Origin of the sequence: Mesorhizobium salmacidum (SeqCode) (assembly GCF_037179605.1) — a bacterium.
In the GTDB taxonomy this organism is placed as follows: Bacteria; Pseudomonadota; Alphaproteobacteria; order Rhizobiales; family Rhizobiaceae; genus Mesorhizobium; species Mesorhizobium salmacidum.
Genome location: NZ_JAPYKS010000013.1, coordinates 1 through 110616, shown reverse-complemented (window position 1 = coordinate 110616; position 110616 = coordinate 1). Strand labels below are relative to the sequence as shown.

The following is a 110616-nucleotide window of genomic DNA, read 5'->3' as shown; positions in this document are numbered from 1 at the left end:
ATACCAAGGCAAGGCAATCAAATTCACCACCACCAAACTGCGCAGGCAAACCAGTTTTCGCAAGAGGATGCTGCTCAAGGCCAAGGTGCTGCCGCCCCAACTGGACCCAATTGCCTATCGAAAGTGGATGGATTGGCTGATTCAAAACGCCACGGTGGCGGCACCGCAGACCAGCGATGCCTTGATGACCGAGAAAAGTTGGCTTGACGACCTGCCCGAGCTAGCCGGCTGGCAAAAAGAAGCGCCACCCGAAAGCGACTAACAGGGCGCCGGCCGACCTTCCCGGGCGGTTAATTTCCGATCATGGAATGCTGAAGGGCACCGATTCCGCAACCGTTCCATCAATGGCCAAATCAACACGATAGGTGCCCTCCGGCCATCCCGCCGTAGGTTTGGTGAGTTGTGAATCAGCCTCGTTGTTCGCTCCGACGTCGAGGTCGACCTTGTCGATAGTATAGTTTTCCGGTGCCGCGCCGTGGGAATCGACCGAGACCCAGGAGAATGTGATTTTCGATGTGGGCGCGATATCCACCAAATCGGCCGACACATAAATCACCGGTGTGTCGACAGGGAAGCTGCTCTGAGGCGTTCCCCCGTCCTTCGTCCCGGAAAGGACAATGTTATCGAAGCCGGCCGCATGGGCCGGCAAGCTGAGGGCCACCAAGGCGGCAACGGCAACTAGAACTGATTTCAAGACTTACTCCTCGGACTTGGTTACTGGCCCGCAAATCTGGGGGCGAATTGGCGCTAGGGGCGGACGCCTTCAGCCTAGCCATTTGTCATAGTCGGCCACCAGCAAGTGCAGTGGCTGCGTGTCTTCCTCGATATCGGCGAAACGGCCGATCGGCTCGCGGAAGACATTGTCGGTGCGATCGTCATTGACGGTCGATACCTCGCCGATCAGGACATCCTTGCCTTCGGCCCAGAAGGCGTGCCAGACGCCGGGCAAAAGCGTGACGCTCTGGCCCGGATCGAGCTTCAACAGCCCGCCCGCCGGCAGCCTGTGGATGGTTCCGTCGACCGGCACCGACACCTCGGCCTTGGGGTCGATACCGCCATCGCGATCATGCATGAACAGTTCAAGCACCAGCTTGCCGCCGCCGCGGTTGATGATGTCCTCGGCCTTGATGTTGTGGCGGTGCATCGGCGACATCTGCTCCTTGCGCGAGATCATGATCTTCTCGGCATAGAGCATGCCCATGCCCTTCTTCATGTCCTCGTAGCGACCGTTGCGAACGGTGAACAGGAACAGGCCGAGATCGTCGAACTTGCCCTGGCCGTAGTCGGTGATGTCCCAGCCGAGCCGTGAGGTGAAGATGGCCGAGGAATCGACCTGGCGCGCCTTCATCTCTTCCGGCGACCAGTATGCGAAGGGCGGCATGATGTAGCCGAACGAGCGGATGAAAGCGTCGGCTTCGCGGATGATATCGTTGATTGCGGAGCGTTTCATGATCATGACCCCTTGTCTCGGTTTTTCCGATAGATCGCATAGCCGAACGCCGGTGCGGTGTCGATCCATTCTGCTTATTCGAGCCTTGCGCGTTCCCAACCATGGCCCACCGATCGGGTTCGCCTGCGGCGTGACATCGCTTGCTTTCAGGCTCATAACCCCAGCGAATTTTCACAGAGATAGCCGATGCCGACCATCCATGATCTCGATACGCCGTCGATCCTCATCGACGTCGCACGCGCCGAGGCCAACATCGCCAGAGCGCAGGCCCATGCCGACAAGAACGGACTGAAGCTCAGGCCGCACATCAAGACGCACAAGCTGCCTTATTGGGCGAAGAAGCAGATGGCGGCTGGCGCCGTCGGCATTACTTGCCAGAAGATCGGCGAGGCCGAGGTGATGGCCGATGCCGGGCTGACGGATATCTTTCTCCCCTACAATATCCTTGGGCGCGCCAAGCTCGAACGGCTGAAGGCGCTGCATGGTCGCGTGAAGCTGTCGGTGACGGCTGACAGCGCGCAGACGCTGGAAGGGCTCGCCGCCACCTTCATCGATGCCGGGCACCCGCTATCGGTATTGGTCGAATGCGACACCGGCATGGGACGCTGCGGCGTGCAGACGGCCAATGAAGCGGTTGCGCTGGCGAGGGTGATCAATAACGCAGGCGGCCTTGCCTTCGGCGGGCTGATGACCTATCCGGCGGCCGGCCGGGCCGTGGAGGCCGAAGCCTGGCTTGCCGACGCCAAACAGGCGCTGGCCGCTTCAGGGCTCGCCTGTGAGCGCATCTCCAGCGGCGGCACGCCTGACATGTGGCGTTCCGCCGATGCCTCCGTCGTTACCGAATACCGGCCCGGCACCTATATCTATCTCGACCGTTACCAGGTCGCCAAAGGCGTCGGCACAATAAACGATTGCGCGCTGACGGTGCTCGCAACCGTGGTCAGCCATCCAACAGCGACGCGCGCCATTCTCGATAGCGGCAGCAAGGCCCTGTCCAGCGATACGCTGGGGCTCAAGGATTTCGGAGAGTTGATGGGCGTGCCGGGAGCGCTGGTGACGAGCTTGAGCGAGGAGCACGGTACGGTCACGCTGTCGGGCGATGGCAAGCTGCGCATTGGCGAGCGCGTGCGCGTGGTGCCGGACCATTGCTGCGTCGTCACCAACCTGTTCAACGAGGTCAATCTGATCGACGGTGAGAAGGTGCTGGAAACGCTGCCCGTGGCGGCACGCGGACTTATGGGGTGAATTTCTAGGCCGGACGCTCCGCCTGCCGCGCCGCCACCCGCCGCATGGCAATGACGCGGCGGCGCCGGATTTCGGTGCGCATGGCCATCAGATGCAGCGTGAAGAAGAGCGCGGTGAAGCCGACGGCCATCACCAGCAGCGGCCAGAGCAGGCTGGGATCGATGGTCGGGCCGCCGAGCCTGAACACGGAAGCCGGCTGGTGCAGCGTGTTCCACCAGTCGACCGAGAATTTGATGATCGGGATGTTGATAAAGCCGACCAGCGTGATGATGGCGGCGGCCCAGGCGGCACGGCTGGCATCATCCAGCGCACGGGTCAGTGCGATGATGCCGAGATACATCAGGAACAGCACGAACACCGAGGTCAGCCTTGCATCCCAGACCCACCAGGTGCCCCACATCGGCTTGCCCCAGATTGAACCCGTGATCAGCGCCAGCGCGGTGAAGACGGCACCGATGGGGGCCGCTGATTTGAGCGCGACATCGGCTAGCGGATGGCGCCAGACCAGCGTGCCGAGGGCAGACAGCGCCATCAGCGTGTAGCACATCATGGCGAGCCAGGCGAAAGGCACATGGATGTACATGATGCGAACGGTGATGCCTTGCTGGAAATCCTCGGGCGCGGTGAAGCTCATATAGAGGCCGACGGCGAGGACGAGCGCGGCGAGCGCCGCCAACCACGGTACAAGCTTGTCGGCCATCCCGACGAACCGCGTCGGATTGGCAAGATCGGCCCAGCCGCCCAGGCGTGAGGTGGTGTCACTCATGCGACTTTACATAGACCGCCGATGCGTTTGGGGCAATCGAGCGGTGGTGTCGCAGGCGTAGAAGCGTCTTCCTTCCCTCTTGTGGGGGAAGGAAGAACCGGCTCAGGCGGCCTCACCCTGTACGGAGCGGCTCAGGCGGCGGACTTCCTCGTCATTGAGCAGGCCGCCGGCGCGCAGCAGGCTGGCGAAGCGGCCGTTGCGCAGCGACAGTTCGGCGAAGCCACCCATCTCGACCACCCTGCCCTTGTCCATGAACACGACCAGATCGGCGTCGCGGACGGTGGTCAGGCGGTGGGCGATGATGAAGGTGGTGCGGTCGCGGCGCAATTCGTCGATCGCTTCCTTGACGCGATCCTCGGTCTCGACGTCGAGTGCGCTGGTCGCCTCGTCGAGCACCAGGATCGGAGCATCCTTCAGCACGGCACGGGCGATGGCGATGCGCTGGCGCTCGCCGCCAGACAGCTGGCCCCCACGTTCGCCGACCACCGTGTCGTAGCCGTTGCTCTTGGCCAGGATGAAATCCTGCGCCGCGGCCGCGGAGGCGGCGGCATGGATTTCTTCGTTGGTCGCGTCGGCACGGCCGACCCGGATATTGTCCTCGATCGAGCGGTTGAGAAGCCCGGCATCCTGGAACACGGTGGCGATCGAATGGCGCAGCGACTTGCGGGTCACCGTGCGGGTATCGATGCCGTCGATCAGGATACGGCCGCTGGACGGCGAGAAGACGCGCTGCAGCAAATTGATGAGCGTGGTCTTGCCCGCACCCGTCGGCCCGACAATGGCGACGGTCTGGCCTGCCTGGACCTCGAAGGACACATCGCTGACGCCCTGGCCCGAATTGGCGAACTCGAAGCTGACATCCTCGAAACGGACATGGCCGGTGACGTTGGCAAGGTCGCGCAGGCCATCCGGCTCGGCGGTATCGGCGGCCGAGTCCTCGAGCTTATAGAAATCCTCAAGCTTGGCGCGGGCTTCCGAAATCTGAGTGGTGAAGGCCGACATCTGGTCGAGACGGGCGATCAGCATTCCGGCAAAGCCGGTGAAGGCCACGACGTCGCCGACGCGGAGCTGGCCACGGGTGACGAGATACGCGCCGATCGACAGCACGATCATCATCGAAATGGTCGAGGACAGGCGGTTCAGCGCATTGGCAATCGCCCACCAGTCGAGCACAGGATTCTGCGCGTCGAGCAGGCCCTTGACGTAACGCTTCAACGCCGCGGTCTCATGGCCGATGCGGTTGTAGCTCTGCAGCACGGCGACATTGCTGACGCTGTCGGTCACATGGGCAAACACGGTATGATAGTGACGCTCGACGGCGGTCTGCCCTGCCTTGGTGCGGCGCATGACGATACGGCCGATGCCCACGTAAAGGACGCCAAGGCCAAGCAGCACAATGGACATGCGGACGTCCATCGCAAGCGCGGTCGGCACCAGCAGCACCAGCGCGATGGCCGTCGAAAGATGCACGCGCATGAATTCGAGCCACAAGCTAAAAAGGGTTTCAACGGCGCGCAGCAGCGTGTGCAGCGAATTGGAAGTGCCGCGCTGGTGATGCCAGGCGAGCGGCATGGTGATTACGCGCTCGAAGGACTGGCACAACACTTCCGAACGACGGGCATGGGCGAAGCGATCGGCGCCACGCGCCACCAGCACGAAGGCCATGACATTGAAGAGACCGAGAGCTGCCCAAACCGCGAGCGTCGAAAACACCGGACCTTTTTCGGAAATAGCGCCGATCACCCGGCCTAAAAGGATCGGCTCAAGGATCGCGATGGCTGCAAGCGCGACGTTGGCCGCACAAATCAGCGCGACGCGCTTCTTGTCGGCAGCCAGATATCCCAGCGCTCTCCAATAGATCTGCAGAAGTGACACTTTAGCTACTCCGCCAACTTTCTATTGTGCCCAATACCAATATTGTGCACTGCACCATTTCGTAACACCTAACGGTTGATGCGTCGCAAAACAATGCCCGTCTATCGCTTCCGTTCCCGTTTAGCGAACAAAAGATGACGACGATACGAAATCTGACGTGATCACCTAACGGTTTGAGATAAAAGGTGAAATGTCAGCCTTGCGGCAAAATCGTGGCAGCAGCGGAGCACTGCCACATTTTTAATCACCGCGAGCTTGCACGTCGGTTTCGCGCGTCTTTGGCGGACGCTCCACAGATCGCGCGCAAGTAAACAGGACGCGGCGGCGCGCGTCACGGAGGACGCGCGCGCTTTTGACCTAACCTGCTGATTTTACGCTGGTATCTTGACCACGACCTCGGTCTGGCCGCCGGCTTTGGGTTCAAAGGACGCCGCTTTTGTCTTCGATCCGTTGACTTCGAGCGAGATGGTCTTGGCCTTTTTGTCGCGAACGACCTGGACCTTGATGTCGGCGCCCAGCATCTTGAGCGAAGCCTGGTAGCCATCCCAGTGGCTGGGCAGCTTCGGCCGGAATGTGATCTGCTTGCCGCGCCGTTCGATGCCCAGGATGCCTTCGACCGCCGCCCGGTAGAGCCAGCCCGCCGAGCCGGTGTACCAGGTCCAGCCGCCGCGCCCACCCTTGTCGTCCCCGGCATAGATATCGGCCGCCACTACATAGGGTTCGACGCGGTAGTGCTCGGTCGACGCCTCGTCGAACGCGTGGTTGACTGGGTTCAGCATCGAGAAGCAGCGATAGGCTTCATCGGTCTGCCCCATCTCGGCGAGCGCAATGACGAACCAGGTGGCGGCATGGGTGTACTGGCCGCCATTCTCGCGCACGCCAGGCGGATAGCTCTTGATGTAGCCGGGGTCCTTCTGCGTCTTCGAGAAGGGTGGAGTGAACAGTTTGACGATCTTGAGATGATCGTCGACGAGCAGCTTCGTCGCCTGCTGCATCGCGGTGGTCGACCGCGCCGGGTCGCCCTCGCCCGAAAGCACGCTCCAGGACTGGGCGATGGAGTCGATCTTGCACTCTTGCGATGTACGCGACCCCAAAGGCGTGCCGTCATCGAAACTGCCGCGCCGGTACCATTCGCCATCCCATGCCGTGCTTTCGAGCGCTCGCTTCAGCGCGTCGGCATGTTTTGTCCAGGCCTGTGCGCGCTTGGTGTCGCCCTCGGTCCTGGCGACCGCGGCGAAGTCGCCCAGCGTCTTCAGGAGGAACCAGCCCAGCCACACGCTCTCGCCCTTGCCGTGCTCGCCGACACGGTTCATGCCGTCGTTCCAGTCGCCGCCGAGAATCAACGGCAGGCCGGCAGGACTGCTGCGCTTGATGGCGAGGTCGAGCGCACGCGCGCAGTGGTCGTACAGCGACACCGTCTTCTTCGAGATTTCCGGGGTGAAAAAGGCGTCGTGCTCGCCTTCGCCCAGCACCTGTCCGTCGAGGAAAGGCAGTTGTTCCTTCAGGATGGTGGCGTCGCCGGTCACCAAGAGATAGCGGGCCGTGGCGTGGGCGAGCCACACCACGTCGTCGGAGATCAGGGTACGCACGCCGGCGCCGGTGCGCGGCAACCACCAATGCTGCACGTCGCCTTCCGGGAACTGCCGCCGCGCGGCGTTGAGGATCTGGTCGCGCGCCAGCGTGGGATCATGCGCCAGCAAGGCGAGTGTGTCCTGCAACTGGTCGCGGAAGCCGAAGGCGCCGCTTGCCTGATAGAAAGCCGAGCGGGCGCGGATGCGGCAGGCAAGGCTCTGATAAGGCAGCCAGTGATTGACCATGGCATCGAGCGTCTTGTCGGGCGTCTCGACCTGGATGGTGTCGAGGAAGGCGCGCCATTCGCGCTCATTGTCGGCCAGGCGCTGGTCGAAATCCTTGCCCCGGTGCTTCTGCACCAGCGCGCTCGCCTGCGCCGAAGACTCGGCATCGCCAAGCAGCCAGATGAGCGTGACGTCGCCGCCAGCCTGAATCTCGATATCGCGGGCGATCGCCGCGCAAGGATCATCACCGGCCTCGACGCGGCCTGAGAGAGCCGCGCCGCTCAGCACCGCCTGCGGCAACTCGCTGGACCCGTGCCGGCCGAGGAACTCGGCCCGGTCTGATGTCACCGAGTGGACGCCGGTGTCAGCGGCGAGGAAGGCCACCCGCTCGCTGAAATCGAGCCCGTAGGGATTTTGCGCCAGCAGCGCGCCGGTGGCACCGTCGCGGGACGGCACTATAGTTGCCGCGGTGCGCGACCGATGCCCGCCAAGCACCCATTCGGCATAGGCGTAAACGCGCAGCCGAGCCGGTACCGGGCCGGAATTCTGGATGCGCAGCCGCGTGATCTTCACCGGATCGATGGGATCGACGACATGGGTCAGGTCCATCGACAACGATCCGCGCTTCGAGCGGAAGGTCGAGAAGCCCTGGCCATGCCAGGCTTCGTAGATCATCGAGGGATCGCGCACCACCGCGGCGATTGGCGAGAACGCCTTGCCGCTGGCCTGATCATAGATATAGACGCCCTCGCCCGGCCGGTTGGACACCGGGTCGTTCGACCATGGAGTCAACTGGTAGTCGCGGCTGTTGCGGCTCCAGGTGAAGGCAGCACCTTCGGCCGAGGTGTGGAAGCCGAACGAGGCGTTGGAGACGACGTTGATCCAGGGTTGCGGCGTGGTACGCCCGCCAGTCAGGCGCACCACATAGTGCCGCCCGTCGCCGTCGAAGCCGCCAAAACCGTTCCACTGGCTAAGGCCGGAGCCATCGGCACTGACATCGGCCCCCGCCTGCGAGGCAAATGCATGCATCTGCGGTGCGGGCGCCGGAATTTCGCGCGGGCCTGGCAACCCTGCCGGCTGCAGGCCATCGCGTGCCTGCAGTGCGGCCGCCTCGGCCCGTTCGATCTGGTCGAAAATGGTGCCATTGCGCGTATGCAGCACAACCCGGGCGACGGCGAGCAGCGTCTTATAGGTGGTTTCCTCCATCAGGTCGCGGCGCACCGCGAAAATGTGCTGGCGGGGTCCGAGTTCCTTGCCACGCAAGCGGCTGTTTTCGCAAAGCGTTTCGACCGCGCGCTGCAGATCCTGGACATAGGAGGAAGCCTGCTCGTTGACGACGACGAAGTCGATCATCATGCCGCGGGTGCGCATATATTCCTGGAAGCGCAACGCCTGGGCAACGATCTCCAGATCGGCAACGTCGCCGATCCTGACCAGGAAGATCGGGTAATCGCCCGAAATGCTTGTCGGCCACAGGCTCGACTGCTTGCCCAATCCGGAAGCAACGGACTCGGCCGGCAGCCGCAGGAACGGGTCGGGATAGATCAGATAGCGCGCCAGTTTCTGCACATTGGCCGCATCGGTCAGGCTGAGGCCCATATGGCGGGTCTGCACCTGGCTGCGCGTCCAGGCAAGCATGGCCTGGCGAGCAAAGCTCTCCTGATGGTCGAGCCGGCTTATGGCCTCTTCCAGTTCGGCGCGGTTGGCCCCGACGACTGTCCAGAAGGTCAGCGATACCTTCTTGTTGGCGGGCACGCGCACCTGACGGCGCAGCGAGGCGATGGGATCGAGCGTGAAGCCGGAATGGCCACCCAGCCTGGCGCCTGGATCGAAAGCGGCGGCATCGACGATGGTGCGGCCACGGCCGATGAAGGCGCGCCTGTCGGTCTCGGCTTCGGCATCACGCGCCGGTCCCGACGGATCGGTGACGAAATGCACCAGGGTGACATCGGGCTCGCTGGTTTCGCGCTTGCGACGCGTGGCGAAGATCGCGCCATTGTTGGCGGCGATCTCGGTTTCCACGAACATCTTCGAGAAAGCCGGATGCGCGTTGTCGGAAGCCTCCGAACCCAGCACCAGCTCGGCAAAGGACGTCACTTCGATGTGACGGTCGGATGTGCTCTCATTGTAGAGCGTGATCCGGCGGCCCTCGCCATTGCCCTCGGAAACGACGATGCATTCCACCTCGGAGCGCAGCGTGCCGGCGGTTTTGACAAAGCTCGCCTTGTCGTCGGAAAACAAGGTTTGCGTCTTTTCCTCGGCGGCGCGTCTGGGCTCCGATGTCGCCGACCACCAGTCGCCGGTGGCGGCGTCGCGCAGGAAGATGTAGGAGCCAAGCCGGTCCTCGACGGGGTCGGGCTGCCAGCGGGTGACGGAAAGGTCGCCCCAGCGGCTGTAGCCGGAGCCGGTCGCGGTCACCATCACCGAATAGCGGCCGTTCGACATCACATTGGTCGAACGCAGCGCCCGCACGGGATCGAGCACGATGCGGGTATCGGGGCTCTCGGTTTCGGTCTCGTCCTTGGAGCGCTCGTCGGCCTCGGTGCGGACGGTGGCGGTCGGAATATCGCGCGGCGCCCTCTCCTGCAGCAGCAGTTCGGCCGATTCAATGACCGGATCGCTGTGGAAGCGATCGCGCAGGCGACCTTCGAAGATGGCGTCGGCGACGGCGGCGATCGACATGCCCGAATGGTGGGCATAGTAGTTCAGCACGACCGCTTGGTTGGTGCCTTCCGGCACGCGCTGCGGCGTGAAGTCAACCGCATCATAATAGCCATGACGGCCAAGCGCGCCGATCTCGCGCAGCCGGGCCAGATTCTGCACCGCTTCGCGCGGGTTGAACTGCGCCGCCATGATAGTCGCGTAAGGCGCGATTACCGTGTTCTGGCCAAGGCCGCGCTTGAGCCCAAGGCCCGGCACGCCGAAATTGGTGTACTGATAGGTCAGTTCGCGGTCGCGGGCGTTGTAGGCCGCTTCCGAGATGCCCCACGGCACGTTCTTCTGGCGACCGTACTGCATCTGGCGCTTGATGATCAGCTTGCTGGTCTGGTTGAGGATGGAGCCTTGCGGCTCCTTCATCACCAGCGGCGGCATCAGGTACTCGAACATCGAGCCGGACCACGACATCAGCGCGCCCTGGAAGCCGATCTCGACGATGGGGCGGCCGAGCCTGAACCAGTGTTCGGTTGGCAGATCGCCCTTGGCGATGGCAAACAGGCTGGTCAGCCGCGCCTCGGAAGCCAGAAGATCGTAGCAGCTTTCGTCGAGCTGATGTTCCTCGACCCGGTAGCCGATCGACAAAAGCTTGCGCTCCGGCCGCATCAGGAAGGCGAATTCCATCTCGAAGGCGAAACGACGGGTGCGCTCGCGCAAGGTGAGCAGCTTGGCACGCAGAGCCTCGACAGCGTTTTCGTCGCTGTGGGCGTCGTGGACGTGCGCCTCGCAGGTGGCTTCGAGCCTTGCCGCCCAGTCGACGATGACGTCACTCTGCGGTGATGCGGCCTCGGTGTGAATGGCGGTGGCGAGCTTGCGGATTTCGCCGGCCAGCACCGCCAGGTTGATGGTGCGGATCGACGCCATTTCCGGCTGGGCCTTGATCGTGTCGACGGCGCGCCGCATGCCGTCGAGGCGATCGACAAGCCGTTGGCGCAACGGGCGCAACTGACGGCGGTCGTCGGGCAGTTCATCGAGGCTTTCGCTCAGGATGGTCACCGTGTCGAGAATGCCTTCGAAATCGCCCTGCAGATGGACGGAAGGCGCTTCCGCCCATTCGGCGCAGGCCGCCGCCACCGCCACCAGGTGACCGGCGAGATTGCCGCTGTCGACAGCCGAGATATAGAGCGGATAAAGCGGCTTGAGCGTCGTGGTGTCGTACCAGTTGAAGAGATGGCCGCGGCTGCGCGGCATGCTCTCGATGGTCGTCATAGTTGCATCGATGCGGGTGATGGCATCGGAAAGGCTGATCCAGCCGAAATCGCGCGCCGAAACGACCGAGAGCAGGTAGACGCCGATATTGGTCGGCGAGGTGCGCGGCGCCACGACGGGCGCCGGGCTCTCCTGGAAATTATCCGGCGGCAGATTGTGATGTTCTGCCGTGACGAAGGTTTCGAAATAGTGCCAGGTGCGCCGCGCCACGGTGCGCAGCGTGTGGATGTCGGCTTGCGATATGCGCAGCCGGTCCTCGGTTTCGGCGGAGCGGCTGATCCAGCTGGCGATCGCCGGCGAACCGATCCAGAACAAGGCAAAGAAGAAGGCGACGAAGGCACCGGTGGAATCGGCCAGCACCGGAATGGCGAGGCCGACAAAGCCGATGATCACGGCGCCATACATCATGCCGTAATAGGAGCCGACATCGTTGTCGCCCGCCTTGTGCGCCTGCGAGGCGGTGCGCCACTCCAGGAGGTTCTGCCGGCTGACGAACAGCCGGTACAGCGTGCGCACAATGGCATCGCCCATCATCCAGGCGTTATGTGCCATCAGCACGATCTTCAGTGCCACCATGGCGGTGCCGAAGGCGACGTCGCGCGCCAGCGCCGAGAAATGGCCGCGCGGCGTCTGGTCGCCGCTCTTGGGCAGGATGGCGTTGACCACGTCGAAGGTCGGCGCCATGAACAGGCTGAGGATCAGCAAGGCCTGCCACTGCGCGGCCTGCGTGAACGGCAGCAAGGTCCAGCCGGCGATCGCCGCCATCACCCAAAAGATCGGCGTCAGTGAGCGGCGCAGATTGTCGACCATCTTCCAGCGCGACAAGGCCGGAACGCCGGAACGAGGATTAAAGATGTAGCCCAAAAGCTGCCAGTCGCCGCGCGCCCAGCGATGGTGGCGCGAGGCATCGACCGAGTAGCGGGTCGGGTAATCCTCGACCAATTCGACGTCGGTGACCAGTGCGGCGCGCGCCAGGGCGCCTTCGAGCAGATCGTGGCTGAGGATGGTGTTTTCCTCGATGCGGCCCTGCAAGGCGGCCTCGAAGGCATCGACATGATAGAGGCCCTTGCCAGTGAAGGATCCGTCGCTGAAGACGTCCTGATAGAGGTCCGAAACAGCGAAGACATAGGGATCAAGGCCGCGATTGGCCGAGAAGACGCGCTGGAAGAACGAGGCTTCGTCGCCGCTGGTGAGTGAAGCGGTGATGCGCGGCTGCAGGATGGTGTAACCGGCGGTCACGACGCGCCTCGTGGCGTCGAAATGCGGACGGTTGAGCGGATGGCAAAGCTTGCCGACCAGGCTCGATACCGCATCGCGGGTGGTGCGGGTATCGGCGTCGAGCGTCATCACATGGACGACCTTTTCCGGCAGCGGGACTTCGAGCGGCAGGAAGGTGGTATCGCTGTCGCCGCGCAGCAAGAGGTCGAGTTCGTGCAGCTTGCCGCGCTTGCGTTCCCAGCCCATCCAGCACCCTTGACCGGCATTGTAGAGCCGGCGGCGGTGCAGGATATAGAAGCGCGGCGCGCCGTCGGAGGGATAGCGCGCGTTGAGACGGGCGATTTCGGCGCGGGCGAAGTCGAGGATCTCGGTATCCGCCGCATCGATCTCGATCTTGCTGTCGGGCCAATCCGAAAGCAGCGCGAAATGGATCTCGTCCGCCAGATTGGCAAGGTAATGCACTTCGATGTTGCGGATGTTTTCCTCGACATCGTCACGCGAGCCGATCAGCGACGGCACGACCACCAGGGTGCGCGCCTCGGGCGGCACACCGTGCCTGTAGTCGTAACCGATAAGGCGTGTCGGCTTAAGGAACAGCGAGACCACGGTGTTGAAGAAAGCGAGCGCGCCTTCGCTGGCCGGCACGGCAAACAGAGCCAGCATCAGCACGATCGATGGCACCGACAGGCCGAGATTGGAAAGGGCGTTGCCGGATAGGACAAGCAGCAGGACGGTCAGCGCGAAGACCGGCAGGACGATGCCCAGCCAGCCGGTCTTGGCGAAGGTCCGCTTGACCGTCTGGCTGATCGTGGGCCGGTAACCGATCGCCTTTTCCAGTTCCAGCCGGCGCGGGCCAACGACGTAAAAACCGACATCGGTATGAGCGGATGCAACCTGGGCGTCCACTCCCCCTCCGCTCTCCGGGACGGTTTCACCGACGGCGTGGCCGGCCAGTTCAATGGCTTTTTCGGCGACACGGTACTCCGAAAGGTTCGAGCGGCGAGCCAGTTCCTCGATCGCGGTGCGGTATTGATCGCGCGAGAAGAAGTCGAGCGCGGCAAAATCGGTGCGCTCGCGCAGCACGGTATCGATGCGGCTGACGCCTTCGAACCACACCGTCCAGTCGACGTCGTTGATGAGGCGCAGGCCGCGGACGATGTTGCCGGTGGTCACATTGCCGCTGGACAGCGTCTGGTGCTCGGAAATGATGATTTCCTCGGCATCCGAGCCGGTCTTCTCGAGTTCGCCTTCCAGCCACTCCAGCGCCTTGCCGGCGTTCTGCGATCCGTCACGCAGGCGATAGAGAAGCTGAGTAGCAAAGGTGGTGTCCTGCGCATGCGCGCTGAAATTGGCAAGGATCGCCTGCCGATCCGGATTGTCGTCGGTCGCCAGCACCTTGTCGGCCACGTCATTGGCGATCTGGCGCATCTGGCGGGTGCGGTTGACCCTGACCGCCAGGCGACGGAGGTTCTCGATCAGCACGAAACGCAGAAGGGACGGCAGTGCCCAGAGTTCACCAATCTTCAACGGTTCGACCGACTGAAAACCCTGGACGATAGACTTGAACATGGTCGCCGAGACGGAACTGTCGGAATGCGCGACATAAGTCCAGGCCAGCGCCAATGCGCGCGGCACGGTGCCGCCATCGGGCAGTTTCAGGGTCGGCAATTGCCGGTAAAAGCGGCGCGGCAGGTCGCGTTTGACCTGGAAAATGGTTTCCTCGATCAGATAGTTGTTGTCGAGCAGCCACTGCGCGGCCGGCGTGATGGTTTCGCCCCTCGCCTGCGCGGCATTGGTAGACCGGTAGACTTCGAGGATCTTCTTGGCGCTGTCACGGATACGGGCTTGAAAGTCGAACGGTTTCAGACCGAACAGATCCGTCAGATCGCCCTTGGCCAGGCTTTCGCCGAGCAGCCGGAGCCGTTCCTCCGGCAGGAATGTGGATCTTATCGGCTCTTCCGTGATGACTGGGAAGCTCGCGCTTGTCTTCTCGATCTGGGCTAGGTTCGTCTGAATATTCATTGAAAATTCCGTAAGCGGGCACTCAGCGGCGTCACCGCCACGGCAATGGCCCTAAAACCGGTTCGAATGCAATCGGTTGCATCAACCCCTAAGCCGAAAGTTTATTTCCGCACCACGACGGAGCGTCATCTTTCGACCAATCCAAAGACGAGCGCCTCTCGCTCCCGTCGGGATCGATCGACGGAGAGGATTCGGGCTTTTTCGTGATGCCAGTGCCAGCTTACGCTATATTTCGCCAGCGTCGCGATCATGTTTGGAAACAGGCGGTAACCGTTGGGGCGAAGCGCGTCAGGCGGCAGCGATTATCCGGATCACGAAAAGGGTCACATCCGGTGCGGGCTGAACCCGCAAGACAGAGGCGTCCGGCCCGAGCAGCAGGGTGTCGAGCGGTCCGACACGAATAGGCGCGGCGCCGGGGAAAATGGCATGGCCTCTGTGACAAAGGATAAGGGTGGAACCGGCCTCGGCTGGGATTTCCGCAGCCGTCGAAATCGCCAGACGCTCGACCGAATGCAATATGCGGCTGCGGCGGGTCATGACGTTGAAATCGGTGATCGGGCCGGCGATCAGCGCGGCACTCGTCGGCTGGTCGGCTGGAAAGGAAAATGGCTGGGAAGCCGCTGTCACCCGCTGCGGCGGACGGCCCGCGACGTCAAGCACGATCCCCTCACCTTCCAGCACCGACAGCGTGCGGTCGATGCCGGCAAAATTGGAGAACGGCCCGCTGCGTTCGACCCGGGCCATCGAGACGCGCCAGTCGAAATCGTCGAGCCCGGCACCATCGGGCGAGACGGCGATCTCGGTCGTGGTACCGCCGCCGTTCTTCCACGGCATGACGCGGTAATCGGTGGCACGAAGGACACGCATCACGTCAGCCGCTATCCGAGAATGCCTGGCAGATTGAGCTGGTGCTCCTTGGCGCATTCGATCGCGATGTCATAGCCGGCGTCGGCATGGCGCATGACGCCGGTCGCCGGATCGTTCCATAGAACGCGCTCCAGCCGCCTTGCCGCGTCCGGCGTGCCGTCGGCAACGATGACCATGCCGGCATGCTGGGAGAAGCCCATGCCGACGCCGCCGCCATGGTGCAGCGATACCCAGGTCGCGCCCGAAGCCGTGTTGAGCAGCGCATTGAGCAGCGGCCAGTCGGAGACGGCGTCGGAACCATCCTTCATCGCTTCCGTCTCGCGGTTCGGCGAAGCGACCGAACCCGAATCGAGGTGATCGCGACCGATGACGACCGGCGCCTTGAGTTCGCCCTTGGCCACCATTTCGTTGAAGGCGAGGCCCAATCGGTGGCGATCGCCAAGACCGACCCAGCAGATGCGCGCCGGCAACCCCTGGAAGGAAATCCGCTCGCGGGCCATGTCCAGCCAATTGTGCAGATGGGTGTTGCCGGGGGTGAGTTCACGCACCTTGGCGTCGGTCTTGTAGATATCCTCCGGATCGCCGGAGAGTGCTGCCCAGCGGAACGGGCCGATGCCGCGGCAGAAGAGCGGACGGATGTAGGCCGGCACGAAACCGGGGAACGCAAAGGCGTTTTCAAACCCTTCGTCCTTGGCGACCTGGCGGATGTTGTTGCCATAGTCGAGTGTCGGCACGCCGGCGTTCCAGAACGCGACCATCGCCTCGACATGCTCGCGCATGGAGGCGCGCGCCGCCTTCTCGACCGCCCGGGGGTCGCTGACGCGCTTTTCGCGCCACTCGGCCATCGTCCAGCCCTTCGGCAGATAACCATTGATGGGGTCGTGCGCCGAGGTCTGGTCGGTGACCATATCGGGGCGGATACCACGACGGAACATTTCCGGCACGATCTCGGCGGCGTTGCCGAGCAGGCCGACGGACTTCGCCTCGCCGGCCTTGGTCCAGCGCTCGATCATTTCCATGGCCTCGTCGAGCGTCTCGGCCTTCTCGTCGACATAGCGGGTGCGCAAGCGGAAGTCGATCGAATCCGGATTGCATTCGATCGCCAGGCAGCAGGCGCCAGCCATGACGGCGGCCAATGGCTGGGCGCCGCCCATGCCGCCCAGGCCGCCGGTCAGGATCCATTTTCCCTTGAGATTGCCGCCATAATGCTGGCGGCCGGCTTCGACGAAGGTCTCGTAGGTGCCCTGCACGATGCCTTGCGTGCCGATGTAGATCCAGGAGCCGGCCGTCATCTGGCCGTACATCATCAGGCCCTTCTTATCGAGCTCGTTGAATTTCTCCCAGGTCGCCCAGTGCGGCACCAGGTTGGAGTTGGCGATCAGCACACGCGGCGCATCGGGGTGGGTACGGAACACGCCGGCCGGCTTGCCGGACTGCACCAGCAGCGTCTCGTCCTCGCCAAGCGTCTTCAGCGACGCAACGATCTGATCGAAATCGTTCCAGGTACGCGCCGCCCGGCCGATGCCGCCATAGACGACCAGTTCATTGGGGTTCTCGGCGACATCAGGATCAAGATTGTTCATCAGCATGCGCAGCGGCGCTTCAGTCGTCCAATACCGGGCATTGAGCTTGTCGCCGCGGGGGCTGCGCACTTCGCGGATGTTGTGACGGGGGTCGGTCATCATTGTCCCTTTCGGATGAGGCGGCGCGTCAGCGCCCGGCCCAGTCAATGGCGGTTTGGAGAATCTGCGTCAGCGTGGCGCGGATGGGCGCGGCGAACGCGGCATCGTAGGGCGCGGGCCAATTGTCCGGTGTGCCCTTCCCGTCCGGCTCGCGCATGTAGCCGCGGTTGGAGAGCTCCATCTGCAGCGCATGCACGCCCTGATGCGGCTGGCCGAAATGGCGCGTGATCCAGCCGCCCTTGAAGCGTCCGTTGACGACAAAGGTCTCACCGGTTTCTGCCACGATCTGGTTGACCATCGCCTGCAACGCCGGATCAGCGCTCCTGCCGTCGTTCGTGCCGAGGTTGAATACCGGCAGCGTGCCCTCGAACAAGCGTGGCAGGACCGATCGGATCGAATGGCAGTCATAGAGGACAATCTTGCCATGCAAGGTGCGCAACCTGTCGATCTCGGCCTGCAAGGCCGCGTGATAGGGTGCAAAGAACTTCTCGCGACGCTCGTCGATCTCCGACGGTCCCGGCTCTTCGCCCTCGCGATAGAGCGGATCGCCGTCGAAGGTTTCGGTTGGGCATAGGCCAGTGGTTGCCTGGCCGGGATAGAGCGAGGCGCCGGATGGATCGCGGTTGACGTCGATGACGGTGCGCGAGATCGCGGTGTGCACGACGGTTGCGCCGAGACCGCCGGCGAAATCATAGAGATTGTCGATCCACCAGTCGCAATCGCGCCGACCAAGCCATGGCGAGATAAGCCGGTTTTCGAGGCCGGCGAGGTCGACACCGGTGTGCGGGATCGACACCAGAAGCGGTGCCGTGCCTCGTTTTATTGTCAGCCAAGAAGGTGTCATCGCGCAATCCCCGGCAGCGCCACGGCGCTCGCGGCCTTCGCGACCGCACCGCTGCGTACCATGGCGATCGCCTTTTCCATGTCGGGGTGGAAGTGCCGGTCATTGTCGAGATGCGGCACCTCGGCGCGAACCAGCTTGCGCACGGCTTCAAGCGCCGCACTCGAGGCGAGTGGTGCATGGAAATCGCAGCCTTGCGCGGCGGCCAGCAATTCAATGCCGATAACAGCCGTCGCATTCTCGATCATGCCGATCAGCCGGCGCGCGCCATGCGCAGCCATCGAGACATGGTCTTCCTGGTTGGCCGAGGTCGGGATGGAATCGACGCTGGCCGGATAGGCTTTCTGCTTGTTTTCCGAGACAAGTGCGGCCGCCGTCACCTGCGGGATCATGAAGCCGGAGTTCAGGCCGGGCTTGGGCGTCAGGAAGGCGGGCATGCCTGACAGCGCGGGATCGACCAGCATGGCGATGCGGCGTTCCGACAGCGAGCCGATCTCACAGACGGCAAGCGCGATCATGTCGGCGGCGAAGGCGACCGGCTCGGCGTGGAAATTGCCGCCGGAGAGCGCCGTGTCGTCCTCGGCGAAGACCAGCGGATTGTCGGTAACGCCATTGGCCTCGGTTTCGAGCGTATCGGCGGCCTTGCGCAGGACATCGAGCGCGGCGCCCATGACTTGCGGCTGGCAACGCAGGCAATAGGGATCCTGCACACGCTCGTCGCCGAGCCGGTGCGACTCGCGGATGGCGCTGCCGGCCATCAGATTGCGCAACGCATCCGCGGTCTCGATCTGGCCGCGATGCTTTCTCAACATATGGATGCGCGGGTCGAAGGGGGCATCGGAACCCTTTGCCGCGTCGGTCGAGAGCGCGCCGGCGACAAGCGCCGACTGGTAGAGCACTTCGGCCTCGAACAGGGCGGCCAGCGCATAGGCCGTCGAAAACTGCGTGCCGTTGAGCAGTGCCAGACCTTCCTTGGCGCCCAATGTGACGGGCTCCAGCCCATGCGAGACGAACGCGACCTTGGCCGGGAAGCGGCCATGCGGGGTAAAGCATTCGCCGACACCGATCATCACCGCCGTCATGTGCGACAATGGGGCAAGGTCGCCGGAGGCGCCGACCGAGCCTTGCGCCGGCACCACCGGGATGACGTCATTGGCCAGCATCGCTTCGAGCAACTCGATGGTTTGCGGGCGCACACCGGAGGCACCCTGCGCCAGGCTCGCAAGTTTCAGCGCCATCATCAGCCGGGCAATGGCAACAGGCATCGGCTCGCCCACGCCCGCGGCATGCGAAAGCACGATGTTCCGCTGCAGGGTCTCGAGATCCTCGGCGGGAATGCGCACGCTGGCCAGCTTGCCGAAACCGGTATTGATCCCATAGACCGCCTCACCCTTGGCGACGATGCGCGCGACAGCTTCGGCGCTTGCCTTGATTTTCGGGCGGCAGGCACCGTCCAGTTTCGGCACGGCGCCACGGTAGATGGCGCGCCAGTCGGCCAGCGTCGCATTGCCGGGCTTCAGCGTCAGTTCTGTCATTGTCCTCTCCAGATGCGGGCATGCAGCGGGTTGAAGCCCATGCGGTAGACGAGTTCGGCAGGACGCTCGATGTCCCAGATCGCCAGGTCGGCTGATTTGCCTGATACGAGCGTGCCGGTCTCTTCCAGCAGGCCCAGCGCACGCGCGGCTTCGCGGGTGACGCCGGCAAGGCATTCGTCGACCGTCATGCCGAACAGGGTCGCCGCCATGTTCATGGTCAGAAGCAGCGAGGTCAGCGGCGAAGTGCCGGGATTGTTGTCGGTGGCCACCGCCATTTTGACGCCAAGCTGGCGGAACAGGGCGATCGGCGGCTTCTTGGTCTCGCGGATGAAGTAGTAGGCGCCGGGCAGGATCGTCGCCACTGTCCCCGCCTTGGCCATCGCCATGGCGCCCGCCTCATCGGTGTATTCGAGATGATCGGCCGACAATGCGTGATAGCGGGCGGCGAGTTCAGCGCCATGCAGGTTGGACAGCTGGTCGGCGTGGAGTTTTACGGGCAAGCCGAGCGCCTTGGCCTTGTCGAACACGCGAGACATCTGCTCGGGCGAAAAGGCGATGCCTTCACAGAACCCGTCGACGGCATCGGCCAAGCCTTCCGCGGCGACGCCGGGAAGGATCGTTTTGGCGACGAGATCGATGAAAGCGTCCTTGTCGCCCTTGGCTTCGGGCGGCAGCGCGTGGGCTGCGAGACATGTGGTGCGAACCGTCACCGGGCGTTCATTGCCCAGTTGCCGCGCGGCGCGCAGCGATTTCTTCTCGTTGTCGAGATCGAGACCATAGCCCGACTTTATTTCAACGGTGGTGACGCCTTCGGCGATCAGCGCATTGAGGCGCGGCAGCGTCTGGGCAACCAGGTCGCCCTCGCTGGCGGCACGCAAGGATCTGACCGAGGAAACGATGCCGCCGCCGGCCCTGGCGACCTCTTCATACGTGGCCCCGGCCAGCCGCATCTCGAACTCGTTGGCGCGGTTCCCGGCGTGGACGAGATGGGTGTGGCAGTCGATCAGGCCGGGCGTGATCCAGCGGCCCTCGCAATCGATGATCTCGCCCTGGGCAAACGCCGACGGCATCTCGGATTGCGAACCCGCATAGACAATGCGGCCATCGCGCGCGGCGAGCGCGCCTTGCTCGACGATACCCAGTCCGGCAGAATTTTCAGCCATGGTCGCCAGACGCGCGTTGCGCCACAGGCGAAGCCCCCCTGCCGGGTTTTTGCTCTCTACGGCCATCATCTTTTCCGTTTCAATCGGTGGCAATTATGTATATACATATTGAAACGCACTGCAAGTGCCATCATCGCACACGAGACCGGGAAGCGGAGAGAAAAGTGACCGATATCTTTGCGGAACAGGCGCTTCTTCCCAACGGCTGGCACGACAATGTGCGGATCACTTTCGCCAATGGGCGCATTGCGGCCGTAGAGCCTGGGAGCACCGCGTCGGCTGGTGACGAACGCCATGCCATTCTCCTGCCCGGCATGGCCAATCTGCACAGCCACGCCTTCCAGCGCGGCATGGCCGGGCTTGCCGAGTTGCGCGGGCCCTCCGCCGACAGTTTCTGGAGCTGGCGCGAGGTGATGTACCGCTTCGCGCTGTCGATGACTCCCGACCAGGTCGAGGCGGTGGCGGCGCAGCTCTATGTCGAAATGCTGGAGGCCGGTTTTTCCCGCGTCGGCGAATTTCATTATCTGCACCATGACCGTGATGGACAACCCTATGCCAACCCAGCCGAGATGGCCGAGCGCATCGCTGCCGCGGCCGGCCAAACGGGGATCGGCCTGACGCTGCTGCCGGTGTTTTACGCACATTCCTCCTTCGGTGGTGCCGCGCCAAACGAGGGCCAGCGCCGATTCATCAACGATGTGAATCGGTTCGCCCGGCTTGTTGAGAAAAGCCGGGAATCTGTTCGCTCTTTGAATCAAGCGATTGTCGGCGTTGCCCCGCACAGTTTGCGGGCCGCGACGCCTGAGGAACTCACGGCGGTTGCGGCCATGGCGCCAAACGGGCCGATCCACATCCATATCGCCGAGCAGGTGAAAGAAGTCGAAGACTGCCTTGCCTGGTCGGGCGCGCGTCCGGTCGAATTTCTGCTTGGGGCTGCCGCTGTCGACCAGCGCTGGTGCCTGATCCATGCCACCCATATGACCGATGCCGAAACCATCGGCATGGCCAGGAGCGGCGCCATCGCCGGTCTTTGCCCGATCACGGAGGCCAATCTCGGCGACGGCACCTTTGCCGCACCATTGTTCCGGGAGCATGGCGGCCGCTTCGGTATCGGCTCCGATTCCAACGTGCTGATCGGCCTTCCCGACGAATTGCGCCAGCTCGAATATTCGCAGCGCCTCGCGCACCGCGCCCGCAATGTGCTGGCCGTGGCTGGCGGCTCGACCGGCCGCGCGCTGTACGACGCAGCGCTTGACGGCGGCAGCGTCGCGCTTGGCGCCGGCGCATCGCAAATCGCGCCTGGTGCATCTGCCGATCTCATCTCGCTCGACGCCGGCAACCCCTCGCTGGCCGGCAAAACCGGCGATGCAATCCTCGACGCCTGGATTTTCGCCAATGGCAGCAAGGTCGATTGTGTCTGGGTGCATGGCAAGAAACAGGTCAGTGATGGCAGACATGCCAAGCGCGAGGCCATCGCCGAACGGTTTCGCAGCGTGATGATAGCGCTTTCCGAGGGTTCACCCAGATGAGCATGGCTGAACCGACCGAGATAGACGACAGCGAGACCGTCTCGCTGCATCAGCGCATCCTTTCCGATATCCGGGAAAGAATTCTTTCCGGCACCTGGGTGCCCGGCCACCGTATCCCGTTCGAACATGAGCTGACCGCCGAATACAAATGCTCACGCATGACGGTGAACAAGGCTCTGTCCCAGTTGGCCAAGGCAGGTTTGATCGAACGCCGCCGCCGGTCGGGCAGCTTTGTCCGCCAGCCGCAATCGCAGGCAGCCGTGCTGGAACTTCACGACATCAGGATCGAAGTTGAGGCGCTCGGCCTGCCCTATCGCTACAAGCGGCTGGAACGCCTGAAGCGGCGCAGCAATGGGGAGGACAGGACGTTGCTCGAACTGTCCGCCGCAGGTCCAGTGCTATGGCTCGAAGGTCTTCATTTTGCCGGCGAACGGCCATTCGCGCTCGAGCAACGTCTGATCAATCTTTCGGCGGTTTCGGAAGCCGGGGACGAAGAGTTTCTGGAAATCGCTGCCGGGCCTTGGCTGATCGACCGCGTGCCGTGGAGCGAGGCCGAGCATCGGATACGCGCCATGAGCGCTGACGAAGCCATCGCCGATGCGCTCGACATCGATCCCGGGGCACCTTGCCTAGTGGTCGAACGCCGCACCTGGAGTGCCGAGCATCCGGTCACCCACGTGCGCTTCATCTATCCGGCGGAAAGCCATACGCTGGTGGCAAGGTTCACGCCGTCGCAGGGGTGAGTGATCTCCCCCTCGTCGTGGGGGAGATCGGCAGTTCTGACGTCGCGCCTTTACAGCGCCGCGGTGATAATAATCTCGACCAGATATTCCGGGCCGGCGAGCTTTGCTTCGCCGGTGGCGCGGGCGGGCGTGTGGCCCTGCGGCACCCACTTGTCCCATTCGGTATTCATCTCGGCGAAGGTGCCCATGTCGGCCAGCCAGATGATCGCCTGGACGATCTTGGTCTTGTCGGTGCCGGCCTTGGCCAGCAATTCATCGATGGTCGCCAGAATATCGCGGGTCTGCGCGGCGACGTTGCCGCCGGGTTCGCCGACCTGGCCGGCCAGGTAGACGGTGTTGCCGTGGATGACGATCTGGCTCATGCGCGGGCCAACATCGATGCGACGAATGCTCATTGCGAGTTCCTTCCGTTGTGGTCGCGCCTCTTTAGAGTCGCCGTCCGCTTCGGGCAAGGCCGGCTGAACCGAAACCGCTGAGCCAATTGCTCCATCCAGGGCCAGGCGCCTACACGGCGAGTTGACCACCGCGACGCAATTCCGCCGGATTGGCTTGTTGACTAATGTAATAACATCACATATCCAAACGGCCGCACCTTAGCCGGATTTGGTTTCCCACGGAACGATATGACCCAGACCTGCCTGACATTCCGTGACCTGACGTTGGGCTACAACAGCCATCCCGCGATCCATCACCTCGATGGCGCGATCCGCAAGGGCTCGCTGACGGCCGTGGTTGGGGCCAACGGCTCCGGCAAGTCGACGCTGATGAAGGGTATTGTCGGGGTGCTGAAGCCGATGGCAGGCGAGGTCATTCGCGCGCCGGGCGTGCGGGCGGCCTACCTGCCGCAGCAATCGGAACTCGATCGCTCCTTTCCCGCCCGCGTTGTCGATCTTGTCTCGCTCGGCCTGTGGCCGAAGCGCGGCATGCTTGGCCGCTATACCGGGGAAGATCGTGAGGCCGTCAGCCAGGCTTTGATGGCCGTCGGCCTCGGCGGTTTCGAGAAGCGGCCGATCGACACGCTGTCGGGTGGCCAGTTGCAGCGCACGCTGTTTGCCCGCGTGCTGTTGCAGGATGCCGACCTGATCCTGCTCGACGAACCGTTCAACGCCGTCGACGCCAAGACGGTCGGTGACCTCATTGCCTTGATCAAGCGTTGGCACGGCGAAGAGCGCACCATCATGGTGGTGGTCCATGATCTCGATCTGGTGCGCCAGAATTTTCCCGAAACACTGCTGCTTGCCCGTCAGCCGGTTGCCTGGGGCGAGACCCGGGAGACGCTGAAACCGGAGAACCTGCTGCGCGCGCGCCGCTTCCACGAAGCCTGGGAAGAGAACGCGCCCTGGTGCGAGCCTGACGAGCACGCTCATGACCATGACCATCCTGGCCACGACCACGATCATCACCACGGTGCCGGACCGAGGGCTGCCTGATGGATGCGCTCTACAGTCTTTTCATCGCCCCTTTCGCCGATTTCGGCTTCATGCAGCGGGCGCTGTTCGGCTCGCTGATGCTGTCGCTCGGCGCCTGCCCGATCGGCGTCTTCCTGATGCTGCGGCGCATGAGCCTGTCGGGCGACGCGATGGCGCATGCCATCCTGCCGGGTGCGGCCGCGGGTTTCCTGTTCTACGGGCTGGAAATCCTGCCGATGACCGTTGGCGGCCTGATCGCCGGCATCATCGTGGCGCTCGGCGCCGGTGCCGTGTCGCGCTTCACCATCCAGCGCGAGGACGCCTCGATGGCGGCCTTCTACCTGATTTCGCTCGCCATCGGCGTGCTGATGGTGTCGATCCGCGGCTCCAGCGTCGACCTCATGCATGTGCTGTTCGGCACAGTGCTGGCGCTCAACAACGAGGCTTTGACGCTGATCGGCGGCATCGTCGCGGTGACGCTGGTCAGCCTTGCCATCTTCTGGCGGGCGCTGGTGGCCGAATGCCTCGACCCGCTGTTCCTGCGTTCGGTCAGCCGCATGGGCAGCCCGGTGCATTTCATCTTCCTCGGTCTCGTCGTGCTCAACCTCGTCGGCGGCTTCCAGGCGCTCGGAACCTTGCTTTCCGTCGGATTGATGATGCTGCCGGCGGCAGCCGCGCGCTTCTGGACGACGCGCGTCGAACCGATGTGCGTGCTGGCCGTACTGATCGGCTTTGCCTCCTGCATCGCCGGACTGCTCTTGTCCTATCATGCGTCGCTGCCATCCGGCCCTGCCATCATTCTGTCGGCTGGCGTCGTCTATTTCGCCTCGATCCTGTTTGGCACGCGCGGCATCCTGCGCGCCCGCATCATTCATCACCGTCACAGAACGGCCTGATCCCCCGCCCTAAAAGGAGACCCGCTTATGCTCAAATCGATCCGTGCCGCCCTGACGATGAGCGTTATAACATTTGCCGCCTTTAGCGCGTCATCGGCTTTCGCCGCGCCGCTGAAAGTGGTCGCCAGCTTCACAGTCATTGCGGATTTCGCCAAGAATGTCGGCGGCGACCGCATCGCGATCACCACGATCGTCGGCCCAGACGGCGATGCCCATGTCTACGAGCCGAGCCCTGCCGACGCGGTGGCCATGGCCAAGGCCGATATCGTGCTGGTCAACGGCCTGCACTTCGAAGGTTTCCTGCAGCGCCTGGTCGATGCCAGCGCCACCAAGGCCTCCATTGTCACCTTGACCAAGGGCGTGACGCCGATCGACTTCAAACCTGAATTCGCCGACGCCGATGCGGCCGAGGGTGCCGGCACCGGCGGCGGCAAGACGGTCACCGATCCGCACGCCTTCCAGTCGATCGCCAATGCCAAGATTTATGTGAAGAACATCGCCGATGCCTTTTGCGCGGCCGACAGCGACGGCTGTGTCAGCTACAAGACAAACGCCGCCGCCTACACCAAGAAGCTCGATGCTCTGGAAGGCGAAGTGAAGGCGGCGATCCAGTCGATCCCCGAGGCAAAGCGCGTCGTCATCACCTCGCATGACGCCTTCGGCTATTTCGAACACGAATACGGCCTGACCTTCCTCGCTCCGCAAGGCATCTCGACTGATTCCGAACCGTCGGCCGCCGATGTCGCCAAGCTGGTCGAGCAGGTGAAGCAGGACAAGGCCGCGGCCATCTTCGTCGAGAACATCACCAACCCGCGCCTGATCGAGCAGATCGCCAGCGAGACCGGTATCAAGGTCGGCGGCACGCTCTACTCGGACGCGCTGTCGCAGCCCGACGGCCCGGGCTCGACCTATATCGACATGATGCACAACAACATCCGTCAGATCAAAGGTGCCATTCTAGGCAGCTGAATTTGATCCGCACCCAACCGGGCCGTATCGGCCTGGTTGGATTTTCTGGCGGGCCATGTCTATTTGGCAGAGAATTCCGTCGATGCGGATTGCCGTGCCCACCGGGCAATGGCAAGACTGCCGCCAAACCAGATTGCGAGGATATGAGCCATGGAATATCGCCAGATCAGCGAGGACTATTCGGTCTCGGGTCAGATCCAGCCCGAAGATGTCGCCACCATCAAGGAAGCCGGCTTCAAGAGCGTGATCTGCAACCGGCCGGACGATGAGCAGCCCGGCCAACCTTCGGCGGACACGCTCAAGGCAACGGTGGAAGCCGCTGGCCTCGCCTTCCGCTACATCCCGGTGATCAGCGGCCAGATGACCGCCGAGAATGTCAAGGACCAGGCAGAGGCGCTCGACGAGCTCCAAGGCCCGGTGTTTGCTTATTGCCGGTCCGGCGCGCGCTGCACCAATCTGTTCCTGGCGATACAGCAGTCGAAGGCTTAGATCGGCAGCGCCCCGGTTTCCTTCAGCGTCTCCAGCACGATCGCGGTCTTCACATGCTGCACGGATTCATGCGGCAGAAGCACGCCGTTGACGAATTCGGACAATGATTTGAGATCGGGCGTCACCACCTTCAGGATGTAATCCATCTCGCCGGTCAGCGCATGCGCCTCCTGCACTTCCGGCAGGCGCGCCACCAATTCGCCGAAGCGCCGCGCATTGTCGCGATTGTGGGTGGCCAACGTCACCGAGATGACGTTGACCAGCGAGAAGCCGAGCCTCTCGCGGTCGAGCACGGCGCGATAGCCCTTGATATAGCCATCCTCCTCCAGCCGCTGCCGGCGGCGCGAGCATTGCGATGCCGACAGGTTCACCCTTTCGGAAAGGTCGTTGTTGGTGAGCCGCGCGTCGCCCTGCAAGAGCGCCATTATCTTGCGGTCAAACTGATCAATGCGCGTTTCATCCATGGTTTTTTCTCACATCATGCATGCTTCACGCATGACATCACCATTTCAAGCGTTTGAATGCAAGCACCATGCACAGGCTCCGCGCTATGATGGCGTTGGATGGCCTTTTTAGGCCAAGCAGCTTCCGGAGGAATTATCATGGGTCCCTTCCCACACGACGCCCCGCCCGCCACGATCAGCAAGGACAACCCTGCCGGCACCGATGGCTTCGAGTTCGTCGAATTCGCGCATCCGGAGCCCAAGAAGCTAGCCGAACTGTTCACCCGCATGGGTTATATGGCGGTAGCCAGGCATCGCACGAAGGACATCACCGTCTGGCGCCAGGGCGACATCAACTATGTCGTCAATGCCGAGCCCGGCTCGCATGCGATGAAGTTCGCCGACAAGCACGGCCCTTGCGCGGCCTCGATGGCCTGGCGGGTGGTTGATGCCAAACATGCTTTCGAGCATGCGGTGTCGAAGGGCGCCACGCCTTATGAAGGCGACGACAAGGCGCTCGACGTGCCGGCCATATCAGGCATCGGCGGTTCGCTGCTCTATTTCATCGAGGCCTATGGCAAGAAGGGCTCGGCCTATGAGGCCGAGTTCGAATGGCTGGGCGAACGCGACCCGCGACCGCAGGGCGTCGGCTTCTATTACCTCGACCACCTGACCCACAATGTCTATCGCGGCCAGATGGACAAATGGTGGGACTTCTATCGCAATCTGTTCGGTTTCAAGCAGATCCATTTCTTCGACATCGACGGCAGGATTACCGGCCTGGTCAGCCGCGCCATCACCTCGCCCTGCGGCAAGATACGCATTCCATTGAATGAGTCCAAGGATGAGACCAGCCAGATCGCCGAATACCTGAAGAAGTACAATGGCGAAGGCATCCAGCACGTCGCTGTCGGCACGGACGACATCTACGCCGCCACCGACAAGCTCGCCGATAACGGGCTGAAATTCATGCCCGGCCCGCCCGAGACCTATTACGACATGTCGTATGACCGCGTGAACGGCCATGACGAGCCGATCGAGCGGATGAAGAAGCACGGCATCCTGATCGACGGCGAAGGCGTGGTCGATGGCGGCATGACCAAGATCCTGCTGCAAATCTTTTCGAAGACCGTTATCGGGCCGATCTTCTTCGAGTTCATCCAGCGCAAGGGCGATGAAGGCTTTGGCGAAGGCAATTTCCGCGCGCTGTTCGAATCGATCGAGCAGGACCAGATCAAGCGCGGCGTCATCAAGGTTGACGGCAAGGCGGCGTAAAAGTGAAAGCTCGTTTGCGGTTCGATCAGCGTTGACCTAAGTTCCGGCCATAAGAGGTCGATCTGTGAACGTCTCCATAACTCAAAGCCGCCGCAGATCCAGCGCAGCCTGACCCACTTCATTGTTCACGGACGACTAACTTCAGCCGGAGCCAAACTGTCGGAACTAGTGAGACGCGCGAAAGCTGGCGAGGAGATCGTGCTCACGCGACGCGGGAAGGCCGTGGCGCGTCTCTTGCCGCCGCCGGGGAAGGAAGACCTTTTGCCACGCATCGGCGCCTTGAAGGGCAAGATTCGTATCGCCGATGATTTTGACGCCCTCGGCTCTGAATGGGCCGAGTATTCGAGATGACGGCTAGAGCCCCAGCCGCTCGACCTCTGTCTCCCTCAGCTTGAAATCGTAATCGAGCAGAAACTCGTCCAACTGGGGCGGCGCGACCGAGCTACCGGACAGCATGGCGTGGACCTGGCCGCGATGGTGGATGTCGTGCAGGAAGACGTGCGCCAGGATATCGCCGATCTTTTCCGGGATCATGCCGTCCTCGCGCCGATCGGTGATGACGCGGCGATCGAGATCGGTCTCCGACAGGCCATCGCAGAAGGCGATCAGCCGCCGGTCGGCCGCAAGTTGAGCCACGCAAAGCTCCGGCGCAGCATCGAAAGGCATGAATTCATCGTAGGCAGCGGCACCGACGCCGCCTTCTTCGAGAAAATCGAGATAGAGCTGATCGACCGCGAGGATGTGGTTAAGCGTCTCCTTGATCGACGGAAAAAAGCTGGTGCGTTCGGCTTCGAACTCGTCGGGCTTCAGCGCAAGCACGGCGCGATAGAGCCGGTCGTTCGACCACAAATTATTGCGCGCCATGCGGCGAAGATGCTCGAGCAGGGTCATTCTTCCTCCTTGCGCTCACCGCTCGTATTTCTCCACCGTCTGCTCGATGGCGCCGAAAATCGAGGCTCCGGTCTTCGACTTCATCTCGATGCGCACCGTATCGCCGAAGCGCAGGAACGGTGTCTTCGGCTCACCCCCTTCAATGGTCTCGATCATCCGCAATTCGGCGATGCAGGAATAGCCGGCGCCGCCCGCCGAGACTGGCTTGCCCGGGCCGCCGTCGAGTTTGTTGGATACCGTACCCGAACCAATGATGGTGCCTGACACCAGTGGCCTTGTGCGGGCGGCGTGAACGATCAGGGCCGGGAAATCGAAGGTCATATCGATACCGGCATTGGCGCGGCCGAACGGCTTGCCGTTGATGTCGGCGAGCAGCGGCAGGCTGACCTTGCCGCCATCCCAGGCGTCGCCCAGCTCATCCGGCGTCACCGCGACCGGAGAGAAGGCGGAGGACGGTTTCGATTGGAAGAAGCCGAATCCCTTGGCGAGTTCCGACCCGGTGAGCGCGCGTAGCGTGACATCGTTGACCAGCATGACCAGCCGGATCGCGGCGCGTGCCTGATCGAGGCTGGCGCCCATCGGCACGTCGTCGACGATGACGGCAATTTCGGCCTCCATGTCGATGCCGAAGGCTTCATCCGCCATGCGGATCGGATCGCGCGGCGCCACGAAGGAGTCCGAGCCGCCTTGGTAGATCAGCGGATCGGTCCAGAAGCTCGCCGGCATTTCGACGCCACGCGCTTTCCGCACCAGTTCGACATGGTTCATATAGGCGGAGCCGTCGGCCCATTGATAGGCGCGCGGCAGCGGCGAATGCGCATCGTGTTCGTGGAAGCGAGCTGCCGGCATCGCATTGTTCTCCAGCGATTCCGCGATTGTCGCGAGATGCGGCGAGATCCTGCGCCAGTCGTCGAGTGCCGCCTGCAGCGTGCGTGCCAGGAACGAGGCGTCGGTGTATTGCGTCAGGTCGCGCGAAACCACGACGAGTTTCCCGTCGCGCGTTCCGTCCTTCAGCGTGGCAAGCTTCATGTGGTTCCCTCTCCTGAGGCGGCCTTGCCGCCGCTTTGATTTCTTGTCTCACGCATGATCTTTTCCGAAAACCGGTTCCCATTTTTCGCTGACGCGGTCCTTCGGTTCGGGATCATGCTAGCTCCACAACAAGGCCGTCCCGGGCGATCGTCAAGTCGCCGATCCATGTTTTCCTGACGGCGTCGATCCAGTCCGCCTCTGCGATCTCTGCCTCGTCGGCCGGAATGAGGTGATTGAGCACCAGCCGCTTCACGCCGGCATCGCCGGCGACGCGGCCGGCCTCCTCGGCAAAGCTGTGGCTGGCGAGCAGATGTTCCCTGAGCCGCGCGCCATTGCCGGTTCTGGCGACCAGCCGTTCGATGCCTTCTTCCAGCACGGCTTCATGGACGAGGATATCGGCACCTTCGGCGAAATCGGCGAGCGGCGGGAAGAAGGCCGTGTCGGCCGAGAACACCACGCTTTTTGCGCCATGCTCGAAGCGCAGGGCAAAGCAGTCGGTCACCGGTGGGTGGTCGACGCGCAGCGCCGTCACCTTCAGGCCGCGTTGCTCGACCACAGGGCCCTCGCCGAATTCGTCTACAGAAACCAACTCGCGAATGTCGGGCCGGCCTTCATCGACGATGCGGATCTCGATATCGAATTCCATTGACTGACAAAAGCGCCGCCAGTAGTGGCCGACCCCAGGCGGGCCGAACACGGTGACCGGCGTCGCCAGGCCAGCCGTCCAGGCGGTGTGGATCAGCGGACCCAGTTCCAGCACATGGTCGGAATGCAGGTGTGTAATGAAGATCAAGTCGAGCGCCTTCAGGCTGACACCGGCATCGACCAGGCCGCGCGTGACGCCAAGCCCGCAATCGACGACGATCGCTCGCCCACCGATCTCGAGCAGCGACGAACTCGGCCACGGTCCGCCCGGCCGCAGCGCCGGACCGCCTTTCGAGCCCAGCAGCACCAGCCGATCCGGCGTTGGCTTGCGGCTCAAGACCAGTCGCCCTCGGGCGTGCCGTTGAAGCGTTTCTTCAGGTCGGCCCAGCAGTCGATGTAATTGTCCTGCCGGGTTTCGAGTTCGGCACCGTAGCGGGTCAGCATCTGCGGAAAGCGGGTCTCGAACATGAAAGCCATGGTGTTGTCGAGCTTGACCGGTTTCAGGTCGGCGCGCGAGGCTTTTTCGAAGCCAGGCGCATCCGGTCCATGGGCCAGCATCAGATTGTGCAGGCTGATGCCGCCGGGAACGAAACCCTCCTCCTTGGCATCGTACTGGCCGTGGATCAGCCCCATGAACTCGCTCATGATGTTGCGGTGATACCAGGGCGGCCGAAACGTATCCTCGGCCACTAGCCAGCGCGGTGGGAAGATGACGAAATCGATATTGGCCGTGCCTTCCTCGCCGCTCGGCGCGGTGAGCACGGTGAAGATCGAGGGGTCGGGATGGTCGAACAGCAGCGCGCCGACCGGCGAAAAGGTCGCCAGATCATATTTGTAGGGGGCGTAGTTGCCGTGCCACGCCACCACGTCGAGCGGCGAATGGCCGATCTCGGTGACGTGAAAATTGCCGCACCATTTCACGATCAGCCGGCACGGCGTCTCTTTCTCCTCGAACCAGGCGCAAGGCGTCTTGAAGTCGCGCGGATTGGCCAGGCAATTGGCGCCGATCGGGCCGCGGTCAGGCAGCGTCAGCTTGGCGCCGTAATTCTCGCAGACATAGCCGCGCACTTCGGCGTCGACCAATTCGACCTTGAAGACGAGGCCGCGCGGCAGCACCGCGATCTCACCTGGCCTGAGTTCAATGACGCCCATTTCGGTGACGAAGCGCAAGCCGCCCACCTGCGGCACCACCAGCAACTCGCCATCGGCATTGAACAAATGATCGTCGACCATCGATGTGTTGGCGACATAGACATGGGCGGCCATGCCGGTCTGCCCGAGCACGTCACCGGCCGTGGTGACGGTGCGCATGCCCTGGATGAAATCTGTCGGTTCGTTCGGCATCGGCACCGGATTCCAGCGGTACTGGCCAAGCGCCAGCTCATGATCGCCGACATTTGGGGCGGTCTTCCACCGGGGGTAGCTGGCGGCCTTGAACCGGCCCGTATGCTTGACGCTCGGCCGGATGCGATAGAGCCAGGAGCGCTCATTGGTGCCGCGCGGCGCGGTGAAGGGCGAACCGGAAAGCTGTTCGGCATAAAGGCCGTAGGCCGGCCGCTGCGGCGAGTTGCGCCCCTGCGGCAGCGAGCCAGGCAGTGTCTCGGTCTCGAAGTCGTTGCCGAAGCCCGGCATGTAGGAAAGGGCCATCGCTTCCTCCCGGATTGACCAAACTGGTTTCATTTGTAACCATTGAAAATGTAACTATCAATCTTCCGTTTTTCCCGGGTGCGGACAATGGACATTCTCGAACTCGAAGGCTTCCTGCCCTACCGGCTGTATCGCCTCGCCGATGCCGTCAGCCGCGAATTCTCTAAGGTCTATAAGGACCGCCATGGCCTGACCCGGCCCGAATGGCGCACGTTATCGGGGTTGGGACAGCGCGGCACGATGACCGCGACGGAACTTGGCGAACAATCGGCCATGCACAAGACCAAGGTCTCGCGCGCCGTGGCCGAGTTGGAACGGCGGCGCTGGTTGATGCGAACGGCTGACGAGAACGACCGCCGCGTCGAGCACCTGACACTGAGCAAGACCGGGCTTGCGGCCTATCGCGAGATGGTGCCGCTGGCGAAGGCGTTTGAGAGGGAATTGCTGGCCAAGTTTGGCGTGGACGAACGTGCGGCGATTATGAGCGGGATGGCGGCACTGGAGATGGCGTTGGAAGGAAAATAGAGTTGATAGGCTGGCAGGACAGAGGGGCGCGAAGGAACTCCACATCTCTGTCGACGCGTCTCACCAGTCCATCACCACCTTGCCCGAACTGCCGCTCCTCATCGCATCGAACCCAACCTGGAAATCATCGACGCCAATGCGATGCGTGATTAGGCCGGTCACATCGAGCGGGCCCTGCACCAGGGCGATCATCTTGTACCAGGTCTCGAACATTTCGCGGCCATAGATGCCCTTCAAGTGCAGCATCTTGAAGATGACCTTGTTCCAGTCGATCTCGAAGCCGGTCGGCGCTATGCCGAGGATGGCGATCTTGCCGCCATTGTTCATGGTGTCGATCATGTCGCGGAAGGCGGGCGCGGCGCCCGACATTTCGAGACCGACGTCGAATCCCTCGGTCATGCCGAGCACCGGCATGACATCGCGCAGCTTTTCCTTCGAGGCATCGACGACATGTTGGACGCCGAGCTTTTTCGCCAGCGCCAGCCGCACCGGGTTGATGTCGGTGATGACCACCTTGCGCGCGCCGACGCACTGCGCGACCAGCGCGCCCATGATGCCGATCGGTCCGGCGCCGGTGACCAACACATCCTCGCCGACCAGATCGAAGGACAGCGCCGTGTGGACGGCATTGCCCAAGGGGTCAAAGATCGCGGCAATCTCGTCCGGAACATCGTCGGGAATCGGCACGACATTGTGCTGCGGGATCGCCAGATATTCGCCGAAGGCGCCAGGACGGTTTACGCCGACGCCGAGCGTGTTGCGGCACAGATGTCCCCTGCCCGCACGACAGTTGCGGCAGTGGCCGCAGACAATGTGGCCCTCGCCCGACACGCGCTGGCCGACCTTGTATTCGGTAACCGCAGCACCAAAGTCGGCGACCGTTCCGACGAATTCATGGCCGGTGACCATCGGCACCGGCACGGTCTTCTGCGCCCACTGGTCCCAATTGTAGATATGCACGTCGGTGCCGCAGATCGCCGTCTTCTTGACCTTGATCAACACGTCGTTGGGGCCGATCTCCGGCACCGGCACCTCTTCCATCCAGATGCCCGGCTCGGCCTTGGCCTTCACCAGCGCCTTCATCATGTTCGACATTCTTTTGTCCCTCGAATCTCTTGATCCGGAATCGCTTTTCGGCGCCGGCCGTTCAGGAAATCACGCCCAATTCCCTACCGACCGCACCGAATGCCTCCACCGCGCGGTCGATATCAGCGCTGGAATGCGCCGCCGACATTTGGGTGCGGATGCGCGCCTGGCCTTTCGGCACGACCGGGAACGAAAAGCCGATGACATAGATGCCACGCTTCAGCATGCGCGCGGCCATTTCCTGCGCCAGCGTCGCATCACCGAGCATCACCGGTATGATCGGATGATCGGCGCCTGCCAGCGTGAAGCCAAGCTTACCCATCTGGGACCGGAACCGCGCCGCATTGGCATATAGGCGCTGGCGCAAGGCATCGCCATTGCGGATCAGGTCGAACACCTTGATCGAGGCGCCGGCGATCGCCGGCATCAGCGTGTTGGAAAAGAGATAGGGCCGCGAGCGCTGGCGCAGCCAGTCGACGACCTGGCTTTTACCAGAGGTATATCCGCCGGAAGCGCCGCCGAGCGCCTTGCCGAGCGTGCCGGTGATAATGTCCACCCTACCCTCGACGCCGCAATGTTCGGCCGAGCCGCGGCCGTTTGCACCGACGAAACCAACCGCATGGCTGTCGTCGACCATCACCATCGCGTCGTATTTCTCGGCGAGATCGCAGACACCTCGGAGATTGGCGATGATGCCGTCCATGGAAAACACGCCGTCGGTGGCGATCAGCCGGAAGCGGCAATCCTTCGCTTCCTGCAATCGCGCCTCGAGATCGGCCATGTCGTTATTGGCGTAGCGGAAGCGTTTGGCCTTCGACAGCCTGACACCATCAATGATCGAGGCGTGGTTCAACGCATCCGAGATAACAGCATCCTCTTCGCCAAGCAGCGTCTCGAACAGGCCGCCATTGGCGTCGAAGCAGGAGCCGTAGAGGATGGTGTCCTCCAGGCCGAGGAAGGATGAAATTGTCGCCTCGAGCTGTTTGTGCTCTTCCTGCGTGCCGCAGATGAAGCGCACCGAGGCCATGCCGTAGCCGTAGCGATCGAGCGCCTGCGTGGCCGCCGCGCGCAGGTCCGCGCTGTCGGCAAGGCCGAGATAATTGTTGGCGCAGAAATTCAATACTTTCTCGCCGCCGACCTCGATTTCGGCCGACTGCATCGAGGAAATCACCCGCTCGGACTTGTAAAGGCCGGCGGATTTCAGCCCTGCAAGCTCGCTGTCGATATGGGAGAGAAATGCTGCGGTCATGATCAGGCCTCGTTTGACGTGGACAGACTGTCGTCCCGCCGGCGCAAAAAATCCATCGCAAAAGCGACCGGATCAGGTGGCCGGGCAGCATCAGCCGGGATGCAATGGACATTGCCCAAGTGACGGCCCGGGAACGCATGGACTGACGAATGCTCAAATGCGGGCTTGCGGCGAAAGAAGCCGATAACCATTTCGCGATTTCTCCCCGCCTCCCCCTTGCCGGCCGGCAGTCGACTTCCGGTCCTGTTAACGTTTGCAGTTCAATGGTGCTCATACAGAAATCCGTTGGCGAGAGGACCGCCCCCGAACATGTCTCAGCAGCCGGTGCAAACCGTTTCAGGCAAGCTCATACTGCTGATCAAAGCTGGCTACTGGCTGGCGCTGCTGATCATTGCCGCCATGGTGGCGGCCTCCTTCGTCCTGCTGCAGCAGACGATGGCCACGCAGCAGCACAACAACACGCTGCTCGACATCGTCGGCACGCAAAAAACGTTATCGCAGCGCATCGTTTTCCTTGCCAGCGCAACGGGCGCCGCCTCGCGCGACAAGCAGCCAGCGCTGGTTAGCGCGCTGAAGCAGGCCACGGCTGAGTTCGAGACAAGTTATGATCTGCTGCTCAAGCAGACAGGCGCGGATCCGCAATCGCCTGCCAAGCTCGATCCGAAGTCGATCGAGAGCGTGCTTTTCGCCAAACCCTTCCATCTCGACTATTTCTCGGTTGGCCTGATCGCCAATGGCGATCGGCTGGTCTCGGCCTTTGAATCGCAACTCAACCAGCTCGACAATGGGGGCTACAAGGGCGGCGCCGAACGAGTCAACCTCGATGCCTCGGTCGCCAATGCCACGCTGTCGGGCTATGCCGCGCTCGGCCAGCGTATCAGTGCGGATGCCGACGAGCGCTCCGAGAAGCTGCTCACCCTCCATCGCACGCTGTTCTACGCCACCCTCGGTGTCATCCTGCTGGTGGCGCTGTTCATCTTCAGACCGATGTCCAACGCGATCCTACGCAAGACACGTGAACTGGTCGATGCGCGCAATTCGATGGCCTTCATCGCGGTGCATGACGGCCTGACCGGCCTGCACAACCGCACCTTCCTGACCGACCATTTCGAGACGCTGATCAAGGGCGCGCATCGCCGGCGCGAACGCCTGGCCGTGGTCCAGCTCGACCTCGACCGCTTCAAGCAGATCAACGATACGCTGGGCCACGCCGCCGGCGACTATGTCCTGGTGGTGACCGCACAGCGCATGCGCGATTCCTGCCGGGCGTCGGATCTGTGCGCGCGGCTTGGTGGCGACGAATTCGTGATGATCCTCAACGGAGCCGGCAACACCGAGGACATCAACATGCTGGCACGGCGCATCCTGGTGCACATCAATGAGCCCATCGTGTTCCAGGGCACCACCATCCTTCCGGGCGCCAGCGGCGGCATCGCCGTCTATCCGATCGATGCCGACAATGCGCAAGACCTGCTCGTGCATGCCGATCTGGCGCTTTACTCCGCCAAGAAAATGGGTGGCGGTAACTTCTCGTTCTTCTCAGAGGAACTGCGCCGCGAGCTCGACTACCGCAAGCAGCTCGAACACGACATCAAGGTCGCCATTTCCGAGAAGGCGTTCCAGGTCTATTTCCAGCCGCAGGTCTCGCTGACCGACGGCACCATCAGCGGCATCGAAGCGCTCGTGCGATGGAGCCATGCCGAGCGCGGCATGATCTCGCCGGGCGAGTTCATTCCGGTCGCTGAGAAATGCGGCTTCATGCCGGAGATCGGCCGCATCGTGATCAGCAAGGCGATCAACGAGGCCGCTGAATGGAACCGTGCCGGGATTGCCTTCGGGCGGCTTGCCGTCAATGTCTCGGGCACCGAGTTGCGCGAGCACGATTTCGATGCGTTTCTGTTCGAGACGCTGGAGAAAGCCGGACTACCGCCACAGAAACTGTCGCTGGAAATCGTCGAATCCGTCATTCTCGACGACGAGAAGACAGGCATCGCGGCGAAGCTGCGCCACATCAGGGCGGCCGGCGTCCATCTGGAGCTCGACGATTTCGGTACCGGCTATGCTTCGCTCAGCCACGTCAATCCCAACGAGATCGACCGGCTCAAGATCGACCGCCGCTTCGTCCAGAACATCCATGAGAATGGAGACAACTCCAAGATCGTGCGCGCCATCACGGAGCTTGCCCGGGGGCTGGGCATCTCCATCGTCGCCGAGGGCGCCGAAACCGAGGCGGAACTCGATTCGCTGATGGCAATCGGCTGCGACCAGGTGCAAGGCTATTCGATCGCTTTTCCGATGCCGCATGACAAGGCGCTTGAATGGCTGGCCGCCCGCATGCCGAAGAAAGCCAGGCTGACGGTATTGCAGGGAAGCCTGGCGTAGGTAGAGCCCGGCCAGCCTTGACAAGCAGCCGCGAAAATGGCGGCCTGCCCTGATCGCAACGGGATAGCGGCCGCATGACATTCCTTCGGCTTGCCCTGGCAGCCATGTTGATGCCGGCGTTGCCGGCCTATGGCGCGGATCGCACCATCTATCTCACCTTCGACGACGGTCCGCTGAACGGCACAAGCAACATCCTCGACGTCTTGGAGGCAGCGCAGGTTCCCGCAACGCTGTTCATGGTCGGCATGCATGCCGAAGCCAGTGCGTCCAACAAGGCGTTGGTACGGCGCGCCAAGGCAATGCCGCTGGTGACGATCGGCAACCACAGCTACAGTCACGCCTACAATCACTACCGGCACTTCTACGGCGATACGGAAGGCGTGGTTGCCGACATGCTCATGGCCAATGCCGTATTGGGCCTGAAGCCGGCGGTGCACGCCCGCCTGCCGGGACGCGATGTGTTCCGGCTGCCTTCGATGTTGTAACGCGCAAGATCAGATGGCATCAGCCGGCCAATGCTGGGAAAAGGTGATAATTGCCGGGAACAGCCGCTAGAAGCCTGGAAAACAAGGGGTTTGGGCGGAAACGGCGAGGCCAGACAGTCGCCGAGCCAGGAAACGGCCGCGCAACTTCACTTGGCACCAAAACCGGGTGGCGGCGCCGGCCGCGCAAGATCAGATGGCATCAGTTTACGGCCAGGCCGGACGGCCGGAAGAGCTTCATCGCCGCCTCGATGGCGAGCAGCAGAGCTTGCGGCGGGTAATCCAGCATTCGCAGGCTGTCGGGCTCGTCACCAGGCACGCCGCAGATCGGGACAAGCCGATAATCACCCTCGAACGGCTCGACATCGCCGCTGGCATAAAACATCAAGCCGGGAAAGCGACCGGCAAGGAACGCCTCGATCCCGCGCAGCGCAGCCTCGGCGCGAAACGGCCCTGACGGTGGCAAAACAACGAAACTGCTCACCTCGGTCGCGTCACTGTCGGCTTCCGCCAGGTCGATGGCCGAATGCATGAGAACCTCCGTTAGAACTGGCCAATACCGCGCATCTGGCAGATCGTGATGACCGCGACCGCCGAGTTCTCGCCGCCGTCGCCGATCGCATTGACTGCGAACACTCTGTTGCCCGCCCCGCTGGTGACCAACACGCCCAGGTACGGCGCGAGACCGGTGTATGCACCGTAGCCATTCTTCGCGTTAACCGTGCCGCAAACCTGAACCACCCCCACATCCGATATAGACGCGCCCATATTGCCAAAAACGGGGCTGCCGGGGTCTTTGAGCTGCATGGCGACTGCAAACTTGACAATCTTCTGTTCATTTTTGGTGAGCTTGTAAGGCCGATAGGTATGGCCATCACCAGCCGCCGCTGGACCAAGCCACGTGAATATGCAAACAGCGGCAAAGAAGGCGGTCAGACCACGCATAGTTCCCCTCCACAATCCCCTAAATAGAGCCGCCTGCCCACCGCACGCGGCCTCCAATGATCAGTTCCGGCTGCTCGGCGAGCGGCACCTCCTCCGTCTGATAGCGCGGGTTGTCGCTTCTGAGGAGAAGAACGCCGGAATGCAGCAATTGCAAGCGTTTGAGCCTCACCAGGCCGCCGTAGACTAGGACATAGATCGCCTCGTCGATGAACTCGCGGATCGAGATGTCCACAATCATCAGATCGCCATCGTTGATCGTCTCGCGCATCGAATCGCCCTGGGCGACCATTAGGCGGGCAAATTTCGGGCTGACGCCGATCCTGCGCAGCCATTCCTCGCGAAACGCGAAGATATCCGGTTCGCTCTCTTCATAGATATCCACGGTGCCAGCGCCGGCACTTGGCCGGATGTCGAGCTTGGGCACCGATACGAAACCCTCAGGGGTGCCGCCGGTCACCATGATGCTCTCTCCCATACCGTGGCCAGGACGCATCGGGCCGCTGTCCATTGCAAGCCAGTCGAGTGAAACCCCGCCGGTCTTGGCGATAGCGATGAGATTGTCCAGGCCGGGCATCGTGCCTTTCAGGTATTGGCGGAAAGACGAGTCGCTGAGGCCAGCCCTTTTCGCAAAAGCGTGAGGTGATTCGCCACCCATCGCCAGGACCAGCCTTTCCGGGAAGGTGGTTTGCGTCATTACGTGAACTCTTGCTGGCGGCAAGAGTTCCTCGATTGCGTGCTGCATCCTAAAATTCCCGTTTCTCCACAAGGACTTAAGCAAAACTCACGGAATTGCGTGACGAGGTGAACTCTTGCGTGGCCTAGGTTCACGTTTTTACGTTGCTCTACTTGCGTAATTATGCGACATTGGTGGCGACTAGTGTTGTTTAAACCTTTAACCATCCGGCCTTTCAAAGGTCGGACGATCGGTGGAGCCGCCATGAACACGCCGCAGGTGTGGGACCGTCACGCCATCAACGCCGAGATCCGGCGCCGTGGCATGACCCTAACCGGGATCGCGAAAGACGCAGGGCTCTATTCAAGCGCCTGCCGGCAAGGGATCATCGGCCTCAGCCGGCCAGGCGCTGAAGCAATTGCCTCGGCGCTAGACTTACCCTTCCGCACACTCTTCCCGACCCTTTACACCCGTGGCCGTCATGACGAGGGGGACAATACCAGCACCGCCAGCCGCAGCGGAAGTGCAAAAGTTGCACTCATTTTAGACACCGCGTCGGGCCCGCCCTGACCCCGCCGTCTAGCGCCAGAGCATGCGCAGACAGGGGATTTCAAACGGGGAGCCTGCGGACGTGACGACCACTACCAAGATCAAGATTGCTGAAATACGGGTGCCTGCCAACCGGCGGCGGCTCGACCCGGCTTGGGTGGCCACCATCATGGCCGACATCCAGGGCGGCAACGGCCACATGACCCCGATCGAGGTCGTGCCCGAGAAATCTGAAAGCCACGAATATCGCTTGATCTTCGGCGGTCATCGTCTCGCCGCCGTCGCCGCCCTCGGGCTTGCTGAGATCGACGCCTTCGTCAAAGACCCCAAGGACGTCGCCACTGAAACGCAGATCCGCAAACGCGAGATCGCCGAGAACCTGATCCGGCGCCAGCTGTCGGTGCTCGACCGCGCGAAGGACATCGCCGACTGGCGCGACATCTACGACGCGGAGCACGGCACCGGCAAAACCGGGCGCAAGAAGATCCGGGAGGTCGTCGAAGACGATGAATTGAGTGCAAAGTTTGCACTCAATTTCTCGGAAGCCGCGCAAACGGTACTCGGCATATCGCGCCGCAGCGTTTTTCACGCCCTCAAGATCGCGACCATTCCGGAGCAGGTCCGCCAGGACATTTCGCTGCACGCTGTCGCCAACAGCCAGACCGACCTCCTGCAGCTCGCTGCCGAAACACCCGAGCGCCAGATCGCCATTGCGCGCCTGCTGACGCTGGAAGCCGCCGACGCGCCGAAGACGGTCAGCGACGCGATCGCCGTAATCGACCGCACCTCCAAGCCGGCGACGACCCCGAAATGGGAGAAGGTCGCCAGCGAGTTCTCCAAGCTGAAGGAGAGCGAACAGGACCGTTTCTTCGCCCTGCACGAAGCCGCCATCCAGCGGTGGATGAAAGGCCGGAAAAGCTGATGGTCCGCTCCCGCCGCGACCAACTCACCGCAGACCTGTTCGAATGGGAACCGCCGAAGGTCGCGGTCGGCTACGCCGCCGACGTCGCCGGCCGTGGCGAGCTCGACCACCAGATTTCGCGGCTGGTGAGCCGCGCGCTGCGCGATTGCCGCGACGACGGCAAGGGCTCACGGGCCGACGTCGCCCGGCGCATGTCGGCCTATCTCGACCGGCCCATCTCGGAAGGCATGCTGAACAAGTGGTCGTCGGAAAGCGCCGAAGAGCACCATATTCCGCTCGACGCCTATATCGCCCTGATCGACGCCACCAAGGCGGAAGGCCTGCTCGGCTTCGTGCCGGAGAAATTCGGCTACGCGGTCGTGCCCGAGAAGTACGCCGACATCATCGAAATCAGCCTGATCGAAGAACACGAACGCGACATCGCCGCCCGCAAGACGGCGCTGATCGCACGCTCAAAAGCAAAGCGCTGAAAGGCCCACGGCATGAGCATTCTCGCAATCAGTCTCGGCAGCGCGGGCCTCTACCTCGCGTTGCTCTACGCCCTGCACCTGTTCTTCACCCGTCAGCAAGGCCCGCGCCTCGCGGCCGGTGCCGTCTTCCGCCGGCGCATGCGCAAGCACGTCCTGAAAGGGTGGATCTGGTCATGACGAAGTGCGCCGCACCGGCCTGCCGGAACGATGCTCCTGGCCGCCACGGGATCTTCTGTGTCGACCACTATTTCCTGTTGCCGAAGGCCTACACCGGCCTGCTCACGCGCATGAAGATCGAGTGCGGCCGCTGCGAGGATGCTGACACCAAGAAGCATCTGGAAGAGCAGCTCGCCGCCTACATCAACGTGGTCATAGGCAAGCTTCCCCCCGAGGCGCGCAACTCCCAAGCCGCCCTCGACAGCGCCCGCCGCTCCACCAACGACCCGGCGGCGGGCGCTCATGATCAGCGGAGGCTGCTCTGATGGCTGACGGCACCGACATCGAGTGGACCGACGCCACCTGGAACCCGATCACCGGCTGCCAGGTCAAATCCCCGGGCTGCAAGTTCTGCTACGCAATGAAGCTTGCGGGCACGCGCCTGAAGCACCATCCGAGCCGCGAAGGTCTCACCGTCGACAGCAAGAACGGTCCGGTCTGGACTGGAGAAGTCCGCTTCAACGACGCGTGGCTCACCCAGCCGTTGCATTGGACCAAGCCGCGCATGATCTTCGTCTGCGCGCATGCCGACCTGTTCTACGAGGCCGTTCCGGACGAGTGGATCGACCGGGTTCTAGCGGTGATGACGCAGGCGCCCCAGCATATCTTCCAGGTTCTCACCAAGCGACCGGATCGCATGTGGGATTACTTCCAGCGCCTGGATGCCGAACCGCATCATGAGACGGTCAGTCGTTTTGCCAAGGCGCTGCCTTCACCCTTGCCTTCGCCATTCGCAGAAATCAGGTTGCCGTCGCCGAATATCTGGCTCGGAACCTCGGTCGAAGACCAAGCCCACGCCGACGAGCGACGCGCTGCCGTGCGCAATCTGTCGGGAATGGGCTGGAAGACTTGGGTCAGCTACGAACCCGCGCTTGGCCCGGTCGACTGGACTGGCTGGGAGTTTCTCGACTGGATCGTATCCGGCGGCGAAAGCGACAGCGACGGCCACAGCGCCCGCCCGCATCATCCTGCCTGGCACCGCGCCACCCGCGATTTCTGTGCAGCACATGGCATCCCGTATCTCTTCAAGCAATGGGGTGCGCATCGGCCACTGACCCCGGCGGAACACAACCAGGCCTGTGGCGCAGTCCTGGTCGGAAACGACGTGTACGACGGGGACGCCTACGTCCTGCGTGTCGGCAAAAAGCACGCCGGCCGGTTGCTTGACGGTCGCACTCATGACGGCTTCCCGCAGGTGTCGGCATGAAAGACTGGCTGACCGCCCGCGAGATCGCCATCGAGGCGTTGCCGGACATGCCGGCAGACGAGAGTGGCGTGTGGCGTGTGGCGCAACGCGAAGGCTGGAACGGTTCTTCGCTCGCCCGCAAGCGGCCAGGTCGCGGCGGCGCCACCGAATATCACGTCTCGCTGTTGCCGACGCTCGCCCAGGTCGCCTACCAGCAACGGCACATTGTCATCGAGCTGCCGGTGAAACTGCCCAAGGCCTCGCCCGAGACGAGCCTATCGGCGCGGGCGCTGGAGGAGCGCGACGCGCGACTGGCGATCGTCGCCGCCTTCGAGAAATTCTCGCGCGGGATGCAGCTCGGCTATGCCACCCGCGTTCAGGTCTTCACCGACAAATACAACGCCGGGTCGCTCAACATCGAGCCCTGGGCACTTGAGATCATCCCGAGTCTTTCGAAGCGCTCCCTGGCACGCTGGCAGTCGCAAAAGCGCGACGGCAAGGTCAATGCCCTGGCGCACGATCCTGCCCAGGCGCGCAAGGGCACGGGCGTCCTCGAAACCGCCGAGGCGGGCGCCGTTCGCGCCTTCATGCTGGCGCTGATCGCCCAGCAGCCGCATCTGTCCGGCCATCATGTCCGCACGCTCTGCCGGTCCGAGTTCGGCGACACCTTGAAGGTGCTTTCAAAGGGCGTTGAAACGGTCATTGAGATGCCTCCGGTCCGCACCTTCCAGCACGCGCTGAAGGGGCTGAAGGAAAGCCACAAGGTCGAGCTGCTGAAGCTGACCAATCCCGATCGCTACCGCTCGCACATGGCGCCAGCCGGCGTCGGCATGCTCCGTCACATCACCGAGCCGAACCAGCTCTGGCAGATCGATGCCTCTCCGGTCGACGCGCTCTGCACGGACGGCCGGCATTCAGTCTACGCCTGCATCGACATCGCCACACGCCGCAGCGTCTGGCTGCTGTCGCGCACGCCGCGCGCTTCGGCTGTCGCTCTGCTCATCCGCAAGGCCATCCTGGAATGGGGCGTGCCCGATGTCATCAAGACCGACAACGGCTCCGACTTCGTCGCCAAGGACACCAGTCGCCTGTTCCTCTCGCTCGGCATCGAGGCCGAGACCTCGGATGCCTACTCGCCCGAGCAGAAGGGCCATGTCGAGCGCGTCATCAAGACGTTCCAGCACGACATGGCGACGCTGCTGCCAGGCTTTGTCGGCCACTCCGTTTCCGATCGGAAAGCCATCGAAAGCCGCAAGTCGTTTTCGCAGCGGCTGGGCGAGACCGAAGCCGAGGTGTTTGGCGTCACGCTGACCGGCCCGCAGCTGCAGAAGCATGTCGATGATTGGGCAAGCACGATCTACCAGCACCGCCCGCATGCCGGCCTGAAAGGCGCCACGCCATTCGCCGCCGCTCTTGCTTCGACGAAGCCGGTGCGCAAGGTCGAGCAACGCGCTCTCGACCTGTTGCTGATGCCTGTTGCCGGCGATAGCGGCCAGCGGATCGTCACCAAGCGCGGCGTCCGCATCGGCGGCGACTACTACCAGACCGCGACCATCATGCCGGGCACAGCGGTCTTCGTGCGCATGGACCCGAACGACGCCGGCCGCGCCTATGCGTTCGCCCAGGACGGCGCCGAGTTCCTTGGCGACGCCATCTGCCCGAACCTCGCCGGCATCCATCCCGAGACCTTCCACCGCGCCGCCAAGGAAATCCGCGCCGACCTGGTGAACGAACAGGCCCGCGACCTCAAGGCGGACATGAAGCGCCTGGCGAAGGGCAAGCCGCTGATCGAGCGCGCCCTGGAAGTTGCCCGTCGCGACGCGCCGAACGTCATCCCGCTGCCGAAGCGTGAAGAACCGCATACGACGGCGCAGATCGACGCCGCGATCGCCGCCCTGTCCGAACAACTCAACCCGACCCAGCCGCTGGACGCGGCGGCGGCGGCTGCGCATCGCCGGCTGATCGACGACATGCGCGCCGAGGAAGAGGCCGAGCTGGTGGCGAGCACGGACGCCATCCTCATGCAGCGCCGGGCCGAAATCGAGGCCGAGCGCACCGCACATCTGCCTGCAAACGTCGTCGCCCTGCCAGAGACCGCGATGGAGCGGTACCGCCGCGCACTGCTGTTCCGCGACCGGATGAACACGGGCGAGCTGTCAGCTCCGGATGCGATGTGGCTCGGCGGCTACGTCATGTCCGCCGAGTTCAAGGCCCAGTCGGTCATCCATGAGGATTTCGGGGACGCGTACCTGTCCTGAGTAAAGGCGATCGGCCCGCTGCTGGAACACCGGGCCGATCAGAAAGCAGCGCCGCGAAGCGGCACACAACACGAGGAAGATGATGACGGAGATACTGAAAGTCAATCGGCCGGCACCGCTCAAGAACGTGGCGGCGTTCGCGACCCTGCTGACCACCATGGTCGAGCGTGACCCCAAGCTGCCCGGCCTGGCCGCCTATTTTGGCCCCTCGGGATGGGGCAAGACGGAGTCCGCCATCTATGCGGCGAACAAATACCGCGCCGCCTATGTCGAGTGTGGCCAGTTCACCTCGGCGCGGTCGCTGCTCACGGACATTCTCAAGGAGCTGGGCGAGCCATCGCCGCGTGGCTCGATCGAGGCGCTGAAGAACCAGGCGATCATGGTGATGGTCGGCGATCCCCGCAAGCCGCTGATCATCGACGAGGCGCACTTCATCGCCCACAAGCGGTTCGTCGACCTGCTGAGGGAGCTTTCCGACAAGTCCGGCGCTCCCGTCGTCCTGATCGGCGAGGAGCGGTTGCCGCACCTCCTGGAAGGTTTCGAGCGCGTTCACAACCGCGTGCTGGAGTGGCTGCCGGCGGTACCCTGCGACGCCGAGGACTTCGCGCTGCTCGCGGTCAATCGCTGCGGCGGCGTCCGTCTCGCGCCAGATCTCGCGGCGGCCATCCTGGACAAGACCAGGGGCAACACGCGGCGCATCGTCATCAACCTCGCCAAGGTCGTTCAGGTGGCTCAGATCACCGGCGCCAGCGTGATCGACCTCGTCACCTTCGGCGGTGCGGCTGCCATCAATGCAGCGCCAAAGTTCACCATGAGGAAATTCCAGTGAGGCCGCTGCTGGACATGGTGAAGCTGAACCTTGCCGTACCGCGCGGCGAGGCCGGCTTCTGGACAGTGATCAAGGAGCTGGACCGGCTTGGCCGCCCCTGGACCGCCAATGACGTCAGCAGGCGGACCAATGTCTCCCGCCGGCTCGCCACGCGCTATCTGCGCAAGCTTCGGCTCGCCGGCTACGTTGAGATCGTCGACCAGAACAAGGTCGGCAACGGCGGCGGTCTGCCGTCCGAGAACGTCTTCACGCTGGTGAAAAAGCCGGCTCTCGCCCCGCGACTGGCGGCCGATGGCAAGGAGCTGCCGGAGAGCGCAAAGGAGCAGCTCTGGCGCGCGATGAAGATGATCAAAATCTTCGGCGCCGCCGACCTGGTCGGAGCATGCCCTGACGTGCCGCTGTCGACGGCGCGCAACTATGCCTGTGCGCTCGCTGCCGCCGGCATCCTGGCGCAGAACGGGCATGTGTTCCGCCTGGTGCGGAACCTCGGGAACCAGGCGCCGAAGGTGCTTGCCGCCAAGCTGGTGTTCGACCCCAACGCCAAGGTGGTGGTCGGACATTCGGTCGCGCGCGAGGTTTCGCCATGAACCGGGGGCCTGTGAAGAACACCCGGCCGGCCGGCCAGACCTTCGCCGACAAAGCCCGCGCGGCATGGGGCACGCCGGTGCCCGACTGGATCGAGGAGTTGGCGCGGCTTGCCGATGCCGAAGGCCTGGGCGGCGCGGAAAAGCGCATCGACTACAGCCGCTCGGCCATCTCGCAGATCCTCGCCTTCAAATACATGGGCGACCTCTTTCGCGTCGAGCAGATGGTGCGCGGCGCGCTGATGGCCCTGACCGTCGAATGTCCCGTTCTGGGCGAGATCGGCCGGGATCGATGCCTCACCGAACAGAAGGAGCCGTTCCGCGCCACGTCGCGACATCGCGCCCAGCTGTTCCACGCCTGCAAAACCTGCCCCCAAAGGAGAACCTAGCCATGGGCGAGAGAATGTCCCTCGAACTGTCGGACGGCCTGTCCGAAATCGGCCAGCTGATTTCCGACTATCAGCACGAGCCCCGCGTCCTCGATCCGAACGACGCTCGCATCCTGGGCGAGCGCATCCGTCAGCTTCGCCAGAATGCGCGCGATCTTGAGAACCGCCTGAGCGCCAAGCTCTGGAACGACCAGGCGCGGATCGAGCGCGACACCGAAGCCGAGCGCATCGCCGAAGTTGCGTTCCAGCCTGGCTCCAACGTGTGCCTCTTCCCGGTCATCCCGCGCCCGTTCTCTGACGGCCGGCCGGGAGGTCGGCCATGAGCAGCCTGCAGGAGGCCGAAGCCAGGGCCGCTGTGATCGCCAAAGAGCTGCTGCCGTTGATCACGGCGGCACTGGTCAGGAAGGCGGAGCCTCGCCCGCTGTCGCCTCGGGAAGCGGCAATCATGGTGGCCTGCGCTGACGTCGGCCGCGCTGTCGATCGGCTTGAGCAGACCAAGTTCACGGCCGCCGAGCGCCGGGCGCGGATCACCCTCGAAACCGCCGCCCGGAACCTTCGCAAGCTCATCGATCTGCGGGAGGCCAAGTATGCCCGCAAGTGAAGCGCTTTTAGCCGCGGTCTCCAGGCTCGACATGATCGAGCTTTGCGGCCGCATCATCGCCAACCCCGAGCGCAATGCGCCTAGGGCGACGGTGGCCGAGGTCTTCGCCTTGGCCAAGGCCACCGAGGGCCTCTGGGCGATTGTCCTTGAAGCCAATCTTCTGGTCACCGCGCTGGAACGGTCGATGCCGTGGGCCAGCCAGGACGCCGAACACCACGAACACGTGGTCCTACAGATGGCCGCCGTGCGCGACCTTCTGGCCTTCATGCACCCAATTCCGATCTCAACAGGAGAATGACCATGCAAGCAGCAATCGAAGCCGCAAACACTGGCGCGATCGTCGTCAGCGGCAAATCCTACATGCCCGATGCCAAGGGCAATCTGGTGCCGATCGAGGCGATCAAGGCAGCCGACAAGCTTGAGGACGAAACGGTCCGCAAGATCATCGGCCACGCCGTCGAGCTGTCGGCGCAGATCGGACGGTTCAAGGAACACACGTTCGACGATCTGTCCGCCTTCGAGGCGCTACTCGCCCAGGAGTACGGCGCCACGAAAGGCGGCGCCAAGGGCAACAAGACTTTCATGACGTTCGACGGCCTGCAGAAGGTGACTGTGCAAGTCGCCGACCTGATCGACTTCGGTTCGCAGCTGCAGATCGCCAAGGGCCTGATCGACGAGTGCCTGACCGAGTGGACCGCCGATAGCAACATGGAGATCCGCTCGATCATCACGCGCGCCTTCAACGTCGAGAAGCAGGGCCAGATCAACCGCGCCGAGATCTTCATGCTGCTGCGGCTCGACATCGAGGACGAGCGCTGGAAGCGGGCCATGGAGGCGATCCGCGCGGCCATGCGCGTCATTGGCTCCAAGACCTATGTCCGCTGCTACGAGCGCGACAGCCACGACACCGACTGGCGTCCCGTGACCATCGACCTGGCGAAGGCGTAAGGCCATGAGCAAGCAAGCCAACCGCTTTTCCCAGCATCGTCGGTCACCCATCCACACCCTCATCACGGAGAAAACTGACCTCGCCAGGATCTACGCCGAGGATGGCGCCTTCCACACTGCTGCGCGCGTGCTGGAGGACTTGGCCACGGTGGTCAGCCGCCATGCCCTGGAATGCGACCGGCAGGACGCAGACGACCCGATCAACCTCGCCGGCTCCGGTCCGGTGCCGATCGAAGCGCGGGAGGTCCCATGAGCAGCGCCAAGCCTACGCTCGGCTATCCAAGCCGAACGGCCGCCATTGCTGCCTTCCGTGCCGAGGGCATGGAGACCAACGCTATTGCCCAGCGCATCGGCATCGCTCCATCGACCGTGTCGGCGCTGGAATGTTCGGTTCGCCGCTTTGCACCGAAATCGCAACGCAGCGACGGCGTCGGCCGCACGGTCCACCTACCAATCGGCCTTCTACAGCGGTTGGCACCGCATGCGCGACGTCGCGGCCTGACCCGCGAAACGCTTGCCTGGATGATCGTGGATGCCGTCGCTGAAAGCGACCTGGTGGACGCGGTCCTGGACGATGCAGAGGAGCTGGCGTCATGATCCGGCAGCTCATCCTCGCGGCGGCGCTGCTTGCCGCAACCAGCCCGCTTACCGCGCACGACGCGCCGACCGGCTGGACGTACCCCTTCGCTTGCTGCGCGAACTTCGATTGCCAGGAGGTGCCCGACGCCTCGGTGGTCGAGGGTGCCCGTGGCTACGAGATCCGCTCGACCGGCGAGTTGATCCCGATGACGGATAAGCGCGTCAGGCAAAGCCCTGACGGCCGCTTCCATTGGTGCGCGCATCCGGCCGGCCTAGACGCCGGCAAGACGATCTGCCTGTTCGTGCCGCCGAGGAGCTTCTGATGAACTGCTCAGGGCAATACAGACTTCTTACTAACCATCATGTGGGTAGAGACGGGAAAGCGCTTGATTTTACTTTCAGCCTTCACGGTTTCGTGTCTATCGTCACGGTGCTCCGCGAAAAAGGCGGGGCCGGGTTTGGTAGCCCGACATGGAGCGTCCTGGTCGGGCGGCGCGGGAAGCCGAGAGGCTTGCCGTTTCCATGCGGTCTACCAACCTGCGTTCGTCCGGCCGCCAGGGCGGCTGGCGTGCGCGATGCCAGCAGCTGTGCCCTCACTCGCAACGATAAGGCCTGCCCCCGGGGGGAAAATAGATGTCAGGAAGTCTGCAGCCGATCGACCGGCTGGATTACGCCGTGCTTGCTTTCGAAGGGCTCAACGACCTCGTCGCGTCGGTCCCCAATTTCCAAGAAATTCAGAGCAAAAAGCTATCGCTGCTCTTCAGTCTCGTCGCCGACGAGATCCGGAGTTGTGCTGAGGAACTGCGACACAAGCAATGACGGCTGCAGCGGGGTCGCATCATGACCCCGCTCGCCGCCATCCACGTCGCCAACAAGCAGCTCGGCCTCGACGAGGACACTGCACGGGATCTTTATCAGCGGGTCACCGGCAAGCGCAGCCTGCGGGAGATGAACGACCGCGAGCTGACGTTCATCATCACGGAGCAGCGCCAGCGCGGTTTCAAGCCCGCTGAAAAGGGCCTTCAAGGGCCGTTCGCGAAGAAGCTCCAGGCGCTCTGGATCGCCGCCTGGAACCTCGGCATCGTGCGCGACCGCACCGATGCCGCCATGCTGTCGTTCGTCAGGCGGCAGACCGGCATCGAGCACACCCGCTTCCTGCTCGACGCCGACGATGCCGCCAAGGCGATCGACGCGCTCAAGGCATGGATGACGCGAGAGGCCGGGGTTGACTGGAGCCAGACTGTCGCAACGGCCAGTTGGCTGACGCCATCGGGTGCAAAAATTGCACTAGCGCAATGGCAGATGCTGTCCGTCACCAAGGCGGTAGAACCCAACGGCTTCCGCAAGTTCGTTTGGGACAAGGCAAAGCCGCTCGACCAGATGGCCGACCGCGACTGGCCGGCCGTGATGAACCAGCTCGGCGAGATGGTCAGAAAGGCGAAGGCATGAGCGCGCGCCTGATCTTCACCCGCGAGGCCGCGAGCTGGCCGCCGAAGTGGCGGGCAGCATTGCGGATCTACCACGATCGCCAGCTCGGCCTCCTATCGATCGAGCATGACGGCTCGATCGGCTGGGACGAACTGCAGGAGATCAAGAACCGCATGGCCGGTGAAGACGCGGCCGCGATCGAGGTCTACCCGCCTGCCGGTCGCGTGGTGAACAACATCGCCATGCGCCATCTCTGGCTGCTTGGCCGCGACGATTGGTGGCCCGATCTCGGTGGCGAAGAGGGCACGGCTAAGCCGAGCACGCTCCGCGACCGCTACCTGGCGGTGCTGCAATCGACAGGAGGCGGACGCTGATGGTCGCCTACAGTTTCAAGCCGATGTTCGGCCTACAGGTCTCGGGCCTGATCAAGCGCCAGACGGTGCGCGCCGATCGCAAGCGGCACGCCCGACCGGGTGAGCCGGTCCAGCTTTACCAGGGCATGCGGACGATCCATTGCCGCAAGCTTGTCGAAGCCGACCCGATCTGCACGCGCGTTCGCTCGATCGAGTTTGCGATCAGCGACCTCATGCCCGGTGCGATCGTCAGCATCGCCATTGAGGCCATCCCTCTCCATCGCGAAGAGATCGAGCTGTTCTGCCGAGCTGACGGCTTCGCGCCGTCGTGTGTCTTCGACTTCGGACTGCGCGGCGATACCGCCCGCGAAAACATGGGTCTCTTCTGGCTCCAGCATCACGGTATGGGGCGTTTCGAAGGCAAGCTGATCGAATGGGAGCCGGCATGAGCGACGAACCGGTCCGCGTCTCCGACCATGCGATGATCCGCTACATGGAGCGGGTACTCGGCATGGATGTCGAGCAGCTGCGCGCCCACATCGCCGAAGGCACTCGACGCCATCAGCACGCGCCTTGCGTGCGCACGCTGGGCGCCCGGTTTCTCCTTGTAGACGGTGTCGTCGTTACCACGATCGAGGGCCGCAGCGTGCCCGGCTATGACGTCCTAGTGCGCCTCATCCGCGACAGCGAAGCGAAGGTCGCATGAGCGACGAGCTGCGATCCGCCGAGCTGCTGGACCTTCTGGGACTGGCAGACTTCGTGCGCCTCGCGGAAACCTATGGCGGACGCCGGCTCTATGTCCCGGCGTCCGGCGATGACACCGCGCTCGCGAAAGACCTTGGTCCAACGGCGGCCAAGAAGCTTGCCCGCCGCTATTCCGGCACTCAGATCCGCGTGCCTCTTGCCCGCGAGCTGCGCGCGCGGCAGTATCGCGAAGCCGGCGCATCGAACGGCGACATAGCCGGCCGCCTCGGGATCACCGAGACCGGCGTGGACAAGCTCTTCCGGCGCATGCCGGACAAGCCCGTCAAGGGCAGCCGGGATCCGCGCCAGATCGACCTCTTCTCCAACAACTGACAGACCGCCCGCTTCGGCGGGCATGATTGCCGCCGGCCGCCAAAGGCATGGTGCTGCGAAATGGCCGGGACATCTCCCGGCCGATTTCACAGGCGGAAGCTCACCATGGGCGCAGTCAGGAACACCGGGGCGGCCGCGACGGTAGCGGCCGGGATTGCCGCAGCCGCCGCCATGGCAGCACCGCAGGAGGGCTATCGCGGCTACGTCTATCGCGATCCGATCGGCGTCCTGACCTACTGCTACGGCGAGACCGAGAACGCCAAGGACATGGCCGGCCGCAAATTCTCCGAGGCGGAGTGCCGGGCACTGCTCACCAAGCGGATGGCCCACTACGAGCAGGGCAACGCCAAGTGCGTGTCGAACTACGAGCAGCTCGACGTCTACGTCCAGCAGGCCTTCAACGACTTCTCCTACAATCTCGGCAACGGCACATTTTGCAATGGTTCGGTCAGCCGCCTTTTGCGCTCCGGCGACGTCAAAGGAGCGTGCCTGAAGATCACCGACTTCAACAAGGCAAGGGTGCACGGCGTCCTCAAGCCGCTTCCTGGCCTGACCAAGCGTCGCGCGCTGGAGCAGATGTACTGCCTGAAGGGCTCCCACTGATGCAGGCGCGCCTGGTCATCCTTGGGCTCGTCGTCCTGGCCTTCATGGGCCTGGGCCTGGTCGCCTACCACTACAAGGTGGCGGCTCGTGATGCGGAAGCCGATACCGCCCAGGCCAAGGCCGAGACTCGTCAGGCGAAGGCCGATCTGAAAGTGGCTGAAGACGTGAACGCCGCCAACCAGGCCACGATCGGCAGGCTGCAGGCGCAGGCCGCCTCCGACGCCAAGCTGACTGCCCAGCTCGCCGAGCAGATCGCCGCCTCGAACCAGGCCTTCATCGACACCAACGCGGCCGTGACCGCCCTGAAAGACGCCAATGCGGACGTTAGCCATTTCCTCGCTCAGCCTGTGCCTGCTGATCTGCGCAAACTGTACGACCCAGCCGCCGGAGCCGCAGGTGGTCGTTAGGACCGAGATCATCAAGGAGCGTGTCCCGCCCGCTTTCCTGATCCCGCCGCCGCCCAACTGGTCGAAGCCGGGCGGGCCAGCGACGGCCGGCGATTTCGTCGAACGCGGCGACGTGAATGGCAGCGCGCGAAATGTCTGCGCGGTGCGCCTCGCCAAGGTCGCGGAGTGGGACAAGCCATGAAGGGCGGCAACGCAGCCGTCGAGCTGGCCGAAGCGCGCGTCGAGGCCGAGCGCTTGGCCGGCGTCCAGCGCATCCAGGCGGCGATACGCGCGGCCGTCGATGTCACGGCCTCGCCATTCTGCGACTGTGGCGAACGCATCCCCGATGCCCGCCGCCAGGCGGTGCCCAATTGCACGCGGTGCTTCGACTGCGAAACCTTCATCGAACGACAGAGCCGGAGACGTGCCTGATGGAAGACTTGTCCACCTGGGCCTCGCTGGCCTCGCCCCTGCTGTCGCTCGCGACGATCGTCTACGTCTTCCTGACCGCAGGGTCGAAGAAGGCACAGGCCGATATCGACGCCTTCAAGGCATCCAATGCCGAGGAGCTGCAGGTGATCCGCAGCTCGATCGACGGCAAGAGCGCTGAAATCGAGAGGAAGCTTGAAGATCACGCGGTGCGCGTCCAATCGATCGAGAGCGACATGAAGCACTTGCCCGACGTGAAGTCGTTCACCGACCTGCGGCTGGCAGTGGCCGAGATCAAGGGCGAAGCGGGCAAACAGGCCGAGGTCGTCAACGGCATCGCCCGCACGGTCCATCGGATGGAAAATTTCTTGCTAACCGGATCGAAGGCCGCATGAGCGACTTTGACACATATCTGACCGAGGACGCCCGGCTGGTCATCCTACGGGAACTGCACCAGCAGACGGACGGGCGCCTGAACGAAGCGTTGCTGACCAGGACGCTTGACGCGTTCGGTCACAACCGGTCGCGCGAATGGGTGCGAACCCAACTTCGCAAGCTGGCCGAGCTCGGCGCCGTCAAGGTGACGGAGGTCAGCACCATCATGGTCGCGGCCATCACCCGCAGCGGCATCGACCATGTGGAACGCCGGTCGATCATCGAAGGCGTGGCGCGACCCTCGCCGGAGGCCTGAGATGGCACGCAAAGGCCGTGGGCAACTGTCACTCATCGAACGCCTGCCCGAAGAGTGCGGCCCGATCATCACCTGGGCCGCGACCGCCCTGCAGGATCGCGATCGAACCCAGACCGAGATCTACGAAGAATTCTTCCTGAAGATGCAGGCCCTGCAGGCCGAGCATAAGGGCGAGCTGGAATTCGTCATTCCGTCGTTCTCGGCGTTCAACCGTTTCTCCATCAAGCTGGCGATGATGACGCGCCGGCTGGAAGACACCCGCGAGATCGCCGCCACCATCTCCAAGCGCTTCGACGCGCAAAGCTCCGATGACCTGACTTTGATCGCGGCCGAGGCGATCAAGACGCTGGTATTCGAGCTGCTGACCGATGCCGGCGAGAGCGGCCTCGCGCCGATCGGCGCCATGCAGCTCGCCACGGCGCTGAAGATGGCGACGCAAGCACAGAGCGTTTCCAGCGATCGCCGAACCAAGGTGGCGAAGGAATTCAAGGCCGATGTCGAGAAGGCCGTCGACACCGTCGCCAAGGCCAAGGGCATGTCGGCCGACACGGCAGAAGCGATCAAGGCGCAGATCCTCGGCGTGAGGGCGAACTGATGCCAGTGCGGCAGCGTTGCCTTGTTCCCCACTGCCAGCGCACCCGCGTTGATGCCGAGGATGGCGCCTATGTTGAAGGCTTGTGGGTGCACTACTCAGAATGGGTCTGTCAGCTTCACTGGTCGGCCGTGCCCCAGCGCCTTCGTGCTCTCCACGCCGAGGCTCGTCGACGCGTGCGCCGGTCTGGATCACGGCTCTCCTTTAAGGCTGGCTTGCGGATCTGGTCTCGCTGCAAGAAAGCCGCGATCGAAATGGCGGCTGGCATATGAGCGGCCCGATCCCACAAGAGGACTGGGTAAGGGTTCGCAGCGAGAGCATGGCGAACCTCGACGATGTCATCGACAGCGTCGGATTGCCGAACGTCCTCCTGGGCTACCAGAGCCGCACCGTATCGCTTCTCGAAACCACGGCCGTCCGCGTGCTGTTCATCGAGAAGAGCCGGCGCATCGGCGAGACCTGGGCGCTGGCCTCCTATGCCGTGTTGCGCGCTGGCCGGGCCAAGGATGCCGGCGGCATGGACGCCATGTACATTTCCTATTCGCAGGAGATGACGCGCGAGTTCATCGACGCCTGTGCCATGTGGGCTCGGGCGTTCGCGCACGCTGCAGTCGCCCAGGAAGAATTCCTGTTCGACGACACCGACCCGGCGCACCCCGATGAGACGCGGCAGATCAAAGCCTTCCGCATCCAGTTCGCGTCCGGCTTCGAAATCCTGGCACTGTCGTCGGCGCCGCGCACCCTTCGAGGCAAGCAGGGCCTGGTCATCATCGACGAGGCGGCGTTCGTCGACAGCCTGAAGGAGCTGCTCAAGGCCGCGCTGGCCAACCTGATGTGGGGCGGCCAGGTCGTGGTCTGCTCGACCCACAACGGCGCCGACAATGAATTCAACGTCCAGGTCCAGGACATTCTTGGCGGCCGGTCGAAGTACAGCCATCTCAAGATCGACTTCGACCAGGCGTTGCTGGAAGGCCTCTATGAGCGCATCTGCCTGGTCACCGGCCGCGAGTGGTCGCCCGAGGCCGAAGCGGCCTGGCGCCAGGACATCATCGACTTCTATGGCGACGGCGCCGACGAGGAGCTGTTCTGCGTTCCCTCCATGGGCTCCGGCGCCTGGCTTACGACGCCGCTGATCGAAGCGCGCATGACGCTGACGCCGGAAGAGGCACCGGTTATCCGCATCGCCTTGCCGCTGGACTATCTGCAGCGGCCAAAGCTGGAGCGGGATCATCTCGCCCAGATCCACCTCGACACGATCAAGGAAGCGCTGGAGGGCCTCGACGAAAACCGCCAGCACGCCTTCGGCTACGATCCGGCGCGCAAGGCCGATCCGGCCGTGATGACGCTGCTCTCGATCGACAAGGTGCTGACCAGGCGCGCCGCACTGACGGTCGAAATGCGGAACGTGCCGTTTGCCGAGCAGAAGGCGATCGGCGAGCTGATCATGCGCAATGCGCCCCGCCTGGTCGGCGCGGCGATCGACGCCACCGGTACCGGCGCCAACCTGGCCGAGGATCTCGGGCGCGTGTTCGGGCTGCACACCGAGGAGACGCCGGGCGGCCTGGTCTGGGAGATCAAGCTCTCGCAGACCTGGTACAACGAGAATTTCCCGCCCCTTAAAACCGCCTTTGAAGATGGCGCCATCCAGATCACCAGGGACGCCGAGCACGCCATCGATCTGCGCCTGGTCAAGGTAATCCGCGGCATCCCCTCGATCCCGCCCGAGCGGGTCGGCGTCGCGGGCGCCAAGCGCCACGGCGACTTCGCGGTCGCGCTGGTGCTCGCCTATTTCGCCAGCCGCATGCAGTGGCACGAATACGCCTATGTCACGGCGCCGACACCCAAGAGCCGCTTCGAGGAGCGCGCCCAGGAAAGCGACGGCTGGCGCGATCGGGCCAATGAAAAATCCGGCGCCTTCCATTTGGGATCGCTTCGCCGCAATCCGGGGATCTACTGATGGCCGCCTTCACCTGGTACGACGCCTTTGGCCGCAAGGTCGATACGGCTGCCCTGAAGCAAGAGCAGGCGGCGCCCACGATCGGGAGCGTGCGCCGCCACGACGCGCTTCACCCGGCCGCCGGCCTGACGCCGGGTCGGCTTGCCCAGATCCTGCGCTCGTCGATCGACAGCGATCCCGAGAATTATCTTGCACTGGCTGAGGACATGGAAGAGCGGGATCCGCACTACGGATCCGTGCTCTTCACCCGCAAGGCCCAGGTGGCCGGGCTGGACATCACGGTCGAGGCGGCCGGAGAGGACGCCAAGAGCGTCGAGATCGCCGACATGGTCCGCGAATTCATCGAGCGCGACGAATTCGAGGTCGAGCTGCGCGACATCCTGGACGCGACCGGCAAAGGCTTCTCCTGCACCGAGATCCTGTGGGACACCTCGGAAAACCAGTGGCGGCCGAAGCGGCTTGCCTGGCGCGATCCGCGCTGGTTCATGTTCGACCAGGTCGACGGTGAGACGCCGCTGCTGCGCAATGGCGGCAGCAACGACCCGCTGAAGCCGTTCGGCTGGATCTTCCATTCCTTCAAGGCCAAGTCCGGCCTGCCCATTCGTGGCGGCCTGGCGCGCGGCGTCGCCTGGACGTTCCTGTTCAAGAGCTTCACGATCAAGGACTGGGCGATCTTCTGCGAAGCCTATGGCCAGCCGTTGCGGCTAGGCAAGTATGATGCCGGCGCCAGCGAGGCGGATAAGGAAAAGCTGCTTGAAGCGGTGACCAACATCGGCACCGACTATTCGGCCATCGTGCCGGTGTCGATGGCGATTGAGTTCGTCAAGGCCGATCTCGCCGGCAGCCACGACCTATATGAGAAGCGCGCCGACTGGCTTGACCGCCAGACGTCAAAGCTCGTTCTCGGCCAGACCTCCACCACCGATGCCCAGAAGGGCAGCTATGCGGTCGGCAAGGTCCATGACGGCGTGCGCGACGACATCGAGAAGGCAGACGCCAAGTCGCTGCGCGCCACGCTCAACCGCGACCTGGTGCGCCCGCTTGTCGACCTGAACCACGGTCCGCAGAAGAAATACCCGAAGATCTGCATTGGCCGACCCGACGAGGTAGACGTCGAGGCGCTGGTCAAGAACGTCTCCACCTTGGTGCCGCTCGGCCTGCCGGTCAGCAAGAAGGTCATGCTCGACAAGATCGGCCTGCCTGAACCCAAGACTGGCGAGGAGCTGCTGGTCGCGCCCAAGGCACCGGCGCCGGTGGACCCGGCGGCCGACCCGGCCCAACCACTGCCAAAGCCTGGTCAGGCCGTCAACTCGGTTGTCGGTGACAAACGGGACGCCATCGAGCGCGCGGCCGACGCCATGCTTGCCGACTGGATGCCACTGGTCTCGCCAATCGTTGCCGGCCTCGAAACAGAGATCGCGGCGGCATCCTCTGTCGAGGATGTGAAGGCCCTGCTGGCGAAGCGCTTCGCCGGCCTTGACGTATTTGCCATGACCGAGCTGCTCGCGAAATCTGCCTTTGCCGCGCGGCTGGCGGGTGTGGCCGACGATCAGCTCTGACGGAGATCCGGCGAATGGAAGCCAACCTGACGCCGTTGCCGCCGCGCGACGCGATTGCCGCGCTATTCGCGCGCGGTCAGCGGCTCGATCCTGAGTTTTCATGGCTCGACACTTGGCAGGAAGCACATGCCCGAGCCTTTACCGTGGCGAAGTCGGCCGGCTTCGACATTCTCGATGACATCTACCAGTCGCTGCTGAAGGCCCTGTCGGAGGGCAAGACCTTCCGGCAATTCGCGACCGAGCTGACGCCGCTGCTCCAGGCGAAAGGTTGGTGGGGCCAGCAGCCCGCTTTCGATCCACTATCCGGCGAGACACGTTGGTCGCAGCTCGGCAGCACCAGGCGCCTGACGACCATCTTCGACGTCAACATGCGCGTCAGCTACGCCGCCGGCCACTGGTCCTCATTCGAGCGCAACAAGGCGACGCGGCCATTTCTTCGCTACGTGCACCTGGAGGACCAGGAGCATCCACGCCCCCTTCATGCGCTCTGGCACAACACCGTCCTGCCTGTCGACCATCCTTGGTGGAACACGCATGCCTGCCCGAACGGCTGGAATTGCCACTGCACGCTGCAGGCCCTCTCGCAGCGCGACATCGACCGGCTGCAGCGCGAGGGCGAAAAGCTCAAGTTCAAGCCGGTGGCGGGCGGCGAGACCGCCTACGTCAACAAGCGAACCGGCGAGACGACGATGGTGCCTGAAGGCATCGATCCGGGCTGGGCTTACAATCCTGGCAAGGCGGGCTTCTCGATAATCGAGAAAGCGACGACCGACAAAATAGCGGGCGGCTTCCAGCCGTCAGGCTAGATCCTTCGCAGGCCGCAACACCCAACCATAAGCGTCGTAAACCTTCGCGAGCGCGTTGACGTAGGCCGGATCGGGCTCGGCGTCGACGAGCGACAATATCTCGCGGCCAAGCCGCGTAACCTCTTCCCCGCTTCCTAGGTTGCACTGGCCCGGCCTTCGGCTGTACTCGAGGGGCGGCACCATGCTGCCGAAGCTCTTCATGCTCCTTAGAACGAAGGACCTACCGCCGATCTTCAGGGCGACCTGATCATCCTCGACGCGAGCAAATGCTTCGTGTGCGAGACCAGACTCATAGTAAAAGCCGATAGCGCCCAAATGCGGTGTTGCAAGACCCTCGGTGTAGTCAGCCAGCTGTCTGCCAGGCATTTTTACGTCTTCAGGTGTAGGATGTGGTGCCCCTCTGATTAGGCAAGTCTTCTGTGGGATGTTGGTCGGCACGCCGATTGCAGTGTCGTAGTGGCATACGCATTTCGCGAGGCTCGCTATTAGATTGGCCTCGGCCCCGCTTAGTGTGCTCAGAAAATCAAGCGTACGGGCGGCAAAGCTGACTTCACCCTTAACCTGCCTGGCGAGGACGCGTCCCCAGATAGCTCGCATCTCGTCGGATCTGACTTCGCCTGCTAACCTCCAGAACCTGTCAACCCACTCGGGTTCTGGCTGTGTGGGCTCCAACTCCTCCCTGCCGTCGGCAATGCGTTTGAAATCTTCAACGGCTTCGATTGCAACTGCCTCGCGCGCCTCTTGATGTCGCATGGCATCAACGGCCAAGCGAGCTGTTGTTCGTTCTGCAAGGCTCACCTCTCCGGCCGTAATCTGGAGGCCGTGTTTGTTGAGTGCAGCCGCCCAATCCTCGACATTGGAAATCTCGGCCCGATTTTCACGCTGACGCTGCCAAGGACCGAGCGCTTTACCTATGCCTCTTTCAATGGCGCCTACAAGGACACCAGCTCCCTTGCCGAACCCCAAAACGTCCGTGATAGAACCCGAGATACTCACCGGTCGATTTTCGTCTTCGCTCACTTTTCACCTCCGCCACAGCGCGCACTGTCAGACCCGCTCGGCTATCCCTACCCGAAAATTCGCCTCGTGGCGCCGTAGACCCGTTCAAAACCGATTTTAAGGCCTATCCAACCCCGATCGAGGCAATTGCGAAAACGGATTTTTTGACAGCTTGCCGGTCGGTCCCCTCTCGGCTACCGTTCAGCTGCGAATTCGGCGGCCGGACCTGTCAGCACCAGTCCCGCCAGTTCGATCCCCAGGCATCGACCACCGCCCGCCATGGCGGGCATGATTTGACGGCATCGGCCGGGCCAATGTCCGGCGATGCACAACGCACTTGCCGCCCTCCTTTCGGCCGCCCTGGTCGCTTCCCACTCGACGGCGCTGACCGCTGTCGACGCGGAAGGTGATATCTGGCTGCAGCTGGTGCCGGCCGGCACGTTCACCGGGCGCAATGGGCAAGGTCCATGGACCACCGGCGACAAGGCGTCGATGGAACAGATCGCCGCCAACACGCGGCAGCTCGCCGGCTCGACCGAACCTGTCATCGACTATGATCACCAGGCCATCTTCAGCGCGGTGCCTGGCGTCGGCGGTACAGCCAAGGCCGCCGGCTGGATCAAGGAGCTGAAGGTCCAGGACGACGGCATCTATGGCCGTGTCGAATGGACGGCGGCGGCGGCGATCGCGATCAAGCGGAAAGAGTACCGCTATCTCTCGCCCGTCTTCTTCCACGAGAAATCCACCGGCCGGGTGCTCGCCATCCGCATGGCCGGCCTGACGAACACGCCGAACCTCGACCTGGTCGCGGTCGCGGCGAGTGCACTTTTCAACTCAAACGAAAATGGAGCCAGCATGGATAAGATCCTTGCCGCCCTTGGTCTTGCCAAAGGCACCAATGAAGACGGCGTCGTTGCCGCCATCAACGCCCACCTGACCAGCAGCACGGCGATCGCCAAGGCTGCCGGCCTCACCGAAACGGCTAAGTCGGAAGAGATCCTGGCGGCGGTCAACACCATCGTCGCCGATCGCACCAAGTTCGCCCAGGCCGCCGGCCTGGCGGCAACGGCGAAGGCCGACGAGATCGTCACGGCCGTCCAGTCAGCGATCGCCGGCAAGGTCGACCCGACCAAGTTCGTTCCGATCGCGGCGGTGACCGACCTGCAAACCCGGCTCAACACGCTGGAAGGCACGGTCAGCAACGACAAGGCCGAGGAAGCCGTCAATAGCGCCATGAAGGCCGGCAAACTGATCCCGGCGCTGAAGGATTGGGGCCTGAACCTTTTCAAGGCCGATCCCACCAAGTTCCAGGAGTTCGTCGGCTCGGCGCCGGTCCTCACCTCGCCGCAGCTCCAGACCCCGAAGAAGGATGGCGAGGCCGCCGAGCTCACCGAGGCTCAGCTCGCAGTCTGCTCCGCGATGGGCATTACCGCCGACGACTTCAAGAAAACCCTGAAGGCCGAGGCCAAGGCCTAGGCCACGCGCTGATCTGATCAACCGGGGCGGCGTCCCCACCTGAAGGAACCTGATTTCATGACCGCTCTTTCCCAGGACCGCAACACTTCCCAGCTCGCTGGCACCATTCTGTCGCTCGGCCTGGCGGCCGCGACGCTGATCTACAGCGGCTCGATCGTCATGCGCAACGCCACCGGCTACGCCACCAAGGGCCAGACGGCTCTCGGCCTGGCCGGTGTTGGCATCGCCAACCACCGCGTCGACAATTCCGATGGCGCGGCCGGCGACCTGAGCATCGATGTCGCCCAGGGCGTCTTCAAGGTGGCGAACTCGGCGTCGACCGACGCCATCACGATCGCCGACATCGGCAAGCCCTGCTACGCGGTCGACGACCAGACGGTTGCGAAGACCAACGGGCTGACGGCAGGCGTTCCGACCAGGTCGGCGGCCGGCATCATCGTCGGCGTCGAGGCCAGCGGGGTCCACGTCCTCTTCAACGAGGCGATCCTGCGCGCCGTGCTGGCGGGCCATCGCAGCTTCGTTCCGCTCCGGGTCGCTACGCTGGTCGGGTCCGGTGTCTACCGCGTGCTGTCGCCCGTCGCCGGCAAGATCGTCAACATCGGTTCGGTGATCGAGGGCGTGCTGACCACCGGCGACGCGACGCTGACGGCGAAGATCGGCGGCGTTGCAGTCACCACCGGGGTCATCACCATCACCCAGGCGGGGTCGGCTGCTGGTGACAAGGACTTCGCCCAGCCCACGGCCGCAAACACCGTCGTTGTCGGAGACGAGCTGTCGCTGACTGTCGGCGGCACGAACGCCACGGCCAGCGTCGCCAACACCTTCTTCGAAATCGAGCGCGCCTAGTCGCGCGCTCCACCAACCCCACAAGGATCTGACCCTATGCTCGTGAATGCAGCCAACCTCGACGCCCTCCGCGTCGGCTTCTCGACCGCCTTCCAGGCCGGCCTTGGCCAGGCGCCCAGCCAGTGGACGCGTATCGCCACCAAGTTCATGTCTTCGACCGGCTCGAACAAATATGGCTGGCTCGGGGATTTGCCCGGCATGCGCGAATGGATCGGCCCGCGCCAGATCCACGGTCTCAAGCAGTATGACTACGAGATCAAGAACAAGCCCTATGAAGAGACGATCGGCGTTGATCGCGACGACGTCGAGGATGACAACCTCGGCATCTATGCGCCGCGTTTCACCGCCATGGGCCGGGCGGTCGCCTCCAGCAAGGACGTGCTCGTCTTCGCGGCTCTCAAGGCCGGCTTCGCGACCCTGTGCTACGACGGCCAGAACTTCTTCGACACCGATCATGTGGTGCTCGATGAAAACGGCGCTGACACTTCCGTCGCCAATACCGATGGTGGCGGCGGAACGCCCTGGTTCCTGATCGACAGCAAGCAGCCGATCAACCCGCTGATCCTGCAGATCCGCAAGGAGGCGCAGTTCGTCAGCAAGGACGCGCCGACCGACGACAATGTCTTCATGAACAAGCAGTTCCTCTACGGAGCGGACGGCCGCTGGGCGGTCGGGTTCGGCTTCTGGCAGTGGTGCTGGGGCTCCAAGCAGCCGCTCACCGCCGCGAACTACGCCATCGCCCGCGCCGCGCTCGGCTCGATGAAGGGCGACTACGGCCGGCCGATCGGCGTCTCACCCGACCTTCTGATCGTGCCGCCGTCGCTCGAAAGCGCCGGCCTCAAGATCGTCAACAACGAGCTGGGCGCCAACGGCGAGACCAACGAGTGGAAGGGCACCGCCGAGCTGCTCAAGGTTCCGTGGCTGGCCTGATCGGCTCGCCGAATTCGCCCCTGCTGGCATCTCCCACGGTGCCGGCAGGGTTTTTGAAAAGCAGCCGCCGGGCTCCTTTTCAAAGACCCCAAGACGAGGATTGAACAATGGCGAAAGCGTTGCGCGCGGCGAAGGCCAAAGCTCCCAAGATGGAAGCAGCCGCACAGGAAACATCCGGCCCGGAAGTGGCGCCAGCTGCACAAGGCCAGGATGCCCCGTCGTCGGGGGCGGCGACGGGGACCGATACCAGCGAGAAGGCGGACGACCAGGGCGGGGCCGGCGATACGGCCGGCTCCGCAGGTTCGCTGGCGCTGGATGAGGCGCTCGATGCGCTTGGCAGCCAAGGCGAGCACCTGGACACGGAAGCCGAGTTCCGCGCCCGGTTTCCCCGCATGTCGGCCGAACTCGATGCTTGGAAGGCCGAGAACGGAGACCAGCTGCCGGCCGGCCTCCGCATCCGCTCCAAGGTCGACGGCTTCAGGCGCGCCGGCATTGCCCACTCCAAGGCGCCGGTCGAGCATCAGATCGGCGCGTTCAAAGGCCCCGAGCAGCTGGAGGCCCTGTTCGCCGAACCCAACCTGGTCGTGGAGCTGATCTGACCGTGCTCGTCGTCCTGCCCATCTGGCTCGTGCCGCTGTCGCTGACGGTCCTGATCTGGGCCGGCGCGATCTTTTGGCCGACTGCACAGGACGGCGTGTCCTATCAGCTGCGCGCCCTCGTTTTGGCGCTGGTTCGCTTTTCGGCCGCCTCTGCCGCCACGCTCCTGGTCTGGCTCGCCTACTTCATCTGGCTTTTCGTGGCAGGTGACGTGTGAGCTATGCCGTCAAACAGGACCTAGTCGACCGTTTCGGCGCCACCGAGCTGATCCAGCTCACAGACCGGACAAACGTACCGCCGACGACGATCGACGATATCGTGGTCGGCCGGGCGCTGGCCGATGCGGACGGTGTGATCGACGGCTATATCGGCAAGCAATATGCACTTCCGCTCTCGGTGGTGCCGCCGGTTCTGGTCAAGATCGCGGCGGATCTCGCTCGCTACTTCCTGCACGGCGAGGCAGCTGACAAGGACAGCATCGTCACCCGCAATTATAATGCAGCGATCGCCTGGCTGAAAGACGTCGCCAAGGGCCTGGTCACGATCGACGACGGCGGCGAGATCCCCGAACAAGCCGGCGGCGGTGCCATCAAGACCAGTGCGCCGAACCGCGTCTTCACCCGCCACAGCCTGAGGGGCATGTGATGGCGGCCAAGGGCATTCAGCTCCGCGTGGTCGACGAGCAGGTGCTCGCCACCCTCGATCGCATCGAGCGCGTTGCCACGGCGCCCAGGACCATCATGGAAGCGATCGCCGCCTACCTGGTGCCTGCGGTCCAGCGGCATTTCGAGACCGAGACCGGTCCGGATGGCAAATGGCCGCGCCTCAGCCCGCGCACCGCCGCCAAGCGCATTGGCCGCAGCCAGCGCGGCTACGGACACATGCTCCGCGTCAAGAACCGGCTCTATAGCTCGATCACGGGCGAAGCGACCGACAACACCGCAGCGGTCGGGACCAACGTCGCCTATGCCGCCGCGCAGTTCCTCGGCGCCACGATCCAGATGCCTGCCCGCGAGCAGGACATCCACCTCGGCAAGACCAATCGCGGCCGCCGCTTCGTAAAGGCTTCGGCGAAGCGCAAGGAAACGATGCGGGTCACGATCGGGGCGCACACCATCACTATCCCGGCCCGCCAGGCGCTCTACCTCAACGACGCCGATCGCGCCGAGATCCTGCATGTCGCCGAGGACGCGTTCCGAGCCGAGGCCGACGATGCTTCCGGAGCGCGGCCATGACGATCGCGGCCGAGATCATAGAGCGCCTCGGCGCCATCAGCCCCCAAGTCTTCCGGATGATCGAGGGCGCTGCGGCCTACGCTTCCCTGACCGGCGAGCCCAAGGCCATGCCGGCGGCATACGTGCTGATCGAGGAAGAACAGAGCAGCGAAAACGAGCGCATGACGGGCAAGGTGCTGCAGCGCACCGAGGCCGATATCGCCGTGGTCATCGCTACCCGCAACGTCGCGGACGGTACGGGCGGAGCGGCGGCCGGCGATATCGAGGAGTTGAAGGCCAAGGTCCGCTCCGCGCTGATCGGCTTCGTTCCGACAGGCAATCCCGCTGGCGATCCCGTCGAGCACATCTCCGGGAACCTTCTGCGGATGAAATCCGGCGTCGTCTGGCAGCGCGAGCTGTTCGGTGCCGCCTACTACCAAGAGGAGCAACCATGAAAGCCTATAAGCCTCGCCCGGCCGGCCGACACATTCGCAGCACGCCGGACGGCAAGCTCACCCGAGACGGCGACTTCACCAATCACGACGCAACCGCCGCGCCGCCTGCCGCTGAGCAGGAGGACAAAACCCCCGCCGCTGAGACGGGAGCGACGCCTCCCAAGAAAGGCAAATAGCCATGGCAAAGTTCTACCGAAAGCTCGCCGTCCTGGCCAAGATCGAAACCGTCTACGGCACCGACGCCGTGCCGACCGGCGTGGCCAATGCCATTCAGCTGAACAACGCGACGATCACGCCGCTTGCCGGCGACCAGGCGTCGCGCGACCTGATGCTGCCCTATCTTGGCCAGCAAGGCGTCATCCTGGTCGGCACCTATGCGCAGATGTCAGGCCAGGTCGAGATTGCCGGCGCCGGAGCCGCTGGCGACGTGCCCGGCTACGGTGTGCTGCTGAGGGCCTGCGGCCTGGCCGAGACGGTCACCGCCGCCACCGACGTCCAGTATGATCCGATCTCTGCCGCGTTCGAGGCGGTCACTCTGTATTTCAACCACGACGGCCGGCGGCACATCCTGCTCGGTGCGCGCGGCAACGTGTCGATCGACCTGACACCCAAGCAGATCCCGCACTTCACGTTCACCTTTACGGGCATGCTCGGCACGATCGCCGACAGCGCCTTGCCTTCGGTGGACTACACCGCTTTCCAGATCCCAGTGCCAGTCAACAAGGCCAACACCACGCTTTCGCTGCACGGCATCTCGTCGATCGCGGAGAGCCTGCAGCTCGACCTCGCCAACCAGGTGGAGCCGCGCTTCCTGATCGGCGACGAGAACATCCAGCTGGTCGACCGCAACCCGAGCGGCACCGCCGTGGTCGAGGCCCAGGCGCTCGGCACGGTCAACTGGTTCTCCATCGCCCAGGCTCAGACGCGCGGCGTGCTGGCGGCGCAGCACGGCACCGTCGCCGGCAACATCGTCAAGTTCGGCGCGCCGGCCGTCTCGATCGGGCGGCCGACCGAAGGGCAGACCCAGAAGATCATCAACTTCTCGCTGCCGCTCATGCTGAACACCGATGCCGGCGACGACGAGCTGAAAATCACCGTGATGTAAGGCGCGGCGGCTTCGGCCGCCGCCTCTTTTCAACGCCCCCTAAAAGCCCCTTTTGAAAGGCCCTGAAATGAAGTTCAAGATCATCGACGAGCACATCTACTGGTGGCCGGTCGAGGTGCAGATCCCCGAGCCCGACAAGCCCGGCAAAACCGTCACGCAGTCGTTCACGATGCAGTTCAAGGCGCTGGGCGCGGATGCCGGCATGGCCTTGCTCAAGGAGATCGAGGCACTGGCGACGCCCGAGGAGCGCCAGGCGCGCCAACACGACGAGCTTGTGCGGGTTTGCCAGAACTGGCGCGATGTGACCGACGAAAAGGGCGAGGAAGTCCCCTTCAGCGCCGAAGCCCTGAAAGCCTGCCTGCAGTTCTCCTGGTTCAGCCGGGGCCTCTACAAGGCCTATTGGCGGTCGCTGGCGCCCGACGAGGCACGAAAGGGAAACTGAGGGCGGCCGCGCGGGAATGGGCGTTCGCCCGCGCCGGCCGCAGTGACCCTCAGCTACCCACGAAGATCGACAGCGACCTGGTCGCGCAGTGGGCCCAGCTCGGCGTGACGGTCGAGGCAGATGATGACGATGAGGCAATCGCCGTGTGGCGGATCAACTGGCAATCGGTGATGGCATTCCTCCGCTGCGAAACGCAATGGCGCGCCGTGCCGGTTGCCGTTGGCGATGGCAGCCGCCTGATCTGGATCGGCATCGACTATGCCTCGGCCAAACCGGTCTATGCCCGCCGCAATCGCGGCGAGGAACGCCGTCTGTTTGACGACATTTGCGTGATGGAACACGCGGCGCTGGAAGCCATGGGCGAGATCGACCAATGAGCCTGAACCTCGCCCTGGTCATCTCGGGTGAAGCGTCGGGCGCCAGGGCGGCGACCGACCAGACCACGGCCGGTGTCAAGGCCTTGGGCGTCGAGGCCGCCCGCACGCAGAGCGCCATCACTGCCGCGAACGACCAGGCAGTCGCCTCGTCGCGCCGGGCCACGGAAGCTCTCGCCGCCCAAGCCGCCGCCGAACGGAACCTTCGCGCCTCGATCGACCAGCGGCTCAGTATCGGCGCCAACGTGGCGCAGATCGGTGCTCCCTTTGCCAACAACAACAACCGTTCCGCCGACATAGAGGCTTATGGCCGCTCGCTCGACGCGCTGCGCGCCCGCTACAATCCGCTGTTCGCTGCCTCGAAACAGTACGAGACCGAACTCGACGACTTGAATGCTGCTCACCGGCTGGGTGCGATCACCAGCCAGGAGCACCAGGTGGCGCTCGACGGGCTGAACACCCGATATACGGTGCTGGCTCGCCAATCGCTGCAAACGGCGGGCGGGCTGGGTGCAGTGGGCGGCGCGGCTCGCCTGACGTCCAACCAACTGCTCAACCTCTCCCGTCAAGGCAACGACGTCATCACCATGTTTGCCCTCGGCGCACCGCCGATGATGATCTTCGCCTCTCAGGCGGGCCAGATCTACGATGCACTTGAAAGCGGCCCGAAAGGTCTGCGGGGCTCGCTGGCCGGGATCGCCTCCGGCGTCAAGTCGACCGCGACCAGCCTGATCAGTGGCGCTGCCGCCTTCGTCAGCTTCTCCAATCCGGTCGGCCTGGTGGCAACGGGCATTATCGCCGGCACGGCGGCGCTGCTCACCTATTCGGCCGCTAGCCGCCAGAATATTCGCTCGATCGATGACATCCTGAAGGATCACCAGGCCAACATCAAAGGTCTGAAGGATGCCTATGGGGAAGCCGCGGACGGCGCGATCGCCTATGCCAAGGCGGCTGCAAACGAAGGCCGTACCGGCATTGCCTTGCCGATCGCCAGCACCGTTGGCGATTTGAAACTCTCGCTGGCCGCTGCGGCCCAAGAGGCGGCGAAGGGCGTTCTCGCCAATGACAACAGCCAAGCCGGCGGCTCCCAGTTCGGCCCGACCGTGCTCTCTAAGTTCAAGGACTTCGCAGACGCCATCGAATATCTGCGGTCAACCAGTGCAAGAGGCGCACCTGACATCCTTGGTTTCCGCAAGATGGTCACGGAGCGTTGGGAGCTGGACCCGACCAATCAGGAACTGTTGAGGCAGGCACAAGCGCTGCATTCACTGACCGACGAAGCGGCGAAAGCGGCATTGGCATTGCCAGGCGCGCAAGCGGCCTTGGAAAGGCTTCTAGCCAGAGGCCGCCCAACCGTAGCCGACGAGCAAGGACGGCTGGACTACGGTGATCAGAACGCCGCCAACCTCACCTGGCTACAGCGCCAGAATGAAGCAGCACTCGGCCGCATCGGCGCTCGGTCGCCGCAGGAGCTGGCCGACGCAGCGCGCGCGGCCGAGGCCGCTAGGCCGTCCGCCAGTGGCGAGAGCGCGGCTGTTCGGCAATACCGCGTTGACGCAGCCGGCGCTCTTGCCTTGGCGCAGGCGCAAAACCAGCTCGCCGAGGCGCAGCGGCAGAGATCGTTGTCGCTCGACCGTACCTTGCTTTCAGCGCGCCAGGACATCGGCCTGATCGGGCAAACCACGGCGGCAACCGAAGCGCTCCGCCTGGAAAACCAGCTGCTGGCTCAGGTGCAGGAAGAAGCCGCGCGGAACCACGTAGCCGTCGACAAGGCCGAGATCGACAGTATCCATCAGAAGGCGATCGAATACGGCAAGCTGCGGGCGATCCAGGAAGCCCTGGCAACCATCCACTCGCAGGTTCAGGATATCGAGCTGCAGCGTGCCGAGCTGGGCTTGATCGGGCAGAACACACTCGCGCATGATCGCGCCATCGCCAGTTTTAAGGCCGAGCAGCAAATTCGTCAGCTTGGTATCCCGCTCTATGGCGCCGAGGCCGAGGCGATCCGCAAGAACACCGCCGAACTGTCATCATTGGCCGAAGCATCGGCCAAGGCGAGACTGGCGCGCGACCTCCAGTTTGAGCGTGAGCAAATGTTCCGTTCGCCCACGGAGCAGAATGTCGCCTCGACGATGCAGAGCGCCGGGCTCGACTACGACCCCAACTCGCTGATCGCCCAGCAGATCCGCTACAACGAGCAGCTGAAGACAACCAAGGCGGCCTGGGAGGACATCTTCTCGACCGTCAATGACGGCATCGACGGGATCAGCGATGCACTTTTCAGCGGCGGTTCGATCACCGATGCTCTGAAGAAGGCCGGCCAACAACTCGCCAAGACGATGTTCGACATGGCCGTCACGAACCCGCTCAAGAATTGGCTGACCGGGGGCAACTTCAACACGATCGCGGACCTCGGCATCTTCGGCAACGGGGCGACCAGTGGCAAAGGGGGTGGCTTTGGCGGTGTCCTGGGCCAGATGCTCGGCGCCCAGAAGGCTGTGGCGTCGATGCAGGTGCAGGCCGCCAGCGTGTTCATCAATGGTTCGCCCCTCGGCGGGATCCCTGGCCTCGGCGGCGTGCCAGGCGCGGCAAACGACAATGGCGGCATCTTTAGTTGGTTCAAGAGCCTGTTCGGTGGCGGTGTCAGCAAGCCCTTCCAGGCCGACACGACGCTTTCCGATCTCCTCGGCGCCGGCAGCGGTCCCAACACCGCCGCGAGCGCAGCCAAACTGCTGAGCAGGCTGGGCTCGCCGTTGGGCGCCCTGTCCGGTAGCGCATCGTCATCCCTCACAGGCAGCATGGCGTCCTATGCCAGCGCTATCAAGATGATCGAAAGCGCTGGAAGCGGCGGCTATTCTGCGTTGGGTCCGCTGCTGAAGAACGGCAACCAAGCGCTCGGTGCCTACCAGGTCATGAAGAGCAATCTGCCGTCCTGGTCGACCGAAGCCTTTGGCAGCCCAATGTCGCCAACGCAGTTCCTAGGCAACTCAGCTGCGCAGGATGCGGTGTTCGAGCAGCAATTCGGTAAACTGCTCTCCAAATACGGCAACCCTCAGGATGCCGCCTCAGCCTGGTTTACGGGTGGGCCCCTTTCTGCCGGCGCCGGCAAAATGGACGTGCTCGGCACCACAGGTTCGGTCTACGTCGACAAGTTCAACGCGGCCCTCGGTCAGGCGACGCAGAATGTCGGCCAACTCGGCGGTGCTTCGACCGGCGCGCTATCGAACCTGGTGTCATCCACGAGCCAGGCTGCCGGTGGTCTCAATGCTCTCGGCAGCGGTGCCGGCAAGCTTGGGAGCATGCTCAACCAGTTTCCTGCCGCGCCTGGCGGTGGTGGCGGCGGCGGTGGCGGCGGCTGGCTCGGCAGCCTCTTCGGGAGCCTGTTCGGCGGTGGCGCAAGCGTTTCGTCGATGAACGCAATCTCCCCGATGGCGACAGCCGACATCCTTTCCGGGTCGTGGGGTCTGTTTGCGAACGGAGCGGCCTTCAGGCGTGGCAACGTCGTTCCATTTGCCAAAGGCGACGTGTTCTCGTCACCGACCTACTTCCCGATGTCAGCCGGGCGGACTGGTATGCTGGGTGAGGACGGCGACGAGGCGATCATGCCACTGCGGCGCGGGCCGGACGGCCGGCTTGGCGTCGTCAACCACCAGCCGCTGCGGGCGCCCAGGGCGGCCAACGCCAACAATGGAGCGGGCGGCTCCTCCGGCGGGCTGACGGCCGGTCATATTCAGGCGATCGTCGGCGCTATTTCGGACAAGCTGAAGCTCAACGCCAACATCATCAATCTGCAAGACGGCAGCGACATCAAGCGGTGGATGATGTCCGAGGACGGCCACGCCACGGTCGCCGTTGTCAACAAGCGGCTCGGAGGCTAGCAGGCATGTCCTTCCTCAACTCACTCGTCCTCGACAACGGCCTCTCGGTCATCGTTGCCAACGGCAACCGGCTGCACATCTGCTCGTCGGAGCCGGCCGACTACGCCGCCACTGTCGCAGCATCGCTCGGCACCAAGAATACGCCGGTGATCAGCGCGCTAGCAGCACGGTCTCCCTCAGGCCGCAAGGTCACCGTTTCGGCGATCGGCGACGGCGCCTGCAGTGCGAATGGGAACGCGTCGCATTGGGCCTTGGTCGACACAGTGAACACGCGTCTCCTCGCAACCAAGGCACTTGACGCCGTCCTGGCCGTCAACAACGGCGACACTTTCACCCTGCCGGCATTCGACATCGGCATTCCCGGTCCGGCGTGATCCATGGCAACTGTCGCGCTCTCTACCGGCAATCTGGATGCGGGCACGCCTGATCTGCCTTCGCTGCACTTTGGGCTAATCCATCATCTGTCAACTGGCAATCTCAATGCCGACGAGCCTGATCTCGGGTCGCCTGCGATGGTCCTGCTGTACGAGCCGTGGCCCTTCCGGCCGCTTGTCGGCGCCAGCGACACGCTCGAAACCCTGTCGGAAGTGATGCAATCCTTTACCGAGGAACAGCGCCTGGCGTTGCGCAAGGCTCCTCGCCAGAACCCCCGCTATTCCGTCCGCCTCGACCCGGCACAGTTCAGTCGGGCCAAGGACTTCGCCGAGAGGCGCGCCGCGACACGGATCTGCGTCCCTATCTGGTGGGAGGGCATCCGCCTGGCCGCCGACCTTGCGCCAGCTGACATCGAGATCCTGATCGACACGACGGCCGGCGACTGGCGCGCGGGCAGCCGCTTGATTGTCTGGGAAAGCGAGGACCACTACGCCCTTGCGCTCATCGAGGCTGTCGAGAACGACAAGGTGACGCTGGTGGCGCCGATCGGCGCCACCTTCGTCACGCCGACGATCATTCCTGTCCGGGTCGCAAGGCCGGCCGAAGGCTTCAGCATGAGCAGAGGCAAGCTCGTGGTCGACGTGACTGCCCGGTTCCGCGTCGAGGACAATATCAGATTGGAAGGCGACGCCGGTTATCCGCAGTATCAGTCCCTTGACGTTCTGACAGAGCCGACCGCGCGCGTGTCCGACCTCTCGGAGACGATTATCCAAGCCGCCGAATACGAGGACAACGGTTTTGGACCCGTAGAGATCGAGCGCCAGCGCAACTACGTCGATTTCGGGCAGTCGATCTCCTTCCTCGAGCAGGGCCCGGCCGCGATCTGGCGAAGGCGGCTCTGGGTGCACGCGCGCAACGGGAAGCAAAAGGCTTTCTGGTTGCCGAGCTTCAACTCCGATCTGAAACTCCTGGCGCCGATCGGCGCGGCCGACACGGTGGTGACGGTCAAACGCGTCGGTCTGCTTGCCGGCTATCTCGGTCGCCACGTGATGATTGAGCTGAAGGATGGCACGCGCTATTTCCGCCAGATCATCGCGGCAGAACGCGACGGCGCCGACGACGAAATCACGTTGAGCAGCAGCCTGGGCGAAGATGTCGGCAGTGCGCAGATCCTGTGGTTCTCATTCCTCAGCAAGGTGCGTCTGGATGCAGACGCTGTCACCTTCAATTTCCCGGCCTCTGGTCGCGGCCCGTTGCTTTCGACGCTCTCGATCCCCGTTACCGAGGTGCCGTCATGAGCTACGCCGAGCCGGAAACGTCGATCGACGAAGGCGAGCCCTACTTCCTCTATTTGCTGGACAATGGCGTCAATCCGGTCCGTTTAACATCGGACCCCGATCCCCTGACCAGAATGGGCGAGATCTGGAAACCCTCAGCGGTCTCCCATGGCGACATCGAGCAGAGTGGCAACATCGAAAAGGCCGCGGTCGATCTGACCTTTCCGCTGTCCGACGTCTACGCCAAGACGCTGCTCACCCCGGCCAGTGAGGTGACGACTGTTACAATCTGGCGCGGCCACCACACGGACCCATCGAATGAGCTGCGCGTGGTTTGGAAGGGCCGCGTGGTCAACCCGAAGTCGGGAAAACAGAACATCAAGGTACCGGTCGAGAACATCTCCACGTCGATGCGCCGGCCGGGTTGTCGAGCCCGCTATCAGCGAACCTGCCGCCATGCGCTGTATTTTCCGGGCTGCAACGTGAATGTTGATGATTTCAAGGTGCCAGCCACAGTCTCATCCATCGATGGACTTGTGCTCACGATCGCCGAGGCTGCCGCCCAGCCGGATGGCCGCTACAAGGCCGGCCTGGTCATCTTCGACGGTCTCTTCGGATGGGTCGGCGAACATGTCGGCGACACGATCACCCTCGTCGGCGAGATCGATGGTCTCGCAGAGGCGGTGGCAGCCGATGGTCCCACCGCCGTTTACATCGCACCTGGTTGCGACCTGTCGGAAGAGGTCTGCGCCAATGTGTTCGGCAACCATCTCAACCACGGTGGCTTCAAGAACATGTCCGACAACAACCCCTTCAGCCAGAGCATCACCTAATGTTCTGGAACATCCTCATAGCGATCGCGTCCTACGCGCTGCAGCTCGCCCTTACACCGAAGCCGCAGAACGCCAAGGCCAAGGCGCTTGAGGACTTTCAGGCACCGACCGCAGAGGAAGGCCGCGAAATCCCGGTCGCCTTCGGCACGGTCGATTTCGCCGACCCCAATTGCACCTGGTACGGCGACCTGAAGCGTAGCGCCATAAAGGGCGCCCGCCGCTACGGCCTGTTTGGCCCGAGGCAGGTGCTTGGCTACAAATATTCGCTCGGGATGCAGATGGGCCTTTGCCACGGCCCTGCCGATGCCATCCAGGGCATTCGGGTTGGCGACAAGGTTGCATTTAAAGGCACCAATACCGGCGGCCGCATCACCATCCACAAGAACCAGTTGTTCGGTGGCGATCAGAGCGAAGGTGGGATCGTCGGCGACGTCGACATCTGCATGGGCGCACCCGACCAGTTGCAGAACGACTACCTGGTGTCGAAGCTTGGCGCTCACATCTCGGCGTTCCGGGGCGTGGTCACCGCCGTCCTGCGGCAGGTCTACCTAGGCACCTCCAACTACATCAAGCCGTGGGAATTCCGCGTTCAGCGCATCTATCTGCGCTCAGACGGCACCGAGCAATGGTATTCGGCAAAGGCCGGCATTGCGGCCGAAAGCACGACAGACGGGCTCGCGCTCTATTTCGCCATCGACACGTCGTTTGAGGAATTCGGGTTGTTCTACACCCGCGTCGCTCTGCACGGCGCGATCGACAAGCTGCGCACCGATGGGACGTCATGCGACATCCGCATGGTGTCATTCAGTGGAACGGTAAAGGACACCATGCAGCGTCGCGACTGCGACGCCGGCGACCTGGACGATTTCGACGACTGGATCGACGCGCTTACCGCAGACCACACTACGGCCGACTACAATGTCGCCGTGTCGCAAGCCGCCAGTTTCTTCAAGGACGCCGATGTCAAAAAGAAGCGGATTGTCCTGTTGATTTCGGATGATGAAGCCGCTCCGGGATCGCCGGAAGCCGCGAAGGCGACGATTGCCGCAATAGAGGACGACATTTACGTCCACGGGTTCATGTTTGGTCGGTTCCGCCTCGACAGTCCGAACCTGACCCTCGTCGACAACACGCCGGGCGACCAGTCGGCCGAAGGCTGGTGTCCGGTGTTCCTGAACGGCGACAACAGTCTCTATTCTGCTTTGAGTGTCGTGACCGTCACAGCGATCGACATGAACCCGGCCCACATCATCCGGGAGTGCCTGACGGATCGCACCTGGGGCCTCGGCTATAACGACGCCGATATCGACGACGACAGCTTTACCTCGTGTGCCGACACCTTCTACGGCGAGAGCTTCGGCCTGTCCCTCAAATGGTACCGGGAGGAGGAGATCAAGGAGTTCGTGTCGACCATTCTCTCCCATGTTGACGCGAACCTCTACGGCTCCCGCTCGACCGGCAAGTTCTTCCTCAAGGCGATCAGGAACGACTACGACATCGACACCATTCCGGTACTGACCGAGGACGATGTCATCGAATGGACCGAGGTCAGCCGTCGATCACCATCCGAGGCGTCCAGCTCCGTGCTGCTGAAGTACTACAATCGAGAGAAGCGCAAGACCGGCTCGCACCTCGTGACGAACACCGCCCAGGCGATGCAGGCGACCAAAGTGCTGCCGACGACGCGGGAATATGAGGGCATCAACAAGAGCAGCCTGGCGATCCGGGTGGCGACGCGCGACGTGATCGCCCTCGGCTCTGGGCTCATTTCCGGCAGGGTCGTCGCCAACCGGAAGTTTGAAAGTCTGAACCCCGGCGATCCTTTCCGAATGGTCTCGGCGCGACATGAGCTTTCCGGACAGGTGATGCGCCTGGTCGATCCAACCTTCGGCGACGGCCGTTCGAACAAGATCGGCATGAAGTTCTTCCAGGACGTCTTCAAGCTTAGCGCATCGGTTCTGGTCGACGACACCAATACGGGTGGCTGGGTACCTCCCTCAAATGTCCCGCTTCCGGTTTCGCCTCGGCTGGTGCAGGAAATGCCCTATCGCGAGCTGCGGCAGATGATCGGCGACGCCGATGCCGCCACCATGCTGACCGCCGACGCGGATGGCGGCCTGATCCAGGTGGCGGGATCATCACCCACCCCTGACGCCGTCAACGCGGAGCTGCAGATCGACGCCGGCACCGGCTACGCCAGCACCGACGTGTTGGATTTCGCGCCCGGCGCCTTCCTGGACGGCGGAGTGGACGCTGCAGCGACCGAGATCACGGTGACAGGCGCCGTTGAGCTCGGCGATGCTACGCTGGGCACTCTGGCTGCAATTGTGGGCGCGACCCCGCAGACCACCGAAATCGTCAGGATCGACGACATCGACGGGAACACCCTGACGATCGCGCGCGGCTGCCTCGACACTGTTCCGCAGGCTCACCCAGGCGGCGCCTCGATCGTCCTGTTCGACGACATCTCCAACAGCGATTTCGAGATCTATACCGCCGGCGCCGAAATTGCCGTCAAACTGCTGACGATAACCGGCCGTGGCGGACTTGAACTCGACGCCGCACCGGCCGACACGGTCACCATGGACAGCCGGGCCATCCGGCCTCTGCGGCCAGCCAACGTCCAGGTCGACGGGATAGGCTTCGGCGTGGTCGCGGGCGACGGCGTGTCGGACCTCGCCTCCACCTGGGCGGAACGGAACCGCCTGATCGAGCTGGCGCCACTTGGCTGGACCGATGCCACTGTCACGCCCGAGGCCGGGCAGACGACGATCATCGAAGTGCTCGATCCCGCCGAGGCTGTGCTGACGACGCATTCCGGGCTGACTGGAACCAGCTATCCGGTGCCAGTGACCTCCTTTGCCGGCAACTCGTCGGGATGGCTGCGTTTCGGCTGCGAGCGCGACGGCTACCGCGAATGGCAGGCCTATCAGCTGGCGGTCGTTTTCACTCGGCTCGAAACCGGCAACTTCACGCTGAGCGGCCAGAACGCCGATCTGTTGTTCGGCACCATCATGGCTGTCGCCACAGGTGCCTTCACCCTGACCGGCAACGCCGTCGCTTTGAACGTCGATGCGCCAGCCGACACAGGCGTTTTCACCATCACCGGCAATCCGGTCGCGCTCCAGTATTCGGCGGGCGGCGCCGCAGACACCGGCGTCTTCACGATCACCGGCAACCCCGCGACCCTGACCTTCGCTGCTGGGGAGACGGACGGGGTCTTGCCGATGATGATGATCAACAGCACCGGGACCCGACAGTCGATGTTGCCGGGCATCTTCGTAGACGAAAGCTGACCCCAAGAGAGGACATGAACCATGGTTGCCTACAACAAATTTCAGCCGTTTTCGGAGGCGCTGGCCGAGAAGTTGCACAACCTCGGGTCGGACCAGCTGAAGATCGCGCTGTGCGACGCGGCCCATGCTCCTGTCGCAGGCAACGCGCAGCTCTCCGACCTGACCCAGGTCAGCTATACGAACCTCTCGTCGAGGAACGTCACGACATCAACCTCGGCGCAGACCGGCGGCACGTACAAGCTGACCCTGGCGGATCTCGTCCTGCTGGCCTCTGGCGGGTCCGTCGCACCCTTCCGGTACGCCGTCCTCTACAACGACACGGCCGCCAACGACGAGTTGATCGGCTGGTTCGACTACGGCGCGGACCTGACACTGTTGAGCGGCAACAGCTTCACAATCGATTTCGACGGATCGGGCGGCGCCCTCACCCTGGCTTGATAGGAGACATCACCCCATGAAAACCACCCACCACTTCAATGCCGACACGATGCGCCTCCGCTTCCATGAGCTGGCGGCCGAGAGGAAGCGCATCGAGGAGCAGGATGTGCTGCCGCTCCGCGAGCAGCTCGACCAGGTCGTGGCCAAGATCCATGTCCTGGAGGCCGAGCTGAAGCCGATCGACAAGATCTACCGCGAGAAGCGCCAGCAGCTCGTGCCGATCGACCGCGAGATGGGGATCATCTCGCGCGCGCTGAGTGGCCGGACGGCCATCGAATGAGCAGCCGACCGGCCAGCAAGGGATAGAATGTCATGGCTTCATACTATGTCAGGTCAGGTGCTGCCGGCGCTGGAACGGGTGCGGACTGGGCGAATGCCTACACCACCCTTGCCGCTGCGATCTCGGGCAAGGCGGCCGGTGACATCTTCTACGTTTCCGAGGATCACTCCGAAACGACTGCCGGCCTGACGCTGTCGTTTCCAGGAACCGCGTCAACGCCCTGCAAGGTGATCTGCGTCAGCCATTCCGGATCGGTCCCGCCGGTTGCCGCGGATCTGCGCGCCAGTGCTGTTGTGAACGTGTCCGGTTCGAACAGCCTGAATTTGGGGAGCAGCGGAGTCTACATCGATGGCGTAATTTTCAACAGCGGTACGGGCGGAGCAACCAGCCCGGCCCAGATCAATGTGGGAAACGGCAGCAATCAGACGTTCGCCCTGAAAAACTGTTCGCTCCGCATCGCCACGACCAGCAGCGCCGGCCGCATCAACATTGGTTCTCTGGACTCGTGCTATAGCAACCTGGAAAACACAACGATGTCGTTTGCCAACGCAGGGCAAGGCATCCAGATTGTCGGCCGGGTGATATGGACGAACACGCCTTCGGCTCTGCTCGGCACCATGCCCACGACCCTCTTCTTCAAAGGCGGCAACGCCGACGCTCAGACGCTGGAAGCTCGCGGCATCGACCTGAGTGCTGCCGGCTCGGGCAAAACCATTGTCGGAGCCGGCACTGGCCCGACCGCAAGCTATAGCTTTACCGATTGCAAGCTCAATGCGTCCGTGACGCTTGCCGCGACACCTTCCAGTCAAGGCGCTGCCGAAATCGACTATGTGAGATCCGGCTCCAGCGGCGTCAACTATAACCACGGCCGCTACCGCTACTCGGGCACGCTGAGTGAGGAAACGACGATCGTGCGCACCGGCGGCGCCTCGGACGGCACGACGCCCTTGGCCTGGAAGATCATCACGACCGCCAACGCCTTTTGGACGCTGCCTTTCGAAACCCCTCCGATTGCGATCTGGAATGACGTCAGCGGTTCTCCCGTGACGGCGACGATCCAGGGCATATGGGGCGGGGGCGCCGTCCCAAACGACGACGACATCTGGGTCGAGGCTGAATACCTCGGCGACGCCTCGTCGCCACAAGCTTCGTTCGTGAATGACAGCAAGGCCAACATCCTGGCGACTGGAGCAGGCCAGAGTGCCGGCGCCGGCACGTGGGGCGGCTCAACCACCAAGTTCGCCCTGGCGGTGACCTTCACGCCTCAGCAAAAGGGCTGGGTCTTGTTGAGGGTCAAAGCCGCGAAGGCATCATCGACCTTCTACATCGATCCGAAGGTGACACTCACCTAAGCCGACGCAACAGGTGCTCGGGGCAGTTCCCGAGAAGCGGGCCTAGTTTGGCGACCCGACCCGCCCGACAGCATCATCGAGATAACCGTCGCACCTGGCCCTTTCGGGCGAGACGGTGTGACTGATTCTCGAAGGCCTTTAAATGACCGTTGAACAGTCCTTTGAAAGCATCCTGCCAACTCGGCCGGTGGCTGGCTATATCGGAGGTAAGCGCCGCCTGGCAGAGCGGCTGGTGGCGCGCATCTCGGCCGTGCCGCACGAGATCTATGCCGAAGCGTTCGTCGGCATGGGCGGCGTCTTCTTCAGGCGGCGATCGCGGCCTCGTTCTGAGGTTATCAATGACCGCAGCGGCGAGGTGGCGAACCTTTTTCGCATCCTGCAGCGGCACTATCCGCAATTCATGGACACGCTTCGCTTCCAGATCACGTCGCGCCGCGAATTCGAGCGGCTGAAGGCAAGCGATCCGGCGACCTTGACCGATCTGGAGCGCGCCGGCCGCTTCCTCTACCTCCAGCGCCTGGCCTTCGGCGGCAAGGTCGCCGGCCGCAACTTCGGCGTGGATCCGCGATCGTCTGCCGGTTTCAATTTGACCAAGCTGGCGCCGCTCCTGGAAGACGCCCACGAGCGCCTGGCAGGCGTCGTCATCGAGCAACTCGACTGGTCGGCCTTCATCGACCGCTACGACCGGTCGGGCACGCTGTTCTACCTCGACCCGCCCTACTTCGGCAGCGAAGGCGACTATGGCAAAGAGCTGTTCGGCAGAGACCAGTTCGAGGCGATCGCAGCCAGGCTGCGGACTATCAAGGGCCGGTTCATCCTGTCGATCAACGATGTCGCTGAGATCCGCGCGGCGTTCCATGGCTTCGCGATGGCCGAGGTTGAGCTGCTCTACAGCGTTGCCGGTGGAAAGGGCCAGCCTGCCAAGGAGCTGATCATCTCAGGCGGACGTTAGCTTTTCGACAGTGGCGACAATGGCGGCGGCCAGCGCTTCCGCCTCGTCCATGATCCCTGGGCCAAACAGCCCATTGACCATCTCTTCACTCGGCAGCACGCCAGGCGGACAGTGTTCCTCGATTGTCCGCCTGATCACCGTTAGCGCCGCACGGCAGTCCTCCGCCTCGATTTTCATCAACGGTTTCCCCATTCAATTAAGCTAAAATGCAACCAAAACGGCCGGCAGGCCTTGTCTGGCAGTTGGAGTATCGCGTGTGCGTAACGCCGCAGATCGGCTGAAGTTCATCAAACCGCAGGAACCGGTGCTGGTCGAGACGCCGCCAGTGAGCGACGACTGGCTGCACGAGATCAAGTATGACGGTTTTCGCACCCAGGTCATCCTCGACTGGGCCGGTGCCCGCGCCTTCACCCGAACCGGCATCGACTGGTCAAAGCGTTACTGGCCGATTGTAACCGCCGCCGAGCAGCTGAAGGCCAAATCCTTCATCCTGGACGGCGAGGTGATCGCGCCCGAACCGGACGGACGGCCGAACTTTCAAGCCATCCATTCCCGCATGGCCTGGAACGCCGAGCTGCTCGCGTTCGTCGCCTTCGACATCATTCACATGAATGGCGAGGATCTCCGCCAGCTGCCCACGATCGAGCGCAAGGCTATCCTGTGGGATCTGGTCAAGCCGGCAGAGGGCATCATCCAGTATAGCCAGCACGTCGAGGGCGGCGGTGCTGCGGTCTTCGAGGCGGCCGAGAAGATGGGCCTGGAGGGCATCGTGTCAAAGCGCCAGGGAAGCCCCTATCGCAGCGGCGCGAAGGATGAAGCCTGGGTCAAAACTAAGTGCTGGGACATGGCCGATCTGGATCTGATCGGCATCAAGCGGAAAGCCGGCCAGCGCACCGAGGGGCTGTTCGCGCGGGAGGGCAAGTATGTCGGCAAGGCCGTGATCGCCGCAACCGATGTCATCAAGGACCGGCTATGGAAACGCGTCCAGAAGGCCAAGGCAGGGCCACCGGACGGCGTTCCCACTGCCGAAGTCACAGCGGATGTCGAATGGGTCAGGCCCGGCATCAAAGCGAGCGTCAGGACGTTGCGCGGCGAGCGCAAGCTGCGCCATGCGTCGGTGCAGGATATCCGGGAGGAGTGATGCCGGCCGATCGGTTGAAAGTCCGCGATATAGGTGGCGGCTACGAGGTGTTAGACGGTGCCGACGATTTGGGGCGGTGCGGGTCGATAGCTGAGGCGGCCCAATTCGTCCGCGAGCGTGGCGCGCGCTTGTGGCTTGATTGGGGCCGGACCGTCATTGGCGGGCAAACGGCTCCTCACGACTTCTCTGCAAGCTTCCTCGGGTCGGACAGCGTAGGGCGCATCCTCGGCGAGAAGTACGGCCCGAGCGCCGGCACCTGGGCCTGGTCAATCTCGACCCATGACAGCCGCTGGCGGAAGCATGGTGGCCAGAGAGGGCGCGAGGCCACGAAGGAAGCAGCGGTTGCCGAGCTGGAACGGGAATTCACCAACTACCTTGCCGACCCGGTTAAAAAACCGGTCTGATCTGCTGCCAAATGAAGTTGCGCGGAGGTGCCAAACGATTTTGCGCGCTACAGATGTCGAAGAACGACAATTCGCTTGGACAGGCGCAAGCCGGGCGTGAGGATCCCGACTATGAGTTTGTCGCGGCGTCCGGCTTTTATCTCTATGGCTGGGACCATGAGTGGGTGCACAAGGACAGCGGCGAGCCGGTCCAGAGCGTCGACCATCTGGTCAGCGAGATCGATCATTTGTTCGGCTATGGCCATTTCGCCAAACCGGGCAAGTTGATCCTGCTCATGCACGACGAGATGTTTCAGGACGGCTTTGACGGCAAGACGCAATTGACCAAGCTGATCACCGCATTGAAACTGCGCCACTATGCGTTTGGAATAATCCAGAGCTATGACGACTGAGCCATCAGGTCGGCACTGCTAGCTCCCCACATTCTCCCGCAACGCCGCGAGCACCTGTGCAAACTCAGCCAGACGCTCGTCGGATAGTCCGGTGCGAAGCCGCTTGTCGAAGACGAGCGCTGCTTGCCGCAACCTCTCGAACAGCGCTTCTCCCGCCGCGGTCAATTCGACCATGTGAACCCGTCGGTTGACGGGGTCGCGCCGCCGCGTCAGCAGGCCCTGCACCTCCATCGCATTGAGATGATGGGTCAGCGTCGCGCCCTGGATGCCGATCATGCCGGCAAGTTCGCGCTGATTGGCAAGCTCGCTCGACTTGACCGACAGCAGCGTGAGCCAGACCGGCAAGGTCCCCCCCGCTTCAACCAAGGCAGCGTCGAAGGCCTGGGCAACAAGCTTGGCGGTGCGGCCGAGATTCATGCCGACCGGCGGGCGTTCAAACGGTGTCATGATCTGACAGTAGAGCAAGCAATGGAAACGTGAAACTCGGCTTCATGATTGACATCTAACCGTTAGATATCTAACTTTGTCTTATTGATGGCATCGCGACATGGTTGCGGCGCGCAGGCGGCGGGCGAATGAGAGGAATGCGGTCATGCAATATGTTTATATCGTCGTCATCGGCCTGCACGTCATGGCCGGCGTCTTCTGGGCCGGCACGACCATCGCGGTTGCCCGGGATTCGGACATCCGGGCAGAGCGGTTCTTCCGGCCGCAAATGGGCGCTGCCGGTTTGGCTTTCCTGACCGGTTTGCTGCTCTGGTATTTCTTTCATGAGGGTGCTTTCGGCTCGATGGAGAAGGTACTGGCGCTCGGCATTTTGACGGCGCTGATCGCCGCTGGCGTGCAAGGCGCGCTTGTGGGCTCCGCCAGCAGGCAGCTTGCCGCCGCCGATGCCGCGACCCAAACGGAGCTGCGCGCGAAAATGACCAGGGGCGAACGCATCGCCGGCGGGCTGCTGGTCATCACCGTGCTTTGCATGGCGACCGCCAAGATGTTTTAGAATCGCACGGCCGGTGAAAGCCGATCATGCGCGGCGCGCAACGGACCAGAGCGGCAGGTGGCTCTCCTTGCAAAGGCCGTTGCGCGCCACCTGATCGTGATCAAATCCTGATCCCGAACCTTATGCCGTCATAGATGGCGGCATGGATGTTGCGCGAGGCGACCGCATCGCCGATGCGGAACACGACGAAGCCACCTTCCGAATTGCGCGATGGGAAGATATCGCCGCCGTTCACCAGCCGCTCATAGTCGATCGCGCCGCCATTCCTCGACAGCGGCTTCAGCGACAGATAGAGGTCGTCAAGCGGCGCCGTGCCGTGCTCGACCACCACTTGGTCGACCCTGCGCTCCCCGCGCCAGCCATCGGCAAAATCCGAAGCGAGTTCCGCGACCAATTGATTGCCCTCGCGCCGCACAGAGCGCAGGCGTGTGTTGATGGTGATGGTGACGCCCCTTTCCTGGAAGGCGCGCATGTACGGCACATGGTTCATGCCGCCCATTTCGGGGGCGAAGAACCGCTCTGGCGAAACCAGTTCTAATTTCGAGCCGCTGTTGGCAATCAGTTCGGCCGCGCCCATGCCCTGATGGCCGCCATTATCGTCAAAGAGAAGAAGATTCTCGGCCGGCTTGACGCTGCCAGCCATGATGTCCCAGCTTGAGGTGACGAGATTGTCGCCGGAGGCCAGCGGCGGGTTCTGCGGCAGGCCTCCGGTGGCGACGACCACCACGTCAGGCGCCAGGGCCAGGACGTCGTCCTGCTCGGCCCAAGTGTCGTAGCGGATCTCGACACCGAGCCGTTCGAGTTCGGCCAGACGCCAGTCGATGATGCCGATCAATTCCTTGCGGCGTGGGTTCTGGGTCGCCAGGCGGACCTGGCCACCCGCTTGTGATGATGCTTCCAGGATCGTGACCTGATGGCCGCGCTCGGCCGCGACGCGCGCCGCCTCCAGTCCGCCGGCGCCGGCGCCGACGACCACGACTTTCCGCTTAGGCCCTTCCGTCTTGGCGATGATATGCGGGATATCCGCCTCGCGGCCGGTCGCCGCATTGTGGACGCACAGCGCCTCGCCGCCTTCGTAGATGCGATCCAGACAATAGGTGGCGCCGACACAGGGACGGATCTCGTGCTCGCGGCCCTCCATCACCTTCCTGATGATGTGCGGATCGGCGATGTGAGCGCGCGTCATGCCGACCATGTCGAGCTTGCCGGTGGCGATCGCATGGCGCGCGGTGGCGACATCGGAAATGCGCGCCGCGTGGAAGGTCGGGAACTTCGTCGCCGCCCTCACCTCGCCGGCGAAATCGAGATGCGGCGAGGACCGCATGCCGGTCACCGGGATCACCTTTGTGAGCGCCGCGTCGGTCTCGATCGAACCACGGATGATGTTGAGGAAATCGACCTTGCCGGAGCCGGCCAGCCGCCTGGCGATCTCGACGCCCTCCTCCTTCGACAGGCCTTTCTCGAAATCCTCATCGGCGACCATGCGGATGCCGACGACGAATTTCTCGCCGACCGCCGCTCGCACCGCATCGAGCACCATGTTGGTGAAGCGCAGGCGATTGTCGAGCGAACCGCCATATTCGTCACCGCGATGATTGGTGGCAGGCGACCAGAAGCCGTCCATCAGATGGCCGTAGGATTCGAACTCGATGCCGTCGAGCCCGGCTGCCTGGCAGCGCTGGGCCGCCGATGCATAGTCGGCGACGATGCGCTCGATATCCCATTCCTCGATGGTCTTGGGGAAAGCACGATGCGCCGGTTCGCGCACCGGCGAGGCTGACAGCACCGGCAGCCAGTCGGCCTTGTTCCAGCCGGTGCGACGGCCAAGATGGGTGATCTGGATCATCACCTTGCAATCGTGCTCGTGGCAGGCGTCAGCGAGTTCGGCCAGCCACGGCACGATGCGGTCGTCATAGACATGCAAATTGCCGAAGGCGGCCGGGCTGTCGCGCGAAACGATAGCCGAGCCTGCGGTCATGGTCAGCGCCATGCCGCCCTTGGCCTTTTCGGCATGGTAGAGCCGATAGCGCTGCTTCGGCATGCCGTCCTCCGAGTAGGCCGGCTCGTGGCTGGTCGACATCACCCGATTCTTCAGCGTCAAATGCTTGAGCTGGTAAGGTTGGAGAAGCGGGTCGTTGTTGATCATCGTCTTCCTGCCGTTTTAATTTGTGCTAATGAGCGGCAAATCCAAGGAAACCGCTTATGATCGATACCAAAACCCTCACCCAGCTCGGCACGCACGTCGAGACGCCACAGAGCCCCGAAGCTGCGGTCCTGGAAACCGTGCCGTTTTCTCGCGGCGACGGACCGCCGGCGATCGTGCGCTTCACCTGCCCGGAATTCACCTCGCTCTGCCCGGTGACCGGACAGCCGGATTTCGCTCATATCGTCATCGACTACGCACCCGATGCCGCCCTGGTGGAATCGAAGTCGCTGAAGCTGTTCATGACCTCGTTTCGCAACCATGGCGCTTTCCATGAAGACTGTACGGTGATGATCGGACGTCGCATCGTGGCCGCGACCAAGCCGCTCTGGTTGCGCATAGGCGGCTATTGGTATCCACGCGGCGGCATTCCGATCGACGTGTTCTGGCAAACCGGCGCTCCGCCGGAAGGCGCCTGGCTGCCGGACACCGGCGTCGCCCCCTATCGCGGGCGCGGCTAGTTCGGCCATCATTCGCACTGGTACTGGCTTAATGCCCATTCGCCGGTCACCGACAAAAGGTCCGATATCTTCCATTCGCCGCCGACCTTCTTGAACTTCCATTCGAGGCGGTGCGGGTTGCCGCCGATGACGAAGGCGACGATGACCTTGGCCTGATCGCCATTGATCGCTTCGAGCGTCTTCAGGCTTTTGTCGATCTCGGCCTTCTCGTAGTCCGCATTGTCGAGCGCCATGTTGGGGTCCAGGCACTCGCCCTGCCCGGATTTGCGCAAGGCATCGCTCTTGTCGAGCACGGTTTTAGCCGGGTCGGTGAAATGGCCGCGCTGGGCCGGATCGACCTCCAGGCCGACCTGATCGTAAAACGGCCGCACCACCGCTGTCGGCGATCCCGGCTGGATGGGGGCGGCAGGCTCGCTCGGCGGCCATGCGACGGGCGGCGTCGCCGGCTCCGCGGCTCCGCCAGGCGCGGTTGCCGGCGGTGTCCGGCCGTCATCAGGCGCGGTCCCGGCAGGGGCATTTGCCGGCGGCGCGCCCAACAGGCCCTGAGCGGATGCGCCGTTCAAGCCAGCCGCCAGCAGGCACATGGCCGATAATGACAGGAGCGCGCGACCGGCCATTGCTTCACTCCGGATCTTGGCCCGCCATGCATTCGAGCTGGCTCAGCGTCCAATCGCTGGTCTTCGATGCAATGTCCGATATCTTCCATTTGCCGTCGACCTTCTTCAGCGACCAGTGCATTTCGCGCTGCGCATCGTCTCCTTCCGGAAAAAGACTGAAGTTCGCCACCACTTGCGCCGTGTCGCCATCCACCGTCTCGGACAGCTTCAGTGTCTTGGAAAGGGTCTTTTGGTCGAAATCCTGCGCATCGAGGCCGGGGTCGAAGTCGATACAGGCGACCTGGTCCGGATTCTTCTTGGTCGCCTGGTCGTTGAGGCCGAACAGTTTCGTCACCGGCTCGGTGAAGCGATCGCGGTATTGTGCGTCGGCCTCGAACTTGACCTGCGGGACATAGAAGAACTTCACGGCGTCGGAAGCCGGACCGGCCACGGCGGCGGCGGGCAAGGCTATCGAAAGGGCGGCAAGGAGCACTGTCAGTCTCATGCAGAATCTCCGGCTTTTCATGGCTTGAAGCAACCAATACCACGCATCCTGCATATCGGCTTTTTTGCGGTACACGAAGCCCGCCTGCGCACGCATCACGGCTGAAGCGGGTCATCTCGACGGGACGTGCAGGCCAAGCTTGCACTCAGAGGCCGAGCGCTGCCTTGCGTCCGTCATGGATGGCGAATGCCACCTGCCTGGAAGCGGTACAATCACCAATCGAAGTGTGGGCAATCTTGCGCCTTTCGAGTTCGATGGAAAGCATGTCGGCGGCCATATTCGTCGTGGCGAAGACCAACGCATCGGCTTCGATCTCCTGCTCGGTTCGATCGAGCAGAGAAGCGACCCTGGCCATCCTGCCATCCCAGTGAACGACGGCGCTCTCGGTCACAAACCGCACCTTCAGCTTGGCGAGCGCCCGCCGCAGCGGCGCGTCGACGGCCATTCGCTGAAGCTCTTTGCCAACCAGGGCGTCCGGCGTCACAAGCGTCACATTGTGACCGTCCTCGGCGAGTTTCCAGGCGGTGCCGCAGCCTTTCCAATTGCCGCCATCGTCCAGCAAGAGAACATTTTTTCCCGGCCTCGCCTCACGGGCCATCACCGCTTCGGCCGAGAGCACCGGCCCGCCGCCCGGAATGCTGTCCCACTGTGGCAAGGCCCGCTGGAAAGCGCCGTCTGGCGGCATCGAGCCGGTCGCGACGACGACGTGATCCGCGCCTTCGCGCTCGACATCGTCGGCTTCGACATACTGCCCGTAGCGGATGTCGACCTGAAGCTGGCCGAGCTGGCGTTCGTACCAGTCGATCAGATCCAGAATCTGGGCACGGCGCGGCTGCAGGCCCGCAAGACGGAACTGCCCCCCAAGGCGATCGGATGCCTCGGCCAGTGTCACCCGGTGACCGCGCTCGGCCGCGGCGCGCGCCGCTTCGAGCCCGGCCGGGCCGCCGCCGACGACCAGCACGCGCTTCGGCTGGGCGGCCGGAGCGAAGCGGTCTCCGCCCCACTCCCATTCCCGCCCCGCGGATGGATTGATGACGCAGCTGATCCAGTAATCACGGCTGCGCCGGCCCCAGCACATCTGGTTGCACGACAGGCAGCCGCGAATGTCCTGCGGCCGTCCGGCGGCGGCCTTTGCCGCGAGGTGCGGATCGGCGATCTGCCCGCGCACGATGGAAACGAGATCGGCGCGGCCTTCGCTCAACACGCTCTCGGCGTTTTCGGCGGTGCGGATATGGCTCTCGGCGGTGATCAGCGCATGACGCACGGTGGATTTGAGCACGGACGCCAGGTCGGCACCGAGCTTTTCCGGGTAAACAAAGGTCGGCATGATCTTGTAGAAGTCAAAATAGGAACCCGTTCCGCAAGTCACATAGTCCATCAAGGTATCGCGGTCGTGGAGGTCGATTATCTCGGCCAGCGCTTCGCGCTTCAGCGCCACTTCGACTTCCGGCTCATCACTGATCGCAAGACCTATGATGAAATCATCGCCGCATTCCCGACGAATCCTGGTCATCACCTCACGGCTCATCCGGGTGCGGTTTTCAAGGCTGCCGCCCCATCGGTCGTCCCGGCGGTTCGACCAGGGTGCCCAGAACTGGTCCAGCATCGAATGGTACGCCGCCCAGACCTCGACGCCGTCGAAGCCGGCTTCGCGGCAACGGCGCGCCGCCTGGACAAAGCCGTCGATCGTTTCTTCAATCTCGGCTTCGGACATCCGATGCGAACCGTCGGAATCGTGGTAGCTCGGCAGGCCGGAAGGCGACCAACCGGGGTGAAACGAGTTGTCCGCGTCCGCGTGCTGGCCGACATGGTAGAGCTGCTGGATGGCGACGGCGCCGTTGCCGCGAATTGCCTCCGTCACCTTGCGAAAATGCGGGATGACGCGGTCATCGGACGGGCTGAAGTTGCCACGGGTAAGCACGGCGGCCTGATGCACGGGCATCGGCTCGACCACGATCATGCCGGCTCCGCCGATGGCGCGTTCCGCGTAATAGCCGACATGCCGCGCGGTCGGCAGCCCCTCCACCGCCATGTTGGCGGTATGGGCTCCGAATACGATCCTGTTGCGTAACGTCTTGCCGCGCAGAGTGGCCGGCGTGAACAGCCGGTTGAAGACCCGCCCAGACATGCACCGCTCCTTCAAAGCCTTGGCGGCGGCACCCAGGCGCCAGCGCTCGCAACCGAAGTCGCTTCTTGCCGGAAAGCCGGCACCTCGGGGGTGCCGGCTTTGCCGCGATCCTGGAAGCTAGGCGTCCAGCCAGACGTTCTGGAGATCCATTTCGAAGGTCTGGTGGACGCCGTAGTTCTTCACTTTCTTGTTCGTATGACTGTAGAGCTTCTGCCAGAACGGCTGGATGATGACGCCGGAGTCCTGCAGGATCTGCTCGACATCCTTCATCACCTCCTTGCGCTTGGCGACATCGATCAGCGAGAGCGCCTGCTTGAGCTTGGCGTCGAAATCGGGATTGGAATAAGCCGATTCGTTCCACGCCTCGCCGGTGCGATAGCCCAGCGCCAGCACCTGGACTCCGAGCGGGCGCATGTACCAGATGGTCATCGAATAGGGATATTTCGTCCAGTCATTCCAGAAGGTCGAGCCCGGCAGCACGGTGCGCTTGACCTTGATACCGGCGTCGCGCAGCTGGCCGGCGATCGCGTCGCCGGTGTTCTTCTGCCAGTCGTCCTCGATGGTGATCAGTTCATGCTCGAAGTCGGCCTGGCCGGCTTCCGCCATCAGCTTCTTGGCGCCCGCGGCATCGCGCTCCTTCTTGGGCAGCGGATAATATTCAGGATGGATCGGGCTGACATGGTGGTTCTCACCGACCGTGCCGCGCCCGTTATACCCGAGCTGCAGCACCGCGTTGTTGTCGACCGCCATCTGCAGGGCATTGCGAACGCGCTGGTCGTCATAAGGCTTGTGCGTGATGTTGGTGCGGGCAACCAGCGTGGTGGCGGTCGCGACCTCCGATTTCTGCAGCCCCATCTTGTCGAGAATGTCGATGAAGTCGGCGGGCGACTCGAAGTTGACATCGACCTCGCCGGAGTCGAAAGCGTTCACCGTGGCGTTGAAGTCGGTGCCATAGTCGATGAACTCGACGCTGTCGAGCGGGGCTTCGCCACCCCACCACTTGCCGTTCTCGCGGCGCTTGACCACCGCCTTCTGGCCGACGTCGTAAGAGACCAGCTCGAACGCTCCCGTGCCGATCGGCTTCTTGATCGGATCGGCGCCATCGGCATCGAAATTCCGGTGCACGATAAGGGCGGGGTAATCGGTGAAGTTCGGAATGAGCGAAATGTCGGGCTCGCTGAGCTTCAGCTTGACCGTATTGTCGTCGACCTTGGTGATGGCACCGTCCCTGGCCTTGCCGGTCTTGGCATCGATCAGCGCACCGACGCGCGCCGCCATCGAGTTGCCGGCGACCCCCTTCTCGCACCAGCGCGTCACATTGTGCACCACGTCATCGGCATTGAAGGCGTCGCCATTGTTCCAGGTGACGCCCTTGCGCACATGCAACGTGTATTCGGTGGCGTCGTCGTTGATGTCCCAGCTTTCGAGCAGCACCGGCTCGAAGGTAAACTGTCTGGTGTAGCGAACCAACGGCTCCAGCCAGGTGCGCGAGATGTTGGCCAGTTCCACCCAGTCGTAAGTACGCGGATCCTTCTGCGCTTTCACCGCCATCGAGACGTGCAGCGTCCCGCCCTTCTTCGGCTCCTCGGCCAGAGCTTGCGTCGGCGCGGCGAGGCCGATCATGCCATAGGCAAACGCCGTCGATGCGCCAAGCGCGCTGGCCAGCGCCAGGAACTCGCGCCGGTCCATGCGACCCGCCCGCGCCTCCGTTGCCATCGCTTCGATAGCCTGCGGCACACGATCGCCATTGCTTTTGAAAACCGTCATGTCACTCTCCCCTTGTTGTTCCCGTCAGGTCTTTGCCTGTTGTTTTTCAACTAACGCTGTCGGGCAATTTTTCCTCGCGCCGCGCGATCAAATCCTTGAGACCGTCGGCGATGCCTTCGTCGAGTTTCGGCTCCTCATAATCGGCGAGCATGTTGCGCGCCTTCTCGCGGCCACGCGTGTCGTGGTCCTTCGCCCCTTCCGCCTTCCATTGTTCGTAGGAGTTGAAGTCCATGATGCTCGGCATGAAGAAAGCCTTCTCGAAATGTTCGAGCGTGTGCTGGGTGCCAAGGAAATGGCCCTGCGGTCCGACCTCGCGGATCGCCGCCATCGCCTCCTTGAAATCGTCGAAAGGCAGGCCGCCCGCGTATTTGTACCAGCCGACGAGCTGTTCGCAGTCGGTGGCGAATTTCGAGTACCCGCAGGTGAGACCTGCTTCCAGCCAGCCGGCCGAATGCCAGATGTAGTTGGCGCCGGCAAGGATGGCGGCATGCATCAGCATGTTCGCCTCGTAGCCGGCCTGGGCATCGTTGAGCTTCGAGCCGACATGGAAGCCTGACGTGCGCCACGGCAGTTTATATTTCCGCGCCAGAGCACCCATCAGATACATCATCTGGGCGGCCTCCGGCGTGCCGCCCATCGGAGCGCCGGTCTTCATGTCGACCGTGACCATGAATTGGCCGTAGATCTGGGGTGAACCCGGACGGATGAGCTGGGTGAAGGCCACCCCGGCAAGCGCCTCGGCGTTGACCTGCGCAACCGCGCCGACGGCCGACGCCGAGGTCGAGGCGCCGCAGAGCGCGAAGGGCGCCAGGATCAGCGGCTGATTGTGGCGCGCATACACCCTCATGGCGTCCAGCATGGTGGCGTCCCAGACCAGCGGCGAATTGCAGTTGGTGATTGCAACCAGCACCGGATTATCGCGGACGAATTCCTCGCCGAACACGATACCGGCCATTGCCATCGTATCTTCCGCCCGCTCCTTGGACGTCACGATGCCCATGAACGGTTTGTCGGAATACTTCAGCGCCGAATGGATGATGTGCAGGTGCCGCTTGGGCACGGCAATTTCCATCGGCTCGCAGATGATCGAACTCGACGAGTGCAGCGCCGGCGCCATGTAGGCGAGCTTGTGGAAATTGTTGAGATCGGCAAGCGTGCCGTAGCGCCTGTTGTTGTCGAGGTCTCGCACATAGGGCGCGCCATACATCGGCACGAAGATCGAGTTCTTGCCGCCGACGCGCACCGTGCGCTGGGGATTGCGCGCGTTGAGCGTGAACTCGGAGGGAACCTTGGAGACGAGTTCCATCAGCAGCGCGCGATCGATGCGGACCCGCGTTTCCCGGACATCGGCACCGGCCGCCTTCCACAAGGCGATGGCCTCGTCGTCGCGGAATTCGCAGCCGACCTCTTCCAGGATCGAAAGCGACTCTTCGTGGATCAGTTCCACCGCCTCGTCCGGAACCATTTGGTACACCGGGATCTGGCGAACCAGGGTTGGGAACGACGCGACCGGAGCCCCACGAAGCGCCTTGCGCCCGAGACGGCCACCGCCGCGGCGATGGGGCGGTTCGGTCAATTCAGCGGCGGGTGCGTTCATGAGACCTCCTGGCGTCCGTTCCAGCCAAGTTAGCGAGGTGAAATATAGCTGTGACGCTGGAAAATCCTGATCTCTTGTATAACCTGTGCTTATGCGAAGCCTGCGCCACCTCCTGCCGTCCGCCGGCAGCCTGATCGTCTTCGAGGCGGCGGGCCGGCTGTCGAGCTTCACCGCCGCCGGGCGCGAGCTCGGCATGACGCAAGCGGCAGTCTCCTATGCGGTGCGCGGACTGGAAGAGCAGCTCGGCGCCAAGCTGTTCCAGCGCCGCCACCGGCAGGTCAGCCTGACGGAAGCCGGCGAGCGGTTCCATGCCGACGTCTCGCTGGGCTTGTCGCATATCCGCAAATCCGCCGAGGATCTGCGCCTGCAGGCGACCGGTGGCCATGTGACGCTTGCCGCCTCGACCGCTTTCGGTTCCTTCTGGATGATGCCGCGCCTGCAGCAGTTCCGCGACGAATTGCCGGGCATCGACCTGCGCATCCAGACCGCCGACCGCGATCTCGACATCATCGCCGAAGGCATCCCGCTGGCGGTGCGCGGCGGCGAGCCCAGGGAATGGCCGGACTACCACTCGCTGCCGCTCGCCGACGAGGAGATCTTCCCCGTCGCCGGTACCAGCTATCTGGCCAAATTCGGCATGCCGGGGAGCGTCGAGGAACTGGCCACGCACCGTCTCATTCACCTCGAGGAGCCGTATCGTGAAGCGGCAAGCTGGGACGAATGGTTCCAGTCGGCCGGCGGCAGTCTGAGCAATACCGCGCGGGGCCTGCGCATCAATGATTATGGCTTGGTGATCCAAGGCGTCATGGAAGGACAAGGCATTGCGCTGGGTTGGCGGCACCTTGCCGAACGGCTGCTGGCGACGGGCCTGCTCGTGCCGGTGACGAACCACGTGCTCAAGACCGGCAAGGCCTTCTATGTCGTCTGGCCGAAGAACCGCGAGCTCTCGGACAATGCCCGCAAGGTAAGAGACTGGCTGGTCGCGCAGGCGTAAAGTGGCCTCGCACGCACCGACCGAATCCGTGTAAGATCAGATCATGCCCATCCGACAGCTTTCCGAAACGATGATCAACCAGATCGCCGCCGGCGAAGTCATCGAGCGTCCGGCGAGCGTGGTCAAGGAACTGGTCGAGAACGCGCTCGATGCCGGTGCAAGCAAGGTAGAGGTCGTCACGTCGGGCGGCGGGCTGAACCTTATCCGCGTCACCGACGACGGCTCCGGCATTCCGGAGCAGGAGCTGGCGCTGGCGATCGCGCGTCACTGCACGTCCAAGCTTGTCGAGGACATCCACGACATCCGCTCGCTTGGTTTTCGCGGCGAGGCGTTGCCGTCGATCGGCTCGGTGTCGCGGCTGTCGATCCGCTCGCGCACGGCTTCGGGCGACAGCGCCGCCGAGATCGGCATCGAGGGCGGCCGCGTCCTGCCCATCAGGCCGGCTGCAGCCAATCGCGGCACCACCGTGGAGGTGCGCGACCTGTTCTTCGCCACGCCGGCACGGCTGAAATTCATGAAAGGCGAACGCGCCGAAAGCTCGGCCATCAGCGACATCGTCAAGCGCATCGCCATCGCCTTCCCCACAGTGCGTTTCACGCTGGCCGGATCCGACCGCACGACGCTGGAACTGCCGGCGACCGAGGACAGCGCGGACGGCAGCCTGCGCCGTGTCGCGCAGGTGATGGGCGCCGACTTTCCCGACAATTCCATTGCCATCGACGCGATGCGCGAAGGCGTGCACCTGACCGGCCATGTGTCGATCCCGTCCTTCACCCGCGCCAACGCGCTGCAGCAATACGCCTATGTCAATGGCAGGCCGGTGCGCGACAAGCTGATCGCCGGCGCCATCCGCGGCGCCTTCGCCGATGTCCTGCCGCGCGACCGCCACGCCGTGACCGTGCTGTTCCTGACGCTCCATCCGGCCATCGTCGACGTCAACGTCCATCCGGCCAAGGCCGATGTCCGATTCCGTGATCCGGGCCTCGTGCGCGGCCTGATCGTCGGCGCGATCCGGCAGGCGTTGGCCGATGCCGGCATCCGCTCCGCCACCACGGGTGCCGCCGGCATGATGGCTGCGTTCCGTCCGGGCGCCGCGCCCTATGATCACGGCGGCCCGACAAATGGCCATCGCAGCTACGAAGCAGCCTTCCGCGCGTCCGGTCCCGCGGGTTTCGACCCTTCGCGCTCGCCGCAGCGACCGCTCGACATGCAATTCTCAGGCGCCGGCTTTGAACGCGGCAATGCAAGAACCGCCGGCTTCGGCGAGAGCGACCAGGCGGCGTTCGATGCCGGCCCGCTCGCCAGCGCCGATGCGCGTGCCGGGCAGAATGAGGCAACCGAGACGCTGCTCGGCGCGGTGCTGGGTGCGGCGCGCGCCCAGGTGCACGAGAACTACATCGTCGCCCAGACCAGGGATTCGCTCGTCATCGTCGACCAGCACGCGGCCCATGAGCGGCTGGTCTATGAAGCGCTGAAGAACGCCCTCCACTCGCGGCCAGTGCCCTCGCAGATGCTGCTTCTGCCCGAGATCATCGACTTGCCGGAAGAGGACGCCGAGAGGCTCGCCATGCATTCCGAAACGCTCGCCCGCTTCGGCCTCGGCATCGAGCGTTTCGGCCCGGGCGCGGTTGCCGTGCGCGAGACGCCGTCGATGCTGGGCGAGACCAATGTCCAGCAATTGGTGCGCGACCTCGCCGACGAGATCGCCGACAACGACACGGTCGAGACGCTCAAAGGTCGGCTGGACAAGATCGCGGCGACCATGGCCTGCCACGGCTCCGTGCGCTCCGGCCGGCTGCTCAAGGCCGAGGAGATGAACGCGCTGCTGCGCCAGATGGAGGCGACGCCGGGCTCAGGCACCTGCAATCATGGCCGCCCGACCTATATCGAGCTGAAGCTAGCGGATATCGAAAGGCTGTTCGGGCGGCGGTGAACCGGCCCCAACGGGCCAGCTCTCATTTCCTCTGCTGATATTTCCTTGTCCGTGAATTGAAGACGTAATCGACCGCGGTTCCGGCGCCGCCGCCTTGAAAATTCACGGAAATGATGTCCTTGCCTTGTTCCACCCATTTCTGGACGTTCATGTAGATGGTCGTCATCAGCATACCGGCACTGCAAACGTCGTCATCGGCGAAGGTAATTTCCTGGACAACCTTGCGGCTGCTCTTTTTGATGACCTGCACTTTTTCCATGCAAAGGCCGGCGCTGGTATTCGTGTAGCTTCCCGAAAACCTGTCGGTGGCTGTCTGCGCCCAAAAGGGAATCTCGACAGTGCCGTCGATCTTTGCCTCGCCGGTGTCATCCAGGCTCGCTATTTTCTTGAGGGTGACGGCATATCTGTCCGTGCCCTTGCTCCAACTTCCGGTCACAGCGTTTCCATTGAGATCGAGGGAGAATGGGCATCTTGCAGCGTTGATGGGGGGACTCTGATAAAATTCCTTGTCGTTTGAAAACTCGCAAAGCACGAACCTGGTGCCGCTGACCGTGCCATACAGCGCAATCGGGATTTGCTTCGCGTCGTAGAAGTAGCTTCCATCGACCTTCGGCGCGCTGCCTAAGCTGTCATATGTCTGGATGGAGAAATGGATAGGAGATGCCCCGAGGAAACCCTCGTAGTTTTCCACGTGGTACCAACCCGCAACGGCTTTGCGTTGAGCAGCAACAAGCAAACGACCGTTGAGATAAAACGTCTTCCCACCCCAACCCCGCTGCGCTCCGCGACGGCAATCCGCCAACACTGCGTGACAGTTGCCTTGCGTCTCGGCAGCCGTCAACTGAAATCCGTGGTTCCTGATAAGTCAGGGAAAGATCGCAACCTTTTGAATTAGCGTTTCAAATTCACCACGATAACGCCGCCGAGCGCCAGCGCGCCGCCGAGAATGCCGAGCAGCGTCGGCACCTCGCCCAGCCAGAAGAAGCCGATCAGTGCCGACATCGGCGAGACCAGGTACAAGAAGTTCGAGGCACGCGCCGCCGGCAGACGCGACAGCGCAGTCGCCCAGGCCGCATAAGCGATCAGGCTCGGCACGATGCCGAGATAGATGACGGCGCCGAGGCCGGCGGTGTTGGCGACGGCGGCCTGCTGCAGAGCAGCGGGCAGGAAGGGCGCCAGGCAGAGCGCGCCGAGCACCATGTTGGACGCCGCGATGGTCAGCGGATTGTGGCGGGCAAACAGCGGCTTCTGGACGATGGTGTTGACGGCCGAGCAGAGTGCCGAGCCAAGCACCAGCAGCGCGCCGGCATTGAAATGCAGGCCATGCCCGTCGGCGATGGCGATGATGCCGATGCCGGCGAAGGAAATGACGGTCCCGATCCAGGCCAGGCCCGAGAAGCGCTCGCCAAGCAGCGCCATCGCCATGATGGCGGTGAAGATAGGGCTGACATTGATGATGAAGCCGGCTGCTCCGGCCGAGACGGTCTGCTCGCCGAAATTGAGCATCGCCGTGTAGAGCGCGACGAAAATGGAGCCGCCGAAGGCGAAGCGCCAGAAATCGGCGATCCTGGGCAGCGCCGGACGCTTGACGGCAAGGAAGATGGCAGCAGGCACGGCTGCTATGGCAAAGCGCAGGGCGCCAAGCTCCAACGGCTGGAAAGCGGCGAGCCCAGCCCGGATCGCCGGGAAGGCGGAGGCCCAGCCGATCACCGTGAGCGCCACGGCGATGGCGGCCGTGGTGTCCATCCGCTGTGTCGAATTCAACGTGCCTGTGGTTGCGCTCATCTCATTGCCCTCGGACTCTTCAGTCTCGGCAGCAGAAAACGCCCTTTCAGGTCAATTGACAAACGACCAAATCGAGGGTCACCTGTGAGCATGGATCACAGCTCGAACAGTATGCTGCCGCTGGAGACATTGCGCGCCTTCGACGCGGCGGCCCGGACGGGAAGCTTTTCGGCCGCCGCTGAAAAACTCAACCTCACCCATGGCGCCGTCAGCCGGCAGATCGCCAAGCTCGAGGACTGGCTTGGACTGAAGGTTTTCGAACGCGGCGCGCGCGGCGTGTCGCTGACCAACGAAGGCAATCGCCTTCATCTCAGGACCACCGAAGCCTTCGCACTGATATCGGTCACTTCGGATCGGTGGGTGGAGCCGCGCGGCACCGCCGTGGTGCGCCTGGCCTCCATTCCATCGGTGAGCGGCTTGTGGCTGATGCCGCGCATGGCAACGCTGGAAAACGACCCTACCCGCCTGCGCATCGTGCTCGACGTCGACAATCGTCAGGCCGATCTCGCCGACGAAGGCATCGATCTGTCGGTCCGCTGCGGTCGCGGCCGCGTCCCGGGCCGTGTCTCGGTGCAACTGTTCGAAGAACTTCTCTTCCCGATCGCCTCGCCGGGCCTCGCACGAGAAATCGGCGGTGGCGACCCGGCCCGGTTGCTCAAATTCCCGCTGATCAACGATTCCGACGCTTCGGGCTGGCGCGCCTGGTTCGCCGCGCAGGACATGGATTACCGGCCGCGCCCGCAAGACCGCCGCTTCGAAGACTACAATCTGGTGCTCGATGCCGCAGCCCATGGCCTCGGCATCGCGCTGGCGCGGCCGCCGCTCACCGAGCACCAGATAGAATCGGGGCGCCTCGTCGCCGTCGACGATCGCACCGCGCTCAATCCCGTTTCCTACTGGCTGGATCGTCCGGTCGGCCGACCGCGCGCGGCCGCCGCCGATCTCGCCAGGCGCATTGCCGAACAGGCCGGGCTTGCTTCGGCAAGGCTGGAAGCTTTCCTGCAGGATAACGATTAGGCTGCGACAGGTCTCGGAGACAATGCGTGGCGGTCCCCTGTCGGAAATCGCGTGATACCTGCTTAACGGAACAGAAAAAGCACAATCATGGTGGTCGCGGCCGAGACGATGGCCGTCACGATCGATATCGTCCACAGCGACGACGGAGCTGGCTCGGATCGTGGAGCATGGCCTGCCGGTCGGATGGAGGCGCCGCGCGGTTGCGGCGCGTTGGCGTTGGCCGCGACCAGCACCGCGGCGGAAGCGACCGCGGGCGAAAATGTGGACGAGGCCGACGCCGGCGCCAGTTTGGGTGTGCTGTCGGTGACCGTTATCTGCGGCGGGGCGAAGCCGCGCGAAGCCTGATCGGTGTCCGTACCTGTCCCACCCGTCGAGGCTCGTGGCGGTGCATGGTGGGTGGCGGCGTCAAGTTCCATGACGGCCCGGTAAGCATCCTCGATCTCGGAGGATGACAGGCGTTGCGACGTCTGAGCGGCCGGTCGCGGCAGCGAGCCTTGCAGCGCCTGGGCGGCGAACTGCGCCGATTGCACCATCGCGGGCGCCGGCGGCTGGACGAGCGCCTTGACCAGCGCCGCGGTCGCCGGGTCGGCCTTGAGGGAAGACACCGGCTGGGGCGTGAGTGCTTCTTTCAGCAAAGACGGCATGCTTGCATTGGCGATGTCCATGGCGCGTCCTGACAACCATTGTGCCAAAGGGCAATATTATATGAGCATTGCGCCAAGCTTGACCTTGCCCACGATTTATGGCGATTGAATCCCCGATGAACTCAAGTACCACCGCATGATGAACCGTTTCGAAGGCCCGGGCGGCAAGGAAGCCCGCATCCGCTATCTCGATGGCGATTTCCAGGTCACCAGCCCCGGCTCGTTCGTGCGCTGCGCCGTGACGGGCGAAAACATCCCATTGGACGAGCTGAAATACTGGAGCGTTGCCAGGCAGGAGCCCTACGTGAACGCGAGCGCATCGCTGCGCCGCGAAATCGAGGTGCATCCGGAACTGCGCAAGCGGGGTTAGCCTCTCAGCTTACGCTGGCGCCAGGCATCGAGCGTTTCCTCGATGATGCGTTCGGGAACGTGATCAAGCTCGAAAACCGTGTCGATTTCCAGCACGTCGAGACGGTCGAGAAAATCCTGCGGGGCGCCATGGCGCAACCGGGCGGCGTCCTTGGCGGTGGTGATCAGGCCAAGGCCTTCGGCCCGCGCCGTCACGGCCAGTTCGGCAAGCTCGTCCTCGGCATAGAAGTGATGGTCCGGAAAGGGCCTGGGCAGGGTCACTTCGCCGCCGGCCTCGCGCACCGTGTCGAAGAACTTTTCGGGATGACCGATGCCGGCAAAGGCCAGAAACCGCTTTCCGGCAAGCCCCGCCTTGCTGCTCGGCTCCGTGTGGGCTTCGAAGATCGGCCGGCCGGCACGCGCTGCCCGGCGGACCACGGCATCGGCGGCGGTGCCCTCGCCCATCTTCAGCAGCCCGCTGGTGAAGACCAGCTGGTCGACGATTTTGGCCCTGAGCGGACCGCCCGGGATGACGCGGCCATTGCCGATCCCATAACGGGCGTCGACCACGACCAGGGCATAATCGATGTGAATGCGCGCGCTCTGGAAGCCGTCGTCCATGATCAGGAAATCACAGCCGTGCTTTTCCAGCAGCAGCCGGGCGCCGGCGGCACGGTTCGGCGTCACTGCAACCGGGGCATGTTCGGCCAACAGAAGCGGCTCGTCGCCGACGTGCTTGGCGCTGTCATGACGGATATCGACGACATGCGGTTCGGCGAAGGAACCGCCATGGCCGCGCGACAGGAAACCTGGCTTCAGCCGCATGCGCTTGGCCTGTTGGGCGAGCGCGATCGCCACCGGCGTCTTGCCGGTGCCGCCAACGGTGAAATTGCCGACGCACAAAACCGGCGCCTGGATCTTCTCGCGTCGGGCCCGCCGCATGCCGCGACCGGCGACCAGCGCATAGACAGCCGACAGTGGCGATAGCGCCAAGACTTTCCAGTCCGGCTCTTCCCACCAGAATGGTGGTGCTTCCGAGGCCACGCTAACGCCCGTTCGCGCCCTTCAGGCGCGCCTTGACCACCAGCGGCTGGATATAGGGTTCGAGCGATTTGAGTGTGCGTGCCAGTGCGCCGCGCATCTCATCGACAGTCGCGATTCCCGCCGCCATCATCTCGTGGCGAGCCACTTCGTTGGTCAGGAGGAAATTGACGGCGCCAGCCAGCATGTCGCGGTCGCGCACCAGCTTGGCGCCGCCGCTGTCGAGCAGGCGTTGATAGGCCTCGCGAAAATTCTGCACGTTGCGCCCGGCGAGAACCGCCGTGTCGAGCATGGCCGGCTCGAGCGGATTCTGCCCGCCTTCGGAGGTCAGCGAACGGCCGACGAAAGCGATTTCGGTCAACCGGAGGTACAAGCCCATTTCCCCGATCGTATCGCCAAGCAGGATATCGGTGTCGGGGCCGATACGGTCACCCTTGCTGCGCCGTGCGACCTTCAGCCCCATGCCGGAAATCTGCGCGGCAAGGGCTTCGGCCCGATCGGGATGGCGCGGAACGACGATCGTCAAAAGGCCCTGGTGACGCTTGTGCAGCGTCGCGTGGACTTCCGCGGCGACAACTTCCTCGCCATCATGGGTCGAGATCGCCGCCCAGGTCGGCCGACCGCCGATCTGCCGCTGCAAAGTGGCAAGCGCCCGTTGGTCGACCGGCGGCGGGTTGGTGTCGACCTTGAGATTGCCCGACACCGTGACCGGCCGGGCGCCGAGCGCGCGAAAACGCTCGCCGTCGACGTCGGATTGCGCAACGACATGGGCCAGATTCTCGAACAGCGCCTCGGCGATGTTGGCCCGCTTCTTCCACGAGGTGAACGAGCGATCAGAGAGCCTGCCATTGACCAGCACCTGCGGCACGTGGCGCGCACCGAGTTCGAGGATGGTCATCGGCCAGATCTCGGATTCGGCGATGATCGCCAGATCAGGTTTCCAGTGATCGAGGAAGCGGCTGACCGCCGGCTTCAGATCGAGCGGCACATATTGGTGGATGATGCGGTCGCCGAGCCGCTCGTCCACGACCTGGGCGGAGGTCACCGTGCCGGTCGTCAGCACGATGTTGACGCCATAGTCGAGGATGCTTTCGACCAGCGGCACGACGGCCAAGGTCTCGCCGACGCTCGCGGCATGGATCCAGATCACCGGCCCCTCGGGGCGCGGGCGGCCGGCGACGCCATAGCGCTCGCGCCTTCGGTTGCGGTCTTCCTTGCCGCGCGAGGTGCGCCAGGCGACGTAAGGCCCGACCAGGGGATAGGCGGCCGCGCCGGCAAAACGGTATGCCGACAGCATGGTACGTGCCCAGCGGCCGCTCACCGCGGATCATCCACGAGACGGTAGGCCTCGGCGGTCGCGGCGTTGAGGGCGGCCGTCACTTCCTGGCGCTTGCGCTCCATTTCGGCATCGTCGGCATCCGCCGCCACAAAGATCGGCGTGCCGATGGTCACGGCGGAGCGGCCGAAGGGCAGGTTGATGGTGGTTTTGTCCCAGCTCTTTTCCAGCACCTTGCGGCGGCTGGTGGCGATGGCGACGGGTAGCAGCGGCCGGCCGGAGAGGCGAGCCAAAAGAACGATACCGAGCCCTGCATCGCGAGGGGTACCGTGGGGAATGTCTGCGATCATGGCGACGTTCTTGCCTGCGGTGAGCGACTTTTTGAGGGCGATGAGGGCCTTGGCCCCGCCCTTGTCGAGATGCCTGGCATTCTCGCGCCCGCCCGAACCGCGCACCGCCTCGATGCCGAATTTCTCCAGCATCAGGGCGTTGAGTTCGGCATCGGCGCTGCGCGACACCATGGCGACCAGCGGCTTGCGCTTGGGGTAATAGGCCGGCGTCAAAAGATGCTGGCCATGCCACAGAGCAATGATCCCCGGCTCGAACTCGGCATAGGCGCCGCCCGCAAAGCGCGCCGATCCGGCGACCAGGGGGCTGGTCAGGCGAACCAGCCGCACGAACTGTGCGAGCAGGCTGGCAATGGCGTTCTTGACGAATCGGGATTGCGCGAGCGGCTCGCGAATCCTGCGCCAGAAAGCCTTGGTCGTGCGGCTGCCGCCCCTGCCCGTGGGCGCGGCCTCGCTGGCTGGCTCTTTCGCCAGATCACGCTCCATCGAAGTCAACCGGCGGCCTTGCTATCGGGATCCAGCAGACGGTGCAGATGAACGACGAAATAACGCATATGGGCATTGTCCACGCTGGCTTGTGCCTTGGCTTTCCACGCGGTGTGCGCGGATTGATAGTCGGGATAGACACCAACGATGTCGAGCGCGTCGAGATCGCGGAACTCGGTGCCGCCAAGCTTCTTGAGTTCGCCGCCGAACACCAGATGCAAAAGCTGTTTCTTTCCGTCTTCCGCGGCCATGTCGGTCCTTCACATATCGTGAGTTTGTCACAGGTCTAGACCAAAGCCGCCGACTTTGGAACCTTCGAAAATGCTTTCAGCAATCCAGCCCGGCGATGACATCGACAAGCACCGCCAGCAGGTCCCCGCTGCCGGCGGCGAGCGCGCCGTGACGGATCACCTCGCCGGCATAGAGCGGCGCCCGGCCATTCGGGTCGAGCAGCTGGCCGCCCGCTTCGCGCAGGATGAGATCGGCGGCGGCGATGTCCCAATCATGCGCGTTCGGCTTGACGAACGTTGCGTCGAGCGTCCCGTTGGCGATCATCGCCAGGCGGTAGGCGAGCGAGGGGATGTAGGGTGCCCGCTGCAGCCGGCTCTGCCAGCCGGCAGGCACCATGTCGATCAACTGCTTCAACCCTGAAATTTCAGCCTTGTCCTCAGGCTTGCGTACCGCGATGCGCTTGCCGTTGCGGAAGGCGCCCTGGCCGGGTAGCGCCCAGTAAGTCTCATCCATGGCCGGACATTCGAGCACGCCGGCGAGCGTGCGGCCAAGCTCAACGACGGCAACGCTGACGCACCAAGTGGGCTGGCCTTCGAGGAAGCCGCGCGTGCCGTCGATCGGGTCGACAACGAAGGTGCGGCGCGCCGAAAGCCGTGCCGGGTCGTCGGTCGTCTCTTCCGACAGCCAGCCATAATCCGGCCGTGCCGCAAGCAGCGTCTGGCGCAGATACGCATCGGCGGCATGATCGGCTTCGCTGACCGGCGAGGTACCGCCCTTCATCCAGACCTGAGGATTGTTGCCGAAGTAGCGCATGGCGATAAGACCGGCCTCGCGGGCGGCGTCGCGCAGCAGCGGCAGGTCCTGATCGGCACCGGCAGTGGTCAGATCATGCTCCGGCAAGGGTCATGCCTTCGATCAGGAGCGTCGGGGCGGCAGTACCGAAATTTCGGTCGAGGTCATTCGCCGGCACCATGTTGAGGAACATCGTCTTCAGGTTCGAGGCGATGGTGACTTCGGCGACCGGATAGGCAAGCGCGCCATTTTCGATCCAGAAGCCGGATGCGCCGCGGCTGTATTCGCCGGTGAGCATGTCGACACCCTGGCCAAACACTTCGGTGACGTAGAAGCCGGTCTTGAGCGAGCCGATCAGGTCTTCTGGCGAGCGCTCGCCCGCCTCGATGGCAAGGTTCGTCGACGACGGCGAGACGGAGGAGCCGCCGCGCGCGCCGCGACCGTTGGTGACAAGGCCGAGCTCCCGGGCAGCCGAAGTCGACAGGAACCAGTGGTTGAGGACACCCTTTTCAATCATCAGGAGCTTCTCGCCCTCGACGCCTTCGCCATCGAATGGGCGCGAGGCCTGGCCACGGCGCCGCAACGGGTCGTCGGTGACGGTGATGGCGGCAGCGGCCACCTGCTTGCCCATCATGTCGCGCAGGAACGAGGTCTTGCGTGCGACGGAAGCGCCGTTGATGGCGCCGGCGATATGGCCGGCAATGCCGCGCGCGACGCGCGGGTCGAACACCACGTCGACCGGTCCGGTCGCCGCCTTCCGCGCGCCAAGGCGGCGCACCGCCCGTTCGCCGGCCTTGCGGCCGATGTCCTCGGGTGAGTCGAGATCGGCAAAATGCTGGCGCGAGGAGAATTCATAGTCGCGCTCCATGCCGGTGCCCTCGCCGGCGATCACGCTGGCCGAGCGCGCAAAGCGCGAGCCGACATAGTGGCCGAGAAAACCGTGCGAGGTGGCCAGAACCAGCCCGCCAAGCCCGGCGCTGGCATTGCTGCCGGACGAATTGGTCACGCCCTTGACGGCGAGAGCCGCCGCTTCGGCCGCAAGCGCGGCTTCTTTCAACTGGTCGGCCGACACTTCGGTCGCGTCGAACAGGTCCAGATCGCGCGTCTGCCTGGCGAGCAGCGCAGGGTCGGCAAGACCCTGGTAGGGATCCTCGGGAGACACCTTGGCCATGGCGACGGCACGCTCGGCAAGCGCCTTCGGATCGGACGCGGCGGTCGCCGATACGCTGGCCACACGCTGGCCGACGAAGACCCGCAGCGAAACATCGTCGCCCTCGGAAGCCTCGGTGTTTTCGACCTTGCCAAGCCGCACCGAGACGCCGGTCGAGCGGCCACGCACCGCGACGGCGTCCGCGGCATCGGCGCCGGCGCGTTTGGCGGCCTCGACCAGGGCCGCGACGCGGTCCGTCAATTTCGCGGCGTCCAGCTTGTCGGTCATGCACTTGATCCTGTTTCTTCAGCCTGTCCGGAAGGCAGGTGCTGCCGCACCATCTATTGTTCCAATGCCGCTTGTGCAATGGCAGAAGGGCAATCAGGATGTCGCGACCAAACCGCCATCGAATTGCCCGCAAAGAGCGGACGTCGCGGTTTTTGCCTATCTGGAGCCTTTGCCATGACGCCTTTCCATCTTGCCTTTCCGGTTCGTGATCTCGATGAAACCCGAACTTTCTATGGCGAGGTGCTGGGCTGCGCGATCGGCCGCTCGTCAGCGACCTGGGTCGATTTCGACCTTTACGGCCACCAGATGTCGGCGCATCTGCGCCCCGCGCAAGCCGCCAGTGACGGCAAGGTCGACGGTATCACCGTGCCGATCCCGCATTTTGGCGCTGTGCTCTTGATGGACGACTGGCAGCGCCTTGCCACTCGGCTGGAAGCGCGCGACGACATAGACTGGCTGGAGCGGCCAATGGTGCGTTTCAAGGGTGAGCCCGGCGAACAGGCGACATTGTTTATCCGGGACCCCTCGGGCAATGCCCTGGAATTCAAGGGCTTTCGCTCGCTCGAGCAGGTTTTCGCGCATTGAAGTCAGAGGGGCAGCAGCCTGTCGTTCAAGATGCCGCGACCGGCGTCCAGATCACGTCCTCGATCTTGTGAGCGCCGGTCGCCAGCATCACCAGCCGGTCGAAGCCGAGCGCGATGCCGCTGGCCTGCGGCATGATGGCAAGGGCCGCCAGAAAATCCTCGTCCAGCGGGTAGCGCTCACCATAGACGCGCTCTTTCTCGTCCATCTCTATGATGAAGCGCCGGCGCTGCTCGGCTGCGTCGGTCAACTCGCCAAAGCCGTTGGCAAGCTCGACGCCGCAGCAATAGAGCTCGAAACGTTCGGCGACGCGTGGATCTCCGGGGCCCGGCCGGGCGAGTGCCGCCTCGGCGACCGGATATTCGCACAGGATGGTCGCCCGCCCCTGCCCGAGAAGCGGCTCGATCTTTTCCACCATCACGCGGCTGAACAAATCCGCCCAGCTGTCGTCGGGCGCGGTGCGCAAGCCGGCCTGGATCAGTGCCGCATGAAGCGCGTCCCGGTCCGTGCCGCCATCGACGGCGACCGTGGCCAGCAGATCGATGCCGGCATGGCGGCTGAAGACATCCGCCACGGTCAACCGCTCCGGTTCGGCAAACGGATCGCAGTCGCGGCCCCGGAAAGAAAAGCGCGCGGCTCCTGCCCTCATCGCGGCCAACGCCAGCAGCGCTGCGCAATCGCGCATCAGGCTCTCATAGGTCTCGCCCACCCGGTACCATTCGAGCATGGTGAATTCGGGATGATGCAAGGGGCCGCGCTCACGATTGCGGTAGACCGGACCCAGGCTGAAAATGCGCTGTTCGCCCGCGGCGAGCAGCTTCTTGCAGGCGAATTCCGGCGAGGTGTGGAGATAAAGCGGCGAGCGGATGCCATCCGGCCCGACCGCTTCCGTGGCGAAAGCCGCCAGATGCGCCTCGTTGCCGGGCGAGACCTGCAGCGCGGCTGTCTCCACCTCGATGAAGTCGTTGCGGGCGAACCAGTCGCGCAAGGCAGCCGTCAGCCCGTTGCGCAGCATCAGGCGCGGACGGCGGTCGGCATGGACATGCGGCGTCCACCAGGGCGACGCGGCGGTCATGAGCGGATTGAAGGCATGCAGGTGCGACCCATGTCAGTTCGCCCCATGTCGGTTCGCCCCATGTCGGTTCGCCCCAGGCCAGTTCGCATTGAGGGGCTGGCGGTTCGCGCCAAGATGCGCTAGGCCCCCATCCAGCGCCGCACAAGCCGGCAAACGCCAGTCAACTCTCGCAGGATTTAAAACCGTGGTGAAAGTCATCGCCAGTTCGCTCCGCAAAGGCAATGTCGTCGACAAGGACGGCAAGCTTTATGTGATCCTCTTTGCCGAAAACATCCACCCAGGCAAGGGCACGCCGGTGACGCAGCTCGACATGCGGCGTATCGGCGACGGGGTGAAGGTGTCGGAGCGCTACCGGACCACCGAACAGGTGGAGCGCGCCTATGTCGAGGAGCGCGAGCACACCTTCCTCTACGCCGACGGCGAAGGCTATCACTTCATGAATCCGGAAACCTACGACCAGGTGGCGGTGTCGGAAGCCGTGGTCGGTGACGCGGCACCTTATCTGAAGGAAGGCATGCCGGTGCAGGTGTCCCAGTTCAACGGCATCGCGATCTCCCTGGTGCTACCGCAGCGCGCCACCTTCGAAGTGGTCGAGACCGAGCCGACGACCAAGGGCCAGACGGCATCGTCCTCCTACAAGCCGGCCGTGCTCTCCAACGGCGTGCGCACCACCGTGCCGCCCCACATCGCGCCCGGCACCCGCGTGGTGGTGATGACGGCCGATGGGTCCTATGTGGAGCGAGCGAAGGACTGAGGGGGACCGGCGCGTCAGCGAAGCACTACTGCTTGAAACAGTGCTCGCGGTGCCATTGCAAGAAATGAGGATGCGGGCGTTCGAGTTGTCGGCGAGGCGGAAGTGCGCGGCGGGTCTTGTTTACGAACCCTCGCACGCTCTCATGGTCATTGACCTGCCGCGAGATCAGGATTTCCAGATCGTCGGAGAGGCTGATCAATCCGCGATCGAACATCCAATGCGCCGTACCTGATAGTGCGAGCCCATTGTTGACGACATCAGGCCCGTTCGCTTCGACGGGTCGAATATGAGCCGCGGCAACTTCCGCCCGACCACCGCCATTTATCAACTTCAGTCCCGTGATCGCGCAACGCTCATCATAGGCGCGCAAGACGATGCGACGGAAAATGCGATCCCGTACGATTCGAGATCCGATGTAACTTATGCGGTCGCGGCTGTGCTCGAACTGGAATGGCGCCTCTTCATCCTGAAATCCTGATGAAATGCCAATTTTATCGACGCGTGGCAGCAACGGCTCGCGGGCGTCAAGGCCCAGATCGAGAATACGGTTGAAGTCGCTCGGGCTGATCGATCGGACGGCCGATTGAGCGCGACCAGAAATCCGTCCCTGGCCGTTGAGCAAACCTCGCTCAACGAGCCCGTCCGTCCCATTGAATGGAACGGGATTGGCGAAATCGAGATATGATCCCGGCTCAATCAAAGCGAGATACATACCAGGTGCCACAGGGTCAGGGATAATCTGCTGGACTTTCGCCAGGGCAAAATAGCCACGGGTATCGTCGACCTTGCTAGGTTCATAGTAGATGATCCAATCGCCGACACATGCCTCCACACGACGCAGATACTGGCTGGGGAACTGATACTGCTCAGCGGGGCTGTCATCGTAGATCGAATCTGAGCGGTGAATGAAGACCCCGAATCCCATGATCTTCCTACAGCTTGAGAATATCAGCTGAGGTCTAGCACCAAAATTCGACTTTGGAGCCCAATTTACCAGAGAAACCCCTTCTCTGACAAACCACCTCGATTTTTCAGGGCATGTAGTAAAAGGCCCGTGTGGTTCGTCCTTTGAGCGAACAGGAGAACGCCATGCGAAAACTCATCGTCACCGAATTCATCAGCGTCGATGGCATTGCCGAGGTCGAGAGGCTTCCGGCCGTTGTCTGGAACGATGAGATGAACAGGTTCAAGGAGGAAGAGCTTGCCGACAGCAGCGCCATGCTTCTGGGGCGCACGACCTATCAGATTTTTGCCGGCTCATGGCCCAAGGAAGCCGGGGATTTTGCCGACCGATTCAACGCACTGCCGAAATACGTCGCCTCAACGAGTTTAAAGGCGCTTGACTGGAAACCGGCCGAGCTCCTCAGGGGTGCGTTGCCGGAAGCGGTGAGGACGCTGAAGCAAGGCAGCGGCGGCAACATCTATGTGCATGGCAGCCTCAGCGTCGCGCAGGAATTGCTGCGCCACGGGCTGGTCGACCGCGTCAGGCTGCTCAGCTATCCCGGCGCCGTCGGCCAGGGCAAGCCGCTGTTCCCGCAGGGGGAACAAGTGCCGCTCGATCTGATTTTGGCCAAACCGTTCAGCAACGGCGTTGTTGCGCTGGAGTATGCGCCGGTGACGGCGAAGCCTTAGTCGGCCTCCAGGCGTCGATGACGATAATGCAGGGCAGGATTGCGGCGTGCACCGCTCAACCGGCCTTCTTCCCTCGCCTCCCCTTTCGGCCTCCAGGCGTCGATGACGATAATGTACGACAGGATTGCGGCGTGCACCGCTCAACCGGCCTTCTTCCCTCGCCTCCCCTTGATGGCAGCGCCATTCCGCGCCTCCACCACCCTCGCCACCTCCCGCTTCAGCCGATCCTTGATTTCAACGGTCTCGTTCATCAAGGCATCGATCTTCAGGAAATCGAGCACCCGGTATTTGGACACCGCCGGGCGGACCAGTATATCGGGCTGGCATTGTTTCAGCTTGTTGGCGATGATCGACTGCATCATCAGCTGCGTGGCGCCGAACATTAGGTCGACGGAGGTCGGCTGTTTTCGGTCGGCCTCTTCCGGCGCGCCGACCACGTCGACGCCGATGATGATGTCGGCATCCTTCTCGATCAGATCGAACGGCACGGGGTTGTAGATGCCGCCGTCGATCAGCAGTCTGCCGTCACGCATCACGGGGCGGAAGACGGCGGGGATGGCGGCCGAGGCGGCAAGGGCCGAGTGCAGGTCGCCATCGTCGAACACGGCGAGCTTGTGGCCGAAATAGTCCGTCGCCGTCACCTTCAGCGGGATTTTCAATTCGGCGAAGGTTTCGGGAATGGCTTCGGGCAAAAAGGCCTTGAGGATGCGCTCGACATTGAACTGGCTGACCCGGATGCCATTTTGCATGGCTTCCGCGATCGTGCCTGGCCGTGCCCGCCACATGCGGCTCGCCACCTGGGCGCGCCGGCCGAGGATCGAGCGGGCATAGTCGTGCATGTCCTTGCCGGTCATGCCCGAGGCCATGCCGGCGCCCATGACGGCGCCGATCGAGGAGCCGGCTATCGCCACCGGCTTGATGCCGAGTTCGTTCAGCGCCTCGATGACGTGGATATGCGCCAGGCCGCGCGCGCCGCCGCCACCGAAAGCTATGCCGAAAGTCGGACTCATCCCTTGCCGGCTCCCGCCAGCGGCGGTCCGACCACCATGATGGTCGGCTCGGCGGTCAGCAGCTTCTTCGCCTCCGCCTTGACCTGATCGAGCGTCACCGCGTTGATATAGCCGGTACGGCGCTGCATATAGTCGATGCCGAGATCGTCGAGCTGCAACTCGACCAGCGTCGCGGCGATGGCACTCGACGAATCCAGATTGCTGATGGCATAGGCGCCGATCAGATATTTCTTGGTCGCCGCCAGTTCGGCCTCCGTCGGACCGTCCTGCGCTAACCGCTTGACGACGTCGCGTACGATGCCGAGCGTCTCGGCGGCGCGGTCGGAACGAGTTCCGGTGGTGACGATCAGCGCGTCGGCGTGGTCCTGGTTTACCAGCGAGGAATTGACGCTGTAGGCCAGCCCGCGCTTTTCGCGCACCTCCTGGAACAGGCGCGAGGTGAAAGTGCCGCCGCCAAGGATTTCATTCATCAGCGCGGCCGGGAAGAAATCCGCCGACTTGCGCTTCACGCCGGGCCAGGCGAGCTGCAGCGAGGTCTGCGGCAGGTCGTAATTGACCTCGATATGCTGCGCCAGCCTGGGCTCGATATCGGCGACAGGGGCGAGTGTCTGGTTCTGCGGCAGATCGCCGAACACCATGTCGAGCTTCTTCTTCAGCGTCTCGGCGTCGATGGCGCCGACCACGGCGACATGCAGGCCGCCCAGCCCGAACACCGCCTTGTGCAGGGCCTCGAGATCGGCCTGCGTGATGGCGGCGATGCTCTGCCTGGTGCCCTGATCGGAGCGCGAATAGGGGTGGTCGCCATAGACGGCGCG

At 63.4% G+C, this 110616-nt stretch carries 122 protein-coding genes (1 of these 122 only partly in view); 79 read left to right on the top strand and 43 right to left on the bottom strand.

The window, feature by feature from the left end:
* Window positions 1–262: the 3' end of a hypothetical protein gene (locus O7A60_RS18705; RefSeq protein WP_337107502.1), read on the top strand. Its footprint begins 368 nt before the window's first position; 262 of the gene's 630 nt are visible here — the last part of the coding sequence; its start codon lies off the left edge, out of view; the stop codon is at window positions 260–262.
* 39 nt (window positions 263–301) lie between these two features.
* Here the strand turns inward: O7A60_RS18705 and O7A60_RS18700 are convergent, their stop codons facing one another.
* Both O7A60_RS18700 and O7A60_RS18695 read right to left on the bottom strand, forming a co-directional pair.
* Complete coding sequence (locus O7A60_RS18700) at window positions 302–694, bottom strand: hypothetical protein (protein ID WP_337107501.1); 393 nt, start codon at window positions 692–694, stop codon at window positions 302–304.
* A 69-nt stretch (window positions 695–763) separates the two neighbouring features.
* Window positions 764–1450 carry a D-lyxose/D-mannose family sugar isomerase gene (locus O7A60_RS18695; protein WP_140507247.1) on the bottom strand — a complete coding sequence of 229 codons (687 nt, stop codon included), beginning with the start codon at window positions 1448–1450 and terminating at the stop codon, window positions 764–766.
* A 186-nt stretch (window positions 1451–1636) separates the two neighbouring features.
* Between O7A60_RS18695 and O7A60_RS18690 the strand changes: the two genes are divergently transcribed.
* Window positions 1637–2695 carry a D-TA family PLP-dependent enzyme gene (locus O7A60_RS18690; protein WP_337107500.1) on the top strand — a complete coding sequence of 353 codons (1059 nt, stop codon included), beginning with the start codon at window positions 1637–1639 and terminating at the stop codon, window positions 2693–2695.
* 4 nt (window positions 2696–2699) lie between these two features.
* Here O7A60_RS18690 and O7A60_RS18685 read toward each other — a convergent pair whose 3' ends face one another.
* The 8 genes from O7A60_RS18685 to hutI all read right to left on the bottom strand — a co-directional run bounded on the left by O7A60_RS18685 (window position 2700) and on the right by hutI (window position 20450).
* A complete protein-coding gene (locus O7A60_RS18685) occupies window positions 2700–3461 on the bottom strand; it encodes a heme ABC transporter permease (protein WP_027143103.1) in 762 nt (253 codons plus the stop codon).
* 102 nt (window positions 3462–3563) lie between these two features.
* A complete protein-coding gene (locus O7A60_RS18680; protein ID WP_337107499.1) occupies window positions 3564–5336 on the bottom strand; it encodes a glucan ABC transporter ATP-binding protein/ permease in 1773 nt (590 codons plus the stop codon).
* Window positions 5337–5707: 371 nt separating this feature from the next.
* Complete coding sequence (locus tag O7A60_RS18675) at window positions 5708–14296, bottom strand: glycoside hydrolase family 94 protein (protein ID WP_337107498.1); 8589 nt, start codon at window positions 14294–14296, stop codon at window positions 5708–5710.
* A gap of 288 nt (window positions 14297–14584) precedes the next feature.
* Entirely contained in the window at window positions 14585–15163 is a 579-nt protein-coding gene (locus O7A60_RS18670; protein ID WP_337107562.1) for a HutD/Ves family protein, read from the bottom strand.
* 11 nt (window positions 15164–15174) lie between these two features.
* Window positions 15175–16848: a urocanate hydratase gene (gene hutU, locus O7A60_RS18665; RefSeq protein WP_337107497.1), complete on the bottom strand. Its 1674-nt coding sequence runs from the start codon at window positions 16846–16848 to the stop codon at window positions 15175–15177.
* 25 nt (window positions 16849–16873) lie between these two features.
* Window positions 16874–17689, bottom strand: coding sequence for an N-formylglutamate deformylase (gene hutG / locus O7A60_RS18660; RefSeq protein ID WP_337107496.1), 816 nt, complete (start codon window positions 17687–17689; stop codon window positions 16874–16876).
* Window positions 17686–19221, bottom strand: coding sequence for a histidine ammonia-lyase (gene hutH, locus O7A60_RS18655; protein WP_337107495.1), 1536 nt, complete (start codon window positions 19219–19221; stop codon window positions 17686–17688). The genes hutG and hutH overlap by 4 nt, the downstream gene beginning before the upstream one ends.
* Complete coding sequence (gene hutI, locus O7A60_RS18650) at window positions 19218–20450, bottom strand: imidazolonepropionase (protein WP_337107494.1); 1233 nt, start codon at window positions 20448–20450, stop codon at window positions 19218–19220. The genes hutH and hutI overlap by 4 nt, the downstream gene beginning before the upstream one ends.
* 98 nt (window positions 20451–20548) lie before the next feature.
* Between hutI and O7A60_RS18645 the strand changes: the two genes are divergently transcribed.
* Both O7A60_RS18645 and hutC read left to right on the top strand, forming a co-directional pair.
* The gene (locus O7A60_RS18645) at window positions 20549–21913 is read left to right on the top strand and encodes a formimidoylglutamate deiminase (RefSeq protein ID WP_337107493.1); all 1365 of its coding nucleotides are present in this window, start codon (window positions 20549–20551) and stop codon (window positions 21911–21913) included.
* 2 nt (window positions 21914–21915) lie between these two features.
* Window positions 21916–22656, top strand: a complete 741-nt coding sequence (gene hutC, locus O7A60_RS18640; RefSeq protein WP_337107561.1) for a histidine utilization repressor — start codon at window positions 21916–21918, stop codon at window positions 22654–22656.
* A gap of 50 nt (window positions 22657–22706) precedes the next feature.
* Here the strand turns inward: hutC and O7A60_RS18635 are convergent, their stop codons facing one another.
* On the bottom strand, window positions 22707–23051 hold the full coding sequence (locus tag O7A60_RS18635; protein WP_027143113.1) for a RidA family protein: 345 nt from the start codon (window positions 23049–23051) through the stop codon (window positions 22707–22709).
* A gap of 228 nt (window positions 23052–23279) precedes the next feature.
* Here O7A60_RS18635 and aztA point away from each other — a divergent pair, with 228 nt between their 5' ends.
* From aztA to O7A60_RS18615, 4 genes are all read left to right on the top strand, one after another.
* Window positions 23280–24086, top strand: coding sequence for a zinc ABC transporter ATP-binding protein AztA (aztA, locus tag O7A60_RS18630; RefSeq protein ID WP_337107492.1), 807 nt, complete (start codon window positions 23280–23282; stop codon window positions 24084–24086).
* Entirely contained in the window at window positions 24086–24961 is an 876-nt protein-coding gene (aztB, locus tag O7A60_RS18625; protein WP_337107491.1) for a zinc ABC transporter permease AztB, read from the top strand. The genes aztA and aztB overlap by 1 nt, the downstream gene beginning before the upstream one ends.
* 27 nt (window positions 24962–24988) lie before the next feature.
* Window positions 24989–25930, top strand: coding sequence for a zinc ABC transporter substrate-binding protein AztC (gene aztC, locus O7A60_RS18620; RefSeq protein ID WP_337107490.1), 942 nt, complete (start codon window positions 24989–24991; stop codon window positions 25928–25930).
* Window positions 25931–26080: 150 nt separating this feature from the next.
* Window positions 26081–26419, top strand: coding sequence for a protein tyrosine phosphatase family protein (locus O7A60_RS18615; RefSeq protein ID WP_337107489.1), 339 nt, complete (start codon window positions 26081–26083; stop codon window positions 26417–26419).
* Here the strand turns inward: O7A60_RS18615 and O7A60_RS18610 are convergent.
* The gene (locus O7A60_RS18610) at window positions 26416–26883 is read right to left on the bottom strand and encodes an Lrp/AsnC family transcriptional regulator (protein WP_337107488.1); all 468 of its coding nucleotides are present in this window, start codon (window positions 26881–26883) and stop codon (window positions 26416–26418) included. The genes O7A60_RS18615 and O7A60_RS18610 overlap by 4 nt on opposite strands.
* A gap of 138 nt (window positions 26884–27021) precedes the next feature.
* On the opposite strand from O7A60_RS18610, the gene hppD reads away from it, so the two are divergent.
* Together hppD and O7A60_RS18600 are read left to right on the top strand one after the other, a co-directional pair.
* A complete protein-coding gene (gene hppD, locus O7A60_RS18605) occupies window positions 27022–28137 on the top strand; it encodes a 4-hydroxyphenylpyruvate dioxygenase (protein WP_337107487.1) in 1116 nt (371 codons plus the stop codon).
* A 24-nt stretch (window positions 28138–28161) separates the two neighbouring features.
* Window positions 28162–28488: a type II toxin-antitoxin system Phd/YefM family antitoxin gene (locus O7A60_RS18600; protein WP_337107560.1), complete on the top strand. Its 327-nt coding sequence runs from the start codon at window positions 28162–28164 to the stop codon at window positions 28486–28488.
* 3 nt (window positions 28489–28491) lie between these two features.
* Here the strand turns inward: O7A60_RS18600 and O7A60_RS18595 are convergent, their stop codons facing one another.
* From O7A60_RS18595 to hmgA, 4 genes are all read right to left on the bottom strand, one after another.
* Entirely contained in the window at window positions 28492–29028 is a 537-nt protein-coding gene (locus O7A60_RS18595; protein WP_337107486.1) for a DinB family protein, read from the bottom strand.
* Window positions 29029–29043: 15 nt separating this feature from the next.
* Window positions 29044–30057, bottom strand: coding sequence for a fumarylacetoacetate hydrolase family protein (locus tag O7A60_RS18590; RefSeq protein ID WP_337107485.1), 1014 nt, complete (start codon window positions 30055–30057; stop codon window positions 29044–29046).
* A 112-nt stretch (window positions 30058–30169) separates the two neighbouring features.
* Window positions 30170–31039, bottom strand: a complete 870-nt coding sequence (locus O7A60_RS18585; protein ID WP_337107484.1) for an MBL fold metallo-hydrolase — start codon at window positions 31037–31039, stop codon at window positions 30170–30172.
* Window positions 31036–32349 carry a homogentisate 1,2-dioxygenase gene (gene hmgA, locus O7A60_RS18580; RefSeq protein WP_337107483.1) on the bottom strand — a complete coding sequence of 438 codons (1314 nt, stop codon included), beginning with the start codon at window positions 32347–32349 and terminating at the stop codon, window positions 31036–31038. The genes O7A60_RS18585 and hmgA overlap by 4 nt, the downstream gene beginning before the upstream one ends.
* A gap of 87 nt (window positions 32350–32436) precedes the next feature.
* On the opposite strand from hmgA, the gene O7A60_RS18575 reads away from it, so the two are divergent.
* Window positions 32437–32874, top strand: coding sequence for a MarR family winged helix-turn-helix transcriptional regulator (locus tag O7A60_RS18575; protein WP_337107482.1), 438 nt, complete (start codon window positions 32437–32439; stop codon window positions 32872–32874).
* Between the two features lie 60 nt (window positions 32875–32934).
* Here O7A60_RS18575 and tdh read toward each other — a convergent pair whose 3' ends face one another.
* A complete protein-coding gene (gene tdh, locus O7A60_RS18570; RefSeq protein ID WP_140507281.1) occupies window positions 32935–33969 on the bottom strand; it encodes an L-threonine 3-dehydrogenase in 1035 nt (344 codons plus the stop codon).
* A gap of 52 nt (window positions 33970–34021) precedes the next feature.
* Window positions 34022–35209 carry a glycine C-acetyltransferase gene (locus O7A60_RS18565; RefSeq protein WP_337107481.1) on the bottom strand — a complete coding sequence of 396 codons (1188 nt, stop codon included), beginning with the start codon at window positions 35207–35209 and terminating at the stop codon, window positions 34022–34024.
* Between the two features lie 309 nt (window positions 35210–35518).
* On the opposite strand from O7A60_RS18565, the gene O7A60_RS18560 reads away from it, so the two are divergent.
* Complete coding sequence (locus tag O7A60_RS18560) at window positions 35519–37591, top strand: putative bifunctional diguanylate cyclase/phosphodiesterase (RefSeq protein ID WP_337107480.1); 2073 nt, start codon at window positions 35519–35521, stop codon at window positions 37589–37591.
* Window positions 37592–37665: 74 nt separating this feature from the next.
* Window positions 37666–38076 (top strand): polysaccharide deacetylase family protein, encoded by a 411-nt coding sequence (locus tag O7A60_RS18555; RefSeq protein WP_337107479.1) that lies wholly within the window; start codon window positions 37666–37668, stop codon window positions 38074–38076.
* A gap of 199 nt (window positions 38077–38275) precedes the next feature.
* Here the strand turns inward: O7A60_RS18555 and O7A60_RS18550 are convergent, their stop codons facing one another.
* Genes O7A60_RS18550 through O7A60_RS18540 form a run of 3 tightly spaced genes read right to left on the bottom strand, consistent with a single transcriptional unit; the run spans window position 38276 to window position 39712 of the window.
* Window positions 38276–38605, bottom strand: coding sequence for a hypothetical protein (locus O7A60_RS18550; protein WP_337107478.1), 330 nt, complete (start codon window positions 38603–38605; stop codon window positions 38276–38278).
* A gap of 11 nt (window positions 38606–38616) precedes the next feature.
* Window positions 38617–39018 (bottom strand): hypothetical protein, encoded by a 402-nt coding sequence (locus O7A60_RS18545; protein ID WP_337107477.1) that lies wholly within the window; start codon window positions 39016–39018, stop codon window positions 38617–38619.
* A gap of 19 nt (window positions 39019–39037) precedes the next feature.
* The gene (locus O7A60_RS18540; RefSeq protein WP_337107476.1) at window positions 39038–39712 is read right to left on the bottom strand and encodes a LexA family transcriptional regulator; all 675 of its coding nucleotides are present in this window, start codon (window positions 39710–39712) and stop codon (window positions 39038–39040) included.
* Between the two features lie 243 nt (window positions 39713–39955).
* Here O7A60_RS18540 and O7A60_RS18535 point away from each other — a divergent pair, with 243 nt between their 5' ends.
* The 33 genes from O7A60_RS18535 (at window position 39956) to O7A60_RS18375 (ending at window position 59103) form a co-directional block, all read left to right on the top strand.
* Window positions 39956–40261, top strand: coding sequence for a helix-turn-helix domain-containing protein (locus O7A60_RS18535; protein WP_337107475.1), 306 nt, complete (start codon window positions 39956–39958; stop codon window positions 40259–40261).
* Between the two features lie 61 nt (window positions 40262–40322).
* On the top strand, window positions 40323–41162 hold the full coding sequence (locus tag O7A60_RS18530; protein ID WP_337107474.1) for a ParB N-terminal domain-containing protein: 840 nt from the start codon (window positions 40323–40325) through the stop codon (window positions 41160–41162).
* A complete protein-coding gene (locus O7A60_RS18525) occupies window positions 41162–41632 on the top strand; it encodes a hypothetical protein (protein WP_337107473.1) in 471 nt (156 codons plus the stop codon). Before O7A60_RS18530 ends, O7A60_RS18525 begins: the two co-directional genes overlap by 1 nt.
* A 12-nt stretch (window positions 41633–41644) precedes the next feature.
* On the top strand, window positions 41645–41809 hold the full coding sequence (locus tag O7A60_RS18520; protein WP_337107472.1) for a hypothetical protein: 165 nt from the start codon (window positions 41645–41647) through the stop codon (window positions 41807–41809).
* Window positions 41806–42114 (top strand): hypothetical protein, encoded by a 309-nt coding sequence (locus tag O7A60_RS18515; protein ID WP_337107471.1) that lies wholly within the window; start codon window positions 41806–41808, stop codon window positions 42112–42114. Before O7A60_RS18520 ends, O7A60_RS18515 begins: the two co-directional genes overlap by 4 nt.
* Window positions 42114–43055: a phage Gp37/Gp68 family protein gene (locus tag O7A60_RS18510; protein ID WP_337107470.1), complete on the top strand. Its 942-nt coding sequence runs from the start codon at window positions 42114–42116 to the stop codon at window positions 43053–43055. The genes O7A60_RS18515 and O7A60_RS18510 overlap by 1 nt, the downstream gene beginning before the upstream one ends.
* Window positions 43052–45292 carry a DDE-type integrase/transposase/recombinase gene (locus O7A60_RS18505; RefSeq protein WP_337107469.1) on the top strand — a complete coding sequence of 747 codons (2241 nt, stop codon included), beginning with the start codon at window positions 43052–43054 and terminating at the stop codon, window positions 45290–45292. The genes O7A60_RS18510 and O7A60_RS18505 overlap by 4 nt, the downstream gene beginning before the upstream one ends.
* Before the next feature lie 82 nt (window positions 45293–45374).
* Entirely contained in the window at window positions 45375–46121 is a 747-nt protein-coding gene (locus tag O7A60_RS18500) for an ATP-binding protein (RefSeq protein ID WP_337107468.1), read from the top strand.
* On the top strand, window positions 46118–46708 hold the full coding sequence (locus tag O7A60_RS18495; protein WP_337107467.1) for a hypothetical protein: 591 nt from the start codon (window positions 46118–46120) through the stop codon (window positions 46706–46708). The genes O7A60_RS18500 and O7A60_RS18495 overlap by 4 nt, the downstream gene beginning before the upstream one ends.
* Window positions 46705–47094 (top strand): transcriptional regulator, encoded by a 390-nt coding sequence (locus O7A60_RS18490; protein WP_337107466.1) that lies wholly within the window; start codon window positions 46705–46707, stop codon window positions 47092–47094. The genes O7A60_RS18495 and O7A60_RS18490 overlap by 4 nt, the downstream gene beginning before the upstream one ends.
* Window positions 47095–47096: 2 nt before the next feature.
* Window positions 47097–47417, top strand: a complete 321-nt coding sequence (locus tag O7A60_RS18485) for a hypothetical protein (RefSeq protein WP_337107465.1) — start codon at window positions 47097–47099, stop codon at window positions 47415–47417.
* Window positions 47414–47695: a hypothetical protein gene (locus O7A60_RS18480; RefSeq protein ID WP_337107464.1), complete on the top strand. Its 282-nt coding sequence runs from the start codon at window positions 47414–47416 to the stop codon at window positions 47693–47695. The genes O7A60_RS18485 and O7A60_RS18480 overlap by 4 nt, the downstream gene beginning before the upstream one ends.
* Window positions 47682–47993, top strand: a complete 312-nt coding sequence (locus O7A60_RS18475) for a hypothetical protein (protein WP_337107463.1) — start codon at window positions 47682–47684, stop codon at window positions 47991–47993. Before O7A60_RS18480 ends, O7A60_RS18475 begins: the two co-directional genes overlap by 14 nt.
* A 2-nt stretch (window positions 47994–47995) precedes the next feature.
* Window positions 47996–48643: a DUF3164 family protein gene (locus O7A60_RS18470; RefSeq protein ID WP_337107462.1), complete on the top strand. Its 648-nt coding sequence runs from the start codon at window positions 47996–47998 to the stop codon at window positions 48641–48643.
* 4 nt (window positions 48644–48647) lie between these two features.
* Window positions 48648–48896, top strand: a complete 249-nt coding sequence (locus tag O7A60_RS18465) for a hypothetical protein (RefSeq protein ID WP_337107461.1) — start codon at window positions 48648–48650, stop codon at window positions 48894–48896.
* The gene (locus O7A60_RS18460) at window positions 48893–49240 is read left to right on the top strand and encodes a hypothetical protein (protein ID WP_337107460.1); all 348 of its coding nucleotides are present in this window, start codon (window positions 48893–48895) and stop codon (window positions 49238–49240) included. Before O7A60_RS18465 ends, O7A60_RS18460 begins: the two co-directional genes overlap by 4 nt.
* Window positions 49240–49545: a hypothetical protein gene (locus O7A60_RS18455; protein WP_415926837.1), complete on the top strand. Its 306-nt coding sequence runs from the start codon at window positions 49240–49242 to the stop codon at window positions 49543–49545. The genes O7A60_RS18460 and O7A60_RS18455 overlap by 1 nt, the downstream gene beginning before the upstream one ends.
* Before the next feature lie 310 nt (window positions 49546–49855).
* The gene (locus O7A60_RS18450) at window positions 49856–50041 is read left to right on the top strand and encodes a hypothetical protein (RefSeq protein ID WP_337107458.1); all 186 of its coding nucleotides are present in this window, start codon (window positions 49856–49858) and stop codon (window positions 50039–50041) included.
* Between the two features lie 21 nt (window positions 50042–50062).
* Window positions 50063–50671, top strand: coding sequence for a regulatory protein GemA (locus O7A60_RS18445; protein WP_337107457.1), 609 nt, complete (start codon window positions 50063–50065; stop codon window positions 50669–50671).
* On the top strand, window positions 50668–51024 hold the full coding sequence (locus O7A60_RS18440) for a DUF7694 domain-containing protein (RefSeq protein ID WP_337107456.1): 357 nt from the start codon (window positions 50668–50670) through the stop codon (window positions 51022–51024). The genes O7A60_RS18445 and O7A60_RS18440 overlap by 4 nt, the downstream gene beginning before the upstream one ends.
* Window positions 51024–51452 carry an ASCH domain-containing protein gene (locus O7A60_RS18435; protein WP_337107455.1) on the top strand — a complete coding sequence of 143 codons (429 nt, stop codon included), beginning with the start codon at window positions 51024–51026 and terminating at the stop codon, window positions 51450–51452. Before O7A60_RS18440 ends, O7A60_RS18435 begins: the two co-directional genes overlap by 1 nt.
* Window positions 51449–51709, top strand: coding sequence for a hypothetical protein (locus tag O7A60_RS18430; RefSeq protein ID WP_337107454.1), 261 nt, complete (start codon window positions 51449–51451; stop codon window positions 51707–51709). Before O7A60_RS18435 ends, O7A60_RS18430 begins: the two co-directional genes overlap by 4 nt.
* Window positions 51706–52080: a hypothetical protein gene (locus tag O7A60_RS18425; RefSeq protein ID WP_337107453.1), complete on the top strand. Its 375-nt coding sequence runs from the start codon at window positions 51706–51708 to the stop codon at window positions 52078–52080. Before O7A60_RS18430 ends, O7A60_RS18425 begins: the two co-directional genes overlap by 4 nt.
* Before the next feature lie 105 nt (window positions 52081–52185).
* On the top strand, window positions 52186–52683 hold the full coding sequence (locus O7A60_RS18420) for a glycoside hydrolase family protein (RefSeq protein WP_337107452.1): 498 nt from the start codon (window positions 52186–52188) through the stop codon (window positions 52681–52683).
* Window positions 52683–53090 carry a hypothetical protein gene (locus O7A60_RS18415; protein ID WP_337107451.1) on the top strand — a complete coding sequence of 136 codons (408 nt, stop codon included), beginning with the start codon at window positions 52683–52685 and terminating at the stop codon, window positions 53088–53090. The genes O7A60_RS18420 and O7A60_RS18415 overlap by 1 nt, the downstream gene beginning before the upstream one ends.
* The gene (locus O7A60_RS18410; protein WP_027143161.1) at window positions 53080–53271 is read left to right on the top strand and encodes a hypothetical protein; all 192 of its coding nucleotides are present in this window, start codon (window positions 53080–53082) and stop codon (window positions 53269–53271) included. Before O7A60_RS18415 ends, O7A60_RS18410 begins: the two co-directional genes overlap by 11 nt.
* A complete protein-coding gene (locus O7A60_RS18405; protein ID WP_337107450.1) occupies window positions 53268–53501 on the top strand; it encodes a TraR/DksA C4-type zinc finger protein in 234 nt (77 codons plus the stop codon). Before O7A60_RS18410 ends, O7A60_RS18405 begins: the two co-directional genes overlap by 4 nt.
* The gene (locus O7A60_RS18400; RefSeq protein ID WP_337107449.1) at window positions 53501–53893 is read left to right on the top strand and encodes a hypothetical protein; all 393 of its coding nucleotides are present in this window, start codon (window positions 53501–53503) and stop codon (window positions 53891–53893) included. Before O7A60_RS18405 ends, O7A60_RS18400 begins: the two co-directional genes overlap by 1 nt.
* A complete protein-coding gene (locus O7A60_RS18395; protein ID WP_337107448.1) occupies window positions 53890–54189 on the top strand; it encodes a VpaChn25_0724 family phage protein in 300 nt (99 codons plus the stop codon). Before O7A60_RS18400 ends, O7A60_RS18395 begins: the two co-directional genes overlap by 4 nt.
* A 1-nt stretch (window position 54190) precedes the next feature.
* Complete coding sequence (locus O7A60_RS18390; RefSeq protein WP_337107447.1) at window positions 54191–54784, top strand: DUF3486 family protein; 594 nt, start codon at window positions 54191–54193, stop codon at window positions 54782–54784.
* Window positions 54785–55049: 265 nt separating this feature from the next.
* Window positions 55050–56738, top strand: a complete 1689-nt coding sequence (locus O7A60_RS18385; protein WP_337107446.1) for a terminase large subunit domain-containing protein — start codon at window positions 55050–55052, stop codon at window positions 56736–56738.
* Complete coding sequence (locus O7A60_RS18380) at window positions 56738–58297, top strand: DUF935 domain-containing protein (protein WP_337107445.1); 1560 nt, start codon at window positions 56738–56740, stop codon at window positions 58295–58297. The genes O7A60_RS18385 and O7A60_RS18380 overlap by 1 nt, the downstream gene beginning before the upstream one ends.
* Window positions 58298–58311: 14 nt before the next feature.
* The gene (locus O7A60_RS18375) at window positions 58312–59103 is read left to right on the top strand and encodes a phage head morphogenesis protein (RefSeq protein WP_337107444.1); all 792 of its coding nucleotides are present in this window, start codon (window positions 58312–58314) and stop codon (window positions 59101–59103) included.
* Here the strand turns inward: O7A60_RS18375 and O7A60_RS18370 are convergent.
* Complete coding sequence (locus O7A60_RS18370; RefSeq protein ID WP_337107443.1) at window positions 59095–60123, bottom strand: DUF2806 domain-containing protein; 1029 nt, start codon at window positions 60121–60123, stop codon at window positions 59095–59097. The two genes, O7A60_RS18375 and O7A60_RS18370, sit on opposite strands and share 9 nt — an antisense overlap.
* A 303-nt stretch (window positions 60124–60426) precedes the next feature.
* Between O7A60_RS18370 and O7A60_RS18365 the strand changes: the two genes are divergently transcribed.
* From O7A60_RS18365 to O7A60_RS18265, 21 genes are all read left to right on the top strand, one after another.
* Complete coding sequence (locus O7A60_RS18365; RefSeq protein WP_337107442.1) at window positions 60427–61578, top strand: phage protease; 1152 nt, start codon at window positions 60427–60429, stop codon at window positions 61576–61578.
* A 57-nt stretch (window positions 61579–61635) separates the two neighbouring features.
* Window positions 61636–62424: a hypothetical protein gene (locus O7A60_RS18360; protein WP_337107441.1), complete on the top strand. Its 789-nt coding sequence runs from the start codon at window positions 61636–61638 to the stop codon at window positions 62422–62424.
* 36 nt (window positions 62425–62460) lie between these two features.
* On the top strand, window positions 62461–63354 hold the full coding sequence (locus tag O7A60_RS18355) for a Mu-like prophage major head subunit gpT family protein (protein ID WP_337107440.1): 894 nt from the start codon (window positions 62461–62463) through the stop codon (window positions 63352–63354).
* A gap of 107 nt (window positions 63355–63461) precedes the next feature.
* On the top strand, window positions 63462–63953 hold the full coding sequence (locus O7A60_RS18350) for an HI1506-related protein (protein WP_337107439.1): 492 nt from the start codon (window positions 63462–63464) through the stop codon (window positions 63951–63953).
* Between the two features lie 2 nt (window positions 63954–63955).
* Complete coding sequence (locus tag O7A60_RS18345; protein WP_337107438.1) at window positions 63956–64168, top strand: hypothetical protein; 213 nt, start codon at window positions 63956–63958, stop codon at window positions 64166–64168.
* Window positions 64165–64596, top strand: a complete 432-nt coding sequence (locus O7A60_RS18340; RefSeq protein ID WP_337107437.1) for a gp436 family protein — start codon at window positions 64165–64167, stop codon at window positions 64594–64596. The genes O7A60_RS18345 and O7A60_RS18340 overlap by 4 nt, the downstream gene beginning before the upstream one ends.
* Window positions 64596–65186, top strand: a complete 591-nt coding sequence (locus O7A60_RS18335) for a phage virion morphogenesis family protein (RefSeq protein WP_337107436.1) — start codon at window positions 64596–64598, stop codon at window positions 65184–65186. The genes O7A60_RS18340 and O7A60_RS18335 overlap by 1 nt, the downstream gene beginning before the upstream one ends.
* The gene (locus tag O7A60_RS18330) at window positions 65183–65620 is read left to right on the top strand and encodes a phage tail terminator protein (protein ID WP_337107435.1); all 438 of its coding nucleotides are present in this window, start codon (window positions 65183–65185) and stop codon (window positions 65618–65620) included. The genes O7A60_RS18335 and O7A60_RS18330 overlap by 4 nt, the downstream gene beginning before the upstream one ends.
* Complete coding sequence (locus O7A60_RS18325; RefSeq protein WP_337107434.1) at window positions 65617–65796, top strand: hypothetical protein; 180 nt, start codon at window positions 65617–65619, stop codon at window positions 65794–65796. Before O7A60_RS18330 ends, O7A60_RS18325 begins: the two co-directional genes overlap by 4 nt.
* A 2-nt stretch (window positions 65797–65798) precedes the next feature.
* Window positions 65799–66725: a phage tail tube protein gene (locus tag O7A60_RS18320; protein ID WP_337107433.1), complete on the top strand. Its 927-nt coding sequence runs from the start codon at window positions 65799–65801 to the stop codon at window positions 66723–66725.
* A 67-nt stretch (window positions 66726–66792) separates the two neighbouring features.
* Complete coding sequence (locus O7A60_RS18315) at window positions 66793–67167, top strand: hypothetical protein (RefSeq protein WP_337107432.1); 375 nt, start codon at window positions 66793–66795, stop codon at window positions 67165–67167.
* Window positions 67125–67544 carry a DUF1799 domain-containing protein gene (locus tag O7A60_RS18310; RefSeq protein ID WP_337107431.1) on the top strand — a complete coding sequence of 140 codons (420 nt, stop codon included), beginning with the start codon at window positions 67125–67127 and terminating at the stop codon, window positions 67542–67544. Before O7A60_RS18315 ends, O7A60_RS18310 begins: the two co-directional genes overlap by 43 nt.
* Window positions 67545–67978: 434 nt before the next feature.
* A complete protein-coding gene (locus O7A60_RS18305; RefSeq protein ID WP_337107430.1) occupies window positions 67979–71419 on the top strand; it encodes a phage tail length tape measure family protein in 3441 nt (1146 codons plus the stop codon).
* A gap of 5 nt (window positions 71420–71424) precedes the next feature.
* Window positions 71425–71793 carry a hypothetical protein gene (locus O7A60_RS18300; RefSeq protein ID WP_337107429.1) on the top strand — a complete coding sequence of 123 codons (369 nt, stop codon included), beginning with the start codon at window positions 71425–71427 and terminating at the stop codon, window positions 71791–71793.
* A 3-nt stretch (window positions 71794–71796) separates the two neighbouring features.
* Window positions 71797–73092 (top strand): hypothetical protein, encoded by a 1296-nt coding sequence (locus O7A60_RS18295; RefSeq protein ID WP_337107428.1) that lies wholly within the window; start codon window positions 71797–71799, stop codon window positions 73090–73092.
* A complete protein-coding gene (locus O7A60_RS18290) occupies window positions 73089–73904 on the top strand; it encodes a baseplate hub domain-containing protein (RefSeq protein ID WP_337107427.1) in 816 nt (271 codons plus the stop codon). The genes O7A60_RS18295 and O7A60_RS18290 overlap by 4 nt, the downstream gene beginning before the upstream one ends.
* A complete protein-coding gene (locus O7A60_RS18285; RefSeq protein ID WP_337107426.1) occupies window positions 73904–77200 on the top strand; it encodes a hypothetical protein in 3297 nt (1098 codons plus the stop codon). Before O7A60_RS18290 ends, O7A60_RS18285 begins: the two co-directional genes overlap by 1 nt.
* Window positions 77201–77221: 21 nt before the next feature.
* Window positions 77222–77638, top strand: coding sequence for a hypothetical protein (locus O7A60_RS18280; protein ID WP_337107425.1), 417 nt, complete (start codon window positions 77222–77224; stop codon window positions 77636–77638).
* A 16-nt stretch (window positions 77639–77654) separates the two neighbouring features.
* Entirely contained in the window at window positions 77655–77918 is a 264-nt protein-coding gene (locus O7A60_RS18275; RefSeq protein WP_337107424.1) for a hypothetical protein, read from the top strand.
* Between the two features lie 227 nt (window positions 77919–78145).
* On the top strand, window positions 78146–79270 hold the full coding sequence (locus O7A60_RS18270) for a hypothetical protein (RefSeq protein WP_337107423.1): 1125 nt from the start codon (window positions 78146–78148) through the stop codon (window positions 79268–79270).
* A 142-nt stretch (window positions 79271–79412) separates the two neighbouring features.
* A complete protein-coding gene (locus O7A60_RS18265; RefSeq protein ID WP_337107422.1) occupies window positions 79413–80222 on the top strand; it encodes a DNA adenine methylase in 810 nt (269 codons plus the stop codon).
* Here O7A60_RS18265 and O7A60_RS18260 read toward each other — a convergent pair.
* Window positions 80208–80399 (bottom strand): hypothetical protein, encoded by a 192-nt coding sequence (locus O7A60_RS18260; RefSeq protein ID WP_337107421.1) that lies wholly within the window; start codon window positions 80397–80399, stop codon window positions 80208–80210. The genes O7A60_RS18265 and O7A60_RS18260 overlap by 15 nt on opposite strands.
* Window positions 80400–80478: 79 nt before the next feature.
* Here O7A60_RS18260 and O7A60_RS18255 point away from each other — a divergent pair, with 79 nt between their 5' ends.
* The 3 genes from O7A60_RS18255 to O7A60_RS18245 are packed head-to-tail and all read left to right on the top strand — an operon-like array spanning window position 80479 to window position 82159.
* Window positions 80479–81363 carry an ATP-dependent DNA ligase gene (locus tag O7A60_RS18255; protein ID WP_337107420.1) on the top strand — a complete coding sequence of 295 codons (885 nt, stop codon included), beginning with the start codon at window positions 80479–80481 and terminating at the stop codon, window positions 81361–81363.
* Window positions 81363–81767 (top strand): hypothetical protein, encoded by a 405-nt coding sequence (locus O7A60_RS18250; RefSeq protein ID WP_337107419.1) that lies wholly within the window; start codon window positions 81363–81365, stop codon window positions 81765–81767. The genes O7A60_RS18255 and O7A60_RS18250 overlap by 1 nt, the downstream gene beginning before the upstream one ends.
* Window positions 81768–81820: 53 nt before the next feature.
* Window positions 81821–82159 (top strand): polysaccharide deacetylase family protein, encoded by a 339-nt coding sequence (locus O7A60_RS18245; RefSeq protein WP_337107418.1) that lies wholly within the window; start codon window positions 81821–81823, stop codon window positions 82157–82159.
* 18 nt (window positions 82160–82177) lie between these two features.
* On the opposite strand, the gene O7A60_RS18240 is transcribed toward O7A60_RS18245, so the two are convergent.
* Window positions 82178–82576, bottom strand: a complete 399-nt coding sequence (locus tag O7A60_RS18240; RefSeq protein ID WP_337107417.1) for a MarR family winged helix-turn-helix transcriptional regulator — start codon at window positions 82574–82576, stop codon at window positions 82178–82180.
* Window positions 82577–82751: 175 nt separating this feature from the next.
* On the opposite strand from O7A60_RS18240, the gene O7A60_RS18235 reads away from it, so the two are divergent.
* Complete coding sequence (locus tag O7A60_RS18235) at window positions 82752–83159, top strand: hypothetical protein (RefSeq protein ID WP_337107416.1); 408 nt, start codon at window positions 82752–82754, stop codon at window positions 83157–83159.
* A 100-nt stretch (window positions 83160–83259) separates the two neighbouring features.
* Here the strand turns inward: O7A60_RS18235 and O7A60_RS18230 are convergent, their stop codons facing one another.
* Window positions 83260–85305: an NADH:flavin oxidoreductase gene (locus O7A60_RS18230; protein ID WP_337107415.1), complete on the bottom strand. Its 2046-nt coding sequence runs from the start codon at window positions 85303–85305 to the stop codon at window positions 83260–83262.
* Window positions 85306–85361: 56 nt separating this feature from the next.
* Between O7A60_RS18230 and queF the strand changes: the two genes are divergently transcribed.
* Window positions 85362–85823 carry a preQ(1) synthase gene (gene queF / locus O7A60_RS18225; RefSeq protein WP_063171865.1) on the top strand — a complete coding sequence of 154 codons (462 nt, stop codon included), beginning with the start codon at window positions 85362–85364 and terminating at the stop codon, window positions 85821–85823.
* A gap of 8 nt (window positions 85824–85831) precedes the next feature.
* On the opposite strand, the gene O7A60_RS18220 is transcribed toward queF, so the two are convergent.
* From O7A60_RS18220 to O7A60_RS18200, 5 genes are all read right to left on the bottom strand, one after another.
* Entirely contained in the window at window positions 85832–86440 is a 609-nt protein-coding gene (locus O7A60_RS18220; protein ID WP_337107414.1) for a hypothetical protein, read from the bottom strand.
* 4 nt (window positions 86441–86444) lie between these two features.
* A complete protein-coding gene (locus tag O7A60_RS18215; protein ID WP_337107413.1) occupies window positions 86445–86924 on the bottom strand; it encodes a DUF3828 domain-containing protein in 480 nt (159 codons plus the stop codon).
* Window positions 86925–87069: 145 nt separating this feature from the next.
* Window positions 87070–89052 carry an oxidoreductase gene (locus tag O7A60_RS18210; protein WP_337107412.1) on the bottom strand — a complete coding sequence of 661 codons (1983 nt, stop codon included), beginning with the start codon at window positions 89050–89052 and terminating at the stop codon, window positions 87070–87072.
* A 117-nt stretch (window positions 89053–89169) separates the two neighbouring features.
* A complete protein-coding gene (locus O7A60_RS18205) occupies window positions 89170–90819 on the bottom strand; it encodes an ABC transporter substrate-binding protein (protein WP_337107411.1) in 1650 nt (549 codons plus the stop codon).
* Between the two features lie 46 nt (window positions 90820–90865).
* Complete coding sequence (locus O7A60_RS18200) at window positions 90866–92416, bottom strand: trimethylamine methyltransferase family protein (protein ID WP_337107410.1); 1551 nt, start codon at window positions 92414–92416, stop codon at window positions 90866–90868.
* Between the two features lie 91 nt (window positions 92417–92507).
* Between O7A60_RS18200 and O7A60_RS18195 the strand changes: the two genes are divergently transcribed.
* Together O7A60_RS18195 and mutL are read left to right on the top strand one after the other, a co-directional pair.
* Window positions 92508–93410, top strand: a complete 903-nt coding sequence (locus O7A60_RS18195) for a LysR substrate-binding domain-containing protein (RefSeq protein WP_337107559.1) — start codon at window positions 92508–92510, stop codon at window positions 93408–93410.
* Between the two features lie 43 nt (window positions 93411–93453).
* Entirely contained in the window at window positions 93454–95343 is a 1890-nt protein-coding gene (gene mutL, locus O7A60_RS18190) for a DNA mismatch repair endonuclease MutL (RefSeq protein ID WP_337107409.1), read from the top strand.
* Window positions 95344–95365: 22 nt separating this feature from the next.
* On the opposite strand, the gene O7A60_RS18185 is transcribed toward mutL, so the two are convergent.
* Window positions 95366–96184, bottom strand: coding sequence for a hypothetical protein (locus O7A60_RS18185; RefSeq protein ID WP_337107408.1), 819 nt, complete (start codon window positions 96182–96184; stop codon window positions 95366–95368).
* A 50-nt stretch (window positions 96185–96234) separates the two neighbouring features.
* Window positions 96235–97128 carry a DMT family transporter gene (locus tag O7A60_RS18180; RefSeq protein ID WP_337107407.1) on the bottom strand — a complete coding sequence of 298 codons (894 nt, stop codon included), beginning with the start codon at window positions 97126–97128 and terminating at the stop codon, window positions 96235–96237.
* A 90-nt stretch (window positions 97129–97218) separates the two neighbouring features.
* Between O7A60_RS18180 and O7A60_RS18175 the strand changes: the two genes are divergently transcribed.
* Complete coding sequence (locus O7A60_RS18175) at window positions 97219–98145, top strand: LysR substrate-binding domain-containing protein (protein WP_337107406.1); 927 nt, start codon at window positions 97219–97221, stop codon at window positions 98143–98145.
* Window positions 98146–98207: 62 nt separating this feature from the next.
* On the opposite strand, the gene O7A60_RS18170 is transcribed toward O7A60_RS18175, so the two are convergent.
* Window positions 98208–98810: a hypothetical protein gene (locus O7A60_RS18170; protein WP_337107405.1), complete on the bottom strand. Its 603-nt coding sequence runs from the start codon at window positions 98808–98810 to the stop codon at window positions 98208–98210.
* Between the two features lie 115 nt (window positions 98811–98925).
* Between O7A60_RS18170 and O7A60_RS18165 the strand changes: the two genes are divergently transcribed.
* Complete coding sequence (locus O7A60_RS18165) at window positions 98926–99159, top strand: DUF2093 domain-containing protein (protein ID WP_027143200.1); 234 nt, start codon at window positions 98926–98928, stop codon at window positions 99157–99159.
* Here the strand turns inward: O7A60_RS18165 and lpxK are convergent.
* The 6 genes from lpxK to O7A60_RS18135 all read right to left on the bottom strand — a co-directional run bounded on the left by lpxK (window position 99156) and on the right by O7A60_RS18135 (window position 104748).
* Complete coding sequence (gene lpxK / locus O7A60_RS18160; protein ID WP_337107404.1) at window positions 99156–100181, bottom strand: tetraacyldisaccharide 4'-kinase; 1026 nt, start codon at window positions 100179–100181, stop codon at window positions 99156–99158. The genes O7A60_RS18165 and lpxK overlap by 4 nt on opposite strands.
* A 1-nt stretch (window position 100182) precedes the next feature.
* A complete protein-coding gene (gene waaA / locus O7A60_RS18155) occupies window positions 100183–101499 on the bottom strand; it encodes a lipid IV(A) 3-deoxy-D-manno-octulosonic acid transferase (protein ID WP_337107403.1) in 1317 nt (438 codons plus the stop codon).
* Window positions 101496–102287 carry a lysophospholipid acyltransferase family protein gene (locus O7A60_RS18150; RefSeq protein WP_337107402.1) on the bottom strand — a complete coding sequence of 264 codons (792 nt, stop codon included), beginning with the start codon at window positions 102285–102287 and terminating at the stop codon, window positions 101496–101498. Before O7A60_RS18150 ends, waaA begins: the two co-directional genes overlap by 4 nt.
* Window positions 102288–102292: 5 nt before the next feature.
* The gene (locus O7A60_RS18145; protein WP_015318348.1) at window positions 102293–102538 is read right to left on the bottom strand and encodes a DUF4170 domain-containing protein; all 246 of its coding nucleotides are present in this window, start codon (window positions 102536–102538) and stop codon (window positions 102293–102295) included.
* 76 nt (window positions 102539–102614) lie between these two features.
* The gene (locus tag O7A60_RS18140; RefSeq protein WP_337107401.1) at window positions 102615–103418 is read right to left on the bottom strand and encodes a 3'(2'),5'-bisphosphate nucleotidase CysQ; all 804 of its coding nucleotides are present in this window, start codon (window positions 103416–103418) and stop codon (window positions 102615–102617) included.
* Window positions 103405–104748: a TldD/PmbA family protein gene (locus O7A60_RS18135; protein WP_337107400.1), complete on the bottom strand. Its 1344-nt coding sequence runs from the start codon at window positions 104746–104748 to the stop codon at window positions 103405–103407. The genes O7A60_RS18140 and O7A60_RS18135 overlap by 14 nt, the downstream gene beginning before the upstream one ends.
* A 174-nt stretch (window positions 104749–104922) precedes the next feature.
* Here O7A60_RS18135 and O7A60_RS18130 point away from each other — a divergent pair, with 174 nt between their 5' ends.
* Window positions 104923–105333 carry a VOC family protein gene (locus O7A60_RS18130; protein ID WP_140507312.1) on the top strand — a complete coding sequence of 137 codons (411 nt, stop codon included), beginning with the start codon at window positions 104923–104925 and terminating at the stop codon, window positions 105331–105333.
* Between the two features lie 25 nt (window positions 105334–105358).
* Here the strand turns inward: O7A60_RS18130 and epmA are convergent, their stop codons facing one another.
* Complete coding sequence (epmA, locus tag O7A60_RS18125; RefSeq protein WP_337107399.1) at window positions 105359–106405, bottom strand: EF-P lysine aminoacylase EpmA; 1047 nt, start codon at window positions 106403–106405, stop codon at window positions 105359–105361.
* A gap of 184 nt (window positions 106406–106589) precedes the next feature.
* On the opposite strand from epmA, the gene efp reads away from it, so the two are divergent.
* A complete protein-coding gene (gene efp / locus O7A60_RS18120; protein ID WP_084636569.1) occupies window positions 106590–107159 on the top strand; it encodes an elongation factor P in 570 nt (189 codons plus the stop codon).
* Window positions 107160–107184: 25 nt separating this feature from the next.
* Here the strand turns inward: efp and O7A60_RS18115 are convergent, their stop codons facing one another.
* Window positions 107185–108084 (bottom strand): HNH endonuclease, encoded by a 900-nt coding sequence (locus O7A60_RS18115; RefSeq protein ID WP_337107398.1) that lies wholly within the window; start codon window positions 108082–108084, stop codon window positions 107185–107187.
* Window positions 108085–108248: 164 nt separating this feature from the next.
* On the opposite strand from O7A60_RS18115, the gene O7A60_RS18110 reads away from it, so the two are divergent.
* Window positions 108249–108791, top strand: a complete 543-nt coding sequence (locus O7A60_RS18110; protein ID WP_337107397.1) for a dihydrofolate reductase family protein — start codon at window positions 108249–108251, stop codon at window positions 108789–108791.
* Between the two features lie 140 nt (window positions 108792–108931).
* Here the strand turns inward: O7A60_RS18110 and O7A60_RS18105 are convergent, their stop codons facing one another.
* Both O7A60_RS18105 and O7A60_RS18100 read right to left on the bottom strand, forming a co-directional pair.
* Window positions 108932–109801 carry a patatin-like phospholipase family protein gene (locus tag O7A60_RS18105; protein WP_337107396.1) on the bottom strand — a complete coding sequence of 290 codons (870 nt, stop codon included), beginning with the start codon at window positions 109799–109801 and terminating at the stop codon, window positions 108932–108934.
* The coding region (locus O7A60_RS18100) for a M16 family metallopeptidase (protein ID WP_337107395.1) at window positions 109798–110616 on the bottom strand (819 nt) is incomplete at its 5' end. The genes O7A60_RS18100 and O7A60_RS18105, both read right to left, overlap by 4 nt.

What these genes read in the sequence shown, in the direction of transcription:
- O7A60_RS18695 (WP_140507247.1), bottom strand. Translation starts at nt 1,450, where the DNA reads ATGAAACGCTCCGCAATCAACGATATCATCCGCGAAGCCGACGCTTTC.
- O7A60_RS18690 (WP_337107500.1), top strand. Translation starts at nt 1,637, where the DNA reads ATGCCGACCATCCATGATCTCGATACGCCGTCGATCCTCATCGACGTC.
- O7A60_RS18685 (WP_027143103.1), bottom strand. Translation starts at nt 3,461, where the DNA reads ATGAGTGACACCACCTCACGCCTGGGCGGCTGGGCCGATCTTGCCAAT.
- O7A60_RS18675 (WP_337107498.1), bottom strand. Translation starts at nt 14,296, where the DNA reads ATGAATATTCAGACGAACCTAGCCCAGATCGAGAAGACAAGCGCGAGC.
- O7A60_RS18670 (WP_337107562.1), bottom strand. Translation starts at nt 15,163, where the DNA reads ATGCGTGTCCTTCGTGCCACCGATTACCGCGTCATGCCGTGGAAGAAC.
- hutU (WP_337107497.1), bottom strand. Translation starts at nt 16,848, where the DNA reads ATGATGACCGACCCCCGTCACAACATCCGCGAAGTGCGCAGCCCCCGC.
- hutG (WP_337107496.1), bottom strand. Translation starts at nt 17,689, where the DNA reads ATGACACCTTCTTGGCTGACAATAAAACGAGGCACGGCACCGCTTCTG.
- hutH (WP_337107495.1), bottom strand. Translation starts at nt 19,221, where the DNA reads ATGACAGAACTGACGCTGAAGCCCGGCAATGCGACGCTGGCCGACTGG.
- hutI (WP_337107494.1), bottom strand. Translation starts at nt 20,450, where the DNA reads ATGGCCGTAGAGAGCAAAAACCCGGCAGGGGGGCTTCGCCTGTGGCGC.
- hutC (WP_337107561.1), top strand. Translation starts at nt 21,916, where the DNA reads ATGGCTGAACCGACCGAGATAGACGACAGCGAGACCGTCTCGCTGCAT.
- O7A60_RS18635 (WP_027143113.1), bottom strand. Translation starts at nt 23,051, where the DNA reads ATGAGCATTCGTCGCATCGATGTTGGCCCGCGCATGAGCCAGATCGTC.
- aztA (WP_337107492.1), top strand. Translation starts at nt 23,280, where the DNA reads ATGACCCAGACCTGCCTGACATTCCGTGACCTGACGTTGGGCTACAAC.
- aztB (WP_337107491.1), top strand. Translation starts at nt 24,086, where the DNA reads ATGGATGCGCTCTACAGTCTTTTCATCGCCCCTTTCGCCGATTTCGGC.
- aztC (WP_337107490.1), top strand. Translation starts at nt 24,989, where the DNA reads ATGCTCAAATCGATCCGTGCCGCCCTGACGATGAGCGTTATAACATTT.
- O7A60_RS18615 (WP_337107489.1), top strand. Translation starts at nt 26,081, where the DNA reads ATGGAATATCGCCAGATCAGCGAGGACTATTCGGTCTCGGGTCAGATC.
- O7A60_RS18610 (WP_337107488.1), bottom strand. Translation starts at nt 26,883, where the DNA reads ATGGATGAAACGCGCATTGATCAGTTTGACCGCAAGATAATGGCGCTC.
- hppD (WP_337107487.1), top strand. Translation starts at nt 27,022, where the DNA reads ATGGGTCCCTTCCCACACGACGCCCCGCCCGCCACGATCAGCAAGGAC.
- O7A60_RS18595 (WP_337107486.1), bottom strand. Translation starts at nt 29,028, where the DNA reads ATGACCCTGCTCGAGCATCTTCGCCGCATGGCGCGCAATAATTTGTGG.
- O7A60_RS18590 (WP_337107485.1), bottom strand. Translation starts at nt 30,057, where the DNA reads ATGAAGCTTGCCACGCTGAAGGACGGAACGCGCGACGGGAAACTCGTC.
- hmgA (WP_337107483.1), bottom strand. Translation starts at nt 32,349, where the DNA reads ATGGCCCTTTCCTACATGCCGGGCTTCGGCAACGACTTCGAGACCGAG.
- O7A60_RS18575 (WP_337107482.1), top strand. Translation starts at nt 32,437, where the DNA reads ATGGACATTCTCGAACTCGAAGGCTTCCTGCCCTACCGGCTGTATCGC.
- tdh (WP_140507281.1), bottom strand. Translation starts at nt 33,969, where the DNA reads ATGTCGAACATGATGAAGGCGCTGGTGAAGGCCAAGGCCGAGCCGGGC.
- O7A60_RS18565 (WP_337107481.1), bottom strand. Translation starts at nt 35,209, where the DNA reads ATGACCGCAGCATTTCTCTCCCATATCGACAGCGAGCTTGCAGGGCTG.
- O7A60_RS18560 (WP_337107480.1), top strand. Translation starts at nt 35,519, where the DNA reads ATGTCTCAGCAGCCGGTGCAAACCGTTTCAGGCAAGCTCATACTGCTG.
- O7A60_RS18555 (WP_337107479.1), top strand. Translation starts at nt 37,666, where the DNA reads ATGACATTCCTTCGGCTTGCCCTGGCAGCCATGTTGATGCCGGCGTTG.
- O7A60_RS18550 (WP_337107478.1), bottom strand. Translation starts at nt 38,605, where the DNA reads ATGCATTCGGCCATCGACCTGGCGGAAGCCGACAGTGACGCGACCGAG.
- O7A60_RS18545 (WP_337107477.1), bottom strand. Translation starts at nt 39,018, where the DNA reads ATGCGTGGTCTGACCGCCTTCTTTGCCGCTGTTTGCATATTCACGTGG.
- O7A60_RS18540 (WP_337107476.1), bottom strand. Translation starts at nt 39,712, where the DNA reads ATGACGCAAACCACCTTCCCGGAAAGGCTGGTCCTGGCGATGGGTGGC.
- O7A60_RS18535 (WP_337107475.1), top strand. Translation starts at nt 39,956, where the DNA reads ATGAACACGCCGCAGGTGTGGGACCGTCACGCCATCAACGCCGAGATC.
- O7A60_RS18525 (WP_337107473.1), top strand. Translation starts at nt 41,162, where the DNA reads ATGGTCCGCTCCCGCCGCGACCAACTCACCGCAGACCTGTTCGAATGG.
- O7A60_RS18520 (WP_337107472.1), top strand. Translation starts at nt 41,645, where the DNA reads ATGAGCATTCTCGCAATCAGTCTCGGCAGCGCGGGCCTCTACCTCGCG.
- O7A60_RS18515 (WP_337107471.1), top strand. Translation starts at nt 41,806, where the DNA reads ATGACGAAGTGCGCCGCACCGGCCTGCCGGAACGATGCTCCTGGCCGC.
- O7A60_RS18510 (WP_337107470.1), top strand. Translation starts at nt 42,114, where the DNA reads ATGGCTGACGGCACCGACATCGAGTGGACCGACGCCACCTGGAACCCG.
- O7A60_RS18505 (WP_337107469.1), top strand. Translation starts at nt 43,052, where the DNA reads ATGAAAGACTGGCTGACCGCCCGCGAGATCGCCATCGAGGCGTTGCCG.
- O7A60_RS18500 (WP_337107468.1), top strand. Translation starts at nt 45,375, where the DNA reads ATGACGGAGATACTGAAAGTCAATCGGCCGGCACCGCTCAAGAACGTG.
- O7A60_RS18490 (WP_337107466.1), top strand. Translation starts at nt 46,705, where the DNA reads ATGAACCGGGGGCCTGTGAAGAACACCCGGCCGGCCGGCCAGACCTTC.
- O7A60_RS18485 (WP_337107465.1), top strand. Translation starts at nt 47,097, where the DNA reads ATGGGCGAGAGAATGTCCCTCGAACTGTCGGACGGCCTGTCCGAAATC.
- O7A60_RS18480 (WP_337107464.1), top strand. Translation starts at nt 47,414, where the DNA reads ATGAGCAGCCTGCAGGAGGCCGAAGCCAGGGCCGCTGTGATCGCCAAA.
- O7A60_RS18475 (WP_337107463.1), top strand. Translation starts at nt 47,682, where the DNA reads ATGCCCGCAAGTGAAGCGCTTTTAGCCGCGGTCTCCAGGCTCGACATG.
- O7A60_RS18470 (WP_337107462.1), top strand. Translation starts at nt 47,996, where the DNA reads ATGCAAGCAGCAATCGAAGCCGCAAACACTGGCGCGATCGTCGTCAGC.
- O7A60_RS18465 (WP_337107461.1), top strand. Translation starts at nt 48,648, where the DNA reads ATGAGCAAGCAAGCCAACCGCTTTTCCCAGCATCGTCGGTCACCCATC.
- O7A60_RS18460 (WP_337107460.1), top strand. Translation starts at nt 48,893, where the DNA reads ATGAGCAGCGCCAAGCCTACGCTCGGCTATCCAAGCCGAACGGCCGCC.
- O7A60_RS18450 (WP_337107458.1), top strand. Translation starts at nt 49,856, where the DNA reads ATGTCAGGAAGTCTGCAGCCGATCGACCGGCTGGATTACGCCGTGCTT.
- O7A60_RS18445 (WP_337107457.1), top strand. Translation starts at nt 50,063, where the DNA reads ATGACCCCGCTCGCCGCCATCCACGTCGCCAACAAGCAGCTCGGCCTC.
- O7A60_RS18440 (WP_337107456.1), top strand. Translation starts at nt 50,668, where the DNA reads ATGAGCGCGCGCCTGATCTTCACCCGCGAGGCCGCGAGCTGGCCGCCG.
- O7A60_RS18435 (WP_337107455.1), top strand. Translation starts at nt 51,024, where the DNA reads ATGGTCGCCTACAGTTTCAAGCCGATGTTCGGCCTACAGGTCTCGGGC.
- O7A60_RS18430 (WP_337107454.1), top strand. Translation starts at nt 51,449, where the DNA reads ATGAGCGACGAACCGGTCCGCGTCTCCGACCATGCGATGATCCGCTAC.
- O7A60_RS18425 (WP_337107453.1), top strand. Translation starts at nt 51,706, where the DNA reads ATGAGCGACGAGCTGCGATCCGCCGAGCTGCTGGACCTTCTGGGACTG.
- O7A60_RS18420 (WP_337107452.1), top strand. Translation starts at nt 52,186, where the DNA reads ATGGGCGCAGTCAGGAACACCGGGGCGGCCGCGACGGTAGCGGCCGGG.
- O7A60_RS18415 (WP_337107451.1), top strand. Translation starts at nt 52,683, where the DNA reads ATGCAGGCGCGCCTGGTCATCCTTGGGCTCGTCGTCCTGGCCTTCATG.
- O7A60_RS18405 (WP_337107450.1), top strand. Translation starts at nt 53,268, where the DNA reads ATGAAGGGCGGCAACGCAGCCGTCGAGCTGGCCGAAGCGCGCGTCGAG.
- O7A60_RS18400 (WP_337107449.1), top strand. Translation starts at nt 53,501, where the DNA reads ATGGAAGACTTGTCCACCTGGGCCTCGCTGGCCTCGCCCCTGCTGTCG.
- O7A60_RS18395 (WP_337107448.1), top strand. Translation starts at nt 53,890, where the DNA reads ATGAGCGACTTTGACACATATCTGACCGAGGACGCCCGGCTGGTCATC.
- O7A60_RS18390 (WP_337107447.1), top strand. Translation starts at nt 54,191, where the DNA reads ATGGCACGCAAAGGCCGTGGGCAACTGTCACTCATCGAACGCCTGCCC.
- O7A60_RS18385 (WP_337107446.1), top strand. Translation starts at nt 55,050, where the DNA reads ATGAGCGGCCCGATCCCACAAGAGGACTGGGTAAGGGTTCGCAGCGAG.
- O7A60_RS18380 (WP_337107445.1), top strand. Translation starts at nt 56,738, where the DNA reads ATGGCCGCCTTCACCTGGTACGACGCCTTTGGCCGCAAGGTCGATACG.
- O7A60_RS18375 (WP_337107444.1), top strand. Translation starts at nt 58,312, where the DNA reads ATGGAAGCCAACCTGACGCCGTTGCCGCCGCGCGACGCGATTGCCGCG.
- O7A60_RS18365 (WP_337107442.1), top strand. Translation starts at nt 60,427, where the DNA reads ATGCACAACGCACTTGCCGCCCTCCTTTCGGCCGCCCTGGTCGCTTCC.
- O7A60_RS18360 (WP_337107441.1), top strand. Translation starts at nt 61,636, where the DNA reads ATGACCGCTCTTTCCCAGGACCGCAACACTTCCCAGCTCGCTGGCACC.
- O7A60_RS18355 (WP_337107440.1), top strand. Translation starts at nt 62,461, where the DNA reads ATGCTCGTGAATGCAGCCAACCTCGACGCCCTCCGCGTCGGCTTCTCG.
- O7A60_RS18350 (WP_337107439.1), top strand. Translation starts at nt 63,462, where the DNA reads ATGGCGAAAGCGTTGCGCGCGGCGAAGGCCAAAGCTCCCAAGATGGAA.
- O7A60_RS18335 (WP_337107436.1), top strand. Translation starts at nt 64,596, where the DNA reads ATGGCGGCCAAGGGCATTCAGCTCCGCGTGGTCGACGAGCAGGTGCTC.
- O7A60_RS18330 (WP_337107435.1), top strand. Translation starts at nt 65,183, where the DNA reads ATGACGATCGCGGCCGAGATCATAGAGCGCCTCGGCGCCATCAGCCCC.
- O7A60_RS18325 (WP_337107434.1), top strand. Translation starts at nt 65,617, where the DNA reads ATGAAAGCCTATAAGCCTCGCCCGGCCGGCCGACACATTCGCAGCACG.
- O7A60_RS18320 (WP_337107433.1), top strand. Translation starts at nt 65,799, where the DNA reads ATGGCAAAGTTCTACCGAAAGCTCGCCGTCCTGGCCAAGATCGAAACC.
- O7A60_RS18315 (WP_337107432.1), top strand. Translation starts at nt 66,793, where the DNA reads ATGAAGTTCAAGATCATCGACGAGCACATCTACTGGTGGCCGGTCGAG.
- O7A60_RS18300 (WP_337107429.1), top strand. Translation starts at nt 71,425, where the DNA reads ATGTCCTTCCTCAACTCACTCGTCCTCGACAACGGCCTCTCGGTCATC.
- O7A60_RS18295 (WP_337107428.1), top strand. Translation starts at nt 71,797, where the DNA reads ATGGCAACTGTCGCGCTCTCTACCGGCAATCTGGATGCGGGCACGCCT.
- O7A60_RS18290 (WP_337107427.1), top strand. Translation starts at nt 73,089, where the DNA reads ATGAGCTACGCCGAGCCGGAAACGTCGATCGACGAAGGCGAGCCCTAC.
- O7A60_RS18285 (WP_337107426.1), top strand. Translation starts at nt 73,904, where the DNA reads ATGTTCTGGAACATCCTCATAGCGATCGCGTCCTACGCGCTGCAGCTC.
- O7A60_RS18280 (WP_337107425.1), top strand. Translation starts at nt 77,222, where the DNA reads ATGGTTGCCTACAACAAATTTCAGCCGTTTTCGGAGGCGCTGGCCGAG.
- O7A60_RS18275 (WP_337107424.1), top strand. Translation starts at nt 77,655, where the DNA reads ATGAAAACCACCCACCACTTCAATGCCGACACGATGCGCCTCCGCTTC.
- O7A60_RS18265 (WP_337107422.1), top strand. Translation starts at nt 79,413, where the DNA reads ATGACCGTTGAACAGTCCTTTGAAAGCATCCTGCCAACTCGGCCGGTG.
- O7A60_RS18260 (WP_337107421.1), bottom strand. Translation starts at nt 80,399, where the DNA reads ATGAAAATCGAGGCGGAGGACTGCCGTGCGGCGCTAACGGTGATCAGG.
- O7A60_RS18250 (WP_337107419.1), top strand. Translation starts at nt 81,363, where the DNA reads ATGCCGGCCGATCGGTTGAAAGTCCGCGATATAGGTGGCGGCTACGAG.
- O7A60_RS18245 (WP_337107418.1), top strand. Translation starts at nt 81,821, where the DNA reads ATGTCGAAGAACGACAATTCGCTTGGACAGGCGCAAGCCGGGCGTGAG.
- O7A60_RS18240 (WP_337107417.1), bottom strand. Translation starts at nt 82,576, where the DNA reads ATGAATCTCGGCCGCACCGCCAAGCTTGTTGCCCAGGCCTTCGACGCT.
- O7A60_RS18235 (WP_337107416.1), top strand. Translation starts at nt 82,752, where the DNA reads ATGCAATATGTTTATATCGTCGTCATCGGCCTGCACGTCATGGCCGGC.
- O7A60_RS18230 (WP_337107415.1), bottom strand. Translation starts at nt 85,305, where the DNA reads ATGATCAACAACGACCCGCTTCTCCAACCTTACCAGCTCAAGCATTTG.
- queF (WP_063171865.1), top strand. Translation starts at nt 85,362, where the DNA reads ATGATCGATACCAAAACCCTCACCCAGCTCGGCACGCACGTCGAGACG.
- O7A60_RS18220 (WP_337107414.1), bottom strand. Translation starts at nt 86,440, where the DNA reads ATGGCCGGTCGCGCGCTCCTGTCATTATCGGCCATGTGCCTGCTGGCG.
- O7A60_RS18215 (WP_337107413.1), bottom strand. Translation starts at nt 86,924, where the DNA reads ATGAGACTGACAGTGCTCCTTGCCGCCCTTTCGATAGCCTTGCCCGCC.
- O7A60_RS18210 (WP_337107412.1), bottom strand. Translation starts at nt 89,052, where the DNA reads ATGTCTGGGCGGGTCTTCAACCGGCTGTTCACGCCGGCCACTCTGCGC.
- O7A60_RS18205 (WP_337107411.1), bottom strand. Translation starts at nt 90,819, where the DNA reads ATGACGGTTTTCAAAAGCAATGGCGATCGTGTGCCGCAGGCTATCGAA.
- O7A60_RS18200 (WP_337107410.1), bottom strand. Translation starts at nt 92,416, where the DNA reads ATGAACGCACCCGCCGCTGAATTGACCGAACCGCCCCATCGCCGCGGC.
- O7A60_RS18195 (WP_337107559.1), top strand. Translation starts at nt 92,508, where the DNA reads ATGCGAAGCCTGCGCCACCTCCTGCCGTCCGCCGGCAGCCTGATCGTC.
- mutL (WP_337107409.1), top strand. Translation starts at nt 93,454, where the DNA reads ATGCCCATCCGACAGCTTTCCGAAACGATGATCAACCAGATCGCCGCC.
- O7A60_RS18180 (WP_337107407.1), bottom strand. Translation starts at nt 97,128, where the DNA reads ATGAGCGCAACCACAGGCACGTTGAATTCGACACAGCGGATGGACACC.
- O7A60_RS18175 (WP_337107406.1), top strand. Translation starts at nt 97,219, where the DNA reads ATGGATCACAGCTCGAACAGTATGCTGCCGCTGGAGACATTGCGCGCC.
- O7A60_RS18170 (WP_337107405.1), bottom strand. Translation starts at nt 98,810, where the DNA reads ATGGACATCGCCAATGCAAGCATGCCGTCTTTGCTGAAAGAAGCACTC.
- O7A60_RS18165 (WP_027143200.1), top strand. Translation starts at nt 98,926, where the DNA reads ATGATGAACCGTTTCGAAGGCCCGGGCGGCAAGGAAGCCCGCATCCGC.
- O7A60_RS18150 (WP_337107402.1), bottom strand. Translation starts at nt 102,287, where the DNA reads ATGGAGCGTGATCTGGCGAAAGAGCCAGCCAGCGAGGCCGCGCCCACG.
- O7A60_RS18145 (WP_015318348.1), bottom strand. Translation starts at nt 102,538, where the DNA reads ATGGCCGCGGAAGACGGAAAGAAACAGCTTTTGCATCTGGTGTTCGGC.
- O7A60_RS18135 (WP_337107400.1), bottom strand. Translation starts at nt 104,748, where the DNA reads ATGACCGACAAGCTGGACGCCGCGAAATTGACGGACCGCGTCGCGGCC.
- O7A60_RS18130 (WP_140507312.1), top strand. Translation starts at nt 104,923, where the DNA reads ATGACGCCTTTCCATCTTGCCTTTCCGGTTCGTGATCTCGATGAAACC.
- epmA (WP_337107399.1), bottom strand. Translation starts at nt 106,405, where the DNA reads ATGACCGCCGCGTCGCCCTGGTGGACGCCGCATGTCCATGCCGACCGC.
- O7A60_RS18115 (WP_337107398.1), bottom strand. Translation starts at nt 108,084, where the DNA reads ATGGGATTCGGGGTCTTCATTCACCGCTCAGATTCGATCTACGATGAC.
- O7A60_RS18110 (WP_337107397.1), top strand. Translation starts at nt 108,249, where the DNA reads ATGCGAAAACTCATCGTCACCGAATTCATCAGCGTCGATGGCATTGCC.
- O7A60_RS18105 (WP_337107396.1), bottom strand. Translation starts at nt 109,801, where the DNA reads ATGAGTCCGACTTTCGGCATAGCTTTCGGTGGCGGCGGCGCGCGCGGC.